At 38.1% G+C, this 112,702-nt stretch carries 94 protein-coding genes and 1 pseudogene; 77 read left to right on the top strand and 18 right to left on the bottom strand.

The annotated features are described in order from the left end of the window. Nucleotides 1-239: 239 nt before the first annotated feature. The 19 genes from V7077_RS16335 (at nucleotide 240) to V7077_RS16245 (ending at nucleotide 24,061) form a co-directional block, all read left to right on the top strand. Nucleotides 240-1,082 (top strand): polysaccharide deacetylase family protein, encoded by an 843-nt coding sequence (locus V7077_RS16335; protein ID WP_335503857.1) that lies wholly within the window; start codon nucleotides 240-242, stop codon nucleotides 1,080-1,082. Nucleotides 1,083-1,136: 54 nt separating this feature from the next. After that, nucleotides 1,137-1,427, top strand: coding sequence for a hypothetical protein (locus V7077_RS16330; protein WP_335503855.1), 291 nt, complete (start codon nucleotides 1,137-1,139; stop codon nucleotides 1,425-1,427). 383 nt (nucleotides 1,428-1,810) lie between these two features. Then, on the top strand, nucleotides 1,811-2,563 hold the full coding sequence (locus V7077_RS16325; RefSeq protein ID WP_335503853.1) for an IclR family transcriptional regulator: 753 nt from the start codon (nucleotides 1,811-1,813) through the stop codon (nucleotides 2,561-2,563). A gap of 201 nt (nucleotides 2,564-2,764) precedes the next feature. Beyond that, a complete protein-coding gene (locus V7077_RS16320; protein WP_335503851.1) occupies nucleotides 2,765-4,090 on the top strand; it encodes an ABC transporter substrate-binding protein in 1,326 nt (441 codons plus the stop codon). A 121-nt stretch (nucleotides 4,091-4,211) separates the two neighbouring features. Then, nucleotides 4,212-5,090, top strand: coding sequence for a carbohydrate ABC transporter permease (locus tag V7077_RS16315; protein ID WP_335503849.1), 879 nt, complete (start codon nucleotides 4,212-4,214; stop codon nucleotides 5,088-5,090). Continuing rightward, a complete protein-coding gene (locus V7077_RS16310; protein ID WP_335503847.1) occupies nucleotides 5,087-5,911 on the top strand; it encodes a carbohydrate ABC transporter permease in 825 nt (274 codons plus the stop codon). Before V7077_RS16315 ends, V7077_RS16310 begins: the two co-directional genes overlap by 4 nt. A gap of 44 nt (nucleotides 5,912-5,955) precedes the next feature. Beyond that, entirely contained in the window at nucleotides 5,956-6,591 is a 636-nt protein-coding gene (locus V7077_RS16305) for a bifunctional 4-hydroxy-2-oxoglutarate aldolase/2-dehydro-3-deoxy-phosphogluconate aldolase (protein WP_335503846.1), read from the top strand. A gap of 36 nt (nucleotides 6,592-6,627) precedes the next feature. After that, nucleotides 6,628-7,653 carry a 2-dehydro-3-deoxygalactonokinase gene (locus V7077_RS16300; protein WP_335503844.1) on the top strand — a complete coding sequence of 342 codons (1,026 nt, stop codon included), beginning with the start codon at nucleotides 6,628-6,630 and terminating at the stop codon, nucleotides 7,651-7,653. A 12-nt stretch (nucleotides 7,654-7,665) separates the two neighbouring features. After that, nucleotides 7,666-8,814 carry a galactonate dehydratase gene (gene dgoD, locus V7077_RS16295; RefSeq protein ID WP_335503842.1) on the top strand — a complete coding sequence of 383 codons (1,149 nt, stop codon included), beginning with the start codon at nucleotides 7,666-7,668 and terminating at the stop codon, nucleotides 8,812-8,814. A gap of 405 nt (nucleotides 8,815-9,219) precedes the next feature. Then, complete coding sequence (locus V7077_RS16290) at nucleotides 9,220-10,944, top strand: sensor histidine kinase (RefSeq protein ID WP_335503840.1); 1,725 nt, start codon at nucleotides 9,220-9,222, stop codon at nucleotides 10,942-10,944. A 19-nt stretch (nucleotides 10,945-10,963) separates the two neighbouring features. Then, nucleotides 10,964-12,580, top strand: coding sequence for a response regulator transcription factor (locus V7077_RS16285; RefSeq protein WP_335503838.1), 1,617 nt, complete (start codon nucleotides 10,964-10,966; stop codon nucleotides 12,578-12,580). Nucleotides 12,581-12,713: 133 nt separating this feature from the next. After that, a complete protein-coding gene (locus V7077_RS16280; RefSeq protein WP_335503836.1) occupies nucleotides 12,714-14,204 on the top strand; it encodes an ABC transporter substrate-binding protein in 1,491 nt (496 codons plus the stop codon). 347 nt (nucleotides 14,205-14,551) lie between these two features. After that, a complete protein-coding gene (locus tag V7077_RS16275; RefSeq protein ID WP_335503861.1) occupies nucleotides 14,552-15,421 on the top strand; it encodes an ABC transporter permease in 870 nt (289 codons plus the stop codon). An 18-nt stretch (nucleotides 15,422-15,439) separates the two neighbouring features. Beyond that, the gene (locus V7077_RS16270) at nucleotides 15,440-16,327 is read left to right on the top strand and encodes a carbohydrate ABC transporter permease (RefSeq protein ID WP_335503834.1); all 888 of its coding nucleotides are present in this window, start codon (nucleotides 15,440-15,442) and stop codon (nucleotides 16,325-16,327) included. A 117-nt stretch (nucleotides 16,328-16,444) separates the two neighbouring features. Then, on the top strand, nucleotides 16,445-17,092 hold the full coding sequence (locus V7077_RS16265; RefSeq protein ID WP_335503832.1) for a YesL family protein: 648 nt from the start codon (nucleotides 16,445-16,447) through the stop codon (nucleotides 17,090-17,092). A gap of 121 nt (nucleotides 17,093-17,213) precedes the next feature. Beyond that, nucleotides 17,214-18,962, top strand: a complete 1,749-nt coding sequence (locus V7077_RS16260) for a DUF5605 domain-containing protein (RefSeq protein WP_335503830.1) — start codon at nucleotides 17,214-17,216, stop codon at nucleotides 18,960-18,962. 25 nt (nucleotides 18,963-18,987) lie between these two features. Then, nucleotides 18,988-20,277 carry a prolyl oligopeptidase family serine peptidase gene (locus V7077_RS16255; protein WP_335503828.1) on the top strand — a complete coding sequence of 430 codons (1,290 nt, stop codon included), beginning with the start codon at nucleotides 18,988-18,990 and terminating at the stop codon, nucleotides 20,275-20,277. Between the two features lie 62 nt (nucleotides 20,278-20,339). Continuing rightward, nucleotides 20,340-22,649, top strand: coding sequence for a glycoside hydrolase family 3 C-terminal domain-containing protein (locus tag V7077_RS16250; RefSeq protein WP_335503826.1), 2,310 nt, complete (start codon nucleotides 20,340-20,342; stop codon nucleotides 22,647-22,649). Between the two features lie 83 nt (nucleotides 22,650-22,732). Further along, on the top strand, nucleotides 22,733-24,061 hold the full coding sequence (locus V7077_RS16245; RefSeq protein ID WP_335503824.1) for a glycoside hydrolase family 30 protein: 1,329 nt from the start codon (nucleotides 22,733-22,735) through the stop codon (nucleotides 24,059-24,061). Nucleotides 24,062-24,229: 168 nt separating this feature from the next. On the opposite strand, the gene V7077_RS16240 is transcribed toward V7077_RS16245, so the two are convergent. Beyond that, nucleotides 24,230-25,276, bottom strand: a complete 1,047-nt coding sequence (locus V7077_RS16240; RefSeq protein WP_335503822.1) for a LacI family DNA-binding transcriptional regulator — start codon at nucleotides 25,274-25,276, stop codon at nucleotides 24,230-24,232. Between the two features lie 394 nt (nucleotides 25,277-25,670). Here V7077_RS16240 and V7077_RS16235 point away from each other — a divergent pair, with 394 nt between their 5' ends. The 23 genes from V7077_RS16235 to V7077_RS16125 all read left to right on the top strand — a co-directional run bounded on the left by V7077_RS16235 (nucleotide 25,671) and on the right by V7077_RS16125 (nucleotide 59,657). Then, entirely contained in the window at nucleotides 25,671-27,107 is a 1,437-nt protein-coding gene (locus tag V7077_RS16235) for an L-fucose/L-arabinose isomerase family protein (RefSeq protein WP_335503820.1), read from the top strand. A gap of 17 nt (nucleotides 27,108-27,124) precedes the next feature. Continuing rightward, on the top strand, nucleotides 27,125-27,955 hold the full coding sequence (locus V7077_RS16230; RefSeq protein ID WP_335503818.1) for a transketolase: 831 nt from the start codon (nucleotides 27,125-27,127) through the stop codon (nucleotides 27,953-27,955). Beyond that, nucleotides 27,952-28,920, top strand: coding sequence for a transketolase family protein (locus V7077_RS16225; RefSeq protein WP_335503816.1), 969 nt, complete (start codon nucleotides 27,952-27,954; stop codon nucleotides 28,918-28,920). Before V7077_RS16230 ends, V7077_RS16225 begins: the two co-directional genes overlap by 4 nt. A gap of 10 nt (nucleotides 28,921-28,930) precedes the next feature. Next, nucleotides 28,931-30,421 carry a glycerol kinase GlpK gene (gene glpK, locus V7077_RS16220; RefSeq protein WP_335503814.1) on the top strand — a complete coding sequence of 497 codons (1,491 nt, stop codon included), beginning with the start codon at nucleotides 28,931-28,933 and terminating at the stop codon, nucleotides 30,419-30,421. 28 nt (nucleotides 30,422-30,449) lie between these two features. Beyond that, entirely contained in the window at nucleotides 30,450-32,201 is a 1,752-nt protein-coding gene (locus V7077_RS16215) for a DUF5605 domain-containing protein (protein WP_335503812.1), read from the top strand. Between the two features lie 25 nt (nucleotides 32,202-32,226). Further along, nucleotides 32,227-33,699: an apiosidase-like domain-containing protein gene (locus tag V7077_RS16210; protein ID WP_335503810.1), complete on the top strand. Its 1,473-nt coding sequence runs from the start codon at nucleotides 32,227-32,229 to the stop codon at nucleotides 33,697-33,699. Nucleotides 33,700-33,908: 209 nt separating this feature from the next. After that, nucleotides 33,909-37,349 carry a glycoside hydrolase family 3 C-terminal domain-containing protein gene (locus V7077_RS16205; protein ID WP_335503807.1) on the top strand — a complete coding sequence of 1,147 codons (3,441 nt, stop codon included), beginning with the start codon at nucleotides 33,909-33,911 and terminating at the stop codon, nucleotides 37,347-37,349. Between the two features lie 218 nt (nucleotides 37,350-37,567). After that, nucleotides 37,568-39,352: a sensor histidine kinase gene (locus V7077_RS16200; protein ID WP_335503805.1), complete on the top strand. Its 1,785-nt coding sequence runs from the start codon at nucleotides 37,568-37,570 to the stop codon at nucleotides 39,350-39,352. Beyond that, nucleotides 39,330-40,817: a response regulator gene (locus V7077_RS16195; protein ID WP_335503803.1), complete on the top strand. Its 1,488-nt coding sequence runs from the start codon at nucleotides 39,330-39,332 to the stop codon at nucleotides 40,815-40,817. Before V7077_RS16200 ends, V7077_RS16195 begins: the two co-directional genes overlap by 23 nt. Before the next feature lie 62 nt (nucleotides 40,818-40,879). Continuing rightward, entirely contained in the window at nucleotides 40,880-42,166 is a 1,287-nt protein-coding gene (locus tag V7077_RS16190) for an ABC transporter substrate-binding protein (protein ID WP_335503802.1), read from the top strand. Between the two features lie 197 nt (nucleotides 42,167-42,363). Beyond that, a complete protein-coding gene (locus tag V7077_RS16185) occupies nucleotides 42,364-43,689 on the top strand; it encodes an ABC transporter substrate-binding protein (protein WP_335503800.1) in 1,326 nt (441 codons plus the stop codon). Between the two features lie 86 nt (nucleotides 43,690-43,775). Further along, nucleotides 43,776-44,642, top strand: a complete 867-nt coding sequence (locus V7077_RS16180) for a carbohydrate ABC transporter permease (protein ID WP_335503798.1) — start codon at nucleotides 43,776-43,778, stop codon at nucleotides 44,640-44,642. Between the two features lie 41 nt (nucleotides 44,643-44,683). Continuing rightward, nucleotides 44,684-45,535: a carbohydrate ABC transporter permease gene (locus V7077_RS16175; RefSeq protein WP_420489663.1), complete on the top strand. Its 852-nt coding sequence runs from the start codon at nucleotides 44,684-44,686 to the stop codon at nucleotides 45,533-45,535. A gap of 86 nt (nucleotides 45,536-45,621) precedes the next feature. Continuing rightward, entirely contained in the window at nucleotides 45,622-48,459 is a 2,838-nt protein-coding gene (locus V7077_RS16170) for a family 78 glycoside hydrolase catalytic domain (protein ID WP_335503794.1), read from the top strand. A 316-nt stretch (nucleotides 48,460-48,775) separates the two neighbouring features. Beyond that, nucleotides 48,776-49,609: a rhamnulose-1-phosphate aldolase gene (rhaD, locus tag V7077_RS16165; RefSeq protein ID WP_335503793.1), complete on the top strand. Its 834-nt coding sequence runs from the start codon at nucleotides 48,776-48,778 to the stop codon at nucleotides 49,607-49,609. A gap of 78 nt (nucleotides 49,610-49,687) precedes the next feature. Continuing rightward, nucleotides 49,688-50,839 carry an iron-containing alcohol dehydrogenase gene (locus tag V7077_RS16160; protein ID WP_335503859.1) on the top strand — a complete coding sequence of 384 codons (1,152 nt, stop codon included), beginning with the start codon at nucleotides 49,688-49,690 and terminating at the stop codon, nucleotides 50,837-50,839. A 107-nt stretch (nucleotides 50,840-50,946) separates the two neighbouring features. Then, nucleotides 50,947-51,993 carry an autoinducer 2 ABC transporter substrate-binding protein gene (locus V7077_RS16155; RefSeq protein WP_335503791.1) on the top strand — a complete coding sequence of 349 codons (1,047 nt, stop codon included), beginning with the start codon at nucleotides 50,947-50,949 and terminating at the stop codon, nucleotides 51,991-51,993. Then, nucleotides 51,983-53,824: a cache domain-containing sensor histidine kinase gene (locus tag V7077_RS16150; protein ID WP_335503788.1), complete on the top strand. Its 1,842-nt coding sequence runs from the start codon at nucleotides 51,983-51,985 to the stop codon at nucleotides 53,822-53,824. The genes V7077_RS16155 and V7077_RS16150 overlap by 11 nt, the downstream gene beginning before the upstream one ends. Beyond that, nucleotides 53,821-55,470, top strand: coding sequence for a response regulator transcription factor (locus tag V7077_RS16145; protein ID WP_335503786.1), 1,650 nt, complete (start codon nucleotides 53,821-53,823; stop codon nucleotides 55,468-55,470). Before V7077_RS16150 ends, V7077_RS16145 begins: the two co-directional genes overlap by 4 nt. A gap of 380 nt (nucleotides 55,471-55,850) precedes the next feature. Beyond that, nucleotides 55,851-56,165, top strand: coding sequence for an L-rhamnose mutarotase (gene rhaM, locus V7077_RS16140; RefSeq protein WP_335503784.1), 315 nt, complete (start codon nucleotides 55,851-55,853; stop codon nucleotides 56,163-56,165). 69 nt (nucleotides 56,166-56,234) lie between these two features. Then, nucleotides 56,235-57,536 carry an MFS transporter gene (locus tag V7077_RS16135; RefSeq protein WP_335503782.1) on the top strand — a complete coding sequence of 434 codons (1,302 nt, stop codon included), beginning with the start codon at nucleotides 56,235-56,237 and terminating at the stop codon, nucleotides 57,534-57,536. A gap of 142 nt (nucleotides 57,537-57,678) precedes the next feature. Beyond that, a complete protein-coding gene (locus V7077_RS16130) occupies nucleotides 57,679-58,656 on the top strand; it encodes an AraC family transcriptional regulator (protein ID WP_335503780.1) in 978 nt (325 codons plus the stop codon). A gap of 80 nt (nucleotides 58,657-58,736) precedes the next feature. Next, entirely contained in the window at nucleotides 58,737-59,657 is a 921-nt protein-coding gene (locus V7077_RS16125) for an aldo/keto reductase (RefSeq protein WP_335503779.1), read from the top strand. 61 nt (nucleotides 59,658-59,718) lie between these two features. Here the strand turns inward: V7077_RS16125 and V7077_RS16120 are convergent, their stop codons facing one another. After that, nucleotides 59,719-61,050, bottom strand: coding sequence for a hemolysin family protein (locus V7077_RS16120; protein ID WP_335503777.1), 1,332 nt, complete (start codon nucleotides 61,048-61,050; stop codon nucleotides 59,719-59,721). A gap of 438 nt (nucleotides 61,051-61,488) precedes the next feature. Here V7077_RS16120 and V7077_RS16115 point away from each other — a divergent pair, with 438 nt between their 5' ends. Beyond that, nucleotides 61,489-63,129, top strand: coding sequence for a long-chain-fatty-acid--CoA ligase (locus tag V7077_RS16115; protein ID WP_335503776.1), 1,641 nt, complete (start codon nucleotides 61,489-61,491; stop codon nucleotides 63,127-63,129). A 46-nt stretch (nucleotides 63,130-63,175) separates the two neighbouring features. Here V7077_RS16115 and V7077_RS16110 read toward each other — a convergent pair whose 3' ends face one another. Continuing rightward, nucleotides 63,176-63,982, bottom strand: coding sequence for an alpha/beta fold hydrolase (locus tag V7077_RS16110; RefSeq protein ID WP_335503774.1), 807 nt, complete (start codon nucleotides 63,980-63,982; stop codon nucleotides 63,176-63,178). Between the two features lie 526 nt (nucleotides 63,983-64,508). Between V7077_RS16110 and V7077_RS16105 the strand changes: the two genes are divergently transcribed. Genes V7077_RS16105 through V7077_RS16080 form a run of 6 tightly spaced genes read left to right on the top strand, consistent with a single transcriptional unit; the run spans nucleotide 64,509 to nucleotide 69,721 of the window. Next, on the top strand, nucleotides 64,509-66,134 hold the full coding sequence (locus V7077_RS16105; RefSeq protein WP_335503772.1) for a long-chain-fatty-acid--CoA ligase: 1,626 nt from the start codon (nucleotides 64,509-64,511) through the stop codon (nucleotides 66,132-66,134). Between the two features lie 24 nt (nucleotides 66,135-66,158). Further along, on the top strand, nucleotides 66,159-66,938 hold the full coding sequence (locus tag V7077_RS16100; RefSeq protein ID WP_335503770.1) for an SDR family oxidoreductase: 780 nt from the start codon (nucleotides 66,159-66,161) through the stop codon (nucleotides 66,936-66,938). Between the two features lie 33 nt (nucleotides 66,939-66,971). Then, entirely contained in the window at nucleotides 66,972-67,421 is a 450-nt protein-coding gene (locus V7077_RS16095; RefSeq protein ID WP_335503769.1) for a hypothetical protein, read from the top strand. A gap of 14 nt (nucleotides 67,422-67,435) precedes the next feature. Further along, a complete protein-coding gene (locus V7077_RS16090; RefSeq protein ID WP_335503767.1) occupies nucleotides 67,436-68,032 on the top strand; it encodes a hypothetical protein in 597 nt (198 codons plus the stop codon). Nucleotides 68,033-68,065: 33 nt separating this feature from the next. After that, the gene (locus V7077_RS16085; protein WP_335503766.1) at nucleotides 68,066-68,632 is read left to right on the top strand and encodes a polyhydroxyalkanoate biosynthesis repressor PhaR; all 567 of its coding nucleotides are present in this window, start codon (nucleotides 68,066-68,068) and stop codon (nucleotides 68,630-68,632) included. Between the two features lie 21 nt (nucleotides 68,633-68,653). Then, entirely contained in the window at nucleotides 68,654-69,721 is a 1,068-nt protein-coding gene (locus V7077_RS16080; RefSeq protein ID WP_335503764.1) for an alpha/beta fold hydrolase, read from the top strand. A 76-nt stretch (nucleotides 69,722-69,797) separates the two neighbouring features. On the opposite strand, the gene V7077_RS16075 is transcribed toward V7077_RS16080, so the two are convergent. Further along, complete coding sequence (locus V7077_RS16075) at nucleotides 69,798-70,577, bottom strand: alpha/beta fold hydrolase (protein ID WP_335503762.1); 780 nt, start codon at nucleotides 70,575-70,577, stop codon at nucleotides 69,798-69,800. Between the two features lie 256 nt (nucleotides 70,578-70,833). On the opposite strand from V7077_RS16075, the gene V7077_RS16070 reads away from it, so the two are divergent. Both V7077_RS16070 and V7077_RS16065 read left to right on the top strand, forming a co-directional pair. After that, a complete protein-coding gene (locus V7077_RS16070; protein ID WP_335503760.1) occupies nucleotides 70,834-71,970 on the top strand; it encodes a sensor histidine kinase in 1,137 nt (378 codons plus the stop codon). Further along, entirely contained in the window at nucleotides 71,967-72,566 is a 600-nt protein-coding gene (locus tag V7077_RS16065) for a response regulator transcription factor (RefSeq protein ID WP_335503758.1), read from the top strand. Before V7077_RS16070 ends, V7077_RS16065 begins: the two co-directional genes overlap by 4 nt. A 44-nt stretch (nucleotides 72,567-72,610) precedes the next feature. Here the strand turns inward: V7077_RS16065 and V7077_RS16060 are convergent, their stop codons facing one another. Continuing rightward, nucleotides 72,611-73,456 carry an alpha/beta fold hydrolase gene (locus tag V7077_RS16060; RefSeq protein ID WP_335503756.1) on the bottom strand — a complete coding sequence of 282 codons (846 nt, stop codon included), beginning with the start codon at nucleotides 73,454-73,456 and terminating at the stop codon, nucleotides 72,611-72,613. A 250-nt stretch (nucleotides 73,457-73,706) separates the two neighbouring features. On the opposite strand from V7077_RS16060, the gene V7077_RS16055 reads away from it, so the two are divergent. From V7077_RS16055 to V7077_RS16045, 3 genes are all read left to right on the top strand, one after another. Next, nucleotides 73,707-73,901, top strand: coding sequence for an IDEAL domain-containing protein (locus V7077_RS16055; RefSeq protein ID WP_335503755.1), 195 nt, complete (start codon nucleotides 73,707-73,709; stop codon nucleotides 73,899-73,901). 187 nt (nucleotides 73,902-74,088) lie between these two features. After that, nucleotides 74,089-74,742, top strand: coding sequence for a histidine phosphatase family protein (locus V7077_RS16050; protein WP_335503753.1), 654 nt, complete (start codon nucleotides 74,089-74,091; stop codon nucleotides 74,740-74,742). Nucleotides 74,743-74,787: 45 nt separating this feature from the next. After that, nucleotides 74,788-75,564, top strand: a complete 777-nt coding sequence (locus V7077_RS16045; RefSeq protein WP_335503751.1) for a nucleotidyltransferase domain-containing protein — start codon at nucleotides 74,788-74,790, stop codon at nucleotides 75,562-75,564. 29 nt (nucleotides 75,565-75,593) lie between these two features. Here the strand turns inward: V7077_RS16045 and V7077_RS16040 are convergent, their stop codons facing one another. Next, entirely contained in the window at nucleotides 75,594-76,256 is a 663-nt protein-coding gene (locus V7077_RS16040; RefSeq protein ID WP_335503749.1) for a YczE/YyaS/YitT family protein, read from the bottom strand. A 179-nt stretch (nucleotides 76,257-76,435) separates the two neighbouring features. On the opposite strand from V7077_RS16040, the gene V7077_RS16035 reads away from it, so the two are divergent. From V7077_RS16035 to V7077_RS16000, 8 genes are all read left to right on the top strand, one after another. Further along, entirely contained in the window at nucleotides 76,436-77,617 is a 1,182-nt protein-coding gene (locus V7077_RS16035; RefSeq protein ID WP_335503746.1) for an LL-diaminopimelate aminotransferase, read from the top strand. Nucleotides 77,618-77,779: 162 nt separating this feature from the next. Beyond that, the gene (locus tag V7077_RS16030) at nucleotides 77,780-78,229 is read left to right on the top strand and encodes a CoxG family protein (protein ID WP_335503743.1); all 450 of its coding nucleotides are present in this window, start codon (nucleotides 77,780-77,782) and stop codon (nucleotides 78,227-78,229) included. A 169-nt stretch (nucleotides 78,230-78,398) separates the two neighbouring features. Next, a complete protein-coding gene (locus tag V7077_RS16025; RefSeq protein WP_335503741.1) occupies nucleotides 78,399-79,586 on the top strand; it encodes a cadherin-like beta sandwich domain-containing protein in 1,188 nt (395 codons plus the stop codon). Between the two features lie 170 nt (nucleotides 79,587-79,756). Further along, on the top strand, nucleotides 79,757-82,516 hold the full coding sequence (gene ppc, locus V7077_RS16020) for a phosphoenolpyruvate carboxylase (protein WP_335503740.1): 2,760 nt from the start codon (nucleotides 79,757-79,759) through the stop codon (nucleotides 82,514-82,516). A 258-nt stretch (nucleotides 82,517-82,774) separates the two neighbouring features. Beyond that, nucleotides 82,775-85,378 (top strand): bifunctional acetaldehyde-CoA/alcohol dehydrogenase, encoded by a 2,604-nt coding sequence (gene adhE / locus V7077_RS16015; protein ID WP_335503738.1) that lies wholly within the window; start codon nucleotides 82,775-82,777, stop codon nucleotides 85,376-85,378. Nucleotides 85,379-85,758: 380 nt separating this feature from the next. Next, the gene (locus V7077_RS16010) at nucleotides 85,759-86,433 is read left to right on the top strand and encodes a hypothetical protein (RefSeq protein WP_335503736.1); all 675 of its coding nucleotides are present in this window, start codon (nucleotides 85,759-85,761) and stop codon (nucleotides 86,431-86,433) included. A 21-nt stretch (nucleotides 86,434-86,454) separates the two neighbouring features. Then, the gene (locus V7077_RS16005; protein WP_335503734.1) at nucleotides 86,455-87,024 is read left to right on the top strand and encodes a polyhydroxyalkanoate biosynthesis repressor PhaR; all 570 of its coding nucleotides are present in this window, start codon (nucleotides 86,455-86,457) and stop codon (nucleotides 87,022-87,024) included. 18 nt (nucleotides 87,025-87,042) lie between these two features. Next, nucleotides 87,043-88,122: an alpha/beta fold hydrolase gene (locus V7077_RS16000; protein ID WP_335503733.1), complete on the top strand. Its 1,080-nt coding sequence runs from the start codon at nucleotides 87,043-87,045 to the stop codon at nucleotides 88,120-88,122. A 60-nt stretch (nucleotides 88,123-88,182) separates the two neighbouring features. Here V7077_RS16000 and V7077_RS15995 read toward each other — a convergent pair whose 3' ends face one another. Further along, nucleotides 88,183-88,965, bottom strand: a complete 783-nt coding sequence (locus V7077_RS15995; protein WP_335503731.1) for an alpha/beta fold hydrolase — start codon at nucleotides 88,963-88,965, stop codon at nucleotides 88,183-88,185. 146 nt (nucleotides 88,966-89,111) lie between these two features. Here V7077_RS15995 and phaQ point away from each other — a divergent pair, with 146 nt between their 5' ends. The 3 genes from phaQ to V7077_RS15980 all read left to right on the top strand — a co-directional run bounded on the left by phaQ (nucleotide 89,112) and on the right by V7077_RS15980 (nucleotide 91,658). Next, the gene (gene phaQ / locus V7077_RS15990; RefSeq protein ID WP_335503729.1) at nucleotides 89,112-89,549 is read left to right on the top strand and encodes a poly-beta-hydroxybutyrate-responsive repressor; all 438 of its coding nucleotides are present in this window, start codon (nucleotides 89,112-89,114) and stop codon (nucleotides 89,547-89,549) included. Further along, nucleotides 89,527-90,102, top strand: coding sequence for a hypothetical protein (locus V7077_RS15985; RefSeq protein WP_335503728.1), 576 nt, complete (start codon nucleotides 89,527-89,529; stop codon nucleotides 90,100-90,102). The genes phaQ and V7077_RS15985 overlap by 23 nt, the downstream gene beginning before the upstream one ends. 362 nt (nucleotides 90,103-90,464) lie before the next feature. Further along, nucleotides 90,465-91,658, top strand: coding sequence for a C40 family peptidase (locus V7077_RS15980; protein WP_335503726.1), 1,194 nt, complete (start codon nucleotides 90,465-90,467; stop codon nucleotides 91,656-91,658). A gap of 205 nt (nucleotides 91,659-91,863) precedes the next feature. Here V7077_RS15980 and V7077_RS15975 read toward each other — a convergent pair whose 3' ends face one another. The 3 genes from V7077_RS15975 to V7077_RS15965 form a co-directional block, all read right to left on the bottom strand. Then, the gene (locus V7077_RS15975; protein ID WP_335503724.1) at nucleotides 91,864-92,265 is read right to left on the bottom strand and encodes a hypothetical protein; all 402 of its coding nucleotides are present in this window, start codon (nucleotides 92,263-92,265) and stop codon (nucleotides 91,864-91,866) included. Nucleotides 92,266-92,463: 198 nt separating this feature from the next. Then, nucleotides 92,464-92,904, bottom strand: a complete 441-nt coding sequence (locus V7077_RS15970; protein ID WP_335503722.1) for a DUF6114 domain-containing protein — start codon at nucleotides 92,902-92,904, stop codon at nucleotides 92,464-92,466. Between the two features lie 37 nt (nucleotides 92,905-92,941). Further along, nucleotides 92,942-93,544 carry a DUF6230 family protein gene (locus V7077_RS15965; RefSeq protein WP_335503720.1) on the bottom strand — a complete coding sequence of 201 codons (603 nt, stop codon included), beginning with the start codon at nucleotides 93,542-93,544 and terminating at the stop codon, nucleotides 92,942-92,944. 294 nt (nucleotides 93,545-93,838) lie between these two features. Here V7077_RS15965 and V7077_RS15960 point away from each other — a divergent pair, with 294 nt between their 5' ends. Continuing rightward, on the top strand, nucleotides 93,839-95,020 hold the full coding sequence (locus V7077_RS15960) for a response regulator transcription factor (RefSeq protein WP_335503718.1): 1,182 nt from the start codon (nucleotides 93,839-93,841) through the stop codon (nucleotides 95,018-95,020). Nucleotides 95,021-95,052: 32 nt separating this feature from the next. Here the strand turns inward: V7077_RS15960 and V7077_RS15955 are convergent, their stop codons facing one another. Then, nucleotides 95,053-95,868, bottom strand: a complete 816-nt coding sequence (locus V7077_RS15955; protein WP_335503714.1) for a glycerophosphodiester phosphodiesterase — start codon at nucleotides 95,866-95,868, stop codon at nucleotides 95,053-95,055. A 242-nt stretch (nucleotides 95,869-96,110) separates the two neighbouring features. Between V7077_RS15955 and V7077_RS15950 the strand changes: the two genes are divergently transcribed. Both V7077_RS15950 and V7077_RS27755 read left to right on the top strand, forming a co-directional pair. Then, the gene (locus V7077_RS15950) at nucleotides 96,111-96,215 is read left to right on the top strand and encodes a YjcZ family sporulation protein (protein ID WP_144562660.1); all 105 of its coding nucleotides are present in this window, start codon (nucleotides 96,111-96,113) and stop codon (nucleotides 96,213-96,215) included. 74 nt (nucleotides 96,216-96,289) lie between these two features. Next, nucleotides 96,290-96,379, top strand: a pseudogene (locus tag V7077_RS27755) (YjcZ family sporulation protein); the annotation flags it as partial. Between the two features lie 53 nt (nucleotides 96,380-96,432). Here V7077_RS27755 and V7077_RS15940 read toward each other — a convergent pair. The 3 genes from V7077_RS15940 to V7077_RS15930 form a co-directional block, all read right to left on the bottom strand. Further along, entirely contained in the window at nucleotides 96,433-96,855 is a 423-nt protein-coding gene (locus V7077_RS15940; protein WP_335503709.1) for a YkvA family protein, read from the bottom strand. Between the two features lie 117 nt (nucleotides 96,856-96,972). Continuing rightward, complete coding sequence (locus tag V7077_RS15935; protein WP_335503706.1) at nucleotides 96,973-98,700, bottom strand: AAA family ATPase; 1,728 nt, start codon at nucleotides 98,698-98,700, stop codon at nucleotides 96,973-96,975. Nucleotides 98,701-98,843: 143 nt separating this feature from the next. Beyond that, on the bottom strand, nucleotides 98,844-99,104 hold the full coding sequence (locus V7077_RS15930; protein WP_335503703.1) for a hypothetical protein: 261 nt from the start codon (nucleotides 99,102-99,104) through the stop codon (nucleotides 98,844-98,846). 259 nt (nucleotides 99,105-99,363) lie between these two features. Between V7077_RS15930 and V7077_RS15925 the strand changes: the two genes are divergently transcribed. The 4 genes from V7077_RS15925 to V7077_RS15910 all read left to right on the top strand — a co-directional run bounded on the left by V7077_RS15925 (nucleotide 99,364) and on the right by V7077_RS15910 (nucleotide 103,780). After that, the gene (locus V7077_RS15925; protein ID WP_335503700.1) at nucleotides 99,364-100,944 is read left to right on the top strand and encodes a peptide chain release factor 3; all 1,581 of its coding nucleotides are present in this window, start codon (nucleotides 99,364-99,366) and stop codon (nucleotides 100,942-100,944) included. A gap of 177 nt (nucleotides 100,945-101,121) precedes the next feature. Next, complete coding sequence (locus V7077_RS15920; protein WP_335503697.1) at nucleotides 101,122-101,610, top strand: hypothetical protein; 489 nt, start codon at nucleotides 101,122-101,124, stop codon at nucleotides 101,608-101,610. A 362-nt stretch (nucleotides 101,611-101,972) separates the two neighbouring features. Continuing rightward, a complete protein-coding gene (gene sigI / locus V7077_RS15915) occupies nucleotides 101,973-102,716 on the top strand; it encodes an RNA polymerase sigma factor SigI (protein WP_335503694.1) in 744 nt (247 codons plus the stop codon). Beyond that, nucleotides 102,713-103,780: an anti-sigma factor domain-containing protein gene (locus V7077_RS15910; RefSeq protein ID WP_335503691.1), complete on the top strand. Its 1,068-nt coding sequence runs from the start codon at nucleotides 102,713-102,715 to the stop codon at nucleotides 103,778-103,780. Before sigI ends, V7077_RS15910 begins: the two co-directional genes overlap by 4 nt. Before the next feature lie 41 nt (nucleotides 103,781-103,821). On the opposite strand, the gene V7077_RS15905 is transcribed toward V7077_RS15910, so the two are convergent. Both V7077_RS15905 and V7077_RS15900 read right to left on the bottom strand, forming a co-directional pair. After that, on the bottom strand, nucleotides 103,822-104,025 hold the full coding sequence (locus V7077_RS15905; RefSeq protein WP_335503689.1) for an alpha/beta-type small acid-soluble spore protein: 204 nt from the start codon (nucleotides 104,023-104,025) through the stop codon (nucleotides 103,822-103,824). 189 nt (nucleotides 104,026-104,214) lie between these two features. Continuing rightward, a complete protein-coding gene (locus V7077_RS15900; RefSeq protein WP_335503686.1) occupies nucleotides 104,215-104,568 on the bottom strand; it encodes a DUF3905 domain-containing protein in 354 nt (117 codons plus the stop codon). A 132-nt stretch (nucleotides 104,569-104,700) separates the two neighbouring features. On the opposite strand from V7077_RS15900, the gene V7077_RS15895 reads away from it, so the two are divergent. Together V7077_RS15895 and V7077_RS15890 are read left to right on the top strand one after the other, a co-directional pair. Further along, nucleotides 104,701-104,862 (top strand): hypothetical protein, encoded by a 162-nt coding sequence (locus V7077_RS15895; RefSeq protein ID WP_335503683.1) that lies wholly within the window; start codon nucleotides 104,701-104,703, stop codon nucleotides 104,860-104,862. Beyond that, nucleotides 104,862-104,987: a hypothetical protein gene (locus V7077_RS15890; RefSeq protein ID WP_335503679.1), complete on the top strand. Its 126-nt coding sequence runs from the start codon at nucleotides 104,862-104,864 to the stop codon at nucleotides 104,985-104,987. The genes V7077_RS15895 and V7077_RS15890 overlap by 1 nt, the downstream gene beginning before the upstream one ends. 32 nt (nucleotides 104,988-105,019) lie before the next feature. Here V7077_RS15890 and V7077_RS15885 read toward each other — a convergent pair whose 3' ends face one another. Then, nucleotides 105,020-106,756 (bottom strand): B12-binding domain-containing radical SAM protein, encoded by a 1,737-nt coding sequence (locus V7077_RS15885; RefSeq protein WP_335503676.1) that lies wholly within the window; start codon nucleotides 106,754-106,756, stop codon nucleotides 105,020-105,022. Nucleotides 106,757-107,104: 348 nt separating this feature from the next. On the opposite strand from V7077_RS15885, the gene V7077_RS15880 reads away from it, so the two are divergent. The 3 genes from V7077_RS15880 (at nucleotide 107,105) to V7077_RS15870 (ending at nucleotide 111,703) form a co-directional block, all read left to right on the top strand. Continuing rightward, complete coding sequence (locus tag V7077_RS15880; RefSeq protein WP_335503675.1) at nucleotides 107,105-108,118, top strand: 2-oxoacid:acceptor oxidoreductase family protein; 1,014 nt, start codon at nucleotides 107,105-107,107, stop codon at nucleotides 108,116-108,118. Next, entirely contained in the window at nucleotides 108,118-110,412 is a 2,295-nt protein-coding gene (locus V7077_RS15875) for a thiamine pyrophosphate-dependent enzyme (protein WP_335503672.1), read from the top strand. The genes V7077_RS15880 and V7077_RS15875 overlap by 1 nt, the downstream gene beginning before the upstream one ends. Before the next feature lie 178 nt (nucleotides 110,413-110,590). Continuing rightward, nucleotides 110,591-111,703, top strand: coding sequence for a PAS domain-containing sensor histidine kinase (locus tag V7077_RS15870; RefSeq protein WP_335503670.1), 1,113 nt, complete (start codon nucleotides 110,591-110,593; stop codon nucleotides 111,701-111,703). 52 nt (nucleotides 111,704-111,755) lie between these two features. On the opposite strand, the gene V7077_RS15865 is transcribed toward V7077_RS15870, so the two are convergent. Beyond that, nucleotides 111,756-112,541, bottom strand: coding sequence for a carbon-nitrogen family hydrolase (locus V7077_RS15865; RefSeq protein WP_335503667.1), 786 nt, complete (start codon nucleotides 112,539-112,541; stop codon nucleotides 111,756-111,758). Nucleotides 112,542-112,702: the final 161 nt, after the last annotated feature.

Here is a 112,702-nt window from a genome sequence, read left to right as displayed (position 1 = left end):
GGACAGCACAAGCCAGAAAACAGGCGGAGTTGTCCGAAGTCAATTATAGTTCGCTACACTAAGTTGTCCTAAGCAGTTGAAAATCCTAGTTGACACTTTAACGCAATTAGTTGGACTTGACTTAAAATTCGCTCGTTGGGGTAATGAAAGACCGTTTCATTTCCCGAAAACAAAAAAGGAAGCACGCTGGTTAAATGAAACCGTATCTATCAAACAAATATTAATAGGTGGGGAGAATAGTGTCCAACGAACGTTATTTAATACTTAATGCAGATGATTTCGGAATGTGTCATTCTACAAATGAGGCCATCAATACACTCCTTACGGAAGGCTCGATTACTTCCACAAGTCTCATGATGACATGTCCTTGGACATTGGAAGCTGTCCAACTCATTAAACAAAATCCAAGGATGGATGTGGGAATCCACTTTACCCACACAGCCGAATGGAATGTCTACAAATGGGGACCTTTAAAATCAAATATGTCAACTCTAGTGGATGAAAATGGGTACTTTCCTCCAGATACACAAACGGTTATAACAAATGCAGATCCAGAACATCTTCGCGAAGAAGCGATTGCTCAAATAGAATTAGCACTCAAATTAGGATTAGACCCCACCAACATTGACAATCACATGGGAAGCATGCACCACATCATGGAAATCCTGTTAGATTTGTGTGAAAGGTATCAACTGCCATTACGATATGCCAAACAAGGTCATTCGTTCAGAACGCAGGCAAACCATGAAGACATTATCGCGCTTGCAGAAAAAAAGGGGATTCAATTACCAGATTATATTGAAATGTTACCTTTTTTTGCAGCTGAAGGAACAGAACCAGTGTATCAAATCACAAAAGATGCCGCCATTAACTGTATACGTTCATTAAAACCAGGTGTTACGGAATTAGTTTTCCATCCTTCCTTAGATACCAGAGAATTAAAAGGCATCACGGAAACTTGGCCAATGAGGCGGTTTGAATTTGATGTATTTAGGGATCAAGAAATCCGAGAATTACTGCGTTCAGAGGATATAAAGCTGATACAATGGCGCGATTTACGTATTCTACAAAGGAAATTGTGAGAATGAAGCCCGAAAGATTCAAAAGAAGAGTTTTAAGAGATTGTTCAGGGTGAAGTGATAAAGAAGGAAATTATAAAAATCATTAAATGTGGAAGAGTTCAAAACATTGGACTCTTCTTTTCTTTTGGAGGATTCCATGTATATCAAATATACGGAAATACTAGAAAAGCCGAACTGGAATTTAAACAAGAAATGACTAAAAGGGATAATTTAAAACCGCAAAAGGGTGTAAATAATATAGTGGATAACGGTAAAGCCTATATCAATCTCATGACAACAAAGGTTCATCGGCCTTTATCTCTAAATTTTAACAAACAGCAAGCACTTTATCCCATTATCTCCTAGGAACTTTACACTGTTTAATTCTTCCAAGGAACGATCCTAGCTGTCGTAAATATCGTAACTAAAAAAATTATGTTTGGCGTGTTTCTATCGGATAAAAAGAAACTCGCTGTTTCTAAGGAGTTTTCATAGGTTTGATAGAACTTAAGCTGGCAATTGGCAGTCTTTTTGTCGTTGAGGAAAAAAATTAAAAACATATAATGGTATAGTTTAGTTTAATGTAATCATATAAGTCCTTTACTGGAGGGACGTATTCTTTTTTGAAAAATATATCTGAATTTTTAAAACTGGTATTGCAAGAATATATTCCCTGTAGTAACATAAGATTGTAAATCATATATATGATATTAAATCACATATGTGATATAAGAGAGGAGGGGAGATGGATGTCTGTTAAATCAGCAGAACGAGTGTTAAGGGTATTTGAGCTGCTTTCACTGTATCCAGAGGGATTGACGATCAAAGAAATAAGTGAAGCTCTTTCCATTCCACAAAGCAGCACCTCTGGTTTAATTGAAACATTACTAAAAAACAGGTACTTGACTGCGGATGCCTTTAGAAAATATAACCTGGGTCCCAAACTGGTTCAACTTGGTAATGTAGCAATGGATTACTTGGATATTTCTTCACAAGGAACGCCTTATCTTAAACAGTTGATGGAAGAAGTGCAGGAGACCGTCTTTATGGCAATGCTTGAGGGTTCTGAATTAGTTTATCTAGTAAAACTAAGCAGTAATCGTTCCATACGTACCACTGCAGAACCTGGAAAAAGCAAGCCTTTGTACTGTACGGGATTAGGAAAGGCTTTTTTAACATTTCTTCCGCCGAATAAGAAGGAAGAAATGATTAGTCAACTGAAACTTGAGCCCATCACCCAAAAGACAATCACTAATAAAGAGTCCTTATTGCAGCAGCTAGAATTGTTTGCTCAACTAGGTTATTCCATTGATGACGAAGAGAATGAGGAAGGCTTGTATTGCCTTGCAGCACCTGTATATGGGGTGAACCATACCATTCAGGCGGCAATTAGTGTGGCAGGTCCGAAAGAAAGAATGCTAATACAAAGGGAAATTATCCTAAAGAAGCTACTAGAAACTTCTAATAAAATATCAAATAGTCTGGGTTGCGGATCCATCTGAATCCAGTATTAGAAATTATTTCAGCAACATAATTATGGTTTGTATCTAAACGAATTACACTGAGAAAAATTTTTTATAGTATTCATCACTGCTAAAAAAATTTTTTTAAAATGCTATTGTAATTCGTTTTTCTCTAAAATATAATGAAAACGCTAACAAGATTCACAATCTTTAGTATATTAAAAAATAAGGGGGAAGATTATGAAAAAGAGTTTGGTAGGTTTTAAGAAAGCTGCTGGGTTTCTTGCGTTAGCGGTAGGGATTAGTGCTTCACTGGCGGGCTGCGGCGGAGGGTCGGAGACATCCTCTGGTTCAAATTCATCCAATAAGGCTGAGAAAAAAGTACAGGAAATTCGGGTAGTTGCAGCCAACCATCCATGGACAGAGTCTATTAAAAAGATGCTGCCAGAGTTTGAAAAAGAGACTGGTATAAAAGTGAAAGTAGATAGCTACTTTGAAGACCAGTTAACACAAAAAACAGCCGTAGAGTTTGCTTCAAACTCTAAGAACATTGACGTAGTCATGTTCCGTCCGCTTCAAGACGGAAAGATGTTCCATAAGAGCGGGTACTTTGCAGATATGACAGGTTATGTTTCAAAAGAAAAGGGCTACACTGATGATTTCATTCCATCCTCTTTAGGCAGTGTAAAGGATGGCGAAAAGATATTTGGATTACCGCTTGTAACGGAAACGGAAGTTCTATACTACCGTAAGGACCTTTTAGAAAAAGCAGGTTTAGAGGTTCCAAAAACACTCGAAGAACTTGAAAAAGCAGCCAAGCAATTAAATGACCCTGCTAAAGGTGTATCTGGGTTTGTTGCACGTGGTAAAAGGGCCGCTGCTGTTACTCAGTTCTCCAGCTTCCTATATGGGTTTGGCGGAGACTTCATGAAGGATGGGAAATCTACTCTGACTTCTCCTGAAGCGATTGAAGCCTTTAATTATTATGGAAATCTATTAAATAAATATGGGCCAAAAGGTACTTTAAACATGAGCTGGCCAGAAGCAATGGCGGTGTTTACTCAAGGAAAGGCAGCGTTCTATACAGATGCTTCCTCTTTATTCACAAATGCAACGGATCCAGCTAAATCACAGGTTGCAGACAAGGTTGGATTTGCGCCTTTCCCAGCTGGACCAAATGGTGCCAAGCCATATAATGTTACTTCTTGGGGTCTTGGTATTGGTGCGAACTCTGAAAAGAAGGATGCAGCATGGCAGTTTATTAAGTGGGTAGAAAGCAAAGAAATGGTTATGAAGCTTCAAGCAGAGGGAAATCCTGGTGCGCGTATCTCCGTCTGGGAATCTGCAGAAGGAACGGCGAAATTCCCGAAAGATTTAGCAGAAGCGATTGCGGCGAATGGCGGGGAGAAAGGTGTGCCTTATGATCGTCCAGTTGTTATCAATGTAGGAAATGCACGCGACACCATTGGTGATGTCATTCTAGCAGCCATTGAAGGCAAAGATGTAAAGGCAGCTGCAGAAAAAGCGGATGGAGAATTCCAAAAAATTCTTGAAAGTGAAAAATAAAAAGTTGATTTAACCTAATTCTTAACGGCTTCGGTGAGCCATCTGGGTTTGATTTACCGGAGGGCTCTCTGAGGCCGTTTGTCTTAGGTCCAGCCACGACCTAGTAAGGAGGAACAGAAAAATGACAAACTGGATTGATCGTAACATCAAGTGGGTTTTTACTATGCCAGCTGTGATTTTTGTAGCGCTCATGATGGTTATGCCTGTGGGCTATACCTTTTGGCTGAGTTTTCATGATTGGAATATGTCCAACATTACTCCCCCTATGTGGATAGCGTTTCAAAATTATACAGAGCTTTTTCATGACGAACTTTTTATAAAATCTTTAAAACTAATGTTCTACTTTACTATTGCCTCCGTTGCAATTGAAACGGTACTCGGAGTGGGCCTTGCCATCTTGATGAACCAGAATATTGTTGGAAAAGGAATTGTAAAGACCTTATTCCTGCTGCCAATGGTGGCCACCCCTGTTGCAGTAGGGTTAATCTGGGTATTGATTTATGAGCCAAACATTGGGATTGCGAATGTTTTTTTACATAAGTTAGGGTTGCCAGGACAAGAATGGCTAACATCTCAAAACCTTGTCATGCCTTCGTTAATCTTCATTGATGTTTGGGAATGGACACCAATGATTGCCTTAATCGTGCTTGCGGGCCTAGTATCCTTGCCGAAGGATCCCTATGAAGCAGCAATGATTGATGGAGCGAATACATGGCAATCGTTTAGCAAAATTACGCTTCCTCTTCTAAAGCCAACACTTTACTCTGCTATATTACTTAGAATGATAGATGCGTTAAAAACCTTTGATATTATTTATGCAACCACACAAGGTGGACCAGGTACATCATCTCAAACCATTAACATTTACGGATATGTGTTAGGGTTCCAATATTTTAAAATTGGTCAGGCTTCGGCCCTGCTGATGGTCTTCTTTGTGATTGTTCTCTCCATCAGTATCTTTACGATCCTATTACGAAAAAGAGCGGGGGTAAACCTATGAGTGGGAAAAAACCAAAGAAAATCAGCGTCGTCCTGACTCATGTGGGGGTTTACTTTGCCCTGTTCTTGTTCTTGCTACCTTTCCTTTGGATGATCCTTGCGTCGTTCAAAACGCAAGTACAAATATTGAATACCTCTAAAATCTTTGAAATCACTGCCAATTTCAGTAACTACATCAGTATTTTTAAAGAATATTCTTTTCTTCAGTTTATTTGGAACAGCTTTGTCGTTGGGGTAGGGGCGACCCTTTTCGGACTGATCCTTGGACTCCCGGCTGCTTACGCAATTGCCAAATATAAGCAGCAGGGCCTGGGACTATTAATTCTTGTTGCCAGAATTGTACCGGGGATTTCCTTCCTGATTCCATGGTTTATTATTTTCTCGAAATTGCAGTTAATCGACACGTATACCTCATTAATATTGAGCCATATGCTAGTCACGATGCCATTTATTATTTGGGTAATGATTCCCTTTTTTGAAGGGCTTCCCCATGAATTGGAGGAATCTGCACGGGTAGATGGCTGTTCAATTCCGACTGCATTTATCCGAGTGATGCTTCCAATCTCTGGACCGGGGATTGTCACCTCCTCGATTCTGGCGTTTATTTTTTCCTGGAATAACTTTATGTTCTCTTTAATTCTTGCAGGTGATAACACAAAAACCTTGCCGATTGCGGTCTTTAACTTCATTTCATACTCTGATATAAACTGGGGAGGTTTAATGGCGGCATCGGTTACCATTACAGCACCGGTGCTGGTATTGGCGCTATTTGCCCAGCGCTATATTATTGCGGGTTTAACGGGCGGAAGTGTAAAGGGCTAAGGCTGTCGGAAGAAAATACGATGAGCGAATAGGAGATGAGCAGAATGATAACCTCGACATTAGAAAAAATAAGACAAGCAAAACTGGTAGCCATCATCCGCAGTCACTCTCTTGAAGGTCTGGAAAATACGGTGGAAAGTCTTTACCGGGGGGGCATTCGTGCGGTTGAAATCACGATGAATACCCCTGGAGCTCTTGCCGGGATTGAACGGATGAAGGAGAAGTATCCGGAATTGCTGATGGGGGCAGGGACAGTACTAGATTCAGAGACGGCAAGACTTGCCATTCTGTCTGGTTCAGATTTTATTCTCACCCCAACATCGAAAAAAGAAACGATTGAAACAGCAAACCGCTATAATGTACCGATTATCCCAGGAGTCATGACACCTACGGAGGCGCTGACTGCCTATGAATACGGGGCCCAAATGGTTAAAATATTCCCGATCAGATCTCTTGGACCTAAATATCTATCAGACTTAAAGGGCCCGTTACCTTTTGTCGAAACTATGGCAGTCGGAGGGATTTCGCTCGAGAATGCAGCAGATTATTTACAGGCAGGAGCAAGCGCCTTAGGAATTGGCAGTTCACTGGTAGATGAAAAGCTTCTGATGTCAGGTGATTATGCAGAGATTGAAAGACGGGCAGCATGTTTCGTAGCAACTGCTCAAAAGTTTGATTAACCATATATGAATTTCAAAAGAAAAGCGGTGCTGGCAATGAAGGTAATCCTGATTGATTCTGGAACGACCAATTCCAGAATAAGGCTTTACGATAGAATAACCAGCCAAGTCCTTGATGCTGAGAAGATTCGTGTAGGGGTAAGAGATACAGCGATTTCAGGGGACAATGACCATCTGAAAGCTAAATTAAGTGAGGGAATAGCACGATTACTAATGAAAAATCAACTAGCTGCCTCTGATATTGGATATATTACTGCATCAGGGATGATTACCTCGAATCTTGGAGTATATGAAATGCCTCACATTCCAAGCCCTGCTGGTGTAACTGACTTTGCAAGGTGTTCTAAAGCAGTCAAACTTAAAGAATTTTTCGATATCCCTTGTATCTTTATTCCGGGGATGAAAAATTCGGTTATATACGACAGTTCAGATGATGCATTTCCATCTATTAATGCTTTTGATGTTATGCGCGGGGAGGAAGTAGAAACATTTGGGTTATTGAAGCAATTGAAGGTAAAAGGCAAGGGAATGATGATCCTCCCAGGTTCTCATACCAAGTTTGTATCCGTCGACGAGCACAAGCAGTTGTTATACTGCTTATCCACCTTAGGGGGGGAGACGCTTCATGCTCTCCAGAAGGAGACGATTCTTTCCAGCTCACTAAATCAAAATTTAGTGGAAAGTATTGACAAGGATATGCTTGAGAAAGGGTTTGAAGCCGCTAAGAAATATGGGTTAACAAGAACGTTCTACCATGTTCGCTTGTTCCACTTATTTGCGAATCTGGATGAGAACCAGCGGGCCAATTATTTTACAGGTGCCGTAATCTATTCTGACCTTCAGGCACTTTTCCAAACATTAGGAAAGTCTGATGATATCCAATGGTTTATTGTAGGTGGTTCCAATCCATTACGCAAGGTATTTGCCCATTTATTAAGGTATATCAATCAGGATTGGGAAATTGTGGAGGCGGATGATCGACAGGTTGAGTATTCTGTTGTTTTCGGGGCAGAAGAGATTGTTTCAAGATGTCATGAGCTTACCAGTTTAATAGATTATTAAGGGGTGTTTTGGATGAAAATACGCAGTTATGAGCTTTTTCAAGTTCCCCCGCGTTGGTTATTTCTAAAAATCGAAACGGATGAAGGAATCGTGGGCTGGGGAGAACCGGTTATTGAAGGAAGGGCCTCAACCGTTAAGGCTTGTGTGGAAGAATTAATGGAATATCTAATTGGCAAGGATCCCTTACGGATTGAAGATCATTGGAGTATGTTATATCGTTCCGGATTTTATCGCGGCGGTCCAATCCTGATGAGTGCCATTTCTGGAATTGACCAAGCGCTTTGGGATATTAAAGGAAAATACTATAATGCTCCTGTATACCAGCTTTTAGGAGGGGCCTGCCGCGATTCCATCAGAGTCTATTCGTGGATTGGCGGAGACCGTCCGTCGGAAGTCGGTCAGGCGGCTAAGAAGGTAGTCGATGCCGGCTTTACGGCAGTCAAGATGAATGGGACAGAAGAGCTTCAGTATGTTGATTCATATGAAAAAATTGACCAGGTATTAGAGCGGATCGCGGCAGTTCGTGAATCGGTCGGACCGTATATTGGAATCGGAATTGATTTTCACGGGCGTGTGCATAAGCCGATGGCCAAAATTCTAGCAAAGGAATTGGAACAGTTCCGTCCTATGTTTATTGAGGAGCCTGTGTTGTCTGAAAATAATGAGGCATTAAAAGAGATTTCTCAGCATACTTCTATCCCGATTGCCACAGGTGAACGGATGTTTTCACGCTGGGACTTTAAATCTATTCTAGCAGATGGCCATGTGGACATTATTCAGCCGGATTTGTCGCATGCAGGCGGGATTACTGAATGCAAGAAAATCGCTTCGATGGCAGAGGCTTATGATGTTGCATTAGCACCGCACTGTCCATTAGGACCGATTGCTCTTTCGGCTTGTCTTCAAGTGGATGCAACCGCACATAATGCCTTTATACAGGAGCAAAGTTTGGGGATTCATTATAATCAAGGTAATGACCTGCTGGATTATATTAAGGATAAATCCGTTTTTGAGTATAAAGATGGATATGTTTCAATTCCGCAGGGGCCTGGGCTAGGAATTGAGATTGACGAGGAGTTTGTGAGAAAGCTAGCGGCCGTCGGTCACAATTGGCGAAATCCTATTTGGCGGCATAAGGATGGAAGTATTGCCGAGTGGTAAGCAATTTAGGTTTAGTAAAGGGCTATCAATTTGATAGCCTTTTTGTTTTGTGTCGAAGAACCGTTTTCTCTTAGAGGCAGTTTTTCTTATATAGTGAAAAACAGCTTCAACAAATGGAACCGGTAATACCAAGGAATACACTATTAAATATGATTCTGCACATCCTTTGGGATGCCCATTGCAGGTCTTGAGTGAGTGCTCAAGACTTTTTTCTTTATTGGCAGTTTTAATTATTCTACGTTATTGACGACCGAGCGTAAGAAAAAAGTTCCTCGAGGGTAATCAATATAGGACTTTTGAATGGATTTGCCGACAATTAATTTATAATTTTTTCATTATTTAAAAAATAAATCATGTATAATAAGATTTAGTAGTTTGTAAGGGATTACATCAGGAGGGCTACCAATGCGGAAGATGAAGCCTATTTTTAACTCGTTGCTATTTAAACTCTTTTTTAGTGTGTTATTTATTATTGGTCCACTAATCGTGGTTCATATTGTAAATAACTATTATGCGGTGGAAGTGATAAGGAGTCAGGTAGCCCAGTCAAACAAAAATATGCTGAACATTTATATGGACCAAATTGATAAAGGTTTGGATGGTGCTGGAAAATATATCTTTCAAATGACTCAGAACAATACCGATTTATATTATCTTCAATATAATGACTCCTTAGATTCCAATGATTATGAGGAAGCAAAAATTCGCTTATTTAATACGATTACCAATCAATCTTATTTATACACTTCTATTGATTCCATTTTTATCTACTCAAAGGCCTATAAGGATTTATTATTTACACAAAATTCTTCAGAAGATTATTTTGGGCGTTATGAAGCAAGGGATGAAATTTATCAGTTACTTGAGAAGAATCCTAATGGGCTTCAAGAAGGGACATGGAATATCTGGAAGGGAAAACAAAATTATTACCTGATCCAATATTATAATGTTAATGGAGTATATGTTGGCGCCTGGGTGAATATGGACAAACTTATTACACCGTTTAAATATATTGATTTTGGTGATACAGGAAGGGCATTGCTGGCAACTTCTAATTTTGAACCCATTACTAATCAAGCCTTTATTAAAAAGGAAAAGATAGATTTAACCATTAAGCAGAAAAAGTATGTCATAACTGGGGAAAAAGATCGGTTTGTATTAATGAAAAAAAAATCATCACAAGCTAATTTCTATCTTGCGGCATTAATACCTGAGAAGCAAATCCTCGAGAAACTTCCGTTTTTACAGCGGATTTCGTCGTTAATAACTCTATTAGCGGTAGTGTTTCTCCTATTTTTTATCTTTATTATGAGAAAAGTCTTTCTGCAACCTATTAATCTAATTGTTTCTGCTATGAAGAAACTGCGAAAAGGAGATCTCGACATTCGTCTTCCTGCCAATCGGAATTCGACAGAATTTCAGATGATGAATGGTACCTTTAACCATATGGTTTCTGAAATTAAGGACTTAAAAATAAATGTATATGAAGAAAAGCTAAATTTACAAAAGGCTGAACTAAAGCATTTACAGCTGCAGATTAACCCACACTTTTTTCTTAATTCATTGAATATCATTTATAATCTGGCTACAGTAAAGGATTTTACTATCATTCAGGAGATGGCAAAATGTCTGGCCAATTATTTTCGGTTTATGTGTCGCAGTAATTCGTATTTTGTTAAATTGGAGGATGAATTAAAGCACACGGAAAATTATTTGAAAATTCAACAGCTTCGATTCCCTGAATCCTTTAAATATTTTATTGAATCACCACCAGAATCTTTAAATTGCAAAATACCTCCTTTAGTCATTCAAACCATTGTTGAAAACTCCATTAAACATGCCTTTAATCTTGATGACTCTCTTAATATTTTTATAGAGGTAATGAAAGAAGCTGATTCTGAGTTTTTGAACATTAAAATACAAGATTCGGGAGAAGGGTTCCCAGAGGATGTTTTACGAAGTTTAAATGAAGACAAGCCTTTAACAAATGAGGAAGGGGAGCGGCTGGGAATTTGGAATGTAAAACAGAGACTAAGTTTGTTATATGGAGAAAAAGCAGCAATCCGATTTTTCAATGAGCAGGGCAAGGGTGCAACCGTCGAAATACAAATTCCTAATGATTTAATTTAAACTAAGGGGTGGTATGGTTATGAGTCAATTCCATGTTCTTATCGTAGATGATGAAATTCATTCCATTAGAGGTGTACAAGCTGGGGTAAATTGGGAAAAGCATGATATCACATCAGTTTATACAGCAAATAACTTAAGACAAGCTCAAGAGGTATTTTTAAATCATAAGGTTGATTTGTTATTATGTGATATTGAAATGCCTAAAGGCTCCGGCCTGGACTTGTTAAAGTGGGTACGCGAACATTACTCCGAAACGGAAGCGATTTTTCTAACCTGCCATTCAGATTTTATCTATGCGAAAAAGGCCTTGCAATTGAAAAGTTTCAACTATTTACTTAAACCAGTGGACTATCAAGAGCTTGAAGCTGTGATTCATGATGCATTGGAGAAGATCAAAAAAGACAGAGAGACCAGGATGGTAGAGGAATCTTATCATCGATTAAAGGAATCCCACCATTCGGTTATGCAAGAACGGTTCTGGCTAGACCTGATCCAACAAGCTTTCCCGGCAACAAAAGAAATAATTAATAAACAAATGATGAGGTATCATTTATCTTATACAGATGGTAATACTTTTCTGCCAATTTTATTTCATGTTCAAGAATGGAAAGAGAAACTGTCGGTCCATGAAGAAAAAGTGAGCCAATATGCTTTAAATAAAGCAATTACTGAAATTATCGAAGAATATAAGATGGATGGATATGTCCTTAATTTAGAAGCTGGTTATGTCTTACTGATCCTTGCTTTGGAAAATCCAATTAATCTAAAAGAGTTTAATGATAATTGTAACCAGTTTATTTTGGAATTTGCTCAGTTTTTTTTATGTGATCTTTGCGGCTACATCGGTAATCCAGTACCTATTGAGGATTTAGTCGGAATGGTCCAAACCTTGCAGGAATTTGATCGAAATAATGTAACCGAAAGTAATAAAACAATGGTTTGTCACAAAAATAAAAAAGGTTTTAGTTCTTTCCCTGTACTCCCTACCACAGAGTGGACAAGCTTAATGAAAAGTGGTCCAAAAGAAAAATTTTTAAAAGCTATTAATCTGTATTTTACCAATTGGAAAAAGTCAGATGAAAATCTAACAGCACAATCATTGCATCTGTTTTATCAAGATTTTTTGCAATTAATCTTTTATGTTCTTCAGGTAAAAGGAATTCAAGCCAATCAAGTTTACTCACAAAACCTCCTGACTGAGAAGTCGCACAGAGTTTTAAAATCTTTAAATTCGCTCCGTGATTGGGTCATTTATATAGCAGATGTAGCCATGGATCAAATTCATTTACCTCTAGAAAAAGGATCGGTGGTGGATATAGTCAAAAAATATATCCATGATAATCTTGGTGAACAGCGGTTATCCCGTGAAGATATTGCCAATTTCGTCTATTTAAATCCAGACTATCTCACTAGACTATTTAAAAAACAAACTGGATTTTCTATATCAGACTATCTTCAGCAGCAGCGGATTGAATACGCAAAAAAACTATTACTAGAAACAAATTCACCTGTAAGTGAAGTGGCATTATCGGCTGGATACTCCAATTTTTCCTATTTTTCCACAATCTTTAAAAAGGTGACAAACCTGAATCCGATGGAGTATCGAAAGAAGTCGATATTTTCGGAAAAGTCGTAATAACAAAAATAAAAAGTCGTATTTTTAGTAAGTGTTTTTTATCCCATCCTCTATACTAAAAATTAGATAGGTGGTAACGCTTTCAGTTGAACTTACCATGGATTCGACAAGATCATAAGGGGGAAAGACAAGGATGAAGCACTTTAAGGCAATAACACGTTTTTTGCTATTCGTCATGTCAGCTGTATTAGTTTTAGCTGGATGCAGTTCAAAGGAGAGCAGTACAAGTACGAGTAAAGGATCGGACACTAATGGCCAGCCTTATCAGATTAATATGGCGTATATAACCTTTACAAAGATGGATGATTTACCCTTGGTCCAGGATGAAATAAATAAAATCGTTAAAAAGAAGATCAATGCCACTGTAAAATTAGTACCAATTAATGGGGCAAACTATCAGCAGCAAACGAACTTAATGCTGACAGGAAATGAAAAACTAGATTTAGTCGTGACTTCATCCTTTTTTGGATATAGCACACAAGCCTCAAAAGGACAACTCCTTGCATTAGATGATTTGGTTAAAAGCCATGGCAAAGGTATCTTAGAAGTGGTACCTAAACGTCTTTTAGAGGGTAACAAAGTCAATGGTAAAATGTATGGTATTCCAAGCATCCGTGACTGGGGTTCTTATTATGGATTTGTCATGAGAAAGGATATTGTCGATAAATATAAAATCGATCTTTCTCAAGTAAAGACATTTGCTGATTTAGATAATGTTTTTAAAATTGTAAAAGAAAAGGAACCAACTTTAACTCCGATTGTAAATACGCAAGCGACTACGACAACTACTGTTATTGCCGGTGGGAAGTATGATATTCTAGGAGACAATCTTGGTGTTGTATCCTTTAAAGACAAGAAAATTGTGAATATGTTTGAAGAACCTGAATATGTAGATGCGGTCAAGTTAGCTAGAAAATGGTTCAAGGACGGATATGTACTTAAGGATGCAGCGACTTCACAAGAAGCTGCTGCCAATATTGTGAAGGCAAATAAAGGCTTCGGTTATTTTTCCCATATGAAACCAGGCTTTGATGTGCAAGAAAAAGGAATTACTGGATATGACATGGTTTCAGTGAAATTGTCAGATGTATATTCTTATACAGATGCAGCAACAGGCTTTAACCTGTCTATTGCAAGAAACAGTCAAAATCCTGAAAAAGCGATGGAGTTAATAAATTTACTTTATACCGATAAAGATATTATGAATTTACTTGATAACGGTATTGAAGGAAAGCATTATCAAGTTAACTCTGATGGAACGATTAAACTTCCGGATAATGTTAAGGAATCCAAATACGTATTTGGACAATGGCAAATAGGAAATAACTTCTTAACAAATCCTTGGGAAGGAAATCCAGCAAATTATTGGGATATTATGAAGAAACATAATGATTCTGCTATTTTCTCTCCAGCTTTTGGTTTTACGTTTAATCCTGATCCGGTGAAAACGGAAATGGCTGCTTCTACAAACGTAATTAATCAGTATAAACTAGGTATTGAATCCGGTACTTTGGATCCAGAAAAGAGCCTGCCGGAGTTTAATAAGAAGCTAAAAGCAGCAGGACTGGATAAAATTATGGCCGAAAAGGAAAAGCAGTTTGAAGCTTGGAAGAAAAAGCAATAAGGAACAGAAAAAGAGAGCTAGTGTGAAACTAGTTCTCTTTTTCATAGAATTATGGAAGCATAGGGACGGTTCTTCCGCTTCCACTAAATATATTGAATTTATTTTCTGAAAAGTCGGATAAACAAAAATAAGAAGTCGTATTTTGGATAGTTTCAATATTACTAGTTTTATAAAATAAAGATATAAGTTGGAAGAGAAAATTGTAAGCGGAAACAAAACGTTGACAAGGGGGAAAAGGGATGTCAGAAGTGACAGTAAAAAAGGTTGAAGCAGGGATCCAAGCAGTTCCTGCAAAGAAAGTAAACACTAAGCTGATTAAATTTAAAAGGTCACTGCCATTATTGATCATGATGTTTCCTGGGTTAGTCTACTTATTGATTAATAACTATTTGCCAATGTTCGGTCTGGTAATTGCTTTTAAGGATATTAACTATGCGAAAGGAATCCTCGGCAGTGATTGGATTGGCTTTAAAAACTTTGAGTACCTGTTTAGTACAAGAGATGCGTTTGTCATTACTCGTAATACCATTCTTTATAATGGCGGCTTTATTATCTTAAATACCATTATTGCTATTGCTGTAGCGATTATGCTGAATGAAATTAAAAATAAACTTGCAAAAGGCTTTTATCAGAGTGTCATTCTTTTACCGTTCTTAATCTCAATGGTAATCGTCAGCTATTTGGGATTTGCCTTTCTTAGCGAAGATGTGGGTTATTTAAATAAAACCATTTTACCAATGCTGGGGTTGGATGGGATCTCATGGTATAACGAAGCCAAATATTGGCCCTACATTTTAACCTTTATCAATTTGTGGAAAGGTGTGGGTTTCTTGTGTGTCATTTATTTAGCCGCTATCATCGGTATCGACCAAGAATACTATGAAGCAGCCACACTGGATGGAGCGAATAAATGGCATCAAATCATTCACATTACGATTCCTTCGATTATGCCAGTAATTATTATGATGACTTTATTGGCCATCGGAAGAATTTTCTACTCTGATTTCGGATTATTCTATCAAGTACCAATGAATTCAGGGGCTCTTTATGACACTACCAATGTTATTGATACCTATGTTTACCGTGGTTTAATGCAGCTTGGTGATATCGGTATGTCAGCTGCTGCTGGTTTGTATCAATCCATCGTTGGATTCGTTCTCGTCTTATTATCAAATTATCTTGTACGTAGAAAAAGTAAAGACAATGCTTTATTTTAAAATTGGAGGCGGAAAAGGATGTATAGATCAGATCGAATTACCCAATGGGTATCACATATCGTTTTAATTATACTTGCGGCAGGCAGCATCATACCCTTAATCATTCTTTTATCTTCTTCCCTGAGTGATGAGGCATCCATTTTGAAGGATGGGTATTCCTTTTTCCCAAAAGAAGTAAGTTTTGCGGCCTATGATTATTTACTCTCTAATTCTTCAAGTATCTTACGGGCGTATGGAATTACAGTATTTGTCACAGTATTTGGAACATTTGTAAGTTTGGTGATGACATCGTTTTTGGCTTATGGTCTTTCACGACGTGATTTACCTTTTAAAAATGTTTTTGCTTTCATCGTTTTCTTTACCCTATTGTTTAACGGCGGTCTTGTTCCTACGTATCTTGTGTATACACAAGTGTTTGATATCAAAAATACCATCTGGGCATTAATCGTACCAGGGTTACTCATGAACGGATTTAATGTTTTGTTAATGAGAACATTCTTTATGACTTCGATTCCGGAGCCGATAATTGAATCAGCAAGGATGGATGGTGCGGGTGAATTTAGGACATTCTTCTCGATTATTCTTCCGCTTTCCCTGCCAATCTTGGCTACGATTGGTTTGCTTCAAACCATCATTTATTGGAATGACTGGTTCAATGGACTTGTCTATATTACGGAACCATCATTATTTAGTATTCAAAACATCTTAAACAGGATGTTGTCGGATATTCAATTCTTAGCAACAAGCAATTTAGGATCTAACACAAGTACAGCGGCAGCTCAAATTCCTACTACAGCTGTACGAATGGCTATTGCGGTAATTGGTATCCTGCCAATCCTCATTGCCTATCCATTTTTCCAAAAGTACTTAGTAAAGGGAATTGCGTTAGGCTCAGTTAAAGGTTAATTCAATCGTTTTAATATAATGGAGGGCTTGTAGATTATCGATCGCCCTCCTGCATTAATGTGGCAGCCTGGATAAGGAATCAAAGACAGGAGAAACAAAGCAAGGAGGAAATGTAAAATGATTGGTTTTATGAAGGGATTTTATAGTATTTCAGAGTGGGTCCTAAGGTTTGCATATGTGAATGTACTTTGGATTGCATTTACCTTGCTTGGTTTTGTTGTTTTTGGTTTCTTTCCTGCAACACTGGCTATGTTCACGGTGGTTCGTAAATGGGTATTGAAGCAGACGGATATTCCAGTGTTTAAAACGTTTTGGTCCACTTATAAAAAAGAATTTGTTAAAGGGAACCTATTAGGGCTAATCGTTGGTCTATCTAGTTTTTTTATGTACTCTAACATAAGAATAGTTGAGGCAACCACTGTACCGGCGTTCAAATTACTATACGTCCCAAATGTTATTGTAATCATGTTATTTTTATTTACTCTATTATATATCTTCCCGGTATTGGTTCATTTTGATGTCAGCTTAAAAGAGGGGATTAAAAATTCATTTATTTTAATGACCATCAATCCAATCCCAACCTTTTGTATGGCTACTTTGACAGGGTTCCTATGTTTCATCTTTTTAAAAATACCCGGAGTCACTCCGTTTTTTAGCGGTAGTATAATAGCATTTTTACTTATGTGGCTAAGTAACTATGTATTTGTAAAAATGAATAAAGCCGCCGACTTCTCTTTGAAAAGGACCAGAACAGAAGCGCATTAATTTTATGAGGAACGATTAAAGAGAGCTAAAAAGATAGTTCTCTTTTATATTAATAAGTCAATTTACATTTCTTTTCCTGACTAAAGCCTGAAAACCTTAGAGAAAGGGGATAACAAATGATATGAGTTATTCACCAAATATGAAAATGGGCAAGATCCTAGCTAATAAAAATGCCAAAGAAGTTTTGCAAAAATACGTGCCACAATTATTGGCACCTACTGAATTCCCAATTATGTTTGTTAAATTTAGTACGTTGGAACAATTGGTTACACGGCTGCCTGAGTCTGAACGCACAACTGATATTGTAGAAAAACTGTATAAAGAGCTGGCTGAGATAGAGGAGTTAGAAGAAGACACTGGTTATATTGCACCGGTAGCTAATTATGAATCTGAGTCAGTAAGTTTGGGATCGGCCAAAGTTAGTACCCCAAATACCGTAGAAAAATGGTCTGTTTTTGAGGTCGAACTTCATGGTCCACAACACGGCAATCCTTTTACAGACGTCACGTTGCAAGCAGAATTTATCTGTAATGAAGAGAAACGCCAGCAAGCTCTTGGATTCTATGACGGGGATGGTATCTATCGAATCAGATTTATGCCAGATGCTGAGGGAATCTGGACATTTCAAACAACGAGCAACGCCAGATCTTTGGCAGGGATTGAAGGAAAGTTTGAATGTGTAAGTCCTTCTAAAGATAACCATGGTCCTGTCCGCGTTAAAAATACATATCATTTTTCGTATGAGGATGGCACCCCATATATTCCAGTTGGAACGACATGCTATGCATGGATTCATCAGGAGGAAGAATTAATCCAACAAACCTTGGAAACGTTACAAACATCTCCATTTAATAAGATGCGAATGTGCGTGTTTCCTAAATCCTATCAATTCAATTCTAATGAGCCTTTATACTATCCATTTGAAGGTTCTCTTGAGGAAGGCTTTGACTTTACGCGCTTTAATCCAATGTTTTTCCAGCACTTAGAACAAAGGATTGCAGATCTTGGGAATCTGGGAATTGAAGCCGACCTTATCCTGTACCATGCTTATGACAGGTGGGGGTTTGCAGAAATGAAAAAGGCCGAGGATGATCGCTATTTGAAATATCTCGCCGCTCGTCTATCTGCCTATCGAAATCTATGGTGGTCGTTAGCGAATGAATACGACTTAATGTGGGCGAAAGAAAAAGAGGATTGGGAGCGCTTTGCTCAGATTATCACGGAAAATGACCCTCACCAACACCTCATTTCCATTCATAACTGTTTTGGATTCTATGATTATTCACGGCCTTGGGTGACACACTGTAGCGTTCAACGAGTCGATGTATATAGAACAGCTGAGAATACGGATGAATGGAGAAAACAGTGGAATAAACCAATCGTTATCGACGAATGTGCCTATGAGGGAGATATTGACCAAGGATGGGGAAATATCACCGGGGAAGAAATGGTCCGCCGGTTTTGGGAAGGAGCAGTTAGAGGCGGTTATGTGGGACATGGGGAAACGTATCTTCACCCAGAAGATATTTTATGGTGGTCCAAAGGAGGAAAGTTGTATGGAGACAGTCCAAAACGAATTGGCTTCCTGAAGCGGATCATGGAAGAGGGCCCGGAAGAAGGATTGAATCCTCTAGAATCGGATTGGGATGCACCTTCTGCGGGAATTCCTGACCAATATTATTTATATTACTATGGCTTTAATCGACCTAGTTTCAGACAGTACCGGATGAACCCTGGCACTCAATATAAAGTGGCAGTCATCGATACTTGGGAAATGATCATTAATGAACTCGAAGGTGTTTATGAAGGGAAATTTAGAATAGACCTACCTGGAAAACAGTATATGGCTGTTAGGATGACTAAAATTTAGTTTTATCAATAGGAGGAGAGTAAAAATGAATCGTTCTTACATGACTGTGACCGAAGTTACTGACTATGGGCCTTATATTACAAAAATCATTCTTCCGCTTCCCGAATCTATTAAATCAGAGGCACTCTCGGAAGATACTTTCAACATTTATGTCGAGCGACGAAGCAAAGAAACAGGCGAGGTGCTTCAACTAAGAAAAGATTGGAATTCCGAAGAACGTTATCCGTCAAAAGGCTATTGTCGTGTGACAAATACGTATGCATCAGATGGCGAAGGGAATAAAACCGAAATTGGCCAATTCGCCACTCTAGAACTTGAAGTTGAGGCGATCAATCGTTTAAACTCGGAAAATGCGTTTGTTAACGAACATAATGTTTATGTTTTCTGTGATTTTCGCATTACGCAGGTAAAAGAAATACAAGCCGATAATGTTTCTATTTCAGGGCTAGTTTATGATCATTTCAGCGGCGGTCGCATGGAGCAAGTAAAAGGATGGGTAAATAGTGAGTCATCATATGCTGAGATGCCCTTACGGTTCGGCTATTATACACCAAATATGAGCGAAGAAAAACGTCCATTGATCATCTGGCTCCATGGTGCAGGCGAAGGTGGATATGACACGTCGGTCGCCTATACCGGTAATAATGTTGTAAATCTATCAAGCGAAAAAGTACAGAAAATGTTTGGCGGCGCTTATGTCCTTGCTCCACAAGTGCCCACTATGTGGATGGACGATGGCAGTGGTGAGTATACGATGAGTGGAAAGTCAATGTACGTGAAAGCGCTTAAATCACTCATCGATGAGTTTATTCATTTACACCCGGATATAGATACAAATCGGATCTACATCGGTGGCTGTTCCAATGGCGGTTTCATGACGATGCGGATGATTATCGATTATCCTGGTTTCTTCGCAGCCGCCTATCCTGTATGTGAAGCACTCTACGACAACGTGATTACGGATCAAAATATTGAAGATATAAAGAATACTCCTATCTGGTTTACGCATGCCAAAAATGATGAAGCAGTAAAACCTGAAATAACAGTCATTCCAACATATGAGCGTCTGCTAGAAGCCGGTGCTCCTAATGTTCATTTTTCCTATTTTGATAAGGTTGTAGATACCTCAGGCATTTTTAAGGATAAGGAAGGCAACCCGTTTGAATTTTTTGGCCACGGTTCTTGGATTTACACACTAAAAGACGAATGTGTACTCGACTATGATGGCTCTCCAGTAAAAGTAAATGGAAAAGAGGTAACACTTCTCCAATGGCTGGCGTTGCAGACAAAACAAATAACAGTCACAAATCGATAGTATGAAGAAAAGTTAAATAAAAAGGTAGTTCTTGTTCGACAATATGGGGAGGTATTTAAAGAATGGAAAGAGATATTAAAAAATTAATGGAACAAATGACACTTGAAGAAAAGGCTAGCCTTTGCTCTGGGCTAAATTTCTGGCAGCTTAAAGGAATTGAGAGATTAGGAATTCCATCCATCATGGTCACAGATGGTCCGCATGGTCTTCGTAAACAACAGCAAAGTGCTGATCACCTGGGAATATATGATAGTGTCCCGGCCACCTGCTTCCCTTCTGCAGTTGGTCTCGCTAGTACATGGAATCGTTCCCTTATTAATAAGGTTGGGGTTGCCTTAGGAGAAGAGTGTCAGGCTGAGGATGTTGCTGTTCTACTTGGACCAGGTGCGAATATAAAACGTTCACCACTGTGCGGCAGGAATTTTGAATATTTTTCAGAGGACCCTTACCTTTCTTCAGAATTAGCGGCAAGCCACATTAATGGGGTACAAAGTCAGGGCGTTGGGACTTCTCTTAAACATTTTGCGGCCAATAACCAGGAACATCGCCGTTTGTCTGTTGATGCAGTCGTTGATGAAAGAACCTTTAGAGAAATCTATCTTGCTAGTTTCGAAAATGCGGTTAAAAAGGGCGAACCATGGACGGTTATGTGTTCCTATAACAAAGTAAATGGGGAATATGCTTCAGAAAATAAAACATTATTAACGGACATTTTAAAGGATGAATGGGGTTTTGATGGGGTTGTTGTGTCAGACTGGGGGGCAGTCAATGAACGCGCAAAAGGGTTAGCAGCAGGCTTAGATTTAGAAATGCCTTCAAGTAATGGGATAGGTGATCGAAAAATAGTAGATGCCGTAAATAATGGCCAGCTTTCAGAACAAAAACTAGATAGAACAGTAGAGAGGTTACTAAAAATTATTTTCAAAGCAGTTGATAACAAAAAAGAAAATGCTATCTATGATAAAGAGGATCACCACCAGCTTGCTAGAAAAGTGGCGAGGGAAGGTATGGTTCTATTGAAAAATGATGATGGTGTTCTTCCGTTAAAAAAGGATGGAACGATTGCCGTAATCGGAGAGTTTGCCGTAAACCCAAGATACCAGGGGGGCGGAAGTTCCCACATTAAGCCGACCAAGCTGGATAATATTTGTGAGGAAATAGAAAAGAGTGCTGGAAATGGCAGCGTTATTTATGCAAAAGGCTATCATTTAAAAAATGATGATACAGATGATCAATTAATTGCAGAGGCAAAGGAAAAAGCGCTCCAAGCCGATGTAGCTGTATTATTTGTTGGTCTTCCTGACCGATATGAATCGGAAGGTTATGACAGAGAGCATTTAAGAATACCTGACAACCATCGCACTCTTATTGAAGCTGTAGCAGAGGTTCAGCCTAATATAGTGGTAGTTCTTAGTAATGGTGCACCCATTGAAATGCCGTGGTTAGATAAAGTAAAAGGACTTCTCGAAGGGTATTTGGGAGGTCAGGCGCTAGGAGGGGCAATCGCTGATTTATTATTTGGAGATGAAAATCCAAGCGGAAAATTGGCTGAAACGTTTCCGAAAGAACTCCGTCATAATCCTTCCTATCTTAACTTCCCAGGGGAAGGGGACAAGGTAGAATATAAGGAAGGGCTTTTTGTAGGGTATCGCTATTACGATGCGAAAGCAATTGAACCGTTATTCCCATTCGGTTATGGTCTGAGTTATACAAACTTTGAATATTCGAATCTAGTTATTAACAAAGAATCTATTTTAGATAATGAAACAGTTGAGGTGAAAGTGACAGTTAAAAATACAGGAGAGAGAGCTGGAAAGGAAATTGTTCAGCTATACGTTCGTGATGTAGAAAGTACTGTCATTCGACCTGAGAAAGAATTAAAAGGCTTCGCAAAGGTCGAGTTACAACCAAGCGAAGAGAAAGAAGTAACCTTCACCTTGGATAAAAGAGCTTTTGCATATTACAACGTTGACCTCAAGGACTGGCATGTGGAGAGTGGTTTATTTGAGATACTTGTAGGAAAGTCTTCAGCTGACATAATTTTATCAGGGACGCTGCAAGTAAACTCTACTGTTACCATAAACAAGTTAGTCCATCGAAACACGACAATTGGGGATCTTATCGCAAATCCAATTCTAGCCCCATTTGTCCAGGAAACGCTTGCCAAGGCAAATGAAGGCAGTCCATTTGCTAATATCGGGGAAGATTCAGATGGTTTTGAAATGTTCGAGGCGATGATGAGATTTATGCCGTTACGAGCCATGGCCGCATTCAATCCAGAAAAATTTACTGAGGATATGCTTAATAGTCTTATAGAACAGCTGAATGAGAGATTAGGGAATGCAACTAATGCGCAAACAATCGTCAACTAAACATTTTATAATTAAATAAAGTATTGCAACAAGCCAAACCATGAGTTTGGCTTGTTGCATAGAAATGGAAAGGAAGGTATTCAATGACTATAAATTGGATTGAATCAACAAGAGATTCATATTGGCAAACGAAGGAACCGATCGAAACCGCTGATAAACAGAGCAATTTGATTATAACAGCCAATAAAGGCCGTGTGGTGGAGGGCTTTGGGAGCTGCTTTAATGAACTTGGCATGAATGCGCTTAATCTCTTATCTGAAGAAGAGCGTACAAAAGTGCTGAATTCTTTATTTGCAACGGATGGCGACTGTCAGTTTACCCTTTGCCGCCTGCCAATTGGTGCAAGCGATTATGCTTTGGAATGGTATAGTCATAATGAAACCGATGACGACTATGAGATGGAGCATTTCTCGATTGAACGAGATCAAAAATATCTGATTCCATACATTCGTGAGGCACAAAAGAGAAACCCGGATATGAAATTTTTCGCTTCACCATGGAGCCCGCCGACTTGGCTGAAATTTCCTAAGGCCTATAATTATGGAACACTGCGCTGGGAGAAAAAAGTATTAGAGGCATATGCTCTTTATTTCGTGAAATATGTCCAAGCCTATGAAAAAGAAGGAATCAAAATCAACCAAATTCATGTTCAAAATGAAGTGGTGGCTGATCAAAAATTCCCTTCTTGTAAATGGACAGGGGAGCAATTACAGGAATTTATCCGTGATTATCTTGGACCTGCATTTGAAAAACATGGCCTAAAAACGGAAATCTGGTTGGGAACGATCAATGCTCCTGAACCTTGGCAGGAGTTAATGACAGATACCACATCTGATTATGATGTGTATGCAGGTCTTGTTCTAAGTGATCCTGAAGCGTACAAGTATATCAGTGGTGTCGGCTATCAATGGGCGGGAAAACATGCGATCCAACGGACTGCCGAGAGTTATCCTGAATTACGCTACTTACAAACGGAAAATGAATGTGGAAACGGCAATAATACGTGGGAATATGCGCAATATGTCTGCAACCTGTTCCGTCACTATTTTGTTAATGGAGCAAATGGATATGTATACTGGAATGCTGTGCTCGAGCCAAAAGGCCGCAGCACTTGGGGCTGGGAACAAAATTCAATGATTACCGTGGATCCAGAAACCAAAAGCTTCACCTACAATCCTGAATTTTATGTTGTTAAACATCATTCACATTTTGTGAAAAATGGAGCAGTCAGACTTGAAACCAAAGGCCAGCTAACGGCTCATGCTCTTGCATTCCAAAATCCGGATAATTCTATTGTATTAATTGTAAACAATCCGCTAAAAAAAGAACGGGAATTAGTATTTGAAATCCGAGGTCAATCCTATCAATTTGAGTTAAAACCTGAATCCTTTAATACGATTGTTATAAAATAATCCCATTAATTCCGTTCTTCAGACCGTAGGTAATATAACTGAACAAAACTAAAATAATTTATTAAAATGGCTCATTTAGGTTAATTATTACCTGGGTATATTTCCGACAAAAAAACCTTAGCCTAGTATACCTACCAGGCTAAGGTTTTGTATTTTTCAGGCTTGTATTTAACTTTCCGTTAGTGTAGAAACTACACATGATTTTCTTTCAATCAGTTCAGTATCCACAAACACTTTAATCTTATCCGTGTCGTTATTTTCAATTTGTTTAATTAATTTTTCAACCGCAATTAGTGCAATCTTGTCCTTTTTTACGTGGATTGTCGTTAATTCAGGCGTTATAACTTGTGATTCAAAGATGTTATCAAAGCCAATAACAGAAACATCATCCGGAACGTTAACGCCGAGTTCAGTGAGCGACTTAATAACACTAATGGCCATATAGTCAGCTTCACAAAATAAAGCCGAAGGCAAGTGCTTTAAACGGTTTATGATCTTCTCTTTAAACGTATCTTGGGATGAAATGACTGTCGGGGATACTGAAAAGTAATTGTTCTCAGCAATTTTTAACCCATTCTCGCTAAGTGCCTGTAAAAAACCTTTCTTTCTCATGTCGAAATTATACATTCTCGTATTTGACCCCACATAACCAATTTGCTCATGTCCTAACTCCATTAAGTATTGTCCTGCCTGATAAGCACCATATACATTGTTCATGACGACAAAGCTTACATCCATCGTTTCAAAACAAGTATCCAACACAACAATATTTGGTTGAACGCTTGCAACAAGGTTAATTTGCTCCGGTGTTAAATTAGTACCTAACAATAGTATACCTGCAGACTTTTGTTCTTGCTCGAGTCTAGTTATTTCATCTTGCAGGTGCTCTATGTTGATTGAAGAAACCATAAGTGAATAACCACTCGTACCAATTTGTTTGTCAAGATTATGGATTAAATCAGTGAAGAAAGGGAGAGATTCATATTGTTCTGTTACTATGCCTGCATTTGTGATTGCCACAAATCTCAGCAGTTTTGTATGTGGTTGAAAAAATTGATCAACTTTAATAATCGGACGCGGAATATATCCATGTTCTTGTGCGATTCGCAAGACCTTCTCGCGTGTTTTTTGACTGACACCGTTTTTTCCATTCAACGCTAGAGAAACAGCGGATTTCGAAACATTAGCTAATTTAGCAATATCATCTATTTTCATAAATTTAGTAACACCTGCCTAAGAGATAAAAAGATCATTTCGATAGTTAAACTTTTTATTTATTTTATTATAACATACATTAAGTTATTTTAGTTTTAGTTTAGTTAATTTTTAGTTGTTGTTTAGATTAAAAAATGTTCCTATAAATAAAATAGTAATGTAATAGTAGTTTTATAAAGAAAAAACTATAAAAATACTAAAAAACATATAAATAAACAGGTGACACACTAAAAAAATTTATAAAATTAATTGACTGATAATTTAATAGTTGCTATTATTGGTTCAAAGGAAAACTAAAATTATTTAGTTGTTTGAAATGTAATATTTATGTATGCGTTTTATTACTATGATGTTTCAATTTATATTTTGAATATTGCTTGGGAGGCAAAGTAAAATGGAAAAGTTTAAGCTCGGATTTGCTCCAACACGAAGATTTGTATTTAGTAAAGAAGATGCATTAAAGTTTAAAAACTTAATTCGCGAAAAAATTGAGGGTTTTGGCTTTGATATGGAAATTGTCGATTTGGAAGGGATTAATGAAGAAGGATTGCTGCATGAACGTTTAGAAGAACCAGCGATTATTAAGCGCTTTAGAGATGCTGAAGTGGATGCCTTATTTTTCCCTCACTGTAACTTCGGTACAGAAGATATTGTTGCCCGTGTAGCTAAAGCAATCGGCAAACCGGTTTTACTTTGGGGTCCAAGAGACGAAGCTCCATTGGAAGATGGGATGCGTCTTCGTGATACACAATGCGGAATTTTTGCAACAGGTAAAGTATTGAGAAGATTTAATGTGAAATTTACATATATCACCAACAGTTCTGTTGATAGTCCTGTTTTTGAACGTGGATTTAAGAATTTCATTGCTGCAGCTAATGTTGTCAAGCAGTTTAATAATCTGCGAATTTTGCAGATTTCCACAAGACCGTCTGATTTTTGGTCAGTTATCTGCAATGAAGGTGAATTGTTAGAAACATTTGGTATACAGATTCACCCAATTACACTTGATGAATTGAAAAAGGTAACGTTGAAAATTGAGAAGACTGATAGTCCAGAATTAGATGAAGCAATGAGCTATATCAAGGAAAAGCTCGACTGGAGTGCAGTAACAGAACAGGATGTTAGACGGATCGCTTCCTTAAAAGTGGCAATGAAACAACTGGCTGCCGATACAAGAAGTACAGCAATTGCCATTCAGTGCTGGTCAACCCTGCAGGATATTATTGGCATCATGCCATGTTTGGCTAATGCAATTCTGACAGACGAACAGATTCCGGTAACTTGTGAAACAGACATACATGGAGCGATTACCTCTATTATGGTTCAAGCCGCTACTATGAATACTAAGCCAACTTTCTTTGCTGATATTACAATTCGTCATCCTGAAAATCCTAATGGCGAATTATTATTCCACTGTGGAAATTTCCCAGTATCGTTAAGTGTCGAAGAAAAGCCAAAGTTAAACAAACACTTCTTATTTGACGATCATTCTCCAGGTACACATGAAGGGGAAATTAAGGGTGGAGAAATGACACTTGCCCGTTTTGACGGGGATCATGGTGAATATTCGATCTTCCTTGGAAAAGCAAAAGGGATTGAAGGGCCGTTCACAAGAGGATCGTATGTATGGGTAGAAGTAAATGACTGGCCATTATGGGAAGAAAAGCTGGTAAAAGGTCCGTATATTCACCATTCAGTAGGTGTCCATGCCAATGTAATCCCTGCCTTGTTCGAGGCATGCGAATATATCCCAGGGTTGAATCCAGACCCAGTAGATCCAACTGTAGATGAAATCAAAGCATGGCTTCGTGGAAGCGACCTTAATAAATAAGCAGGGAGGTAAAGAGAATGAGTGAAATTGAGTATCTAAAACGGAAAGCAACAGAAATCCGAATGGAATTGTTAACAATGATTTATGAAGCGGGTACGGGGCATACAGGCGGCTCTCTATCCAGTACGGATATCTTAACAGTTCTTTACTATCATATTATGAATGTTGATCCAAAGAATCCAAAGTGGGAAGATCGTGATCGATATGTTCAGAGTAAGGGTCATTCAGTGGAAGTTTATTGGTCAATCTTAGCAGACAAGGGATTCTTTCCGAAAGAGGAATTAAAGACATTCTCTCAATTTGGAACAAGATTAATTGGCCACCCGAACAATAAAGTACCTGGCGTGGAAATGAATACTGGTGCCTTGGGACATGGACTGCCTGTTGCTGTTGGTATGGCCTTGGCTGCCAAAATGGATGGGAAGTCCCATCGCGTCTTTACCTTAATGGGAGACGGCGAACAGGCAGAAGGATCGGTTTGGGAAGGAGCTATGGCCGCTTCACATTACAAGCTTGATAATTTAGTAGCTATCATAGACCGCAATAAATTGCAAATCACAGGAAGTACGGAAGATGTTATGTCCCTTGAACCATTCGGCGAAAAGTGGAGAGCGTTTGGATGGGAAGTTGTTGAAGTAGATGGAAATGATATCGAACAGTTGGTAGAAGTTTTCGAGGAAGCTCTAAAAACTTCAGGAAAACCAACTCTTATTGTTGCCAATACAGTGAAGGGCAAAGGAATTTCATTCGCTGAAAACGTAGCAAAATGGCACCATCACGTCCCCAGTAAAGAAGAATATCAATTAGCGATAGAAGAACTTTCCAAGCAACTGGAGGTGCTACAATGAGTATTGTTGCTCTAAAAAGTGCAAAAGGAAATAAAATTGCCAATCGTCAAGCTATTAGTAAGACTTTACTAGATTTAGCGAAGGAAAATAAAGATATTTTAGTCTTAACGAGTGATTCAAGAGGATCGGCATCCCTAGTAGACTTCGGTAAAGAATTACCTAATCAGATTATAGAAATAGGGATTGCGGAACAAAATCTAGTTGGGGTTGCTGCCGGATTGGCTGCATCTGGTAAAAAGCCCTTCGTTGCCTCACCAGCTTGTTTCTTAAGCATGAGAAGTATTGAACAAATTAAGGTAGATGTGGCCTACTCTAATACAAATGTTAAATTAATTGGCATAAGCGGCGGCGTTAGTTATGGGGCGCTAGGAATGTCACACCATTCTTTGCAGGACCTTGCTGTAACTCGTGCCATTCCAGGTCTGGATGTCATGATGCCAGCGGACCGTCATGAGGCAAAAAAAATGATCGAGGCATTAGTGGAATATGATCGACCGGTCTATGTACGAATTGGCCGTAATCCTGTCGAAGATTCATATGTTTCGGAAGACTATGAATTCCAAATCGGTAAAGCTGTTACGATGAAAGAAGGTACAGATATTACGATTATTGCAACAGGGGAGACAGTCAGAATTGCTTTGGATTCTGCGGAAGCACTTCAAATGGAAGGTATTGATTGCAGAGTGATTAATATGCATACCATCAAACCGTTAGATGAGGAAGCTATTCGGAAAGCGGCTGAAGAAACTGGAAAAATTATCACTATTGAAGAGCATAGTATCTATGGCGGTTTAGGTTCAGCAGTAGCTGAAGTTGTTTCACAAAATCACCCGGTCCCTGTTAAGATTCTCGGTCTTCCAGACGAACCTGCTATTGCCGGAAAAACAGCGGAAGTATTTGAATATTATGGATTAAGTGTCGACAATGTCAAGAAAGTTGTTATACAGATGGTAAATAAAGGATGAGGTGTTCATAATGTCTCACGAGCAATATATCCTTGCAATTGATCAAAGCACGTCAGGAACAAAAGTTCTGCTTGTTAATACAAAAGGGCAAATCACTCATAAATGTTCAGCAAGTCATACGCAACACTACCCTCAAACTGGCTGGGTAGAGCATGACCCGGTTGAAATCTATGAAAATGTTAAAACTCTTTTAACAGAGGTGGTTCAAACCACTTCTGTTCTAGAAAATGAATTAGCTGTATTGGCTATAACGAATCAAAGAGAAACGGTAGTAGTTTGGGATAAAGAAACAGGAATCCCTGTTTACAATGCAATCGTTTGGCAATGCCGAAGAACATCAGATATGTGTGAAGAGCTGAAAAAACAAGGGTATGAAACGCTTATCCAATCAAAAACCGGATTAAAGGCAGATCCATATTTTTCTGCATCGAAGGTTAAATGGATATTGGATCATGTCGATGGTGTCAAAGGTAGAGCGAGAGAAGGAAAGCTCTTATTTGGAACGATTGATAGCTGGCTTATCTGGAAATTAACCGGCGGGAAGGTTCATGCGACTGATTATTCGAATGCAAGCAGGACTCTTCTATTTAATATCCATACCCTTCAGTGGGATGAAGAATTACTGAACATATTTGATATTCCAAGAGAAATGCTTCCTGAAGTAAAAGATTCTAATGAACTTTTTGGCGTAACGGAGGACCCATCTCTTCCATTTATACAACTTCCTATTTCGGGTGTCATTGGGGATTCGCAAGGTGCACTATTTGGACAGAAATGTTTTGAGCCCGGAATGGCAAAAGCGACCTATGGAACAGGTACTTCTGTTCTGATGCAAACGGGAGAGTTGGTAGATGGTACCAATGGTTTAGTTACTTCCATTGCATGGGGATTGAATGGGAAAGTAAGTTATGCGCTGGAAGGGATTATTAATAGTACCGGCGATACAATAAAATGGCTGAAAGAGCAGCTTGAATTAATCGATGAAATTGGCGAGGCTGAGCAGTTAGCGTGTTCGATTTCAGATAATCAAGGTGTCTATTTAGTACCAGCGTTTGTAGGATTGGGAGCTCCATATTGGAAACCGTACAGTCGCGCTGCAATCATGGGAATAAGCCGGAATACTGGAAAACCTCATATTGTCCGTGCCGCATTAGAAAGCATCGCCTATCAGGTTAAGGATGTGATTGAATTGATGCAATCTGAATCCAATATTCAAATAAAAAGTGTAAACGTGGATGGGGGAGCAACAAGCAACCGTTTCTTAATGCAATATCAAGCTGATATGCTGGATATTGATGTTATTGCTTCAGAAGTAGCCGAATTATCTTCGATGGGCTCCGTTTATTTAGCGGGTTTAGGAGTAGGTATTTGGAAATCGACAGAGGAAATAAATCCACTTAATCAGGAACATCAATTGTATCAGCCCTTGATGACAAGTGATATAAGAAAAGAATATTATCAAGGGTGGAAACAGTCAATAAATAGCCTTTTAGTAAATTAATCAATACAATCGGCTGGAGGAACCCAAATTGGAATTTACAGAGAAAACGAAACTAGGCAAGGTTTTATCGAATAAAGATGCCAGGGACATATTGGAAAAACATATTCCGCAACTATCTGAATTAATATTAGATCCAATGTTTAGTAATTTCATTAAGTTAAGTAATTTAGAGATGCTTGCTTTTTTTGCTCCGGAATCTTCATTGATGCCGGAGACAGTAGCAGCTTTACAACAAGATTTGGCAACAGTTTTAGATGAGCAAGAGAAAGACGAAGAGACCGCGCCTAATACCAACTATGAAGCCGAATCAATAGCCATTGGGTCGGCGGCTGTTGAATCGCCAGACTTTGTGGAGAAGTGGGGCGTTTTTGAGCTAGAATTGAAAGGACCAGACCACGAGAACCCATTTGTTGATGTAGCCCTTTGTGCAGAATTTAGTATCGAAGACCGAACTATAGAAACAATGGGCTTTTATGACGGAAAAGGAGTGTACCGAATCCGATTTATGCCTGACACCGAGGGAATATGGACATTTCGGACGAAAAGTACAGCCAGATCACTTGACAGCATAGAAGGTCACTTTGAATGTAAAAGTCCATTGGAAGAGAATCATGGTCCAGTTCGTGTACAAAATACATTCCATTTTGCTCATGAGGACGGAACCAGGTATATTCCAGTTGGCACGACTTGTTATGCATGGATTCATCAAGAAGAAAAACTGATTAAGCAAACATTGGAAACACTAAAAACATCTCCTTTTAACAAAATGCGGATGTGTGTGTTTCCAAAATCGTACGCATTTAACACAAACGAACCTCCTTTTTACCCATTTGAGGGATCTATGGAGGAAGGTTGGGATTTTACCCGATTCAATCCAGTGTTCTTTCAGCATCTAGAACAGAGAATTATCGATCTATGCAAACTTGGTATTGAAGTGGATTTGATTCTGTTTCATTCATATGATCGGTGGGGATTTGGAGAAATGAAAAAGAGCGTGGATGACCGTTATTTACGGTACATCGTTGCTCGTCTTTCAGCCTATCGAAATGTTTGGTGGTCTCTGGCCAATGAATATGATTTTATGTGGTCGAAGGAAATTGAAGACTGGGAACGTATTGCTAAAATAATTACGGAAAATGACCCTTATAATCATTTAATCTCCATACACAACGGAACCCAATTTTACGATTATAACCGTCCATGGATCACCCATTGCAGTGTACAACGAATCGATGTTTACAAGACTTCAGAAAGTACAGATGAGTGGCGTAAACAGTGGAACAAACCAATCGTGATAGACGAGTGTGCATACGAAGGAGACATTGATCAGGGATGGGGCAACATTACGGGTGAAGAAATGACACGACGATTCTGGGAAGGTGCATTACGTGGGGGATATGTCGGGCATGGTGAAACATATCTGCGTTCTGATGAAGTTTTATGGTGGTCTAAAGGCGGAAACCTGTATGGAAGTAGTCCCCAACGCATTGCGTTTTTAAGAAGCATCATGGAAGAAGGTCCAAACGACGGGTTGAACCCTTTGCCTATGTCATGGGATGCACCTGCAGCGGGAATACCAGATGAATATTATCTATTCTATTACGGCTTTAATCAACCGCGTTTCAGAGATTATCGGATGAAGCCTGGGACGAAGTATAAAGTAGAAGTCATTGATACGTGGAATATGACAATTAAAGGACTGGAAGGTAGTTATGATGGAACATTTCGAATTGAGCTTCCAGGAAGACAGTACATGGCGGTCAGAATGACAAGGATCTAATTTCTTTAAAAAGGACGACAAAAATATGAATAGACTAAAAGTCTCGGAAAATAGAAGGTTCTTTACACATCAGGACGGGAAACCATTTATCTGGCTGGCTGATACGGATTGGACAATCGCTCACAGATTAAAATGGGACGATGCAGAATATTTGATGCAAAAGCGAAAATCACAAGGATTTACAGTATTACAGATTGTGGCACTTGACCCGGAGCAGGACAAGGAAATGAGAAATCCTGCCGGAGAAAAGGCTTTATTAAATGATGATTTGAACACTCCTAATGAAAAATATTTTCAGTATTTAGACTGGATAATAGATAAAGCGGAAGAATATGGATTTTATGTTTTATTACTGCCTGTATGGGGAGAACTTGTAGTAGGACATAACTGGATGGGTGAGTTTTCAGAAAAGATTGTTACAAAAGAAAATGCTTATCAATATGGAAAATGGATTGGAAATCGCTATAAAGACAGAACCAATATCATTTGGTGTCTAGGCGGGGACAGGCAGCCCATTCATCTAGGGGTCGATTACAAAGATGTTTGGCGGAATATGGCGGAAGGTATTGCAAAAGGAGTTCTTCAAAAGGACCTTAAATATAACGAAAAAGATCCAGATTGGCAAAAACTTTTAATGACTTATCATGCATGCCATGAAGCAGAGACAGGCGAATGTTCAACTATGTCCTATTGGACTGAAGATGATGCTTGGATATCATTTATTATGATTCAATCAGGACATGGGGTAACACCGAAAAATTACGAATTAGTACAAAATGATTATAATAGAAAAAATCCTATGCCTGTTTTTGATGGAGAACCAGCATATGAACATATGCCCACCTCTTGGCCAATTGGAACTGATTTTCATGGGGGATGGATGGTGAGAAAACGTGCCTATTGGAGTTTGTTCGCAGGGTCGTTTGGTCATACATATGGGCATCCATCGGTGTGTTGGATGATTTCGGAAAAGGAAAGAGATAGTTTTCGAAAATATTCTTGGTTTGAAGCTTTAGACCAGCCTGGCGCATGGCAGATGAAAATCCTGCGTGATTTTTTGGAATCTAGAGACTTAAGTAAATGTATTCCTTGTCAGGAGTTACTAATTGAACAGAATGAAAAGATGGAAGACATTTTAGATGAACACATACAGGCATGTGTAGAAAAAGATGGGGAATTTGCTTGTTTATACTTCCCTTCAGGTGGAGAGGAAACGGTAGATTTAAGCATGTTGAAGAGTGAAAAGTTACAAATTTGGTGGTTTAATCCTAGAGATGGACAATGCTATACACAAGAAAATGTTATAACAGAGAAAACAATTAGTTTGGAGATTGAAGAGCGACGCATTTTTAAAATGATAACGCCTACTCGTGGAAATGAGCAGGATTGGATTTGCTTGATAGAGAGCAGAAATAATTACTCAACTATTCCTGGAAAAGCAAAAAGTTATGGAGAATTGCCTGTACCGCCTGAAATCAAGAAAACATTTATGTGGTAACTATAACTTGTAAGAGAATAAGAGGGCAGCCATGTAATAATGGTTGTCCTTTTATTACCTTTTCTATCCCCAAAAAAAGCGTACATTAATCAGAAAAATCTGACACTATCAGACTGACAAGTTATACTTTATGATATTTATATAGGTAGCCGGTCCCTATTTTTGTAAAAATGGAAGCGCTTTAGATTTTTGGGGGAGGTGTGAATTAGATGAAAAAATCCCAGCTCACTAAGATGGGAAAAAGAACTTTATCTATAATCCTTACTACGACACTTGCAGCAGGTTTAGTTGGTTTTCATGCACCATTGAAAAAAGCTGAAGAAATCCCTGTATTTAAAAAACAAATTGGAGGGGTTTTTGATGGGATGCCGTTGTTTGACGGAGTTCCAGAACATCTAAATGAATATGTGGATGCTTATTTTGATTACACGGGTCTTGAAGGACCTGCTGTTTATGCGACAGGATCGAGGAACCATTACACACTCCAGCGTGGATCAAATGCCGGGAAAGTGATTCCTGGCGCTTTATCCGCAGCTGACAATGTTCAAGGGGTTTCTACTGATTTCCCGGCGTTAACCGGTATGGGGCAAACCTGGAATAAAGAACTGCTTTCTGATATTGGAAAAGTGATGGGAAGCGAAAAAATCAGTACATTAAAAGTAAAGCAAGGGGAGTCAAACATACATGGTGGTGCAAATGCTTCCGCCACGGTTGCCTTCACAGTTGTCAGTGACATGCGGATCAATCCACTTAGTGGAAGATTTGATGAAGGTTTTTCTGAAGATCCAAATATGGCTGCTACAATGGTTGATAACATGGCAGCAGGCTTAAGTGGTACCGATCAGGCAAAGAGTGATGATGGATTCTGGATGCGTGCGGTGGTAGGAACGAAGCATTTTTCCGTTTATAATGCACAATGGTTCCGTCAATCATCTAGTAATAGTGCGAGTGCTCGTTCTATTTTTGAATATCAGACCAAGAGTCCTTTGAAAGCGCTTAGCAATGGTTCTGTTGGTGGAGTTATGACATCATTCGGACGTACGAATGGAATTCCAAACATTCTTTCTCCATATCAACGTCATGCAAATAATTTCTCTAAATATGGAGTCTACAGCTCTCCAGATTTTAATGCTGACCAACTGGTGTTCCAAGGTGCGGAAGGGAATGGGTACGATACCCAGTATGCCACAGACAGAACGAACGCCACTATTTTAATGATATTAGCCAAGGCAAACGCTGGGCGTCCAGGTCCAAATGAGCAAAATGCAAAAGATGATGTTGCTGCAATAGTGAATGCTGTTGAGCAAGGTAAATACGGGCTTACAAAAGAGGATTTAATCGAAGCAGCACGCCCTCATGTGAACCAAATGGTTCGCGTCGGTATTTTTAATGAGGTGGATGAAAACGGAATCCCTAAGAATTACCCATTTGCTCAAGAGGCTAAGGATGTAAGATCCGATCCTGCAACATACAATACTGCTGAACATCAGCAAGTTGCCTTGCGTGCAGCAGAGGAAAGTATCGTATTGTTAAAAAATGATGGAACACTGCCGCTTACCAAAAATAAAAAAGCTACAGTTTCTGGGGCTTATGCAGATTCAAGATTTAAAACAACTTACTCGGTAGGTACCACGCCAAATATCGAAAACTCAGGGATTTCTCCTTTGTTGGCGATTATTAAAGCAAATGGGGCAAGTAACGTGTCCTACTCGGCAGGTGCTAAGGTTGTCGCGTTGAAATCCAAACTAAACGGCCAAGCCGTAACAGCTGATTTAAATGCAGTGGATGTTACAAAAGGTTCTCAGCTAATCACAACTGCTGATCCGGTGGATGTGAACAATCCTGCCCAATTATTTGAAGTATTTGATTGGGGACAAAAAGGTTATAGCATACGTTCTCAAAAGAATGGTCTTTGGGTTACTTCTCCGACTGCAGCTAATGCAGTTGTTGGAAATACAAATAATACGCCTTTAAACCTAACAAATAATGATTGGGATCTTGCCCAAATGCTCGGTAGCACAAGTACAATCCCACCTACAATTCGTGTGGAGGATAATTCAGATCACACAGTATCATTAATTGCTAATGGTTACAGGACAGGGTTTACAGGAGATTTCTCGAATTGGTATTACGCAAACGGACGCTTTATTACAACAGGATCAGATGGAAAACTTAAGACTTCTGGATCGACCCTAACTAATAAAACCATTGCTGCTAACCGAAACGATGGTGTGAAATTTGAACAAACTGTTGTTAAGGAAGTTGGCGCAGATGCAGTCAAACGCGCAGATACAGATGATTACGCTGTTGTCTTTGTCGGGGCTATCCCGCGTCACAGTGCAGGAGAAGGTACCGATCGCTCTGATCTAAATATGGGTGAAGCCGATTATCAATTAGTTGATAAAGTGTCATCCGCTTTTGCTGCAAAGGGTAAAAAGACGGTTGTTGTCGTTAAATCCAGCTTCCCTGTAGGGATGGAAAGGATTCAAAACAATCCAAACGTCTCTGCGATTGTATACCAGCCGTATGGCGGACAATACGATTCATATGCATTGTCTAAGGTTTTGTATGGTGACTATGCACCAACAGGTCGTTTAGCTTCTACATGGTATGCAGATATGTCTGCGTTTCCGAAAATCAATAAGTACTCCATTCCTGAAGGGAATACGTCCGTTACTTTGGATGATATTGATCCACGTTATTCGTTAGATATGACCAATGCTGATCCAGAGGAATCTAAACTAACCTACATGTATACAAATGCAAAAGTAACCTATCCATTTGGTTACGGTTTGTCATACAGTAAATTCTCGTATAGCGATTTCAATGTACCAGCAACAGCTAAAGGGAACTCACCTTTCAAAGTAACCGTTAAAGTGAAAAATGAAGGGAAGGTTAATACTTCAGAAGTGGTGCAGTTATATGTGAAAAACAAAAAATCAGCATATGGCAGTCATGCACCACAAAAGCAATTAGCAGGATTCGATAAAGTTTCCTTAGCTGCTGGTGAAACAAAGACTGTAACTCTATCCGTGAATCCAAAGGATTTCGCCATTTGGGATGTAAATGCGGGTGATTTCATTGTTGAGGATGGAAACTATGAATTGACGATAGGAAGCTCATCCCAAGATATCCGTGCCAAGAAAGATATCGATATTTCAGGTGATTCACTTGCAGCGCTCCCTGCAAATAAGCTATTTAATGTTTTCGACCATGCATTCGCCGCTAATGAGGTTGTTTATAATGAAGTATCTAAAGCCCGTACCGCTGATAACTTAAAAGAGAAGAAAGTGGTTGGAGGTTATTATGCGGTTCATTCTAAGCAGAACGGTTCATGGGTTGCCCTGCCGAAGCTGGTATTGACAGGCTCGCAGAAAGTGACCGCCTCCGTTGCTTCTGATGCAGCTGGCGGAGCAATAACCTTGCATGCTGACTCATTAGATAGTGCACCTTTTGCTACCATTAATGTACCATCTACTAGTAAGAATACGTACACTATCCAAAATGCAGGAGTTACTGTAAATGAGCTTGGGTATAAGGATGTCACAGTAGATTTAGGAAATAATGCGCCAAAAGGACAGCATACGATCTATGTTCAATTCCATGCTCCAGATCTTCGAATTGACAGCATATCTTTCAAGGTGAAATAAAGTAGCATGATGTAATGGAACGAACCTGAAAATGAATGTGTACCACAGCCCTAGTTAAAAGACAAGGGCTGTGGTATTTTAAATTTTAATATATTGATAGGAACCATTATTTTTTTAATACATATAGAAATCCTTTTTATTTAGATTTATGATGACAATAAATCTAAATAAAGTTTAAGTTGATCTGAAGGAAATAATTTTTACTAAGGCGGACAATTATGAGAAAAGTATTCAGAAGAGTTAGAAATTATTATGATCGTGACAAAATTAGATATAAATACTTTTTGATTATGCTCTGCCTTTCTATATTCCCTCTTTTATTACTAGGGTTTATCTCTTTTAATATTGCCAAAAATACATTAGTTCAGAATCAAGTAGAAACAACCAGTAATAATCTTCGAACCTCCAGTGAAGTGACAGACCTTTTGTTCCGGAATATTATTAATATGGAACGTGTTATTTCATGGAGCAATAGTGTCCGAGAAGAGTTAATTGACAGCGCCGCCTTTTCGGAAGTAGGCAAGAATGTATTAGACGAGAACACAACCAAACGAATGCAAGATTTAATCTCTAGTTATTTCATTGATACGGAAGATATTGATTCGGTCTGTTTATTTGATGTTCATTTTCGCCCTGTTTGTTACGGTAACCATAATAGTATAGGCAGTATTGAATTTAATAATAGGTACATGGAAATTTCAAAATCAGCTTGGTATAAAAAGAGTGTTGATGCTCAAGGAAGGCCAATTTTCTTCAGCTATAATGTCCTAGAAGGGGAAAATACCACTTTTTCTTCAGTAAAACTATTACGGGATCCACAAAATGTTTTTAACCCAAAACAAATAGGTTTATTAGTTGTTAATATTAAAAAATCAATGTTTTCTAGAGTTCTAAATGATGACAGTAATAGTGTAATGGCCGTTATCGATTCTTCCAATCATGCGGTAAATAATGTATTTATTAATTCTTCAACACTGAATGAAGAGCTGTCACAGGGCAAGAATACCTTATCGATTTTTCAAAACTTAGAACAAAAAGGTTATTTAATTAGCAGCTATACAAATAACACAACAGGATGGACATTCGCAAATATTACAAAAGAAAAGGTGCTATTAAAACAGTCAAATAAAATAGGCATTATCACAGCCTGCATTTCTGCTATTATTGCGATCATAGCATTATTAATCTCTTATTTTTTATCTGGAAAAGTTGCACAACCATGGCTGCAATTAAAGAAGATGACCGTTGATTGGGCAAAAGGGTTGTGGGGTTCAGGGCAAAATAATGAATCTGACACCATAGGCGTTATCGGCGAAACATTTCAAAGAATCACAGTTGAAAATAAAGAACTAAACGAGAGGCTTATTCATTCGCAGTTAAAAGAGCGGGAGGCCGAACTTCGGGCATTACAAGCCCAGATTAAACCGCACTTTTTATATAATACGTTGGATTCGATTTATTGGATGGCCATCTTGGAAAACAATAAGGATATTGCGGAGATTGCCATTGCCCTATCACAAAGTTTCAAGCTGAGTTTAAATAATGGAGAAGATCTAATTCCTATTTCAAAGGAATTAGAGCATATTCACCATTATATGACCATTCAAAATCTCCGTTATCAAAACCGGTTTCGTTATATCGAGGATGTTGACTCGTCTTTAATGGAAAAACCTATTCTTAAGCTGTTGCTGCAACCTTTTATCGAAAATGCAATCTACCATGGCCTTGAGACCAAAGTTGGTGAAGGGAACATTAAGTTAATAGGAAGAATCTCTGAGGGGTGGATCACCTTTACGATCAGGGATGATGGTGTGGGGATTGATGACTTGCAGAAAACGGAAAGCGGCTATGGAATAAAAAATGTACGCGAGAGGCTTAAATTATTTTATGGTGAGGATAGTACATTGTTTATTTCAAGTAAAGTAGATGAAGGAACCTGTATAGAGATTAGTTTCCGTGAAGGTAAAGGGGGAGTAATGGGTGCTAAAAGCCGTGTTATTTGATGATGAATACATTGTTCTTCAAGGATTGCAAAAGATGATAGACTGGTCAAAATACGGAATTGAGCTGGTAGGTACGGCAAGTAATGGATTGGCAGCAATTGATTTAGTTGAAACATATTCCCCGGATATCGTTTTTACTGATATCCGAATGCCTGGAATGAATGGCTTGGAGGTTGTTGAAAAGATTTTAGAAGCTGCACCTGAGATTGTTTGTGTTGTTTTTAGTGGATTTAATGAATTTGAATATGTAAAAAAAGCTATAAAGTTAGGTGTTTCAGATTATCTGGAAAAGCCTATTACCATCCCAATGATAGAGGATACAATCCAAAGAATACTTGAAAAATTACAGCATCAAAAAACAGTCCTATCGTTAGAGGAGAAATGGGAAGACAGTCGAATTGAGCTTATTCAAAAAGCAACCTTGGATTTACTTCTTCAGGGTGATGAGGTATTGCCGAAGTGGAGGAAGAGTTTTGAGGAAGAAGTTAAGGACATTGTGGCGGTTACCGTCTTGGCTCTTTCCGAAAAAGGCCCTGACTTACCGAGTCACCCTTCATACTTTTCTGTATGTATTCGCAATGGTGCAGAGCACCTGCTTGTTATTTTTCATCTGGAAGCAGATTCAACAGAACTGATGAATCAATTAATATATTGGCCGAATGAACGCGGAATAACCATTGGATCAGGAAGGACCTATCCTAATCTTACTGACGCACCCAAAAGCTACAAAGAAGCATTACAAGCATTACGATATGGCCAGTTTATGGAACATGGAGAATGGATACGGTTTGAGGAAATAGGAGAAAATCCCAATATTCCAAGTGACTTATCGGAACAGGAAGAAGCCATCATCTTCTTTTTGCGAACGGGTAACAAGACAGGACTTTACCAGCAGCTTGAGGAGTTTATTAGCAAAATTCAATTACAGCGCTTAAATCCAGACGTGATGGAGCGTGAAATATTAAAACTTATTTACCTTGGAATGGAAGTGGCAAAAGAAACAGGAGAAGATATATCAAATTTAAGTCAGGGAAATTACTTGCCGCACGTAGACATTAGATTATTGAATACTAAAGAGCAAATGTTTAGTTGGTTGAAGCGGCAAATGGAAATGATAATGGATTGGTTCCTCTTAATTCGTAAGGATAAAAAGCATGATGCCGTAGAAAAAGCATGTACATATATAGAAAAGAATTTTTCTAAAGATTTGACGTTGCAGGATGTTGCGGAGTATGTTGGGATGAATCCGACCTATTTTAGTCTTTTATTTAAGGAAGAAATGAAGCAATCATATATTAAATATTTGACTAAGCTGCGAATGGAGCGGGCCAAAGAACTTCTAAGGGAAGGGAAAAAGGTAGCGGAAGTTAGTGAAAAGGTAGGTTATCATACTTATAGACACTTTTCCGAATTATTTAAGAAACATGCAGGAGTCAATCCAGGGCAATATCGAGATTCTTTTTAATACATTTACAGATAAGAGAAAGAGCGGAAATGGGTATGTTGATAAACAGGAAAATATTTTTAATGATGATAGGAATACTTCTAATATTTTCGTCTATTATAGCAGGCTGCAGTAGTAACGATGAAAATAGTACAACTAAATCCACCCCAAAGGAAGTTACCTTAAGCCTTTTAATTGATAATCAAGTAGATCAAACGGGAATTCGAGCAGTTGCTGCCAAAATTGAAAAGAAATATCATATAAAAACAGATATTGAAACACGTCCAAGCGGAGTGGAAGGTCATCAGGTCATGAAAACTCGATTGGCTACCGGTGATATGGCAGATTTGGTTATTTATAATTCTGGATCTCTTTTGCAATCACTTAATCCGGAGGAATATTTTGTTGATTTGAAAGATGAGCCGTTTATGCGGAAAATAGTACCATCCTTTAAGGATTCAGTTACCGTTAACGGCAAGGTATTCGGGCTTCCAATCGGCAGTGCGATTGCAGGCGGATGGCTCTATAACAAAAAGGTTTATCAAAAGTTAGGCCTAACTGTGCCAAAAACTTGGGACGAATTAATAATCAATAGTGAAAGGATTAAAGCCGCTGGTAAAACAGCAGTCATTGGTACTTATAAAGATGATTGGACTTCGCAGTTAATTGTTGTTGCCGATAACCATAATGTTATTTCTGCCGACCCTACCTTTGCAGAAGACTTTTCAGTTAATAAAGCAAAATTTTCTAGTACACCAGCAGCATTAAGGAGCTTTGAAAAATTATCGGAGGTATACAAAAGGGGTTTCTTAAACAAAGACTTTCAAACTGCTACCTATAATGAAGGTTTGAAAATGTTAATAGATGGGACTGGGGTTCAATATCCTATGTTATCATCGTTTTTCTTGGGAATCGTAAAGAATTACCCAGATAAGATTAATGATATTGGTTTCTTTCCTCAGCCTGGAGATAATCCTAAAGACAAGGGAGTAACAATCTTTATGCCCGCTGCAATCTATGTAAATAAGAATACACAGCATTTAGAAGCAGCTAAAGAGTGGTTATCTTATATTGTATCTACTGAAGGTGTGAAACTGCTTTTTGATGAGAGGATCCCTGTAGGGCCGTTTGCCGTAAAAGGTATGAATGATCCGAAAAAAGTTATCCCTGCTGTAAGGGATATGTTACCTTATTTTGAAACTGGAAAAACCACGCCGGCACTGGAATATCTGAGTCCCTTAAAAGGGCCAAACCTACCGCAAATTACCATCAAGGTAGGGAGTGGAACCATTTCAGCAAAAGCAGGCGCAGAATTATATGATAAAGATGTAGAAAAACAAGCAAAGCAGCTAGGACTTAAAGGCTGGTAGCTATAATTTGAGAAAAAAGTCTTTCTTCAATACAAAATTGAATGAAAGACTTTTTTTATCTAAAAAAAACGGACGTATTTCCAAAAAAAGCACCACTTATATAAAAAAATGAAAGCGCTTAGAATGAAATTAATCACCTAGTATTAATATCACAGATATGTATGGGTTAGAACTACATTAAAAAAGGGGGAAAAGAGATGATCAGGAGCAAAAATAAAAAGATCGCCTCAATATTGTTAAGTAGTGCACTAATGGCAGGAATATTAGCCGGATGCAGCAACAAGGAAGAAGCCACTTCTGGTGGCGGCAGCAGCAAAAGCAAAGAAAAAGAAAAAGTAACCTTTCTAATTGATAATCAGACACAATTAGATGGAATCAATGCCATTATCGATGCATTTGAAAAGAAGAATAATATTAAAGTAGAAATTGAGACTCGGCCTGGCGGCTCAGAGGGAGATAATATTATAAAAACCCGCTTAGCAACGGGTGATATGACGGATTTAGTATGGAATAACTCAGGTTCGCAGTTACAAGCACTGAACCCTGAACAAAATTTTGTCGACCTTAGTAAAGAACCTTTCATGGAAAATATTATGGACGATTATAAGGATGCTGTTTCAGCAAATGGAAAGGTGTTTGGAATTCCAGGTACCCCAACAAATGCCGGCGGCTGGTTATATAACAAAAAGGTTTATGCAGAACTAGGCCTTTCCGTTCCTAAAACATGGGATGAATTAATGGCTAATAATGAAAAAATTAAACAAGCTGGCAAAACAGCTGTAATCGGAACTTATAAAGATACTTGGACATCTCAAGTGATTGTCCTTGCAGATAACTATAATGTTCTTGCTGATGACCCGAACTTTTCAGATGATTTTACAGCTAATAAAGCAAAAATTGCGACTACCCCTGCAGCACTGCGAAGCTTTGAAAAGTTAGCTGAGGTTTATAAAAAGGGTTATATGAATAAAGATTTTCTTGCAACTGGTTATGATGCAGGCTTAAAAATGTTAGCTGATGGGACTGGTGTACAGTATCCAATGATCACCTTCGCTTTAGCTAATATTGCAGCAACTTCCCCAGACAAAATGCAGGATATTGGATTCTTCCCACAACCAAGTGACAGTGCTGATAAGAATGGATTAACGGTGTGGATGCCTGCGGGAATCTTTATCAATAAAAATAGTGAACATATCGATGCAGCGAAGAAATTTTTAGAGTTCTATGTATCTCAAGAAGGTATTGATCTATATACATCCAAAATCAAACCAACTGGACCGGTTGCGGTAAAAGGAATCACGCTTTCAGATGATGTTTACCCTGCAGTTAAGGATATGCAACCATATTTTGAATCAGGCAAAACGGCTCCAGCTCTTGAATTCCTCAGCCCAGTTAAAGGGCCTAGCCTAGAGCAAATTACAACTCAAGTGGGCAGTGGAATTAGCTCAGCTTTAGACGGGGCGAAGCTATACGACAAAGATGTTGAAAAACAAGCAAAACAACTAGGTCTTAAAGGTTGGTAAATAGTTATTAATCTATTGATTTATTGGCCCTGACTAGTTTCTAGCAGGGCCAATCTATTAGAAAGAGTTGAAGGGAGGAGAGGAAGTTGAATAAGTCAGCAAACAAAACATATACGTATTACTTCCTTTTACCAGCAGGTATCGTTTATTTTGTCTTTTTCTTGTTGCCGACCATTATGTCACTTTTTTTCAGTATGACTTGGTGGACGTTAACAGATTGGAAGTTTATTGGTTTTGAAAACTTTAAGACATTCTTATCAGAACCATCTTTGAATATTGGTTTTAAGAACACTCTAATATACGCAGTTGTGACATCAGGTTTGAAAGTCATTCTTGGTCTTTTACTAGGTGTTTTTCTTAGTTCGAAACTGAAAACTGTCGGATTTATTCGTTCGATGATCTTTTTTCCTACATTGTTAAGTACGATTGCAGTGGGTATTGCGTTTACCATGTTAATGCATCCTTCACAGGGCCTAATTAATATTGTCCTTAAAGGAATCGGAATTGTTGGGCCAGACTGGTTAGGGGATACGAAAATTGCGCTTGTTTCAGTCGCTTTGGTTGATGTTTGGAAAGGGGTCGGAATGGCGACCGTTATTTTCATTGCTGGAATTATGTCTATTCCAGAAGATTACTATGAAGCACTTATGATCGATGGTGGAAATGCATGGCATAAATTTAAGAGCATCATTTTACCTCTTAGCAGACCAGCGATGAACACAGTTATTATTCTTTCCTTTATTGGCGGCTTACGTTCGTTTGATTTGATTTGGACAATGACAAAGGGAGGACCTGGTTTTAGTACTGACCTGATTGCCTCCATTATATATAAGCAATATCAGGCAGGTTTTTTCGGTCTTTCAACCGCTGGAAATGTTATTTTATTCATACTCGTTTCTGCGTTAGCCTTCCCTCTATATGCTTATCTCAATAGTAAAGAGGTGGACTTGTAATGAGTAAAGTGGTCATTAGTGAAATCGAAACGAAACCAATAATGACAAAGAAAAGTAACGTGAAGACGCGTAAAAAACTATGGAAAGTTCTATTCGAATGCTTTGCTGTTATAACTACCCTAGGAATCTTTGGAATACCATTTTATTTTGTTATTATCAATGCCTTTAAAGATGTAAAGGAATCATCACTATTAAATATGGATTGGCCAAGAACATTTCACATTATGGAGAATTTCAAGGCTGTTATTAATGCAAGAGATGGGATGATTTTACGTGCATTTTATAATAGTGTGATGATTACAGGATTATCGATTATTCTTCTCATCTTACTAGGTGCTGCTGCTGGCTATGTATTACAGCGTAAAGTAACAAAAGTAACGCCATTTTTTAACTTTTTAATTCTCGCGGGGTTGATCATTCCTCCAGCGGTGGTCCCAACGATCTGGGTGCTTCAAGAGATTGGACTTTTTAAAACCATGCCGGGTATTGTCCTTGTTGAGGTAGCATTAAACCTGCCATTTACGATTATATTGTATCGAGGCTTTATGGTTACGATTCCTAGATCCCTTGATGAGGCAGCCTTAATAGATGGATGTGGAAGGTTCCGATTATTCTTTAATATTATATTACCATTGCTAAAACCTGTATCAGCAACCGTAATTGTTTTAACAGCAGTAAGTGTCTACAATGATTTTGTGAATCCATTGTATTTCTTTCCAGGTGCAGAGAATGCTACCTTACAGCTAACACTCTATAATTTTATGAGTATGTACATCACGCAGTGGAATTTACTATTTACTAATATTTTAGTGATCTCTATTCCACCGCTAATCTTATTCATTATCTTTAACAAGAAAATTGTTGCTGGAATGACGGCAGGATCTGTTAAATAAGGAATTACAAAAAATTGAGATTTGATCAAAGACCCGATTTCATCCTGTTCAAAGAATGATCGGGTCTTAACTTTGGAGGCAAATCTATGGAATGGAAAGCAAATTGGATATGGGATAGGAGCGGAGAACATCCAAGAAATCATTGGACATGTTTCAGACGGACTTTCAGTGTTAGCGGGGAATATGAATCAGCAATATTATCAATATCAGCTGATACAAAATATTCGGTCTATATTAATGGTCAACTAATCGGCTCTGGACCAGTACGTGGCTGGACCACCGAATGGTATTATGACCAATATGAATTAAGCGGTCTTAAAAAAGGAGAAAATGTGATTGCTGTGTTAGTTAATCACTATGGAATGAGCACAATGCATTATATCGAAGGGCGTGGCGGCTTATTAGCGCAAATTGATTTCTACAATAAAGGCCAGGTGGTTGGCCAGCTGTTGACAGATGAAAGGTGGAAGACTGCCAATCATGAAGGATTTATTAAAGAATCTGTCAAAATGTCTAATTGTTTATCATGGGCAGAAATTTATAATGCAAATTTATTTGATAGTGATTGGGAACAGCTTTTCTTTGACGACTCTGGTTGGGATGTTGCAGAAATAATCGGTCCCTTCGGAGTAAGCCCTTGGAAGAGCCTGATTCCTCGGGATATCCCTCATTTAACAAATGAACCCATGTATCCCAAAAGTGTATTATCTTTAAAAGAAGTGAGACCTGTTTCACAACACTTTTCGATTGATTTAAAACCGACTTTTTTTCCCGGAGAATTGGATTGTAATTCAGGAAAAACGATGCAGGGTTATGTAGTGACTGAACTTTACACTACCAAGGATGCATCAGGGGAAATGACCCTCACCTTTGATGCACATGCAGGAGCCAAGTGGGAGTTCACTCTTAATGGAGAGCAGTACAAAACGCAAAATGGAAAATATGAAAAAGTAAGTCTAAGGAAGGGTGGAAATTTATTAATCATTGATTTGGGCGGGTTCTTTCACGAACCGACAATCCATTTGACATTGAATTTCCCTGAAGAAATTAATTTGATCGCTCCATTCAGCCAAGAAGAAGCTAAATTTATTGGCTTTGGACCTTTTTATTCAACCACTCAACTACAGATAGGTAAACCCATCGAATTAGAGGTTCCGGTTGAAAATGAATATTTCCTAATAAAGCAGTTATCATCCATAAGTGAATTAAGTCCCTTTAAGAACTGGGCGAAGGCGATTCCGAATAGCCATGTTTGTACCGAAAATGTAAGCCTGCTTTCGATTTTTAAAGAAAATATAAGAAATTACCCGATAGGATTTGAACAGCAAAATATGGTTTTGCCAAATCATAGTTTTACTCTTGTCTCACCGATGGAAAGAGGGGATACAGAATATCTAATTGATTTTGGCAAGGAATACTTAGGTCATATTGAATTTGAAGTAGAGGCTTTAAAGGGGGCTATTTTTGACTTCTTCTTGTTTGAAAGTATCCACCAGGATGGGAGAATCGAGCATACTTTTTCATTGAATAACTCATTAAGATACGTTGCTAAGGACGGCCGGCAAGTTTATCGGTCCTTTATTCCTAGAGGTTTTCGATATATGATGCTCACAATCCGTAATTTAAAAACGCCATGTAAAATTTTTAATATAAAAGTAAATGTTACTACCTTCCCTACAGGAAATATCGGATCTTTTAGCAGTTCGGATTATCAATTAAACCAAATTTGGGAAATATCCAAGCATACCATTCGAATGTGTACACAAGATACCATTATTGATTGTCCCGCCTATGAACAGGCACTTTGGACGGGAGATTCTTATAATATTTCCTTAATGAATTATTATACATTTGGAAACTATGACTTAGTAAAACGATGTTTAAGGTTAATTTCTAAATCCGTTTATCGCTCGCCGCTGCCAGAATCCCATGTGCCTAGTGGATGGCAGAATGTCCTAACGGCTTGGTCCATTTTATGGATGAAGGCATGCCATGAATATTATCGATACACGGGTGATATAGAATTTATTAAAGAGGTTTATCCGGAGCTAAAACTGACTGTTCAACATTTTCAAGGATTTATAAATCAAGATGGTTTATTGGAAATTTCTGCTTGGAATATGTTAGATTGGGCACCGATGGATACAGAGCATAATATTGTCACGCATCAAAATGCACTCCTCGTTGATGCATTAAGGCAAACCGCTTACTTAGCGTTCATTATTGGGGAGAATGATGATGAAGTAACCTTTTTAACTTTATCCGATGAATTGAAACGAGCAATAAACAAATACTTATGGGATGAAGAAGAAAAGGTATTTATTGATAGTATTCATAAGGACGGGACTCGATCAAAAATTCATAGTGTTCAAACAAACTTAATTGCCTATCTTACAAACTGTGTGGAAGGAAAGCGCAGAGATATTATCGAACAATATATAGTAAATCCGCCAGAAAAGTTTGTCCAAATAAAAAGTCCCTTTGTCCTATTTTTCTATTATCAAGCATTAATGGAATTAGGGAAAAATGATCTAGTACTCGATAATATTAAGAATGCATATGGTTATATGCTGGAAAATGATGCAACAACATGTTGGGAAGGGTGGGAATTAATCGAGGGAGACTTTAGCCGCAGTCATTGCCATGCCTGGTCAGCAGCACCTACCTATGTGTTTGGGGTTCTCTTCTTTGGCGTAAAACCATTGGAACCTGGTTTTACGAAAGTATCGATTGCACCAAATTTAAATGGACTTAAGTGGATAAAAGGCTCCGTTCCTATTCCACAAGGGAGAATTGATATCTATTGTAAGGATTTAGGTGATTATATTGATTTACAAATTACTTTACCAGAGGATGTTGAAGCTCAAATCATTCCTCCTTCTAAAAATATAAGCGTAAAAGTAAATGGAATCAAAATAAGGTAACCACTACAGCCAAACTTCTTCGAAAGTTTGGCTTGTTAAATAGTTTTTGTTGAACTAGAGGTGACTCATATGAATAACTTATACCAAAATTAAATAAAGCCAAAAGAAAACAGACTTTTAATGTCTGTTTTCTTTTTATTAATCAGAAACAAACAAATAAAAAATGTGGCGAAAATGTTAAATAACCAAAAATAAACAAAGGTATATTCTTTGTTTTATGTTGATTTATGTTTGTTATCAAGCTATGATAATAGTGTAAAGAAAATAACTAACCAAACTTATATAAATTTAATTATTTTAAAGGGAGAGATTGAACATGAGTCTGAATGTGAGAAATTTAATATACAGAGCACCATTTATCCAAGAAATGATGGAAGCCACCTCTAATTTGTACCGATTGGGTTGGGATGAACGTAATGGAGGAAATATTAGTTACTTACTAAATGAGTTTGAGGTGTTACCTTATCTGGATATTGATAGTGTAGTTAGAACAGTACCTATGAATTTTAATGCTTCAGCACTAGCAGGCAGATACTTTGCCGTTACTGGCTCTGGAAAATACTTCAAAAATGTAAAAGATGATCCATCCTCTAACCTAGGGGTTATCCGGATTGGGGAGGACGGAAAAAGCTATGAGATCCTTTGGGGCCTTGAAGATGGCGGGGTAGCAACAAGTGAACTTCCAACACATCTAATGAATCATATGAAACGGTTAGAAGCTGACAAAAACCACCGTGTGATCATGCATTGCCACGCAACTAATTTGATTGCAATGACATTTTCACATAGCTTGAAGGAAGAAGATTTTACTAAAACGCTTTGGGAAATGTGTACCGAATGTATTGTTGTTTTCCCTGATGGTGTTGGTGTCATTCCTTGGATTATTCCAGGAACGAATGAAATTGGCGAAGCAACTGCAGAAAAAATGGAACATACACGCCTTGTCGTGTGGCCGCACCATGGTATCTTTGGAGCAGGCACCACAATGGATGAAACTTTTGGTCTAATTGAAACAGCTGAAAAAGCAGCCCAGGTTTATACCTTTGTATGTGCTCAAGGCGGTAAAAAACAAACTATTACGGACCAGCAGCTTCAAGACCTTGCAGATGCATTCCATGTTGTACCTAGACCAGGAATCTTAAATTTATAAATGGATTTACTATTAGGGGACATATTGTCCCTTAATTTTAAAAATAAATTTGTGAAATAGTGAACATAAAAAGGAGGAATAGCAGTGAGTGTTTATTATGTACCAAGTACAAATTTAATGGGTAGAGGCTGTTTAAAGGAGTTAGCTCCACTAGTGAAGGATCTTCGCTTTAAAAAAGCAATGGTGGTAACTGATAAGTTTTTAAATCAAAGTGGAGTTGCTGGTAAAGTTCTAGCAGAATTAGATTCAATTAATCTTGAATACATTGTTTATGATGATGTAAAGCCAAATCCAACCATTGAAAACGTCTATACGGGTGTAGACGTATTTAAAACAAATGAATGTGATGTACTCGTTTCCGTTGGCGGCGGTTCCCCGCAAGATACAGCAAAAGCGGTCGGTCTTTACCTAACAAATGGCGGCGACATTCGTGATTATGAGGGCGTTCATAAAACGAAAAATAAATCAATTCCGATCATTGCCGTCAACACCACTGCAGGTACATCAAGTGAATTTACCATCAACTATGTAATCACCGATAAAGAACGTGAAGTCAAAATGGTTATGGTAGATAAAAATAGTTTAGTGACTATTTCTGTAAATGACCCAGAGTTAATGCTCGATAAGCCGGCGGCATTAACTGCTGCAACAGGTATGGATGCTCTAACACATGCAATTGAGGCAATTGTTACTCCAGGTGCTTATGCTGTAACAGATGCGACTGCCCTTGCAGCAGTTGAAATTATTTTTAACTATTTACCTCGTGCGGTTAAGAATGGTCATGATATTGAAGCCCGTGAACAAATGACGTACGTTATGTTCCTAGGCGGAATTGCCTTTAATAATGCCGGTCTTGGATTTGTACATGCGATGGCCCACCAGCTTGGCGGAGTTTATGATTTACCACACGGTGTTTGTAACGCCATGCTACTTCCGATCGTGGAAAGAGAAAATGCTAAACGTGACCCAAGGAAATTCCGTGCGATTGCAAAAGCTGCCGGGCTTGAAGTAGCTGGTAAAACGGACGTGCAATGTGCGGAAGAGGTAATTGCCGCGATTAAAGCACTATCAAAAGAAGTTGGAATTCCAAGTAAGCTGGCAGAACTAGGCGTGGAAGAAGTAGATTTAGAAAAACTTGCTGTTAACTCTTTAAAAGATGCTTGTGCTCCAGGAAACCCATTTGAGCCTACAAAAGAAGAAGTTATTGCCATGTTTAAGGAAATCCTCTAAGTTATTTAAGTAATAAAAACGATTTCAAAATATGTTATACTATTTAGGAGGCCAGGTTAATAGATGGCCTCTTCTTTCCATTTAGTTAGCTTCTCTTATGTGAGGTGTTGAACATTAAAAATAACTTTAGATTTTTGGTTTGTTTTTTAATAGTAATATTTGTAAGCGGTTGCGAATTAAATTCCGGAAAATATCAAATTATTTATAACGGAGATCAAAAGAAAGAGCAACATAAACAAAATGAAAACAAAGAAACTTACACGATTGCTATCGTACCTAAAGTAAGTGGAATTCCTTATTTTAACGCAGTCGAAGAAGGAGCCTTCGAAGCTGGGGAGGACCTAAACCTTAATGTTTTATTCACTGGTCCGCCTATTGCGGATTGGAAGCAGCAGCGAAATATTATTGAGGATTTTATTCAGCGGGACGTTGATCTAATTGCTGTTTCAGCTAATGATTCAGAAAGATTAGGACCTGTATTGCAAAAGGCAAGAGAAAAAGGCATAAGAGTAATTACATGGGATTCGGATACCGACAAAAAGTATAGAGAACTTTTTATAAATATGGTTAACCCTGAAAACCTCGGCCGGCATTTAATGGATAACTTGGCCTCTAAGATGGGGGAAAAAGGCGAGTACGCTATCATGACGGGTTCACATGCTGCGGCCAATTTATCAACGTGGATGAACTATATCATCAAGCAGCAGGAAGAGGAATATCCAGAAATGAGATTAGTAGAAGTGGTTGAGACGGAGGATAATCCCCAAAAATCATATACAAGGGCTGAAAAGCTATTAAAAACATATCCTAACTTGAAAGGGATACTAGGCAGTTCCTCAGTCGGTCCACCCGCAGCAGCACAGGCAGTTAAGAATGCGGGAAAAACTGAAATGGTTATGGTAACAGGGCTTTCTACTCCTAATTTAATGCGGAGTTATCTAAAAGATGGATCTGCTCAAATGATTACATTATGGAGCCCTAAAAAACTAGGTTATTTAACGGTTAGTCTAGCGAAGGAATTATTGAGCGGCAAAAATATTAACGATGGACAGCATATCGGAAGGGTTGGGAATATCAACATAAAAGGTGACACCGTCATTATGGGGCTTCCCATAGACTTTACAAGGGAGAATATCGACCAATATGATTTCTAGGCTTTTTGAAAAAATAATCTTAAAAAACTCCCGGTTATCAACGAAACTAATTATTACCTATATTTTGCTAACGGTTATTCCGATGGGCCTTTTAGGCGTCCTAGCGTACTATGAATATACCAAATCCATTGAAGAAAAAGTCGGAGAATATATTCCTAAATTATTAAAGCAAGCGAATAATAATATAGAAAACAATTTAGATGAGTTAGAAAGACTCCCAGAACTTATTTACAGCTCAAGCGATGTTATGTCTGTTTTAAGAGATAGCAGCTATAAAAATCAATCTCAATTAAATCAGGATCAATTTGTAGTAGAAAGCTACTTAACGAATACCTATCTTGATAATAGCTCAGAAGTATTGGGGGTATTCCTTCTCTCTAAAAATCGCTCCTTTGTCAGTACGAGGATTCCCTATGAGGGGTTTAATCTTGAAAATCTCTCCCTTCCCTATGGCGAAGAACATGATTTAGGAGAGAAAGTCGAAATCATCCTGCCTAATCAAGCAAGTCTAAAGTTTAAAGGTAATCCTCCTTATATTTTGTTAATGAAACAGGTAACAGATGTTGATAATAGAAAATCACTTGGTACGATGTTTTTAGCGGTTAAAATATCATTTATTGAAGATGTTCTAGCTGATCTAGAGAAGGAAAAAAATGCGGCCATGTGGGTGATGGATGAGAATGGCCAGGTCATTTTCCATACAGATTCATCAAAGATTGGTTCGGTTATTACTGAAGTAAAGGATTACCCAATAGAAAACGGAAGCTTTCAGACCGGCACAGCCCAAGAAAGAACACTTATAAGTATAAATAAATCGGCACGTCATAAATGGATTTTAGTTCATAGTATTCCATTAAAACATCTAACAATGGGAACGAATATGGTTAGAAATGTAACCATTTTAGCCTTTTTTACGTTAGTCATCATTACGAGTCTCATATCGGTTTTTCTTGCCTGGTCAGTCACAAAGCCTATAAAAAAACTAGGCCGTATCATGCAAGAAGTGGAAGAAGGCAATTTAAGTGTCTCCATTCCTGTTCATTCAAAAGATGAGGTTGGCGTCTTGGCCCAAAGCTTTGACTCCATGCTTACAGAAATTAGGGATTTAATCCAAAAAAACTATTCTATTGAAATACGTCAAAAGAACGCGGAATTATATGCGCTGCAATCGCAGATAAACCCGCACTTTATGTACAATACTCTCCAAACGATTAGTATGGCAGTTGAAGACGGCGAATCTGAAACAGTTGTTGAAATGGTTACACTTCTTGGCAGGATGCTTCGTTATTCGTTAAATAACAAGGATCGGCTGGTGCCAATTGCACAAGAAGTTGACCATATTCAGGACTATTTAAAAATTCAAAAATACAGGTTTGAAGAAAGACTTTCCTATGAAATTCAGACGGAGCTTGATTCTGACTCCTATTTTACGCCCAAATTTATTTTACAGCCTCTTGTCGAGAATTCTATTAAATATGGACTAGAGAAACGAAAAGGGTTATGTATTCAGATTTTTGTGAAAGAAATTTTTAATCAGCACGGAGATAAAGATATCCTATTTACCATTCGCGATAATGGTCCAGGAATAGTTGAAGAAAAGCTTGATGAGTTAAAGTGCAAATTAAAATCCGATCCAATGGGAAAAAGAGAGTCAGGTTTTGGAATACTCAATGTTCACGCCCGGGTCATGATGATGTTTGGAGATCAATATGAATTACAAGTAAATAGTTCCATTGAAAAAGGGACGGAGATTATGATTCAAATTCCAGCCATTTTAAAGAATGAAGTAACAAATTACTCCGTGATTCAAAGGGAGGGTGAGGGAAGATGACTCAAATAAGAACAGTTATCGTCGATGATGAAGGAAGAATTCGAAGAGGGATTGAACGAATGGTTCGATCATTAGGCAGTGAATGGGAAATCGTGGGTACATTTTCTGATGGATTAGAAGCTTATGAAGCGGTTATCAATCAATCCCTTTCTTTTGACCTGCTCATTTCCGATATTAGGATGCCGGAAATGGATGGGTTAACCTTAAATAAAAAACTTAAAAGTCATCGATCCTTCCTGACCATTTTTATTAGTGGATTTGATGATTTTGAATATTTGCAGACTGCCCTTCGAGATGGCGCTGCTAATTATATTTTGAAGCCGATTGATAAGGAACAGTTTCAAATCCAGATGGATGAAGTAAAACAAAAAATCCAGATGCTTTATAAAGAAAAGCAGGAATGGCACAGAATTCAAGAGAAGGCTTCTCAATTAGAGTACACGAAACAGCTGCAGCTATTAAGTGAAATGACATGGAATGAAGAAAAAGATATCGCGTATCTAGAATGGATCCGGCAATTTCCAAGCGGCTGCTATCAATTAATTCATGTTAGTATTGATCAGGTTTTATCACAAACAAGAGAATTTCTGCCCGGAGATTGGACTACCTGGACTCAAAAAATTGAAAATATGTTAGAAGAAACGGTTGCAGGTACAATTCGAATACACCAGATTAATAGCTGGTGGTGGCGGGGCAGTAAGTTAAACTATTGGATTTTGTTGCACATTCCAGACAAAAACTGTGTTTCCAATTTTTTATCAATTTCAAGAGAATTTGCAGAAAAGCTTAGAATCTCCATACACAGATCAACCACGCTAACAGGATCAATTGGATTGGGCCATGAATTTAAAGATCTTGCATTATTCAGTGACATGAAGAACGAACTGCTTACCTTACTTCAGTTTCGAATCATTCAAGGAGGAAATCAAGTCTTTGAGACTGATTTGTTTGAAAGTATGAGAGTTCAAAAATCAAAGGGAATCTCATCTTCTATCCTAAAATTTACAGAACAAGTGATTAACTCATTTGCTCAAGGAAAAAGGGATGATTTACTTAAGGCATTACAAGGCTTTTTTCATGAAATAGAATCCTTATCATCACCGATTATGATTAATGAAGCGGTTCATTATTTATTAATAGGGATTGTGAATAATTGGATTGAAAATGATGGCTATAGTGAGGATCCGAATTTACTAACAGATGCTTTAGGTATTACAAAAAATGCAGCAAATTTCATCCAATTGAAGGATAGGGTGAAAATGTGGATTATACAAGTGATGGAAAAAATGGCTGATTTGAAAAAGGAGCAGCATAATCCTATTCAGGTTGCAAAAGAGTGGATAAAGAATAATTTGGGGGACAGTATTTCGATAAAGAAAATTGCACAGCAGGTCTATATGAACCCCAACTATTTTTGTGATTATTTTAAGAGCCAAACTGGGGAGACGATTTTGGATTATGTCACCTCCGCAAGGCTTGAAAAGGCCAAGGAACTGCTAGAGAAAACGGATTTGAAAATTTATGATATTTCCTTATCTGTAGGTTATCAAGATACAAAATATTTTAGCCGCTTATTCAAACAATGGATAGGCCAGACACCCTCGCAATTTAGAGATCAATTCTCTAAAATTGCATCAGATAATTAAGAGGTTTAAAGAGTCAAGGATCCAATATCCTTGACTCTATTGTCGTTTACCAGGAAATTTTAAAATAACGCTTGTGGATACCTGATAATTAAAGGACTGTCGAAGTCCAGCTCCAGCACCTAGCCTCTCGATGATCTACAGCCACTCAGGGAATGAAGGCAAGGAACGGCTTCTTTCCCTGAGCGTCTTATGCTTGTAGGGGCTAGAAAAAAATGAACTACTTTTTCCCTGTTCAAGGCGCTTACGCTTTTGTTTATTGCAACCCCTTCCAACATTCTGAATATTTTCACCCCTAACTGAATTTTGTCTCCTACAAGTAAGCGTTTCATCACGGTATAGTTTAACTATAAAGAAAATACATTCTAGAAAGGAAAATACATATGATCAGAAAAGCGAGTATCATGTTTGTTAACCGTGATAGCTATGAAGAATATAAGCGCCGCCACGATGAAATATGGCCGGAAATGGCTGCAGAATTAAAGGCACATGGTGCACATAATTATTCTATTTTTCTAGATAAAGAGACCGGCAGATTATTTGCTTATTTAGAAATTGAGGATGAAGAGAAATGGGAGCATATGTCACAAACCGCTATTTGTAAAAAATGGTGGGCATATATGGAACCGCTAATGGACACGAATTCAGATAATAGTCCAGTATCAATTAATTTAGAGGAAGTATTTTATTTAGAATAGTAGTGTTGTACTAGTTTCAGAAATGAAACCGTTTCCTGGACAAAAACAAAATTATTAGGGGGTATTATAATGGCTAAGATTGGTGCTAAAAAAACGACCGGTTGGAAAGCGACGATCTCTGTTGCAATGGCGAACTATATTGAAGCTGGATCTATCATTGCCGCTGCGAGTAGTTTAACCATGTGGCAAGCATATCTTCATTTAGATAATATAGCAGTAGGCCTATTAAGTGCACTGAGTGCCAATGCGTTTGGAGCGGCAGTAGGAGCTTTGTTTGGCGGTTATTTATGTGACAAATATGGAAGGAAATTTATATATACCTATGACTTGCTGGCTTATATGCTGGGTGTTTTATTAATTGCTGTCTCAGTTAACTTTCCAATGCTATTAGTCGGGACTATCATTACAGGAATTGCTGTAGGTGCCGGTGTACCTGCCTCATGGACCTACATTGCAGAAGAAGCACCGGCTGATAAAAGGGCTGCACATGTTGGAACGGCACAATTGGCATGGTCCACCGGCCCAGCAATTACATTTTTACTTGCCGTCTTACTTGCACCACTAGGTTTACTTGGAAGCAGAATTATTTTCATCCATTTATTAATTATTGCTTTTATTACATGGTACATCCGACAAGGATTATCAGAATCAGCGATCTGGAAAGAAGGCAAAGAACGAGAAGCGAGAGAAGGTAATGGCAATAATAAAGGTGTGCTCAAAACGTTATTAAGCCTAAGACCAAATCGTGAAGCTTTATTTTTATTAATTGGGATTTATTTATTCTGGAATTTAACCGCGGGTGCAATGGGTTATTTCATGCCATATATCTATCAAAATGTTGGCGGGTTAACAGGCACACAAGCGAATTTACTTCAAGTTCTGCTTTGGAGTTTAACCGTGGCTACCACTTATTTTGTATTCATGAAATTAGGAGATAAATTTAGCAGACGTTCCTTGTTTGGAATAGGAGCGGTAATGGGAATCGCAGCATGGTTAATTTTAACGTTTACAGGAATGAACTGGTTCTCACTTTTTGCTTTTGTTATTCTATGGGGCAGTGCTGCTGGCTTCGGTGCTCAAGCGTTCTACGGTTTGTGGGCTAGCGAATTATTTCCAACAAAATACCGTGCAGGTGCACAAGGAATTATGTACTTCTTAGTAAGACTCGGCATTGCGATTTGGTCATTTATTTTACCAACTGTGATGGATAAATTAGGATTTAAAACAGCAGGAATTGTTATGCTTATCTTCTTAGCAATCCATTGTGTAATTGGAATTCTTCTTGCTCCAAATACGAATGGTAAAACACTAAAACAAATTGAAGAAGAGCGGTTTGGCAAATCAAAAGAATTTAAAGGTAAAGCGGTTTAATAGAATAAAGAGAACATGACCTGGGTCCAGCTTTAGTTGGTCCAGGTTTTCTCTGTTTCATTGAATTTTTCAGATAGTTCACCAAAATATGTTATGATTTGGCTAATAAAAGAAAACTGCAATTTAGAAAAAGGTGATTACAATGAACCAGGACCTTTTAGACGAGCTTCTCCAAGAAACGGATGAAGAAAAACTCATTCTCGATCAACGCAAGAATGTAAGTAAAGAACTTTACACTAGTAAGACAAACTTTATAATAGAGAGTGAAAAATTTCTTAGTAAAGACAAAATGATTATGGTTCGAAAGCATACCCGGTTTGTGGATTTTCCTTTGCATAAGCACGATTATATTGAGATTAATTATGTTTATAATGGGGAACTGAAGCAAACGGCCGGAGGCAGACCCATTACCTTGAAAAAAGGGGAACTGTTATTACTAAATCAGCATATTGAACATGAAATTAAAGCATGTGCCAAAGAAGATATCGTTATAAACTTTATCATTCGTCCTGCTTTTTTTGATTTTATTTTTTCGTTCCTAAATTCAGGTAACATTGTGAGCGATTTCCTGATCGGCAGTCTTTATAACAACACGCAAAATGGACAATACCTGTATTTTAAAGTGGCTGATGTTGAGTCTATCCAGGGTATGATTGGGAAAATTATTTATGAAATCATGCATCCTTCCACTTTTTCGGAATCATCCATTAAGCTTTATATGGGGCTTTTGATGATTGAACTGATAAAGAATACTGATTTAGTGGAAAGAATAGAAGAAGAATCGATGAATCACTATTTAGTGGTCGAGTCCCTTCAATACATTGAAGAACATTACAAGACTGCCTCTTTATATGAGTTGGCTGGTAAACTAAACCAATCTCACTATGGGTTAAGTAAAACAATAAAAAAAGCAACCTCGCACACCTTCAAAGAATTTCTTCAGGAAAGACGGTTAGTAAAAGCAAAAGAATTATTAGAGACTACTGATATGTCCATTTCCTCCATTATAGAAGAGGTGGGCTATGATAATATCAGCTATTTTTACCGTATTTTTAAAGGAAGGTATGGCCAGACACCAAAAGAATTCAGAGAACAAGCGGTAAAAGAGAAAACAAACTAATTTAAATGAAAGTTTGAATCAATGGTACACGCTTTCATTGTGGGGTATAATGAAGGGAAAGTAGAAGGGAGGAGCTTTAGTTGAAATACATAAGCATTGCAAATACAGATATTCAAGCATCAAACATTATTATGGGGAATATGCGCTTGCCGCAACTTTCTATAGCTGAAGCAGAGAACTTAATACGTTCTGCTATGGAAGAGGGAATTAATTTCTTTGATCACGCTGATATCTATGGGAAGGGTAAATCAGAGGAGATTTTTTCTGAAGCCATTCAAATGAATTCTTCCATTCGCGAAAAGATGATTTTACAGAGTAAATGCGGAATTCGTAACGGCTACTTTGATTTTTCAAAAGAGCATATTATCGAATCAGTGGATGGAATCTTAAAGAGGTTAAACACGGAATATCTTGATATCCTTCTCCTTCATCGACCTGATCCATTAATGGAACCTGCTGAAGTAGCAGAAGCCTTTGAAGAACTCCAGACGAGCGGAAAGGTTAGATATTTTGGTGTTTCCAATCATAATCCTGCTCAGGTAGAACTATTGCAAAAATACACTTCACATAAGTTAGTAGTGAATCAACTGCAGTTGAGTATTGCCCACACACCAATAATTGACTCAGGGGTTACCCTTAACATGAAGGTGGACCAAGCGATTAACCGCGACATGAGTGTTTTGGAGTATTGCCGCTTAAACGACATGACCATCCAAGCCTGGTCGCCTTATCAGCATGGCTTCTTTAGCGGGTCTTTCTTAGGAGATTTAGAGCACTATCCGGAGCTGAACGAGGTGGTCGACAGTATCGCCGCAAAATATGGTGTGACCAATACAGCTATTGCGACAGCATGGATTACACGGCACCCGGCTAATATTCAGGTGGTTCTTGGAACAACTAAAGTTGAACGCCTCAAAGACGCATGTCAAGGCTCTGATATCCGATTAACAAGAGAAGAATGGTATCAGATATATAAAGCTGCTGGCAATATGATCCCATAAGGTAAAGTAGCAGAAAACGGGCTGAATCATTTCAGCCCGTTTTCTGTGGAATCATCTTTTTCTAAGAAACCGATTTTTGGTGGAGTGGGGATGCTATTTGAACTAGCTTTTTAATCTCAATGAATAAAATATGATGTTCTTCCATTTCCTTGATTTTAAATAAATAACCGTCATATTCTATGAAGTCATCCATTTTAGCATCAAATTTTTCTGACAAGAACCAGCCGCCAATTGTATCTAAATCTTTATTTGAGATGGAAGTGCCTAAAATATCGTTTACTGTTTCAATTAGCACTTTACCACTGACAATATAATGCTCATTGGCTAATTTTCGTACATCAGGAACCTCGTCCGTATCAAATTCATCTCGGATATCACCGACGATCTCTTCGATAATATCTTCTACTGTCACCAGCCCCGATGTACCTCCAAACTCATCAAAGAGGATCGCCATATGGGTCCTTTCCTTTTGCATTTTTATTAATAAGTGTTGAATAGGAATGGTTTCAATAACAGTGATGGCCGGTTTAATGAAATATGACAGAGATTTTTTCTCTGCCCAGTTAGTATCCAATTTAGTAGTTAAGATATCCTTGATATTAATAATCCCAATAATATTATCTTTATCTCCATTAATGACGGGGTAGCGTGTATATTTTTGTTCCTTGATTAACGAGAGAATGTCGTTAGGATGATCATCGACAGATATACTTACCATTTCTGTTCTTGGTACCATAATTTCTTTTGCAATCCGATTATTAAAATCAAATACGTTCGTAACATAGGTTAATTCTGATTCATTAATTTCTCCGCTTTGATAACTTTCTGAAAGAATAATTCGCAATTCTTCCTCTGTGTGTGCTAACTCATTTTCAGACGTAGGTTTTAAACCAAATAAGCCGACCAATAATCTAGACGAAGTATTTAAAATCCAAATGAACGGATAGAATATTTTATAAAACCAGATCAACGGATGAGCAAAGAGAAGCGTAATGGTTTCTGATTTTTGAATGGCAAAAGATTTCGGGGCTAATTCGCCCACGACTACATTAATAAAGGTGACAAGAATAAATGCTAGCACGATAGATAAGACATGTGTTAGGGCACTATTTATTTGCAGTAAGGTGAAGAGAGGCTGTAACAACTTAGAAATGGTTGGCTCTCCAAGCCATCCAAGTCCTAGTGCTGTGACGGTTATTCCGAGTTGACAAGCAGATAGATACTCATCTAAATGTGTTACGACTTTTTTAGCAGCTCTGGCACCTTTTTTTCCTTCATTTAAAAGTTGATCAATACGTGTGCCTCTAACTTTAACAATTGCAAACTCTACAGCCACAAAGAAGGCTGTGAGGGCAATAAAAATGGCGATGATGATCAGGTTAACTATTTCCAAATGTATGGCCTAAAGAGTAAGGCCTACACCTCCAGTCTTAATCTATTAATTTATTAAACATAAAAAGTGAACTATTGTTCAATTATGACATATTGTCATCTTATTTGTCAATAAAACATGAACCAAGGTTCATGTTTTGCTTTCTTGGTTTATTGAACATTTAGCCAATTCTATTAAGGGGGATAAACCAAATTCAAGTAAATTTCAAAATTGATTGTTAAACTTTTGTGAACTCTAGGGATTAGTTTGATGAAATTCGACTGCATTCTTTATTGGCAAGGTTATGAGGTTATAGGTTTCGAGCAATTCTAGTATTTTTCGGCATATGGTGCAAGTGTGATCGTGGATAGGGTGTCGAGATATGTGCATTTACAAATTTTTGATTCCTAATAATAATTTAAGTGAAATTAAACTATAATCTCTAAGGAGGATGCTTTTATGATTTATCAGCAGAAGCCCTGGTTGAAATTCTATGATCCACGAGTCGAGGAAAATGTTAGTGTTAAGCATGAATCTCTTTATGATTTCTTAGAAAGTGCTGTAAGTAGATTTGGAGAAAAACCAGCCTTTACCTTTTACGGGAAAGTCTTTAGTTATAATGAAACCAAATGGATTGTCGACAAATTGGCAAATGCACTACATAAAGAAGGCTTTAAAAAAGGAGACAGGGCGGCAATTATGCTTCCGAACTGTCCTCAGTACATTTTTTCTTTGTTTGCCATTTTCCGTTTAGGAGGAATTGCGGTTCAGGTCAATCCCATGTATGTTGAACGGGAGATCGCCTATGTCTTGGAGGATTCGGGAGCAAAATTTATGATCGCCCTGGATGGATTTTATCCAAAGGTTAAAAAGGTTCAAGTAGATACCTCGCTAAAAAGGGTAATTGTGGTTAGCTTCAATGAGGAAAGAATGGACCTTCCAGATGGAGATTGCTATTTTGAAAGAGTCTTGCAGGAAGAAATCAATATTCCAGATATAGAGATTGACCCGCATGAGGATATCGCTGTTCTTCAATATACAGGAGGCACAACCGGGGTTCCTAAAGGTGTTATGCTATCCCATTACAATTTGTTAGCCAATTTCAATCAAGTTTGTGATTTTATCTATAATACTTGTGAGGACCTGCCTGATTCATTCAAGATGATAACAGTTTTGCCGATGTTCCATGTTTATGGCCTCTCAAGCGTTGCTCTTTGCGGCATTCGCGAAGGTGCAAATCAAATTGTTTTGCCTCGTTTTGATGTGAAGGAAGTTATCGAAACGATTAAGAGGGAAAAACCATTTATTTTTGCCGGAGTACCTACCATGTATTTTGCATTAAACAATTATCAAGAGTTATTAAAGGAATCAGGTATTGATCAACTTTGGTATGTTGGCAGCGGTGGTGCCCCACTTCCAGTCGAACAGGCAAAGAAGTTTGAGAAAATTACAGGGATTGCTTTAAGGGATGGATATGGTCTGTCAGAAGCAGCGCCAACTGTTGCCTTTAACCCTCCATTTATCCAAAGAAAATATGGCAGTATTGGTATTCCCGTTCAAAGTACCGTGTTGAGAATAGTCCGTGAGACTGAAGAAGGGGAGTATGTAGACGTTCCTGTCGGGGAAACCGGGGAATTAATTGTAAAAGGCCCACAGGTTATGAAGGGGTATTGGAATCGTCCAAAAGATACGGAAGAAGTATTGAAGGATGGATGGTTATTTACAGGTGATCTTGCCAAAATGGACGAAGATGGCTATTTTTATATCCTGGATAGGAAAAAAGATATGATTATTGCAAGCGGTTACAATGTGTATCCACGGGAAGTGGAAGAGGTTCTTTATCAGCTTGAAGGGGTCGAAGAGGCCATTGTGATTGGAATACCAGATGCATACCGTGGAGAAACGGCAAAGGCCTTTATTAAAGTAAAAGAAGGGTTTCCGTTGACTATTGAAGAGATTATCAAGTTTGCAATGGATAATCTTTCCCCTTATAAGGTACCAAAGCAGTTCGAAATTCTTGACGATCTGCCAAAGTCATCAGTTGGAAAATTACTTAGAAGGGTGCTGCGAGATAAGGAAATGATGAAGGTTAAGGCATAAAAATAACCAGAGAAAAAGCCCGACTAGGTTCTAATCGGGCCTTTCTTTAGTTTAATTTTGTTAAAAAGTCTAGTATTCTTTCATTTACTAAATCATTCGCCTCGGTCACATAAATGTGTCCGGCACCATTGATTGTCAAAAGTTCAGCGTTTTGAATGTTCTCAGCTAAGGTTACTCCGTTTTCATATGGCACCAGCCGGTCCGCATTCCCGTGAATGACCAAAACTGGAACTTTGATTTGATTAATTTCCCTATAGGTATCATGGGCTAAACAGGCTTGAAGCTGCAGCAAGTAAGCATAGGGCATAACAGGAATTTCGACCCGCCTCTGAATATCTTCTGCCACCAAGTCGCGGTGACTTTCAATAAAATCTCCACTGTAAAGGATTGGTACTGTAGCCCAAGCTATTTCTTCAGGCGTCGCAGTAGCAGACCCTCTTGACAACATCATCATGGAAACTTCAACACCAGGCTGTACATGTTGTACCCCGCCGGAAGTTGTACATCCTAGGATTAAAGAACGGGTCCGTTCAGGATATTTTATTGCAAACCTTTGGGCAATCATCCCACCCATAGAAATGCCATAGATATGAGCAGAATCAATCCCAGCAGCATCTAAAACCGCACGTGTATCGTCTGCCATTAGTTCGATAGAGTAAGGTGTATTGGGCTTACCGCTCGACCCTGTTCCCCGATTATCAAAAATAATGACCTTGTACTGCTTACTTAAAGCCGGAAGTGTTCTAAACCAAGACTTTGAATTCAGTCCTAACCCCATGATTAATAGTAACGGCTCGCCTTCTCCGTGTATCTCATAATAAAGGTCGATCCCATTGGCATTGGTTATTGGCATTTCCCTATCACCCTTTCGTTTCCAAATAACGGTAAATAATATGTAGGAAAGTTCCATAGAAGACCTTAAACCGGCAGGTCTTCCTAATTTTTTAAGTCCGGGCAGTTTAACTCACAATCCTTTGTTTTTGTAAAAATCTTATAGAAGAATATTAATTTTTAAATTTTTAATTCATCATTTGACAATAAGGATTTAGAACAATGAACGTTGAGTGTTGTCGAAAACCTAACTTAAAAATAAAATATTTCGACAAATTTCATCATGTTATTAAGGCAGGCAAAACCTTCGCATTTAAAAATTTCTTATATCTAAAGGTTTGTTCATCTGCAATATTAATGGGGGACTGGAAGAATTAGAGAAATGAAGAAAAATGTCGACAAGGAAAGGTTTACAAAATGGCATTTTCCTACAATAATCGTAGTTATATCAATATTCTATTAATAAGTTGATTTACTTCTAAGACTGACGGCGTTATTAAAAGGAATAATTGCTAGGTTACTATAATTTCTTAGGAGGTATCTATTTTATGGTTTATCAACAAAAGCCGTGGTTAAAAATCTATGATTCAAGGATTGATGAGCATGTGTTAATTGAACACCCATCCCTCTATGATTTTTTACAAGGATCAGTTATCCAATATCATGATAAACCAGCCTTCACCTTTTATGGAAAGGTTTGGAGTTTTACAGACACCAAGGTGGTTACAGACCAATTTGCTGCAGGCCTTTATAAGGAAGGCTTTCAAAAAGGTGATCGCGTAGCCATTATGCTTCCAAATTCCCCACACTATATTTTTAGCTTATTTGGGATTTTTCGACTGGGCGGAATAGCAGTTCAGGTAAATCCTATGTACGTAGAAAGAGAAATCGAACATGTTTTAACTGATTCAGGTGCACAGTATATCGTTGTTCTAGATGCTCTATACAATAAAGTTAAAAAAGTCCAACCAAAAACAAGTTTGAAAAAAATGATTGTGGTCAGCCTTGGCGGCGAGAGAACAGCTCTTGCAGAGGGAGACCAATACTTCGACGAATTCCTTCATGAACATATAAACATCCCGGAAGTACATATTGATCGTGAAAATGATGTTGCATTGCTCCAATATACTGGCGGAACAACTGGCCCTTCGAAGGGAGTCATGCTTACCCATCTTAATCTACTAGCAAACTTTAACCAGGTTTGTGATTTTGCTTATAAAACCTGTAAGAAACCAGATGATTTTAAAATGATAACGGTTCTTCCCATGTTTCATGTTTATGGTCTGTCCAGTACGGCCCTTTGCGGGATACGAGAAGGGGCCAACCAGATTATATTGCCACGGTTTGATCCTAAAGAAGTAATGGAAACAGTAAAACGTGAAAAACCTTTCCAAATGTCTGGAGTTCCAACCATGTATTTTGCTTTAAACAGCCAGCCGGGGTTGGAAGAATGCGGATTTGATCAGTTGTATTACGTAAGCTGCGGAGGGGCGCCGCTGCCTGTAGAAGCAGCTAAATTATTTGAGAAGAGAACCGGGGTCAAATTGCTGGATGGGTACGGTCTTTCAGAATCGGCACCAACGGCTATCTTCAGTCCACCGTTTGTTCCTAGAAAATACGGCAGTGTTGGAATTCCTGTCCAAAGTACAATTGCTAAGATCGTTATTCAACAGGATGGAGAATATTTCGATGCACCTGTAGGAGTTGAGGGGGAACTAGTCATCAAAGGCCCTCAGGTAATGAAGGGTTATTGGAACCGTCCACAGGATACTGCGGAGACAATAAAGGATGGCTGGCTGTATACAGGTGACATCGCCAGGATGGATGAGGATGGCTACTTTTATATTGTAGATCGTAAAAAGGATATGATTATTGCAAGCGGATACAATGTATATCCTAGTGAAATTGAAGACGTTCTTTATCAGCATGAAGCCATTGAAGAGGCCCTCGTAATTGGAGTTCCAGACACCTACCGTGGTGAAACAGTAAAAGCTTATGTAAAACTAAAAGGAGGATTTTCTGCTACGGAAGAGGAAATTAAACAATTTGGAAGGGAAAATCTCGCGCCCTATAAAGCACCAAAAGAAGTGGAAATCCGTCCGGACCTGCCGAAATCTTCAGTGGGAAAACTCCTTAGAAGGGTTTTGCGGGAACAAGAACTATTAAAAGTATAAGAATACTAGAGAGAAGGGGTCCGGATGAATATTAAAGAGCTTTTTAGTTTAAAAGGAAAAACAGCAATTGTAACCGGCGGCGGCAGAGGACTGGGCCAGCAAATTGCCACGGCATACGCAGAAGCAGGAGCAAATATCGTTATTTGTTCTAGAAATTTAGATGCCTGCAAACAATTTACAGAAGCACTAAAGGAAAAGGGAGTTCATGCCTTAGCCTTCAAATGTGATGTCTCTGACCCTGAAGATATCCAGCATGTCGTCGACGGGACTCTAAAGGAATTTGGACGAATTGATATTTTAGTTAATAACAGTGGGACGAGCTGGGGGGCACCGGCATTAGAAATGCCTGCAGATAAATGGGATAAGGTGATGGATATTAACCTTAAGGGTGTTTTATTATTTTCTCAAGCTGTAGGAAAAATCATGGTCAAGCAAAAGTCGGGGAAAATTATAAATATTGCATCCATTGCTGGTGTAGGCGGGCAAGACCCATTGGTGATGGATGCGATTGGCTACTCTGCAAGTAAGGGTGCGGTTATTACCTTGACTAAGGACCTAGCAGTGAAACTTGCGCCCTATAATGTCCATGTAAATGCCATTGCCCCTGGTTTCTTCCCGACTAAAATGGCAAAGGCTATCCTTGATTATTCTGGACAGAAAATACTTGAGCGGACACCGGCAGGACGTTTTGGTTCAGATGACGACATGAAGGGTCCGGCATTGTTTTTAGCCTCAGATGCTTCTAATTATGTATATGGTCATATTTTAGTCGTGGATGGGGGAACCACTGCAGCTGTCCAATAATTTATCCAATAGGCAGGAATTAAGAGGTCAAACATGAATTCTAAACAGCAAGATACCATTCAATTTTATAAACAAATCGAAGCAGAGATAAATAAAAGAATTCATGCTAGTACCAATTCCCGAGCCTTTACAGCAGCAGTTGGCAAGGCAATGGATTCACATCTTCGAGAAGTAAGGATCTATAAGCGATTAACTACCAGATGGCTAAATCGTATGAATCTAGCAACGAAGGATGAATTTGCTGCCCTTGCAAATAGAAAGATAGAGGTAGCGGAGAAAATCGATTCTTTAGATGAATCCATCTACCAGATTATTAACCTGCAAAAGGCAAATCAACAAAAGCTGAAAATGGTTCGAGAATCACTTGAAGACTGGTCCACATATTTAAATAATGAGGTATGCCATAAACGCAGCCATCCTATTAAAACATTGGAAAATGAACTAAAGGAATTAAAGAAACTATTTGAAATGGATATTTATTAAGGAGGAAATTAATTATGAGTGAAAATAATCAAAAAGTACTAGAAAATCAAGGGACAGAGGAATTAGAAAAAGAGCTTTCGAGTCTTGACTTATTATGGAAGCTTGGTTTTGATGAATTAGACGCATGGGCTGAAAGATTTAATAAACAAGATGAGCGTTTCTTAGAGGCGGTAAGGAACTACGTTGAGAAGGCAAAGCAAAATCAGGAAAATGTCATAACTGTTGCCGCCCAATTTGGTTTGGAGTTAAAGGAATGGGAACAGTCAACTCGAGAAGAACTCTTGATGACAACTACATCGCTGCAAAATTTCTTCCCTGTTAAATCCTATGAGGAAATCAATCGTGTAGTGGAAGATATTCAGAACAAATCGGCTCAACTATTAATTACACCTGTTCAAAAATTAACAACAGGCCAGATTCAGGCACTTGATAAGCTTTTAGAAACAGTAGAACAGTACATTTCGATGAGGAAAAAGGGGCGCGAAAAGTATCTCGAGAGTGTAAAGAAAACAACGAATGTCCTCTATGAAAATCAAAAATTATTTGTTGACGTCTTTACGAAACAGGTTAAATCAGCCTTTTTACCTTTTCAAAAATATTTGAAAAAGTAAAAGAATAGACAAAATGATATGAGGTGAAGGTAGATGTCTGACAAAAAAAATTACGATCCATATGAATCCCTTCATAAATTTAGTTTAATGTGGGAAAAACAGATTAATGATTTTATCTTTCTATTAACCAATAATAAAGATTTTGTAAAAATGTCGCACAGAGGGACAGACCTGCATTCACGATATCTTGAAACATTTAAAAAGAATCAAGAAGCATTGGCAAGTGTCCTTAATTTACCAACAAAGAATGATGTTACCAACGTGGCTAACCTAACCCTTCAAGCAGAAGAAAAAATGGAGGCCTTAGAGGAGCAAATATGGGATTTACAGGATTCTGTAAAGTCACAAAATAAAGAGATTGAAAGTGTTGTTGAAGTATCTAAAGAAATCATTAAACTTACCAAGCAATTAAAGACGGAATTAGTTAAGACGAAAAAGGAACTGGCAGATACAAGGGGCCTGCATGCTGAACTGCAGGAATTGAAGTTTGAATTATTAAAACTGAATGATTTTAAACAGGAATTTGAGACGATTAAAGAGTTGATTAAAGAAGAAAAGTCTACCGAACCTGTGTTAACAGCTACAGCTTCCGGAAACTAACAGAAGGGGGAGAAAACTACATTGGCAGCAGATTCACCTTTAACAGAATTCATGCCCGATTTGGATTATGACAAGGAAAAGCAGCGCTGGGCTAACGTGTTTAAGATTCTAAGTGAACCCGAGCCCCAAATTGGCCATACTCCTAGGAATGAAGTGTGGAGGAAAAATAAATCGGTATTATGGCATTACCCAGCGCAACAAAAAAAATATGAAATTCCCTTATTTTTCGTTTATTCCTTGTTTAATAAACCATACATTTTAGATATCGCCCCTAAGGCTAGTGTTATTGAGGGGCTTACGAACATGGGCTACGAAGTGTATTTATTAGATTGGGGTTCACCTGGCTATGAAGACAAGCAGATGGGGCTAGACACCTACATTGAGAAATATCTACGTACAGCGGTTAAGCGGGCGATTCGTCATTCAGGCGCTAAAGAAATTACGATTATCGGCTATTGCTTAGGCGGGACCATTGCTTCCATTTATGCTTCGATTGCAGAAGAGCCAATCAAGAATCTCATTGTTGCGACTGTTCCAATTGATTTTCAGCCATTTATGGGGCCTGATAAATGGGCAGAAGGGCTTAGAGAAGGAGATATTAACTTCGAACGCTTTATTGATACTTATGGAATTATACCTCCTAAATTAGTCGAAGGTATGTTCCGGGCAATCGGTGCACCGATTTATTTTACAAATTATACCACGCTGCTGCATCGTGCACATGATTCCAAATATGTTGATAAATGGCGCAGGATGAATAAATGGACACTTGATCAAGTTCCATTTGCGGGGGAAGCATATCGTCAATTGGCAACTGACCTCTTTAAAGAGAATAAGCTCATTAAAGGAGGAATGATGGTTGGCAATAAACAAGTAGACTTAAAAAATATTAAAGCCAACTTATTTGTCGTTTCTGGTTCGCGTGATAATTTAATTCTGGAAGAGCAAAGTAAACCGATCATGGATTTAGCCTCTAGTAAGGATAAAACTTATATCACGGTAGAAGCTGGCCATGTTAGTTTGGCCTTATCGGGTTTGTTTGCAAAAATTGTCCATCAATGGGCTTCAAGCCGTTCAAATCCGCTTTAAAATTAGTCATAATTTCGGGTACAAGTAAATATATAAAAGGTATAGGCAAGGGGAGGAGGATGTAATTCCCCCTCCTTCAACTTGCTGTTTTGTGCTTGTTTAAAAAGCTTCTAAGTGTCCTATTAAAGCTTTCTTTCGCTTCGAGTTTGGCAATGTGCCCGGTATTTCTGAAAATCACAAATTCAGAATGAGGAATTTGTTTATGCATCAGCAGCTGTACCCAGACAGGAATGACGGAATCATATTGTCCGCCAATGATTAAGGTAGGAACCTTAATTTTAGGAAGTAAAGTTAAATTATTCACTTCTAGGCATGCCTCCATCGATTTAAAATAATATTCTCTATTCGGACGGTAAAATTGCTGGAATTTCTCAAAATTATCCTTGTTCCAGGAATAGAGGCAAATTTTTGCGGCCGTTTCTCTTAGTACGTCCGGTGATTTATTTGCTGCATGTGCTTTCCGATATTTTAAAAAGAGCTTTCCAAGTGTTTCAGGCGCATAGTGAAAAGTACTGACCAGCATTAAGGAACGGCACATTTCAGGGGCTTGACGGTAGATTTCTTGGGCTACCATTCCACCCATTGACAAACCACATATGTGTGCGCTTTCAATCCCGAGACCTTTTAATAGGCTAATGACATCCTCGGCAAAGTGTTTTATTGAAATTTCTCCAGGCTTTTGATACTCACCATGACCACGTAAATCGGGTATGATTAAATCATACTGATCGGCAAATTCAAACTGGTTTGACCAGCCCTCTTTTACTTCTCCAAGGCCATGAATAAAGACTAATGGTTCACCCTCACCAAATCGCAAATAAGGAATTTCGGAGCCGCCAAAAAAAAATTCTCCCAATTTTGTTTCCTCCTAGTGTTTTTATAAACATATGTTGCCAAGATTTGTAAGGTGTAAACATTTATAAAATTCTGACTAGTTAATTATATAGGCTAAGGAGTTTATTTATTACCAATATATGTAATTTACATATATAAAGAAAGTTCAGTAATGAAGGAGTAATTTGTTTTAAGATGGGAGGATATCAGCTAAAATGAATTATTAAGAAGATAAAAATCAGTGAGACAGGAAGTATGAAGCTAATGAGGAACTACGAATGATTAAAAAGTATTTAACGTTTGAAAAGAACAATGGTATTGCACCCTATATATGGACCATACTTGGTATCCTTCCCTTTTACTTTATATTCCAGTCTACTTCGACGATCTGGATTGTTCTAGGTATTTTACTGACCTTAGTATTCTTTATTCTCTACCGGATTGCGTTTATTTCTAAGGGCTGGCCTGTTTATTTATGGACTCTGATATTAATTGGCATATCGATAACAGCGACGAGTCTCTATAGCTATGTTTATTTTGCGTTCTTTCTTGCCTATTTTATTGGAAATATTAAGGACCGGATTGCTTTTTTAACTTTATATTTTATTCATCTTATAAGTACGTCAGCATCAATCAACTATAATATTGTCATGCAAGAAAAATTGTTTCTTCAACAGCTGCCGTTTGTCATCATAATTTGGATCAGTGTGATTCTTCTCCCTTTTAGTATTCATAATCGGAAAGAGCGCGGACAGCTAGAGGAAAAGCTCGAGGACGCTAATAAGCGAATTTCAGAGCTTGTGAAATTGGAGGAACGAAACCGGATTGCCCGTGACCTTCACGATACACTAGGGCAAAAGCTTTCTTTGATTGGCTTAAAGACAGACTTAGCCCGGAAGTTAATTTTGAAGGACCCTGAGCAGGCACGAGATGAATTAAAGGATGTGCAGCAGACAGCCCGGACTGCCTTAAGCGAGGTAAGAAAGATGGTTTCTTCTATGCGCGGGATTCGGTTGAAAGATGAAATATTCAGGGTTAAACAAATGACAAAAGCTGCCCAAATTAATTTTGAATGTAAGGGAGAATTTGCCCTCCACCATGTTTCGCTGCTAACTGAAAATATTTTAAGTATGTGTTTAAAAGAGGCGGTAAACAATGTGGTGAAACATAGTGGGGCAAAGACTTGTTCTATTTCTATCGCACAATTGTGGAAAGAAACAGTCCTGACGATTCACGATGATGGTGTTTTTAAGGGTGATACAGATGAGCTTGCTGAGGGGCATGGCTTAATTGGGATGAAGGAACGTTTAGAATTTATTAATGGCAGTTTAGAGGTCTTGACAGAGGACGGCACTACTTTAATCGTAACCGTCCCTAATGATGTAAAGCCAACGGATAAGGAGAATGGCAGATGATTAAAATTGTTATTGCTGAAGACCAACAAATGCTGCTAGGAGCATTTGGTTCCCTGCTTAATTTAGAGGATGATATGGAAGTGGTCGGAAAAGCTTCAAATGGTGAAGAGGCGGTTTCTCTTGTAAAGAAATATAAGCCTGATGTTTGTATCATGGACATTGAAATGCCTGGAAAAAGCGGGCTTGAAGCTGCAGAGGAAGTTAAGGGTCTCGGGTGTAAAGTCATCATTCTAACGACATTTGCCCGGACGGGATATTTCCAGAGGGCTTTAAAGGCAGGGGTATGCGGTTATTTGTTAAAGGATAGCCCGAGTGAGGAGTTAGCAAGTTCCATCCGAAATGTGATGGCGGGCAGGCGCATTTATGCTCCCGAATTAATGGATGATGTATATGGGGAAGAAAATCCATTAACGGACAGAGAAAAAGAAGTGCTTGAGCTTGTGGCGGATGGGAAAAACACCAAAGAAATTGCGGAGACCCTTAGTATCAAAACAGGTACCGTTCGTAACTACATTTCGATTATCTTAGATAAACTGGAAGTTAAAAACAGGATTGAAGCTATTACTCATTCAAAAGAAAAGGGCTGGTTTAAATGAGGTGTATTCCCAGGAATACACCTTTTTTGCGGGCTTTTAGGCTCTTACTCAATGGCTGTTTGATATCTGTCTAAAAAGTTTTTGATATACTCGAATACTTCAAAGGGACGTTCTTCTGGTACAGCATGTCCGGTTTCTTTTAATACAATTAGTTCGGAATTAGCTAAATCTTTATGCAGCTGCTCTCCTACCTTAAGGGGCATGGATTTATCATGATCACCCCAAATTAATAAACATGGTGTTTTGATTTGCTGAAGCACTTCAACTGGAAGATCGCCTTCCCGATCCCTTATCATTCTAGTCAGAGCCCTAAATATTTCATCTTGTAAAAAAGGCTGAAGATAGCCGTTGATCATTTCCTCATTAATGATGGAATGATTATATAATGCATCCTGTAGATTCTTCCTGACTCCGGTCCGCGCAAAATAGTATTTAACAAAGCGATGAAAATAAGGTAAATAGCTAGTTAAGATTAAAGGTAATTTAAATCGCTTTAAATAGGCTGAGCTGCAAAGGAGAATCGCTTTATCCGCAATATCCGGCATCATATGAAGGATATTGAGGACAATTTGGCCCCCCATTGAATGGCCAATAAAGGTCATTTTTTTTAGACCTAAGGATTCTGTTAATTGAATGACTGTTTGTGCAAGATTTTTATAGGAATACACATATTGATGGCACTTTTCGCTTTTACCAAATGGGGGGAGATCGATAGATAAAACTTGAAAATCTTTTTTCAACAATGAAATTAAATGGCGAAAGGTAAAGGTGGAAGAAAGAAATCCATGTAATAAAACAAACGTTTTATTCGCTGTTTGATGGGGATAAAATTCATAATAAACTTTAATATTATTCACCGTCTGATAACCGGTAAAGGATGCCTGCTCCATACATTCTTCCTCCTAATCCACATAAAATAGTTGCCATTAATTTTCCCCACACCCAGAAAAAAATGCTACTTGTTACAATAAGAAATATAAGGAAAACATCTTGGGAAACAGTGTCCACACCCTATATACAAATGTCTTTTAATGGTGCCTGACACCCCAAAATAAAATTTTTTTAGAAAATTGAAATAAAGTGTTTGAATTTTTAGAAAACTCCTTGTATAATGAAAAAAAGCTCAAGGAGTTGATTTCCATGGAAAAGAAATTATTAAATTCACCACAACATTCGGATGAGAATCAAGATGCTGTTATTGCTGAGATGTTCCTAAAAAATGCCCTGCTTGAATTTAAAAGGGAGAATATCCGTAAGGAAATCGACCAAACATTACAAAATGGGGATAAGGAATTATTCCTTAAGTTAACAGAAGAGCTAAAGATGATTTCATAATTCATTACTTACGTAATCTAATATCACAAAGGGCAGCCCTATCCTTAGTAGGATAAGGGCTTCTTTCTGGTTTCTGATTAATATGGTATCGTATAAATGGTTAGTTGTTTATGTGAATTAACTACTGAAAGAACTTTTTCCATTGGGGTAATTATCAAAACCTATAAAAATAGAACTGGGGGATACCATGGATACTAATTTCAATTTGTATTTAATAAGACATGGTGAAACATATTTAAACCGATATAAAAAAATGCAAGGCTGGGCTGACAGTCCACTAACTGAAGAAGGGAAAGCTGTTGCTGCAGAAACGGGTAAAAGATTAGCCGCTGTTCCTTTCGACCGCGTATATACAAGCGATTCAGGAAGAACTGTTGAAACTGCTGAATTAATCCTTCAACAAAATAATCACCCGGACAATTTGGTGATAAATAGAAGAAAAGCCTTTCGAGAGAGTTTTTTTGGAAGCTTTGAAGGAGAATATTCTGAGGTTGTTTTTCGAAAAATAGCTAAAGAAAATAACTGTGCAAACACGAAAGAATTGTTTCAAAACCACAATCTAGAAGACGTAATGAATTTTTTTAAAAAATCAGATCCATTTCATCATGCTGAAAATTACAAGGAACTGTGGGGACGGATTGAAGTAGGATTAAATGAAATTGTCTCTAGCAGTCAAAGTGGTAATGAAAACATTTTACTCGTAACACATGGCGTTATCATAAGAAATATCATTAGTAAATTTTCTAATGAATTTGATAAGGGAATGGAAATTAAAAATTCAAGTGTTTCCGTATTAAAGTATACAAGTAACATGTTTGAAGTTGTTTCCTTTAATCAATAGTAGATTTGACAAAATCCAAAGAGAATGATTTATGGAGAAAGTACCGTGAAAGAAAGGATCATTGAGGAATTAAAAAGAATTGAGCAGGAATCTGAAGTGAAGATATGCTACGCCGTTGAGGCAGGAAGCCGGGCATGGGGCACTTCTTCACAGCATAGTGATTACGATATCCGGTTCATTTATGTACATAAAAAAGATTGGTATTTATCAATTGATCAAAAACGTGATGTCATTGAGCAGCCGATAAATGACCAACTTGATTTAAATGGATGGGATTTGCGGAAAGCCCTCCAATTATTTAAAAAGTCAAACCCTTCCTTGTTGGAATGGCTTCATTCTCATATCATTTACTATCAAGCTTTTTCACTACTTGAAAAAATGAAGGAACTAGAAAATGAAATATTCCAACCAAAGGCGTCCCTATTTCATTATTTAAAGATGGCAAAAGGGAATTATCGAGATGATTCTCAAACTGAAACGATAAACAGTAAGCGCTATCTAAATATAATTCGCCCCATCTTAGCCGGGATGTGGATAGAAAGATATAACAACTTCCCACCAAATGAGCTTCCACAATTAACAGAGCAATTGATTAGCGAGAAGGAAGTAAAGCGGGAGATTCATAAACTGATAAAAAGCAAAATAAATCAGGATGGCCCCTATATTAAACTTGATTTCCCTGTTATTCATAACTTCATTGAAAAAGAAATAAAACATCTTGAAGATTATGCTGGTAATTTGATGGTGCCAAAAAGGGACTATACCAATGATTTAAATGTGTTGTTTAGAGAAATGCTGGAGGAAGTATGGTCGCCATCCTAGTCGATTTTTAGAAGCCCGCCAAATGAATGTCACAACTTAAGTCCATCATTTGATGGATTTTTTTTGTAGGAAATTACATTTTTTGTGCTTACCCTTTCCTTGACGCCTTTAAATATTTTAAGGGAACGCTGGAAAATAGGGCTTTGAATAAAGGTATAAATAAAAGTAGCCATAAAAACAGGGCCTCCTAGAAAAAGACCGATCACTAATACAACACTTTCAACGATGACCCGGGCCTTGCTGACAGATAACCCGGTTTTGTCTGAAATCGACAGCATAAAGCCATCACGCGGACCTGCACCAATTCCCGCAGCTACATACATTCCTCCACCTATCCCAGTTATAATCATACCAGACAGAAGAATAAGATAATCAATCCATGTGTTGGTTGCCTTTGGCAGGATATCCAGCCAAAGGAAGAAGTCCATAATGGGTCCAATACACAAGGCATTTAAGATGGTCCCGATACTAATATAACTTCTTGCAATAAATAAGGAGATGAGGATTAGAACCAAACCACATATGACACCCCAGGTACCAATTGTTAAACCAAAATGCTGATAAAGGGCGACATTTAAAACTTCCCACGGATGTAATCCAATATATTTTACCTTTACGGCAATAGCGTTGCCTAAGCCAAAAAAGGTTAATCCTAGAAAGAAAAGACAGTATTGAAATATTTTCAATCCCACAAACCTCCAGTAAATAACAATTCAGAATATTAAAAACCCACTTTAAAAATCTTAAGGTATCTATCGAATATAATCAATGGTTAATTTGTTTTAATGATTAATTTAAAGTGATTACTATATTTAGAAATATGTTAAAATAATTAAAATTATAAAAAGTAAACAATTAGAGGGGAATGTCTATGAATCTCATCGGTTCTGAAAAACTTCAAAAAATGTCGGCTAGTATCTTTCAGGAAGTAGCTGATCGGAAAATGGCAGCAATGAAAAAGGGCAAAGAAGTCGTTGATCTTAGTGTCGGGAGCCCGGACTTTCCTCCACCGGCTTTTGTCGTCGATGCATTAGTTGAATCTGTTAAAGATACCAGTAAATATGGCTATACATTGAAGGGAATAGCGGAATTCAATGAGGCGGTATGTTTCTTTTATAAGCAGCGTTATGGAGTTGATTTAGACCATGCTACAGAAGTGCTGCAGTTGATGGGGTCACAAGATGGTTTAGCCCATTTGGCCACTGCGATTATTAACCCTGGGGAGTATGTTTTAGTACCTGATCCCGGTTATCCAATTTACGAGGCGAGTGTCAATTTGGCGGGAGGAATCATCTACCCAATGCCATTGCTGGCGGAGAATCGATATTTACCAAACTTTAATGATATCCCTCTAGAGGTATTACAGAAAACGAAAATGATGATTATAAGTTATCCGGGAAATCCGGTTACTGCATTGGCGGATAGGGAATTTTTTGAAGGAGTTATTTCGTTTGCAAGGGCTCATAATATTTTAGTAGTTCATGATTTTGCCTATTCAGAATTGATTTTTGATAATCATCCACAGATTAGTTTTATGGCCGTTCCTGGAGCTAAAGAAGTAGGAATCGAATTTAACTCGCTTTCGAAAACATTTAATATGGCCGGCTGCCGGATAGGGTATGTGGTAGGGAATGAGGAAGCAATTAATCTATTAGCAACCTTTAAATCAAATATTGATTACGGAGTTTTTTATCCCATCCAACAAGCTGCTGTGAAAGCTTTAACTTCTAATTTCTCCTATTTACATGAGCAGATAAAGGAATATGAGCTTCGTAGAGATGCACTGGTTGCCGGACTTAAGAAAAGCGGCTGGCAGGTCGCAAAGTCTCCAGCAACGATGTTCGTATGGGCAAAGATTCCAGAGGGATGGACATCCCGTCAATTTGCCTTTGAATTAATTGATCAAGCTGGTGTAGCTGTGATCCCTGGTGATGCTTTCGGTTCACTAGGAGAAGGCTATGTCCGCATTGCCCTTGTTCAGCCACCCGAGATGCTTTCTAAAGCTGCTGAACGGATTGAACAATTTTTAGCGGATCGTTTAATTGGAAAGTAAGGAAAGTTATAGGAACAAGCAATTTACAAGCTTTTTTCCTTGTTGGTTTATTTATAAAAAACTAATATTTCTTCTATAAACATCAAAGTAAACATATATTTTAAAAAAAGACCTTCAGCCCTTGAAGGTCTTTTACTTTGATAATGAAAGAGGGATAAACCCATGCCAAGTGAAATTCAACATGTAGAATTAGATATCCCGATTGAGGTCATATGGGACTTTATTCGAGATGAAAACAATTGGGCACCACTTGTCCCGGGTTATATTCAACACCAAAAGGTGAGTGACCGGCAAATTAGCTGGGTGTTTAAAAGCGACCTTGGGATTGTCAAAAAAAAGGTCACGTTGCTAATTGATATTAAGGAGTGGAATGAACCAAGTAGGGTGAGCTTTGAATTAAGGCGAAAGAATGAAAAGTATCTGGGAGAAGGATACTTTGAAGCAAAAGCCCTCAACAGAAAGAAAACCCTACTGACAGGTTTTCTTGATATTAATGCAACAGGACCAATGGGTACACTGGCAAATACCCTTTTTAATAAAGCTGTTAATTTATCTGACGAAGAGGTAGCAGCCGCCATTTCTTCCAAACTAGAAGAATTTAGCAATAAGTAGATACTAAGCCTCGGTCCCTCTATGGGATTGTGGCTTTTTTTTATAAAAAGTTGGTTTTATTTACCGCTGAAAGGGTAATTATCGAAGGGATTGTAAAATTAAGATATTCTTAAGCATCCAATGGTAAAGTTAGTCCAAAATCACTTAGTTAAAAGTGGGAGGATTAACAATGCTTACAAAAATACCAAAAAAAGGCCGTAACGCGGTCTTGATTGTTTCATTACTTGGTCTGGGAACTGGATATAATCTGCCAACAAATGTCTATGCTGAAGGGGTAACTCAAGTAACCCAAACTACGAACACACTCTCCAATTTAGAAATCCAAGGAGTCAAGCTTGACAAAGAATTTTCAGCAGATACTAATCAATATTCAGCTGAGGTAGATAACGAAACAGACTCGATTCATCTACTTGTTGAAGGCAGCAATGACAATTCAATCATTAGTATAAATGGCAAAGCCATTACAACCGGTACATTTGGGCAATACTCACTGCAAACAGGGCAAAATATCTTCCTTGTCACTGTTAAGGATCCTAGCAGCAATCTAACAAATACTTATACGTTAATCGTTACTAGAATGCAAAATAGCCAGAATCAGCTTAAAGATATTAAACTATCAACAGGGAAGCTTTCACCTGCTTTTTTACCTGCAGTAACGGATTATTCTGTACAACTCCCGAATGCTGCCTCAACGATTACGGTCCTGCCCACTGCAGCAGTAAATACAGCGGAAATTGAAGTGAATGGGGAAGAAGTGACACAAAAAGGCGTAGCAGTAAATGTTCCAGTGGGCAAATCGGATATTCGTATTGTCGTAACAGCTGAGAATGGAGCGAAGCTAAGATATACGATTCATGTGGAACGCCAGGATACATCCACAGGAAATGGCACCGTTCCAGCTCAAAATGGAAGTAATGGATTAGGACAAAATGGAAGCAGCAGTTCAACGAACAATGGCAGCGGACTCGCAACTCAGACCAGCAGCTCCTTTCCAACACCAATTACCAGAACAAATTCGAATTTTTCCCAGCTTGCCTCTAATCAGCAAAGTGAAACAGGAACCGCTCAAAAAACAACCAAGGCTACCCTTTCAAAACTAACTGTATCCGAAGGAACCTGGGACAGTTCATTTACTTCAAACGAGTATACTTATCATGTGGCTGTTGCTAGCGATACCAAGACCGTTACGATAAATCCAACGGCAAGCTATAGCAGTTCCGAAATTACCATCGAACGAGGCACTAGTAAAACCATCCAGTTGGACGACGACAATAAAACTGTTATATCAGTAGTGGTAACCTATGATAATACCGATAGGAAAACCTATGTATTAGTTTTTGATAGAGCAGACAATTAATGGGAAACCTATTTTATGAATGAGAATAAACCTGAAAAAACACTAGTCAGGTTTATTTTTTTAGGAAAAATAGAAAAGCGAGAAAAAAAATTTAACATGATTCGAAAAGATATGTTATATTTATATATAAAAAATTTAGTGAATCTTTTGAATAAGGGGAAGGTGATAGTATGACAACAGAATTGAAAGTAAATGACAGCAGTCTTCCATTGCGTCGTGATGTGAAATTACTGGGGAAAATGCTTGGTGATATACTTGTCGATTATGGCGGGCCCGAGCTGTTTGATAAAGTTGAAAAAATTAGACTCATGTGCAAAACACTTCGAGAACATTTCGACGAAGGAATTTATGAGGAATTAAAGGCGGAAATATCCAGCCTAAACTCACCAATGCGTAAACAGGTTATCCGGGCATTTTCAATGTATTTCCATTTGATTAATGCAGCGGAGCAAAACCACCGGATTCGCAGACGGAGACAGTATCAGTTGGAAGATGATAAAATCGTCCAGCCCGCCTCGATTGAGAGTGCCATTCTTAAGTTTAAAGAACACGATAGTAGTGAAGAGATTATTCAAAAAGCGCTCAACACCTTATCACTCGAACTTATTATTACAGCACACCCAACAGAAGCAACAAAACGCTCCATTCTTGAAATACAGCAGCGAATTGCTGCCATTTTAAAGAATCTCGATCATCCACTTTTAACCGATCGTGAGCAAAAAAAGCTAGAAGATAGTCTATTCAATGAAGTAGCGATTCTTTGGCAAACAGATGAATTGCGTGATCATAAGCCGACTGTGTTAGATGAAGTGCGTAACGGACTTTATTATTTTGATCAAACCCTTTTTGAAGTTCTTCCTGAAATACATCAAGAGGTAGCGGACTGCCTTGAAAAATATTATCCAAGCACCACTTGGAGTGTTCCAAACTTCCTTCGTTTTGGCTCATGGATTGGCGGGGATCGTGATGGTAATCCTAACGTAACAAGTGATGTCACGTGGGAAACATTGCAAAAACAGCGCAGACTTGTGTTAAGGAAATATAAAAATGTTTTAATCGACATCATGAAACGATACAGCCACTCGACCACAAGGGTAAATGTTAGTGAAGAACTTCTATTATTCCTAAAGGAAAAAGAAGATTTTTATTTAACAGATGATAAAAAGTGGCCAAACAAAACAGAGGCTTATCGACGTGTCTTAGCCGTTATTATTGAACGAGTAAGACAAGTGGGTAAATCAGAAATTGGATACAAAACCTCCGACGAATTATTAATGGATTTAAAGATGATTAACCGTAGTTTGAAAAAACATCATCCTACTGACCATGAATTAAAGACGATCCAAAAGCTAATCAGACAAGTGCAATTATTTGGTTTCCACTTGGCTACACTTGATATCCGAAACCACAGCGGAGAACATGAGGCGGCCATTACAGAAATACTTCGGAAAGTCCAAATGACAGATAACTATGCGGCTCTTTCTGAGCAGGAAAAATTACAGTTGTTACAAAATATCTTAAAGGATCCCCGTCCACTACTATTGTTAAATGAGGACTACTCAGCTGAAACTCAAGAAATGATAAAAGTATTTCAAATGATTAAATCGGCTCATGAGGAGTTCGGCAAGCGCGCCATCACGGTTTATCTTGTCAGCATGACGAGATCAGCAAGTGACTTATTAGAGGTACTTTTATTAGCAAAAGAAGCAGGTCTATACCGTCTGCATGCGGATGGAACGCTAGAAAGCCACCTAAACGTTGCACCGCTTCTTGAAACAATTGATGACTTGACTGCGGGTCCAAAAATTATGGAAACTCTTTTTGAAATGCCAATCTACCGGAACCATCTTACGATTTTAGGGGATCAACAAGAAATAATGCTTGGCTACTCTGATGGCAGTAAGGATGGGGGAACATTAACGGCCAACTGGAAGCTATATAAAGCCCAAATCGAAATCCATGAAATGGCAAGCAGGTACAAAATCGGTCTTAAGTTTTTCCATGGCCGCGGCGGGTCATTAGGACGAGGCGGCGGTCCATTAAATAAGAGCATTCTGTCCCAGCCAGCCGAAACAATTGGGGATGGTGTAAAAATTACTGAACAAGGTGAAGTATTGTCTTCAAGATACCTGCTTGAGGATATTGCATATCGCAGTTTGGAACAGGCAACATCCACTCTTCTTCTTTCAGCAGCTCACGTTTCCCAAAAAGAGCAGGGAACGTTACGCGAGAATGTTTGGGAAGAAGCGATTGAGGAGATTTCTGGTTTTGCGTTATCGAAATACCAATCACTAGTATTTGAAGACCCTGATTTCCTTACTTACTTTAATGAAGCCACTCCATTAAAAGAAATTGGTGACTTAAATATTGGTTCAAGACCAATGAGTCGCAAGAATCGTGGAAGATTTGAGGACCTAAGGGCGATACCGTGGGTGTTTGCCTGGACGCAGAGCCGCCAGCTGATCCCGGCTTGGTATGCTGCTGGAACAGGTTTAGACAGCTTCGCATCAAGAAGTGCGGCAAATCTGCAGCTTCTGCAGCAGATGTATGCGAAGTGGCCATTCTTCCAATCCACAATAGATAATTTAAATATGGCATTAATGAAGGCAGACATCACAACTGCTAAGGAATATTTAACGCTTGTTGAAGATAAGACCATAGCTGATAGAATATTTACGAATATTCTTGAGGAATATGAAAAAACAAAAACGATTCTCCTTAAAATAACGGGTGACAGCGAATTGCTTGACCATACGCCAAACATTAAGGAATCTGTATATCGACGGAATCCTTATGTGGATCCTTTAAACTTTTTACAAGTTGAATTGATTAAAGAATTACGGAAACATGATGAGTCGGATGAAGAAATATTAACCGAAGTCCTGCTTACTATCAGTGGAATATCCGCTGGACTCCGTAATACAGGCTGATCAAATTGATGAGGTCCTAAACTCTTTTGAAACAGAGTTTAGGACCTTTTTTTATGCTGTCACTTTCACAGTCACGGATATTAATGAACATTTTGTGAATTATTAAAAAGTGAATGGCTATTCATTCATTTTTACGCAAATTTCGACATACTTCGAGAATCTCGCATGATATATTTTAGCCAGAAGAATCAAAGGCCTTAACCCATTGGCCTCTGTCTTGAGCAGGCAGGAAATTGACAAAATATGAGGTGAAAATAAATGGCTGTAGAAGAGAAAGTAGTACAAGAAAAGCAAATGGTTACAGAAGCAATTGATCAATTAGCCAATAATGCAGAAAAAGCTTTAAGGGAATTGCGCGGCTATACACAGGAAATGGTCGATAAAATCGTAAAGGAAGTGGCTTTAGCGGCGCTAGAAAATCATAAAAAACTCGCGAAGCTAGCGGTAACAGAAACGAGACGCGGAGTTTATGAAGACAAGGTATTTAAAAATATGTTTGCAACAGAATTTATCTACAACAACATTCGGGATATGAAAACTGTAGGGGTAATTCATGAAGATGAAAATGAAGGGATGGTTGAAATTGCAGAGCCTGTGGGAGTTATTGCTGGCGTAATTCCAATTACAAACCCAACATCTACAGTTATTTTTAAATCTTTAATTTCACTCAAAACAAGAAATCCGATTATTTTTGCCTTCCCACAATATGGTCAACAATGCTGTACTGAAACAGCAAAAATACTTTTGGATGCTGCGATTAAAGCAGGCGCTCCCGAAAATTGCATCCAGTGGATTGAATCTCCTTCGCATGAAGCCTTTCAAACCTTAATGAGACAGCCAAAGATTTCACTTATCTTGGCAACAGGAGGACCAAACTTGGTAAAGGCAGCGTATAGCTCAGGGAAACCGGCACTTGGGGTGGGGGCTGGTAATGTACCTTGTTATATCGAAAAAACAGCCAATATCAAACGTGCTGTCAATGATGTAATTTTATCTAAAACCTTTGATAACGGAATGATTTGTGCTTCGGAACAAGCCTTAATTATTGATCAAGAAATCTATAATGAAGTAAAACAAGAACTGATTGAAAATAATTGTTATTTTCTAAGTGAAGATGAACGAAAAATGGTCGAAAAAGCAGTCATTTTTGAAAAAACAGGTTCCATTAACAATTTAATTGTGGGACTGTCTGCATCAATGATTGCTAAGTTTGCCGGGATCAAGGTACCTGCTAATACAAAAATATTAATTGCAGAACTAGAAGGAGTAGGTCCGAATGAGCCTTTATCCTGCGAAAAATTAAGCCCGATTTTAGCTTGCTACAAAGTTAATAGTTTTGCAGAGGGATTGACAGTTGCTGAGGAGACATTAGAATACGGCGGGTTAGGACACTCCGCAGCGATTCATACCTCAAATCAAGATTTGGTAGATATTTTTTCACTACGATTAAAGGCAGGCCGTATTATGGTTAATACGCCATCAACTCATGGGGCCATCGGAGATATTTATAATACATCGCTGCCATCCTTAACAATTGGATGTGGAACATATGGAGGGAATTCTGTGTCACAGAATGTCGGAGCCCAAAATCTGCTCAATATTAAAAAAGTTGCGAAAAGAAGGACGTTCACGCAATGGTTTAAAGTACCATCACAGGTTTTCTTTGAGAAAAATTCAGTGCAAACCCTCGCTGCCATTCCGGGTATTACAAAAGCTTTCATCATTACAAGCGGAAGCCCCTTAAAAAATGGCTATGTCGATAAAGTTCTCTATTATTTAAAAAAGAATCAAAACAGTATTCAATTTGAAACCTATGCAAATATTGAGCCTGAGCCAACGATTGAAACGGTTATGGATGGAGCAGAAAGAATGCGCAAGTTCCAGCCTGATTGCATTATTGCCTTAGGCGGAGGGTCGGTAATGGATGCGGCAAAAGCGATGTGGCTTTTCTACGAACATCCCGATACAGATTTCCGGAGCTTAACACAAAAATTCTTTGATCCGACAAAAAGGGTCGTGAAATTTCCGGAAATGCGGACAAAAGCTAAGTTTGTGGCGATTCCGACTACCTCCGGGACAGGCTCAGAGGTTACGGCATTCTCAGTTATAACAGATAAAAAAGCAAATATTAAATATCCGCTTGCCGACTTTCAGCTTACTCCCGATGTGGCAATCGTGGATCCACAGTTTGTCATGACGGTTCCTAATCATGTAACTGCTGATACAGGCATGGACGTCTTGACACATGCTATTGAGGCTTATGTGTCGGTATTAGCAAATGATTTTACAGATGGACTTGCTTTAAAAGCGATTCAGTTGGTCTTTCACTATTTACCTAGGGCATATCGAGATGGGGGCGATGAACTGGCCCGTGAGAAAATGCACAATGCCTCTACCATTGCGGGGATGGCCTTTGCTAACTCGTTCTTAGGAATTAATCATAGCCTTGCCCACGTGCTAGGAGCTGAGTTTAAAATTTCGCACGGACGTGCCAATGCCATTTTATTACCACATGTCATCCGTTATAACGCTGCAAAACCAAATAAATTTATGACCTATCCTAAATATGAACACTTTATTGCGGATGAGCGCTATGCGGAAATTGCTAGAATGCTCGGTCTTCCTGCCAGAACCACAGAGGAAGGAATTGATAGTTTAATAAAGGCAGTAATATCCCTTGCACAAGAGCTGGATATTCCAATGAGTATTCAAGCGAATGGTGTAAACAAAGAAGAATTTGAAAGCAAAGTAGCGGAACTCGCGGAACTTGCCTTTGATGATCAAGATACAATCGCAAATCCAAAACAGCCATTTATCAGTGAACTAGCTGAAATCTATCAACAGGCCTTCAAAGGAATCTAGAACGAGCATCTCTATATTTCAGTCCCATCCTTGGGACTGAATTAGTTGTTTTAACCATAAATTATCAGTAATTGTAAAGTTAACTATTATAAATGAAGATGTTTAATTACTGAATTTGAAGGTGAATATCGAATTTTTTGTGAACAAAGCAGCAGGAATGTCGAAATATACCAGTATTATCTTAAGTTCTTATTTGAAAATTGAGAGGAACCGCATTTAACCAATTCTGATTCATGAATTATCTTAAAAATATGTTGTGTTTTGTCGAAATTGTGATGTTTACAAATTTCTTTTTTAAAACAATAATTTAAGAGATTACAACATCTTCCATGTAAAATTATAGGAATCCAGTTTAAGAAATTTGAAAGGGTGAGTAATGAATGGCTGACAAAAAAGAAACGGAAAAAGATGTATCCGAGCAGGTCGAAAATAAGAATGAAGATGCAGAAGTAATGAAACAACCAACAGTAGAAGACGCTGTTGAAAAGGATGAAAGCGAAGAACAGTTTTCAAGCTTAGACATGCTATGGCACCAAGCTTTTGGTGAATTAGACGAATGGGCAAAACGTGCCAATCAGCGAGATGGGTTATTCTTTAAAGCGGCAAAGCAATTTGCTGATGGTGTTCAGCGTAATCAGGGAAATCTTATCGAACTTGCTTCACAATTTTATCAAGAATTCTCTGCTTGGGAAAAAACTGCTCGAGAAGAATTTTTAATGTCTACTACCAGCCTGCAGCATTTCTTCCCGCTTAAATCTTATGAAGATATTAATGCACAAATTGACCAGGTCCAAGAAAAAACGTTAAATATTTTAGCGGCCCCATGCGAGCGGTTTGCCAGTACACTGTCAATGGATAGGTATCTTGAAATGATAGAGAAGTATATTGCGCTGAGAAAGAGAGGCAGAGAGCAGTATATAAACACAGTCAAACAAGCCGGGAACTTAATTTATGAAAATCAAAAGAGCTTTGTAAATCTTTTTGCCAGACAGATTAAAACATTAATGTTTCCGTTAAGTAAGTACTTGGAAAAATCAGAAGAGATAATTAAATGATAAAACCGAGGAGTGATTTGGGTGACAAATGATAAAACATATCAACCATTTGAGGGAATCAAACGAATTAGCGAAATGTGGGAAAGACAAATAAATGGGCTATTATACATGGTGAGTGATAACAATGAATTCGTCAAACTTTTAAAGTCTGGCACAGATGGTCATGCTCGTTATTTGGAACTCCTCAGAAAAAGACAGGAACTAGTGGCTGGTGTAATGAATCTTCCAACAAAAAAAGATGTGGCAAACGTTGCTAAGTTATCCATCCAAGCCGAAGAAAAAATGGATATCCTCGAAGAGCAAATATGGAATCTCCAAGATAGCCTTGGTACGGTGAATAAAGGGAATGTAGAGATGTTCCAAGAAATGGTGAATGTTGTTAAACAAATGAAAGATGATTTTCAGCAGATAGAATTAAATCATGCAAACGAACTATCAGATGTTCAGGTTGAATTAAGAGAATTAAAGCAAAACTTAAGCCAATTAAGTGAGATCAAGTCTGAACTTGAACAGATGAAGAACCTTTTTCAAGAGGAGAAACTCAAAAACAAAGACTTAGAGCTCGCTGTTGCTGGCACAACCGAGTCATAATGGAAGGAGCATACGCTGATGAGTGAAACCGTATCACTTAAGAATATAATCCCGGTGGTAGATTTTGAGAAGGAAAAAGTTAGGTGGAACCAAATAAATAAAGTCTTAACCGAACCTAAACCGGATATAATACCTACACCGAGGGAGGTTATTTGGAAGAAAAATAAATCCACCTTATATTTTCACCCTGCAAAGGAAAAAAAATATCAGATTCCATTGTTTTTAGTCTATTCACTGCTAAATAAATCATATATTTTAGACATCGGGGAAGGGAGCAGTGTGGTAGGCGGCCTTACAGAACGGGGATATGATGTTTACTTCTTCGATTGGGGTTCCCCAGGCTATGAGGATCGTGAAATTACCCTTGATAATTATATTATCGATTATTTGGAAAATGCCGTAAAACGAGCTTTACGCCACTCGGGCGCAGGAGAGATTTCAATGGTTGGCTATTGCTTGGGTGGAACTATTTCAGCAATTTTTACATCTATTACAAAATTACCAATCAAGAATCTCGTTCTAGCAACCGTTCCAATTGATTTTAGTGTCGGGATTGTCCCTGACAAATGGTTAAAAGGGCTTCAAAAGGGGCAAATCGATTTTGATCGTTTTTCTGATGTATATGGTGTAATTCCATCAGAATATTTATATCTTATGTTTCGAGGGCTTTCACCAGTTTATGTTAGTCCATGGGTAAATTTAATTACGCGTGCCCATGATGAAAAGTATGTCGAGAAATGGCGTCGAATGGACAAATGGACAAAAGATACAGCCTCTTTTGCCGGCGCCGCTTTTAAACAGATGTTCAATGATCTATATAAGGATAACAAACTATTAAAGGGCGAACTTATAATCGGAGGCAGAAAAGTAGATTTAAAAAATATAAAGTGTCCCGTTTTTGTTTTCTCAACATCAAGAGACACACTTGTACTGGAGAAACAAAGCCTGCCAGTTATGGACATGATTTCGAGTGAAGATAAAACCTATGAAGTATTCGAGGGCGGTCATGTTTCACTTGCATTAACCGGCAAATTTGCAGTGTTTGCTGACAAATGGCTTAAGTCTCGGTCAAATCAACTCGAGGAAGTGCCTGTATAATTCCTATTAAAGTAAGTGACGGGAAGAAGGGTGGGGGCCCTATACTTCCCGTTTTACCATTTACACAGCAGTTTTATGCTGATTGAGGAACCTCCGCAGCAGTTGGTTAAACCGGTCTTTTGCTTCAAGCTTGGCAAGGTGACCGGTATTCCTCAAAATGATAAATTCAGAATGTGGAATCAGCTTATGCATACAAGCTTGAATCCATACCGGTAATACAGAGTCATACTGTCCTCCGATAATTAGAGTTGGAACTTTAATTACGGGCAATAAAGATCGATTATTTACTTCAAGGCACATTTTTAATGATTCTAGAAAAATAAAATGTTTTGGGCGGAAATAATGGCTAAAGGTATCCATTAAATTTTTATTCCAGGAGTAAAGTGCCATATGGGCGAGGAATTCCGTTTGTTTTCCTGCTCTGGTAACATCCTCAAATTTTGCTTTTCGATTATTAAATAAAAGACTCTTTAATTTTTGGGGGAAGTAATGGAAAGTGCTAACGAGCATCAGTGACCGACAAAGGTCTGGGGCTTGGCGGTATATTTCTTGAGCAACTGCTCCACCCATTGACAGACCAAGAATGTGAGCGTTTTCAATATGCAGTTCCTTTAATAAACCTATTAAGTCTTTTGCAAAGTTGGGTATCGAAATCCCATCTGTTCTTGTACAATCCCCGTGTCCACGTAAATCCGGTATGATCAACTCGAATTGATCGGCTAATTCATACTGGTTACTCCAGCCTTCTTTGACTTCTCCTAAACCATGAATTAGCACGAGGGGTTCCCCTTTTCCAAAATGTAAGTAGGGTACACCCAATTCACTAATTTTAGTATTTACCATTTTACACCACCTTTTCCATTTTTATCAGTTTATATCCAACATAACTGAGTTGTAAATATCCAAATCTAATTTAATATATATTTATTTTAATTATTGCCAAATATAACCTATAGGTGTAAAATACATATAGGTGAGGTGATAAAGATATGGTGAACCAAGATAACCAATCAGTCAATCCATCCAAAAATTTTGTGCTGCCATTTATTTTATTGCTTCTTAGTAAAGTATCTCTTCATGGTTATGAACTTAGCCAAAAGCTGGAGGCATTCGGTTTTAAAACACTTGATCAAGGCAACTTATATAGGATGCTAAGACAGCTTGAAAAGGATGAACTAGTTTCATCTGAATGGGATACAACAGGCAGCGGACCGGCTAAAAGAAGATATTCAACTACACAAGCTGGGATTACATACTTAAAAGGATATGCAAATCAACTTGAGACGTATCAATCCATCCTAGATCAATTCTTCAAGATGTATTCTAGTTTACTTGAGCTCTATATTCCTTCCTTTCAGAAGAAGGATCCAATAGAGAAAGTTAATAATACTAGGAGGAGGAAGAATGATGGTACAGAAAAAAAATGAAACGGTTCCTACTGAAGATTTAGTAGAATCTATACCTGTGGGTTCTTTTGTTGCTACTTTTTGGGATCAGTTTGAACAATCAGGTGAACGTGCACGACAATTAAGAGAAAATCGAGAAGATGCTTATTTTAATGCGGTAAGAGAGGTTATTAAATTCAATAAGCAATATCGAAAGTCCATTGCGGCATTATATGAGCAAGCAAGAAGGACGAATAAAGAAGTGGTTTCTGACGTAATGCATCAAATTAACACGGGTAAAGAGAAACCGGAGGTAACTTCTGAGGATCGTGAAGAGCTTAAGAACCAGTTAAAAGAAGTTACCGGCCAAATGGAAAAATTGGCGTTAACACCAGTTCGGTCCATTTTCCATATTATTGATCAATTTGAGGATAATTTTGAGAAGAATGCAGAAGCAGGTATTGCTTATAGCCGTGAACGTAGAAATGCATGGGAAGAAGTCCGCAAAGAATATGTTAAAAAAGCACGCAGTACACATTTAGATTTTATAGATCGAAGTAAAAATAGTTTGAAAGAGCTTGTAAAAACTCGTTAAATTAATGTATCGCAAATGGGGAATAATACCATTATTGTACCATTCTATATCAATGTTAGACCACATTCTCTCTTAAGGAAATAGAGAGTGTGGTTTTTTGTGTTTCTAACAAGAAATTTGAACGTTTTGTTGCCAAAAACCATAATTTTCCTTTTGGAATATAAATGTCATATAATCATAACTTATTTGACGAAATTAGATGATATACTTCTAATTGAGGCCGGATAGGATGATATAGGGAAATGTTTTTCTAATGTCCTTACATACGGAAGTTTGGAAATGCAGATATTTATTACTAGTCTTCGATACACCATTTCTATTACTCTAGGTAATTCGAAAAATGATGAAGGCAGGAAAATAAAATGAAAAAGAGACTTACAGTGCTTTCTACAACGATTATATTAGGGATTGGCAATATCTCTTTCCTTCCTGCAGTCAAAGCAGAGGAACCAAACCTTAAAGGTATCCAGGAGGAGCGGGCGGGAATCCAGACTGAAATAACAAAAACAGACCAGGAAATTTTTCAAGTCCAAGATGACTTGGCTAAATTAACAGAGCAAATAAAAAGAGTTGATCAAGCAATTATTGATAATAACAACATGATTGCCCAGACAGAAGTAAAGGTTCAGGCTTCCGAAAAGGAAGTATTAGGACTAGAACAAGAAATAACCTTTATTAGGGATAGAATCAATAAAAGGAATCAACTCCTGAAAAAACGTGCCTTAGCCTTACAAGAAAGTGGTGGGAAGGTAAAATATATTGATGTATTTTTAGGTTCTGACAGTTTTGGAGACTTCATCGGGCGTTTTAATGCTGTTGCTGCCATGGTTCAAGCCGATCAAGACCTTGTTAAACAGTATGAGGAGGACCAAAAAGCAGTTGTAAACAAACAAGCTATTGTTGAAAAAAAGCTAAGCGATCTAAAAACAATGAAAATAGAGCTTGAAGGGATGCAGGCACAAATTTTAGAACAAAAAGAAGAAAATGATACCTTGAAAGAAGAATTGGAGCAAAAAGAGCAAGAAAAACTCTTTCAAAAGGAGAAGTTACACCAACAAGATCTGTCACTTGCATTAAAAGAAGGAGAGATAGGTACTGTAAGCCAAAATTCCCTTTCGACGAATTCAACTCTTATTAATGCCGGAATTCCAACAACCACTAGTGAAGCAATCAATATTGTTATTCATGCTGGTGAAAAATATATCGGAAATTCAGTGTATGTATTCGGCGGAGGAAGGAATGCTTATGATGTTTCACAAGGAAGATTTGACTGCTCTGGGTTTGTAGCATGGGCATTTGCCCAAGCCGGGATTAAAGTTGGGGCCCATACAGATATATTGAAAAACTTGGGGAAAAGGGTATCATTTGCTGAAGCCCGGCCTGGTGATTTGGTGTTCTTTGATACTTATAAAATTGACGGACATGTCGGAATTTATTTAGGCAACGGGAAGTTTATTGGATCGCAAAGCAGAACTGGAATTGCGGTTGCGGATATGACGAATGGATATTATTTGAAAAAATTTAACGGACGAGTAATAAGAATTATCAATAACTAATAATTAAAGAGGCTGACCCAAACGGGGATAATGAATAATTTTTGAACACTCTGTTGATTGGAGCGGAAGACGCGAAGACTCCTGCGGGAGTATGGGGCAGGGGAGACCCCGCAGGAGCGAAGCGCCTGGAGCGGAAATAAACAGATTTGTTTAATGTGTAAAAAAGAAGGTGACTCTAAAGTTATGCTTTTGGGACACCTTCTTTTTATGGGTTTAGAGTATTTAGAATCTGTTCCAACAAGTCCTTGGTTTGTATTAGTTCTTGTTCATTTTTTGGTTCCATCTCAACCACACCATTACTGCTAAAACTCACATTGAGTTTGGGTAAAGCTGAACTGTCTGTTGTGACATTATGAGCTAAGAGTTTTACATTTTTTAAACCGATATTTCCGTTCTTTGGCAGATAGGGTTCTGCCAAATCTGCATTGGTAATTTTCACACTAAGATTTTTGAAATTTACGGATTCATTTGGAATCATATCAATTGAAATTAAACCATTTTTCGTTTTCATTACCTTTTTTATCACTAAACCATCGGCATGAAGGTTATCAAATTTCATTTCAAGCATAGGCTGATTTTTTTTCTCCGTTGTATCTCCCGTAGTCATGTTAATTTCTTTTAAGGTCCCCTCCATTTGTGAGGCCTGGATAATAAACCCAATGATTGCTGGGTTTTCTGCGAAACTTTCTTTGATGGGAAAAAGCAGCACACAAAGGGATAGAGTCAATATAATTATTAATTTGTAAAAGTACTTTTTCTGTGTCAAAGTTATCACCGTTTCTATAAATGCTATAAGTCCATGGATTTAATCCGAAATGATTTCTTTACCGGAAGCTATCTCTTTTTCTACAATAGGATCTTTTAAAGGTTTCTGATTTGAATGGTTAGCGGCTAGCTCAGGTTTCCAGGCAATAAGAATGGCTCCGCCAATAATTCCTAAAATGGTGCCTATGAGGAGCCCTCCTAATGCGCCTAAGATTGAGAGAACTGATGCAAAAATGGCTAATATGCCAAGTAATGTTGAAAGTTTTGGCATTACATAGGATAGAACTCCCATTAGCAGCGTGAGTCCTCCGAAGAAAAAGCCGGTAAATAACATGCTTCCTGGTCCAGCCGCTAGTTCATACAGCTGGGCTGGCACATATAAAATGATTAGTCCTGAAAGGGAACACAAGGTCGCCCCCCAAAAAGGGCGCCTTGCTCTCCACTTCTTGAACCGCTCACGTTTTGAATAAGTAGGGTTCATTTTTATCATCCTTACTCCGTTTCTGTGATAGTTATGATTAATTGGTCGGAACTTCGAAGTAAACTCGCATATTGGATAACGTTACCTTATCCTGCCATAGATATAGCGTTTTCAATTCGCCATTATTAATTGTAATGGTATTAGCACTTTGGGTGAATCCTTCAGCAGCTTGTGTAAGGGGATCTTTATCGGCGACATATGTCTCTTTCATTTCCATTTTTGAAAATTCCGCATCTCCCGAAACAACTGTAGCTTTTTGTAGTAAACCGTCGATCTGCACTGGTTTATCGTTGTTTTTTGATGCAATCACTACTCTAAAAGTAGGGAGTCCAGGAATTGAGATATCTTTAGAAATCTCCAGCCCCCAAATGGTAGCGTGTTCAATTTTATTTACTGCAACAGGATTATTTCTCTTTGAAACACTATCTGCCATTCCACCTAATAATTGAAATCCTGTGCCTTCCATTTTGTTAAAAGCAACAGTGAACTCACCAACACCACTTAATGGAACTGCAGCGGCCACACCTGTGATCCCGAACAGACCAAGAAGGGATCCTAAAAATATAAAACCTCCTAATAATGCCACAACTAACCTTTTCTTGACTGTCTGACCGCCTATGATAATAGATTCAGCCGTCATTTTCTTTCCTCCCTTTTTATTTTTTCTAAATAGTTATCGCACTCTATTTTTATATATTTGAAAGTGCTTTCACCATTCGTCACAATTTTATGATAAATAGATAAATTAGGTAATCCCTACATTTGTAGGAAGTTTATTAGACTCTTACAAGTGGAGTGACAAAGTTTACAAATTAAGGTGAAATAATAGGAAAATTGGCAGGGATTTTGGCAGGTTTAAAAGAATTATGTAATATAAAGGGTTATAAAATGATTGAGGAAACAGCCTAGATTTTCATGGAGGGAGTGTGTTTACTTGTCAAGGTCATTAAACCTGCATTTGGACGAGCTTTTAAATGATGCTATAAAAATGTTATCGAAATACCAAAGGGATCTGTTACAAGAATGGGGAATAACCCTTCTCTCTCTTAAGAACAAAAATAAAAAATTTGTTGCAGTTTTTGAGTTTATCAGTGAATTCTTAGTTAGATTTCTTCAATCTGCTAACCAAGATAATCAAAGTATTTACCAAATGTTAACTGATCTTCAGGAGGAATGGTTCGTTAAATTTGAAAGAGACCCGGAACCGGAAGCCCTCATCTTCCATCTTAACCTATTGGAAAATGCAGCCCATAAGGTACTTAAATCAAGGGTTGCCTATTCCTCTAAGCTGCATCCTTCAGTCCATTATTTATTTTCAAAAATTAGTGAGGTACTTCTGTTTAAAACGGAAAAAGAGAATTTTAGTATTTGGAAAGATGCGGTTATCTTATTTAATGAATGGATTATCCGATCGCAAAATTTTAAGGAGTCAGTCGAAAATATCTGTTTTGGATTTGGGTATTTTCTACCATTTAAGCGGTGCGCTCTCTTTAAGTTTACTAATCGGGAAAGTATTGGGGTTGGACTTTATGGTCATGAGTTCATAAATGAAGACGTTCAATCTATTGCTGAAAAGATTACTAATATCCCAGTACTGAATCAAAGTCTTGTTAAACTAAAATCACAAGGGCATGAAATGAAAAACTTTCAGCCTATATATATTCCCAGAGCGGAAAATGATTTTCCAAAGAAGTACGTCGAAAGGTTTCAGCTTACCTCGTTGATTATTGTTCCAATTTATGTACCTGAAGAGGGGAAGATAATTGGAGGAGTAGTTTTGGACCAAGGTCCAGGTAAATTTTTTACAGTCGATACTAGCCTTTTTCCTGCACTGATGAAATTTGGACAAAGTTCAGGCGAACTACTATCTAAGTTTATAGAAGCTGAGATCAAAAAGAGGGATTTGCCTGCAGGAGATGCTGTTTCCTTGTCCCCAAGGGAGACCGAAATTATTAAGCTTTTAGCGGATGGTGCATCCACAGCCGAGGCTGCCTTGAAACTTTATTTAAGTGAGTTTACCGTTAGGGATTACATATCTAATATTATGAAAAGACTTAATGCTCAAAATAGAACCGAAGTGGCAGTCAAAGCCATTCGGATGGGGATTATCGATTAAACGAGGGCAGCTCTCATTAGGGAGATGCCCTTTTATTGATTTAAGAAATCTGGGTAGTCACTAATGACCCCTTCTATATGAAAATGCATCAAAAGATTTACTTCATTTCTTTTTCTTATTGTCCATACAAGAGTTTTAAAGCCATGCTGGTGAATCCTTCTAATCAGCCGTTTGTTTACCATGGTGATTTTAGGATTGACATAGGAAGCAAAGCTTAAGAAGGAAACCAATTCTTGATTCGAGATACCTTTACCGCTGACCCTTTTTAATAAGACTCCTAGTTGGATGGAAGGAATTAGTTGGTGAAATTTTTTTAGTGAGTTTTGATCAAAAGATTGGATGATCACTTGAAATCCTTCAGTGCTTGTAAGTCCTCTCTGTAAAAGCTCATTTGCAATTTTTTCCTCAATTCCAGGGTAAAGAGTTGGATTTTTGATCTCCAGCAATATACCAACTTTACCTCCAAACTCGTCTAGAAATTCATATAATGAAGGGATCTTTTCACCACTAAATTTAGGGTCAAACCAGCTGCCTGCATCCAGTGCTTGAATTTCTTTTAATGTAAAATCCTTCACTTTTCCTTTTCCGTTTGTTGTTCGATTAACCGTTGGGTCATGTATGACCACCAACTGTTCATCTTTTGTCATCTGAACATCTATTTCAATGAAATCCACACCAAGTTGCAATGCTTTATGAAAAGAAGCAAAAGTATTTTCAGGGCAGTATCCGGCTGCTCCTCTATGGCCGATTTTCAAAGGAGAACGATGATCAAAAGCTTTGTTAATTTTCATTCTTTTTTGAGTTAACAATAAATTGACCCATCTCCAAATGGCTGTAGTAAATTTCAATAAGATTTACCTCCACGCTTTATTGTGAACATGGTAAGAAAAACAAAACAATTTGTCAACTGGGTATCTGCTTGTGTGTCTGCTGTTAAATGATTGGAAAGATATAGGTTAAGGTCATAAGGCATGAGCAAAGAATGGGCTTATTCTTTTTTTGGGGATAAGCCTAATATGGATATGTGTCTATCGCACATTGATATCTAGGTGAATAGGATATATGGAAATCGATAAAGGAGGTAATGTAAATGTCTGGTGCAGTAGGTGGCTATGGCGGCGGATTTGCCCTGCTAGTCGTTTTATTCATTTTATTAATTATTATTGGAGCTTCTTGGGGTTGCGGGTTCTATTAAGTTAGAAGGGAGGAAATAAAATGTTTGGATACGGTGGATTTGGCTATGGCGGCGGCTGTGGCTGTGGCTACGGCGGTGGATATGGTTTTGGCGGCGGATTTGCATTAATCGTCGTTTTATTTATCTTATTAATTATTGTAGGCGCTGCTTGCTTTAGATGGTAGTTAAGAATTAAAGCCCTACTTAAGTTATCTAACTAACTAGTCAACCCGCTTGGTTAATCAAGCGGGTTTTCTAACGGAATCGTATTAGTGCTTTTCCATTGCTTAAATTGATCAAGTTCTTTCGCTAATTTCTTTAGTGTCAAACCAATAACTGCAGCGTCATCAAAGAGGCCAAGGCCAATAATAAAATCAGGAACTAAATCAATCGGGGAAACAAAATAGAGCAGAGCACCAATAATCGTCACGATGGTACTTGGTTGAACATTCTTATACTCACCTTTAGAGTATGCTTTGACTAAATCAACAAATAACTGCAGTTTATCCCATGCATCCCCTAGATACCCTTTTCTATCAGTTGCTTTTTCGATCACTTTATGAAGCAGATCCTTTATTTTTTTAGGGTTTGCGAGATATTCTTTAGCATTGTGAATGTATTTATTGTGCTCTTTTTCGATTAATTTATCATCGCTGTTCATAGAGTTCACTTCCTTTAACGGAATTCTAGCTTAGTTTACCACGAAAATAAAAATTCATTAGATATTTACCCAACTATAAAAAAACAAAACCAGGTGCAGTATGTGCACCTGGTGCTATTAGGCAAAAACAACATCGTTTGTTTGACCTGTGACGATGGTTTCAACTTCCGTGCCTTCTAATGTTTCATTTTTTAATAATGCTTCGACTAATTGTTGATACTGTGGTTGATGGTTCTTAATCAAGGTTTCAGCTTTTTCTAAACCTTTTGCAAATAATTCCTGCATTTTGATTTCCTTATCTTGCTTGTTAAAAGTTAATGTAAAACCATCTTCAAGCATGCCAATGTCGACCATTTGTTCAATCAGATGTTTTGCCTGCTGAACATCACCACTCACACCGATGCTATGTTCACCAAGTAACATTCTCTCAGCCACACCACCAGCTAAGACCATTGCCACACGGTCAAGCAAGTCACTTGTTGTTGATAAATGCAATTCTTTCGGAATCGGTGCTACATAACCAAGGGCCTCACCACGAGGTATAATCGTTGCCTTTCGAACTGAACCGGGTTTTGTTAAGGAAGCTACAATTGCATGTCCCGCCTCATGGATGGCCACCCTGCGTTTTGTGTCAAGGTCCTGTAAAGAACGAGAAGTACTGCCTAATATCGTCCGGTCAAGTGCGTAATCCAGGTCCCGTTTAGTAATTACCTCATGACCATTTCTAACTGCACGTCTTGCTGCTGTTTCAAAAAGAGACTGCAGTTCAGCACCCGAGAATCCAGAGGTACTTTCTGCTAAATCATCAAGGGATGCAAAGACATCTTTTGCAAGCGCCTTTCCTTTTGTATGAATTTCGATAATTTCTCTTCTTCCTTTTGTATCTGGCAGAGATACATGGAAGGAGAAGTCAATTCGTCCAGGACGAAGGAAGGCTTCATCCAGCATATCTTTTCTATTGGTAGCCGCGATAAATAAAATACCATCATTAGAATGACCGCCATCAAGCTGAACAAGAAGTTCGGTTAAGGTTTTTTCTGCTTCTTCGCCTCCATGAGCCTTACGCTTTCCTGCAAGTGCGTCCACTTCATCAATAAAGACAACGGCAGGTGCCTGTTTTCGTGCTGTTTGGAACAGGGAACGAACTCGGCTTGCACCAACACCTACAAACAGTTCATTGAATGCTGAACCACTTGTAGAGAAAAAGGATGCATTTAACTCTCGTGCCATTGCTTGGGCTAAGAGCGTTTTTCCCGTCCCAGGAGGTCCATATAAAAGAATTCCTTTCGGAGGCTTTATTCCCAGTTTAAGCGCACGCTCAGGTTCTTTTAAAGAGGATAAAGTCTGAAAAATTTCTTCTTTCATTTCAGTTCCAATACCCCCTACATCGTCTAAACAGATAGCAGGAAGAGGGCGTGACTTGGCAACACTATTTTTCATTGAATTACCCAGGCCAAAGCCGCCCTTTGTTTTTTGAAGGGCAACAGCAGCACCGGCAAATAAAATAATTACTCCGCCCAGTACCCATTTACCGTATCGGGTGCCGGTAGTATAGGTGTAATTAATATTGTACTTTTCAACCAGTTTCTCAATCATTTGACTATTGGGAGGAATATGGGATACATATTCGTTAGCGCCAGCTTTCATATACAAGCTTCCGTCCGCTTGTTCAGTAAGTGTAACGGCCTTTCCATTTTGTGCTTGAATCGTTTTCTCCACAGAAGAGAAAGGAATTGAGATTTCCTTATATGTTGTTTGAATGTACCAAATCATACCTGAAATGACTATAATGAACGCTGTAATCAGCGGGATAAACTTTGAAACTATCTTTTTACTTTTATTCAACTCTCTTCATCTCCTCCAATAGAGTAATATAATTATTATAAAGCTATTTCCAGAAAAATGGATGTGGGAATCAGTGGAAGAAAGGAACTAGTAAAAGCTATAAAAAACACACCATCCTGAAAGCTCGATCGTGTGCTATAACGTTAGGATAATAAGCGAAGTTGTGGAATGATTGGAGTAAGCACGCTTTGGGCCAATGTGCCAATACTTATTCCGACAGATGCTGCCTTGCTCCATTTAAAGACGTGAACCTTTTCATCGTTTGTTTCATACAAAAATAAGAGTTGCTCTCCTTCTTCGGAGATGCCAATTTTATTATAAGAGAGCTTATGTTGGTCAAGAACAATTTCAAACGCTCTGTGTAATAAGTTTAGGGTTTGTTGGTCAACTGTCTGATTATGCATAGTTCCTCCCAAGTCATTGAATATTTTATTATTACTTATATTATAATCTTTTCATTACCATCATAAAAGAGAATTCAACAGAAAACCATCTATTGCAAAGTTAGCGTTTGCGAGATAAGATTGAAGTTATGGATAAAAATTTCTGCTATAACAGGCATATACTGCCCGAAATAGCTGATTGGTTCCTTTATACGCAGTTTCGCGGGAAAGAGCCTTATTTAGAGAAGTATGACTTCTTTGTTAAAGAGAGGAAGACAAGATGGGTAACAATTTTAAAGAAGAAGTATTATCACGCCGCACATTTGCGATTATATCCCACCCGGATGCCGGTAAAACTACATTAACAGAAAAATTACTATTATTTGGTGGAGCTATAAGAGACGCTGGTACCGTTAAAGCCAAAAAAACAGGAAAGTTTGCTACAAGTGACTGGATGGAAATCGAGAAACAACGTGGAATTTCCGTTACCTCCAGTGTTATGCAATTTGATTATGATGGATTTAGGGTCAATATTCTTGATACCCCTGGACATCAAGATTTCAGTGAAGATACGTACAGGACTTTGATGGCTGTTGACAGTGCAGTAATGATTATTGACTCAGCAAAAGGGATTGAAGAACAGACCCTAAAACTTTTTAAAGTGTGCCGCATGCGCGGTATTCCAATATTTACGTTTATGAATAAGCTTGACCGCCAAGGGAAAGCACCGCTTGAACTTCTAGCCGAACTAGAAGAAGTCCTCGGAATTGAATCTTATCCAATGAATTGGCCAATCGGAATGGGAAAGGAATTCCTAGGTATTTATGACCGTTTCCATAAACGGGTTGAACAATTCCGTGTAAGTGATGAGGAGAGGTTTATTCCGTTAAATGACGAAGGGGAAATAGTCGGAGAGCATCCGATAAAAGATTCCGGCCTTTATGATCAAACACTTGATGAAATTCTCCTGCTTAATGAAGCTGGTAATGAGTTCTCAGCAGAAAGAATAGCGGAAGGGAATCTAATTCCAGTATTCTTCGGAAGTGCCTTAACAAATTTCGGTGTTCAGACTTTTTTAGAGTCTTATCTGCAATTTGCACCGCCTCCCAAAGCGCGTAATTCATCCATAGGTGAAATTGATCCTTTAGCGGAACAATTTTCGGGATTTGTGTTTAAAATCCAAGCGAATATGAATCCTGCACACCGCGACCGGATTGCCTTTGTACGTGTTTGTTCAGGTAAGTTCGAACGGGGAATGACTGTTAATATACCGCGTTTAGGAAAACAATTAAAGCTATCTCAGTCAACATCTTTTATGGCAGAAGAACGAAATACAGTTGAAGAAGCTGTTAGTGGAGATATTATCGGATTGTATGATACAGGTACTTATCAAATTGGCGATACCTTAACGACTGGTAAAAATGACTTTCAATATGAGAGGCTGCCACAGTTTACACCTGAATTATATGTGAGGGTTTCTGCTAAAAACGTGATGAAGCAAAAATCCTTCTATAAAGGTATTCAACAGCTCGTTCAGGAAGGGGCTATTCAGCTCTTTAAGACAGTGAGGATGGAAGAATATTTATTAGGTGCGGTCGGTCAGCTACAATTTGAGGTATTCGAACATAGGATGAGAAATGAATACAATGCCGAGGTTTTAATGGAGCGCATGGGTTCAAAAATTGCTAGGTGGGTTGAAAATGAGACTGTCGATGAAAACCTTTCTAGTTCGAGAAGTTTGCTGGTAAAAGACAGATATGATCATTATGTCTTTTTATTTGAAAATGATTTTGCATTAAGATGGTTTCAAGAAAAAAATCCAGATGTTAAACTTTATAATCCAATGGACCAACACGAATAGTTAAGTCATAAAAACAGCGGAAGCATCCGCTGTTTTTTTTTATGAACTAGTGACTTTACATAAAATGGAAATTTATTGGAAAATATTCAGCTTATCCTCGTTAATTTGGCATAGGAATGGTTAAGCTAAGTGGAGAAGTTTTTCTTCTTAAATGCCATAATGAAACGGGATAGAGAAATGAAAAAAATGAGCAGATTGGAAGCAGTTCTTTGGAACATTGCCTTCCCAGGTTTTACCCAATTATTAACAGGGCAGTATATAAAAGGGGTCTTATTTGTTGTTTTAGAGTTTATTATGAATGTAAATAGTCATTTTAATCGAGCCATTATGCACAGCTTCTTAGGTGAAATAGAACAGGCTGAGATGGTGGTAAATTATCAATGGCTTATGTTTTATCCTTGTATTTACATGTTTTCAATGTGGGATGCCTATCGACTTGCAATGCCAGCGGAGGAAAAGTATTCTTATTTGCCTTTTGTTTTCGGGGCTTACTTTGTAACAGTCGGTTTAATGGTCTCACCAAAGGTCACTTTTTTTGACATACATCCAGGACCTATTTTTTTACCAATGATTTTCCTCATCCCGGGGTTACTTGTAGGCGGCGGGATAAAAAGAATTTTAAAAGTAAGGGATAAAAGTCCCGATAGAGCGAATGAAAAGCTTTAAATCACTTATTTGATTTAAAGTTTTTTATTTTTATCACTTAGGTTCGTGTGCAAACCGAAAGTACTTTAAATCACTTACTCGGACCATGATCGTTGGCTAGTTTTTTTTGATTGGTAAAAATTTTTATTTTCCAACCCCCAGAAATAGTTCTTAAAGAAACGTACCTATGTAGTAAAATGCGGACACAAAGTTCTTGAAAAAAGAATTGAAAATGAGAGGAGAACAGTAATATATATATATAATTTAAACAATAAACGTAAAAAGGACTGCCATTCTTGGGGTTTTCTATACATGAATGCTTATTCCTGCAACGTCTTAAGTAACGATATATATGTTATAATGGGACGAATAGAGGTGAGCGCATGCTAAGTTTATTGTTTAAAACCAAGAAAAAAAGAACTTTGGAAGAGACTGTTCTATTAGTCCAAAATGGTGATCAAGAGTTGTTGAATCACTTAATTGATTCCTATAAGCCCTTTATTGCTAAAACCGTTTCTTCCGTTTGCAGACGTTATATTTATGAATCCGATGATGAATTTAGCATTGGACTTATTGCATTTAATGAAGCCATTGAAAAATATTCTCCAGACCGGGGAAGCTCGTTATTGAGTTTTTCCGAAGTCATTATAAAGAGAAGAGTAATAGACTATATACGTAAACAAACGAAAGATCAGCATATCAGTATCGATATCACCAATCCATTACAAGAGGAAGAATCACCAGGAACTGTGATTGTCAATGAACTTTCTCTTGATGAATTTCATAAGAAAAATGATGATCAATTAAGGAAAGATGAAATACTTCATTTCCAAAAAGTGCTGGCCTCTTTTGGTTTAAGTTTTAGTGACTTAGTGGATAATTCACCAAAGCATACGGATGCTCGTATAAGTGCCATTCAAACAGCGAAAGTGCTTGTTGCCAATCCAGAGTTAAAAGAAATATTACTGGAAAAAAAACGCCTGCCTATCAAACAGTTAGAGACAATGGTAAAGGTCAGCCGAAAAACGATTGAACGGAATCGAAAATATATTATTGCCGTAGCACTTATTTTATCTAGTGATTATGTGTATATGAAGAATTATATAAAGGGGGTGCTGGATATATGAAAAAAGGAATTATCATGGAGATAGACGATGCTTTCTTAACTCTTTTAACCCCTGAGGGTGAGTTTTTGAGGACAAAAAAACAAGAACAACTCTATACGATTGGGGAGGAAATCCATTTCTTTCCGATTACGGCTAATCAAACAAGGGAATCAATATCTTTATTAAGAAAAATGTTTAAAGCCAGAAGTGTATGGGCCGTAATGGCTGCCCTTTTTATCTTACTTGGTTCCTTTCTTCCGTTGCATCAAAATAATAAAGCATACGCTTATATGTCAATTGATGCAAACTCGAGTATTGAACTTGGTGTAAATAAAAAGATGCAAGTTGTAAAAATAGCAGGGTTCAATAAAGAAGGTAAAGAGGTTATTTCAAAACTAAGTAACTGGAAGAAAAAGGATGTTTCGGAAATTACTCAATCTATCTTAGAAGAGATGAAACAAGCTGGTCAGTTAGAAAATAATCAGGAAGTGATTATTTCAACTGTTCGTGCGAAAGAGCAGGATGAGCAATTTGAAAAAGAACTGCAAAAGAATATAGACGAGATTAAAGCGTCAGCAGTTAAGAAAGAGCTAGAGTTAACCGTGTTTAATGCAACTCAGGAAGATCGTTATAAGGCCCATAATCTAGGAATTACTACTGGCAAATATCAAGAAGATAAATATCAATCCCGCCTCCGCCAAAAGGAAAAACAGAAGGAAAAGAATGAGAACCAGAAGCTTAACACAGTTCCATTACCACCAAACGTTGTAAATCCGCCGGGACAGCAAAAGAAGGTTAATAATGAGAATGCAGCAGAACCTAAAGAGAAAAAGGTTATTAGTACAAATGTATCTGTGGGAAAGACAGTCCCGCCAGGACAACTAAAAAAAGCAGAAAATCAATCGAAACAAGATCAGGGAAATAATAACAAACAGGCCAAACAGCAAATGAAACAACAGTTAAAACAACAGCCGCATTCTTCCGCAAAGAACCAATCGAATTCACATGGTAAAGCTGCCATTCCAAATAACCATGAAAAGAAGCCAAATCCAAAAGAGCAAACTAATAATAATAAACATAAATAAAAGTCCGGTCTTAAACCGGACTTTTTTCCATATTTATTCAATTATTGGTTATTATTTTGCCCGGATAATTGAGCTTGTGCCTGTTGGACTAATCTTTTGGTGATTTCTCCGCCCACAGAACCGTTTGCTCTTGAAACAGTATCAGAGCCTAATTGAACTCCAAATTCTTGGGCAATTTCATATTTTACCTGGTCCAAGTACTGTTCGATTCCAGGTACTAACAATTTATTACTGCTATTTGCCATCATTGACACTCCTTTGTCTTAGGAAAGTTGAGAATTTCCTTGTTAACTTTTTTAGCCTCGTCGCCACCATTCAAATGTACGCACTATGCAAAATTAGGATACAGAGGAGGTTTGACCTCTGTATTTATAGTATTTATACCCTTTTAAATTTCTATAAGTGGTAATGTTTTTCGGAATTGGATAATTCCATTAATCAGACCCTTTACTAACATCCTTTGTCGGATGCATAAAGGGATAGGCTTGTGGTTTTCTTTTGCTGTCAAGCAGTTCACGGTTTTCCGATGTATTCCAGCCGATGTCATTTGTCGGATGAACCCAATCGTCTCCAGACATGATGGCGGGATCTGTTTCCTCAGACCAATTTTCTAGAGGAGAATTCTCGGAAGCGTATAAACTGTCGCCAATGGTTACTCCAAATTTATTTACAAAAGGGGTCTCCATTTTAATACCTGTCCCTTCAAAACTTGGGGCATTTATTTGATGAGGCATGGTTTCATCAATCGTTACCTTCTCGGAGGACTGTTTATGATTTGATTTTTTCATGTTCTGTTCACTCCTTTTTCTTTTATTTTCTGTTTGAATATCAAATTTATTTAAGAAAAATAAGGAAAGGAATGAACCAAGGCACTTTGCTTAAACTAAAGATGTATTATCTTATCTTTGGGAGGATGTTAAATGGCAAAGCGAAAAGCAGAATTTAATGCAGTGGAAAAATATTCAAAAACCCCTCACAAAAATGTTCAGGAAAGTGAATTTTCCGCAGAGTTTACAGATAATAATAATGCCATGCGGTTCCAAAATCGTAATTCGAAGCAAGGTAAAAAAGGTAGAAGCTAATGGTCAAGATGCATACCAATCAAGACCCCAAATCAATGGAAGAATTCAGTGTTGAAATAGGTGAGGTAAATGGGGTTAAGCTTTATGAAACGAAAAAAGATTTAAAGAAAATCAAAAAAAAATAAAAAAGCCGGGGCTCCCCGGCTTTATTAAGAAATTAGAATGGAAATAATAAAGTTTGGTCTCTGCTTGGATCAAAGAACACTAATAGGTATCCTGTTTTCTTTTTTAAGTGTCCTGTTGTTAAATACTCACCTAAATCAAAGGTTAACTCTTCAAGCAGCGTATGCTTATATAAATCCTTTTCGTCAAGCTGCAGTTGACTGAACTGATCCCCCAGCATGGTTGGATTGTCCATTAATTGCTTATAAAGCTGTGACCGCTCGCTCTTATCCAACGAGGCTGCCCACCAAGGCTTTCTAGGCTTGTATTTGTGATTCCTTAAATAATCGTACTTCATTAACCCTGCAATAATTTCTAGGTTTTCTACGGAGCGTGCCTCTAAAAATGAGTATAATCTCCGAAATAAATCCTCCAGCTGATGGCCGATTCGGGACCATCCTTTATTGTCCCAGTAGGAACCAAACTCTTGGAAAAAGTCAAATGGGGATGGAAATACATGGCTGACAAGATATTCAACCGTATAATCCATTCGATGATCATTCCAATATTTCTCCAATACGTCCTCAACCTGTTTTATTCTAACGATATCATCAAACGATAGGACATTATTACTTAATATTTCATATGGTGAATGGTCCATATATACATAGTGATGTTCGTCAGCGCGGAGACGAACCCCTGTCCCTCTAAGCATTTTTAAAAATCCCAATTGTAATTCTTCCGGTCTCATTTCGAATACATCATTGAATGTTTTTCGGAAGGATGAATAATCTTCTTCAGGAAGCCCGGCAATCAAATCAAGATGTTGGTCAATTTTTCGTCCTTCTTTGACCATCGTGACTGTTCTTGTTAGCTTTTCAAAATTTTGTTTTCGTCTTACCAGCTCATTCGTGTAGTCATTGGTAGACTGTACGCCAATTTCAAATCGAAAAAGTCCTTTTGGAGCTTCTTGATTTAAGAATTCAATGACCTCCGGACGCATAATATCTGCAGTTATTTCAAATTGAAAAACTGTTCCGGGCAAATGTTCATCAATAAGGAAACGGAACATTTCTAATGCGTAGCTTCTGCTGATATTAAAAGTACGGTCCACAAACTTAATGGTTTTAGCCCCATTGTCCATAAGATAGCGAATGTCGGCTTTGATTTTTTCACGATCAAAATATCTAACCCCGACCTCGATGGAAGAGAGGCAGAATTGACAGCTAAATGGACAGCCTCTGCTTGTCTCAACATAAGTGACACGCTTTCCTAAAACAGCGATATCCTCAGGAAAACGATAGGGTGATGGTAATTCTTTAAGATCTAGCTTATTCATTTGGGGAGTTATTTTCACTTCTCCATTTCCCCTATATGCAATACCATGGACATTTCGATAATCTTTGGCGCCACTAATTTCATGGAGAAGCTGTTTAAAGGTTTGTTCTCCTTCCCCAATTACAATAAAATCCACCTCAGGGTATTTTTCCATCCATTCGGCTGTATCGTAAGTTACCTCTGGTCCCCCTAAAATAATCAAAATCGATGGATCAACCTTTTTTAACATATTAACTACTTTGAGTGTTTCCTCTATATTCCAAATATAGCAGCTGAACCCGATGACGTCCGGTTTTGCTTGGTATAGGTCCGAAACAATATTTAGGACCGGATCCTTAATAGTATATTCTTTTAACATAATGGTAAATTCCGGGGCTGCATAGGCTTTTAAATAACGAATGGCAAGATTTGTATGTATAAACTTAGCATTCAGTGTAGAACAAATAACATTCATATGATTGCTCCTTTATAAATTATGACCAAATAATAATTATAGCCTATTTTAGACCAAAAGAGTATTAGCCAAACTGTATATCATCCAACTAGTGATATCCCTATGGAAGTTAACGGAATGGCACTTGCTGTTATATTACAGAATTAAATCTGTTATACAATTAAGCAAGCGGTTTAAAGTCTGACCTAATAATGTTTTTTTGAAAAAAAATAATGTGTTCCAAAAATTTCTGGCAGATGTTTGACTTTTATCACAGATTAAACTTCCTAATTGTCCTACAATAACGAAAGGGAAAAGTGATTTATTGATTATTTCGTAATTTTTGGAACGAAAATGGGGAGGGACATTATGTCTATTTTACCGAAAAAGAATGAACTAGGATTTTTTGAAATCCGATTAGAATCAATTGGCGGCCTAGGGGCAAATCTGGCAGGAAAAATGTTAGCCGAGGCGGGGGTCTTAAGTCTTGGGTTAAGAGGCTCGAATTTTTCATCCTATGGATCGGAAAAAAAGGGGTCACCCGTAAAGAGCTTCATCCGTTTTTGTGATCCTGATGTTGAGATTCGCGACCATAGCCCAATTGAGCAGCCGCATATTGTTGGAGTTTTCCATGAAGCATTATATAAAACGGTAAATGTGGTAAGCGGCTTGGCTGCGGATGGTATTGTTTTAGTTAATACAGCAAGAGAATTTGATGATGTAAAAAAAGATTTGCATTTAGAATATGGAACACTTGCGATCGTCGATGCCTTAACAATCGCATTAGAGGAGAAAACGAAAGTAAATACAGCCATGCTTGGCGCTTTATATCGAATTTGTGATTTCCTAAATCCCGAATCAATGAGAGATGTGATTCGGAAAACATTTACGAAAAAATATCCCCACCTTGTTGAACCAAATATCAGGACATTTGACCGCGGCTATAATGAAGTTCAATTTAAAACCTATGAAGTGCCAGAAGGTGCGGAAGGAAAATCCTTTACACGCCCGCTGCCGCCACTCGGTTTTTTGACACAAGAACTTGGCGGAGTGATGGTTTCGCAGGCAAATAGTATTTTTAAAGATTTAAGTGGATCAAGGCAAGGCTTCCTGCCTGAATTCAAACAGGACAAATGCATAAACTGTGCAGCATGTGATAATGTTTGTCCAGACTTTTGTTTTGTTTGGGAAGAAGGGGAAGATAAACGCGGCAGAAAGCAAATGTTCCTTAAAGGGATTGACTATCAATATTGTAAGGGCTGCTTAAAGTGTGTGGAAGCATGTCCAACCGACGCACTAGGCGATCTTCGAGAAATTTTGGGATATGCGGATGAAAACCGTGTGAAGCAAAACTTTCCTTATATTACAGGAGGGGTACAATAATGGCGATTTTAGAAGATAAATTAACCAAGCAGGGTGTGGCAGAGCAAGTTTCTACCTTTGAATCAGGAAATGAAATGGCTGCAACGGCCGCAGCCCAAATTAATTATCATATCATGGGATATTTCCCAATTACACCTTCGACAGAGGTTGCCCAATTTTTGGATCAAATGAAAACCCGCGGCCAACATGATATAAAATTGATTCCAGCGGATGGGGAGCATGGTTCAGCAGGTATATGCTATGGAGCCGCTGCGACAGGTGCACGTGTCATTAATGCGACTAGTGCGAATGGTTTCCTCTATATGCTTGAACAAATGCCTGTCCAATCAGGTACTCGCTACCCAATGGTTATGAATCTTGTCACGCGAGCTGTCAGTGGACCGCTAGATATTCGCGGGGACCACTCAGACCTTTATTATGCCTTAAATACCGGCTGGGTTATTTTGACTGCAAAAACACCTCAAGCGGTTTATGATATGAATATTATGGCACTAAAAATTGCCGAACATTCAAAAGTCCGTTTACCAGTTATAGTGGCCTATGATGGTTTCTTCACATCTCATCAAAAGCGCAGGGTAGAATACTTTAAGGACAGAACTGTAGTTCAGCAATTTGTTGGTGAATGTCCAACAGATTATAACTTTGTCCGAGATTTGAGCAAACCAGTTACGATTGGTGCCCATATGAGTGGTGACGATTTTATCAATAACCATTACCAACAATCGGAAGCTATTTACAATGCAGGTGAAGTTTTCAAAGAAGTGGCTGCTGACTATGCAAAACTATCTGGCAGAGATTATCAAGTACTCGATTTATATAGAATGGAAGATGCAGAGGTTGCACTATTTCTATTGAATTCTGCTGCTGAGTCAGCAAAAGATGTAGTTGATCAGCTTCGTAATCAGGGAATCAAAGCTGGAGTCATCAGCCCTAATATTATCCGTCCATTCCCGGCAAAAGAAATTCGTGAAGCCCTTAAAAATGTTAAAGCCCTATTAGTTGGGGAGCGTGCAGATTCATATGGTGCAAACGGGCCGAACCTTACCCATGAAGTAAAATCAGCCCTGCAAGATGACAAGGATAACAAAACCATTGTGTTAAGCCGTGTATTTGGTCTAGGCGGAAAGGACTTCTATGCGGATGACGCTAAAAATTTCTTTACTATGGCCATTGAAGCAATGGAAAAGGGCTATGCTGAAAAACCTTTTGATTATTATGGACATATTCCAGGTAATCCGGAAAACATTCTTAAGCCTGTCATTTTGCCACAACATGGTGATGTGTACAAAACAGGTTTGATTGATGTGAAAATGGATGAAGAAACGAATAAATTAAAGGTCAAAATTCCTCCGCTTCGTGCTCTCACAGGTAAGCCAAAACGCATCGCATCAGGACATGGTGCATGTCCAGGCTGTGGGATATTTGCCGGTCTGGAATTATTCTTTAAGGGGATTGAGGGGGATATTGTTACTTTATTCCAAACAGGCTGTGCATACGTAACAACGACTGGGTATCCAAGTACTTCCCATAAACAAACGATGATTCATAATTTATTCCAAAACGGTGCAGCTACACTATCCGGAACGCTTGAAGCATTTATGGAACTAAAACGCCGTGGTGAAATAAATGTGTCCGATGAGGCAACTTTTGTCATGATTACTGGTGACGGAGGTATGGACATAGGAATGGGCTCTGCAATTGGAACAGCTCTTCGTGGTCATAAACTCATTATGCTTGAGTATGATAATGAAGGTTATATGAATACGGGATCGCAAATGTCGTACTCTACACCAATTGGACATATGACGAGTACATCCGGGGTTGGAAAAGTACAGCGTGGAAAAGCATTCCACCATAAGGATACTGCTCAAATCATGGCAGCAACTAATATTCCCTATGTATTTACTGGTTCTGAAGCATTCCCGCAGGACTTAGTAAAAAAAGGTGCAAAAGCACAATGGTATGCACAGAATGTTGGACCTGTCTATGGGAAATTGTTGATCGCTTGCCCGTTAAACTGGAAATCAGATGACCGTTATGGTACAAAAATTGTCGAAGAGGCTGTGAATTCTTGTTTTTTCCCACTCTATGAAATTGAACAAGGTGTTACCACCATTACGTACAATCCAGAAGATAAGAATAAACGGGTTCCACTTTCTGATTGGTTAAGGTATATGGGAAAAGCAAAACATCTTTTAAAAGAAGAGAATCTTCCAATTTTAGAAGAGTTTGAAGCAGAAGTTGAAAAAAGATGGCTGCGTCTCAAAGCTAAACACGAACATCCACTTCTATAAAATACAAAGAACGCAAAGTAGTAAAGGGCTTTGCGTTCTTTGCATTTCTTAAAAAGTCTGCTAATCAGTTTGTAATAGGAAAATATGCTTGTCGACTTAAAAGGATTTTACTCGATATATGTAGAATATATGGTTTAATATAGTAGATAGTGAAAAAGGATTTCGCGGGGTGTCTAACGTGGAGAAGCAGGACAAAAACGATAGTTTACCTATTGGTAATAGTGATATACAGAATAAAACAGTTAACTTTCAAGAGAACGAGCAAAAATATAGACGTATTTTTGAAGATTCAATTGATGGTCTCCTCCTATGGGATAACGATCACCGTATTATCGATGTGAATCGTTCCGGTGAAAAAATGATAGGTCTTCCAAAAGAACGTTTGATAGGTAAACGGATCTATGAGCGGAACATCATTTTGAAAGATGGTAAGCAAGAGATCTTGAGACATATTGAACAAGTACTCGAAAAAGGACAAACGTGTACCACGATGATTTTCACGGATGAAGAAGGAACTACTAGGTATTTTGACTGTTCATCAAAACTTGATATCCTGACCGGGATAAATTTTACCGTATTTAAAGATATAACTGAAAAGATGGAAATAGAGGAGCAGCTCCGCAAATCAGATACACTGAGTGTAATTGGTGAACTAGCTGCCGGAATTGCCCATGAAATTCGTAATCCAATGACGGCACTAAAAGGTTTCATTCAGTTGCTTGAGGAAAATATCACGAAAGAACATCCGATGTATTATCAGGTAATCACTTCTGAACTGGCCCGAATTGATTCGATTATAAATGAATTTTTAATTCTTGCGAAGCCGCAGGCTATAAAATTTCAGGAAAAGGACCTTAACCAGATTTTGAAGGAAACAGTCGATTTACTATCTGCGCAAGCTGCTCTTCATAATGTTCAATTTATAACAAACATTGACAGCCATCTGCCGCTTGTCTTCTGTGAGCCAAACCAATTAAAAAAGGTATTTATTAATATTATTAAAAATGCCATTGAAGTGATGCCTCTAGGTGGAAATGTAACGATTACTACGAGGAGGTTGAAAGAAAAACGCGTTCAAATCAGTATTCAAGATGGAGGGGCTGGAATTCCTAAAGAAAAGATAAAAAGGCTAGGTGAACCGTTTTTTACGACAAAGGAACAGGGAACGGGCTTAGGGTTAATGGTTAGTCATCGAATTATTAAAGACCACCAAGGTAAAATTACAATCGATAGTGAAGAAGGAAGAGGTACTACGTTTTATATCGAGCTGCCCTCTCAATTAAAAATGTAAAAAAGCAATCCATGTAAACGTTCGGATTGCTTTTAACAATTTTTAAAAAATTTTAATGGTATGAGTTTGGTTTTCTATCCTCAAAAATCGGAATAAGCTTGCGTATTTCTAAAACTTGATCTAAATCAATCTCAGCAGTGAGAACCTCTTCCTTCTCTGCAGCTTCAGCCAAAACCTCTCCCCAGGGATTAATTATGAGTGAATGTCCGGCAAATTGGTTATTGGGGTCACTGCCAGATCTGTTACAGGCGATGACATAGCACTGATTTTCAATTGCTCTGGCGATCAAGAGAGCACGCCAATGCTCTAACCGTGCCGCCGGCCATTCCGCTACCACAAATAGGGCTTTAGCTCCTTCTGATGTATGTGCACGAATCCATTCAGGAAAGCGAATATCATAGCAAATGACCCCAGCAAATAATTGACCATCCACTTGGAATAAGCCTTTTTCAGCTCCGGGCTTGAGGTAGAGATGTTCATCCATTAATTTAAAAAGATGAAGTTTATCATATTGATGGGTAACAGTGCCATCTTTTGTAATAATGAGGAGGGTATTCTTTACTCCTTTTTCCACTCGATTTGCAACCGATCCTCCGACAAAATGGACCTGATGTTTTTTTGCAGCTGCTTGGAGGAAGGCAATTGTTTGCTGGGCTTTTAGGTCGGCTATTTCTGCTAATCTGGTTAGGTCATATCCGGTCGTCCAAAGCTCAGGCAGGACAATAATATCCGGATGTGATTCCATGGCTTTTTCAATTAGATTTGCAGCAGCTTGATAATTTTTTTCAGGGTCACCGAAGGCGATATCCATTTGAATACAGGAAACTTTTAATTTCAAAAACCCTCACCTCATTAATATTCTGAATTTTAACTTTATGAGTCATTATAAAAGTTATACCATTTATCAATAGAAATTCAATAGGCTTTGAAATTTTACAATTAAATATTTTAATATAAAGCAGGTGAGTCAAAAGACTGGGATTTGACTGCACCCAATGG

The organism is Neobacillus vireti, from assembly GCF_036962465.1.
In the GTDB taxonomy this organism is placed as follows: domain Bacteria; phylum Bacillota; class Bacilli; order Bacillales; family Cytobacillaceae; genus Neobacillus; species Neobacillus vireti_B.
This window is presented reverse-complemented; position numbering and strand designations above follow the sequence as displayed.

Excerpts from the sequence above, each read along its gene's own strand:
- V7077_RS16325 (WP_335503853.1), top strand. The coding sequence starts at position 1,811 with ATGTCTGTTAAATCAGCAGAACGAGTGTTAAGGGTATTTGAGCTGCTT.
- V7077_RS16320 (WP_335503851.1), top strand. The coding sequence starts at position 2,765 with ATGAAAAAGAGTTTGGTAGGTTTTAAGAAAGCTGCTGGGTTTCTTGCG.
- V7077_RS16315 (WP_335503849.1), top strand. The coding sequence starts at position 4,212 with ATGACAAACTGGATTGATCGTAACATCAAGTGGGTTTTTACTATGCCA.
- V7077_RS16310 (WP_335503847.1), top strand. The coding sequence starts at position 5,087 with ATGAGTGGGAAAAAACCAAAGAAAATCAGCGTCGTCCTGACTCATGTG.
- V7077_RS16305 (WP_335503846.1), top strand. The coding sequence starts at position 5,956 with ATGATAACCTCGACATTAGAAAAAATAAGACAAGCAAAACTGGTAGCC.
- V7077_RS16300 (WP_335503844.1), top strand. The coding sequence starts at position 6,628 with ATGAAGGTAATCCTGATTGATTCTGGAACGACCAATTCCAGAATAAGG.
- dgoD (WP_335503842.1), top strand. The coding sequence starts at position 7,666 with ATGAAAATACGCAGTTATGAGCTTTTTCAAGTTCCCCCGCGTTGGTTA.
- V7077_RS16290 (WP_335503840.1), top strand. The coding sequence starts at position 9,220 with ATGCGGAAGATGAAGCCTATTTTTAACTCGTTGCTATTTAAACTCTTT.
- V7077_RS16285 (WP_335503838.1), top strand. The coding sequence starts at position 10,964 with ATGAGTCAATTCCATGTTCTTATCGTAGATGATGAAATTCATTCCATT.
- V7077_RS16280 (WP_335503836.1), top strand. The coding sequence starts at position 12,714 with ATGAAGCACTTTAAGGCAATAACACGTTTTTTGCTATTCGTCATGTCA.
- V7077_RS16275 (WP_335503861.1), top strand. The coding sequence starts at position 14,552 with ATGATGTTTCCTGGGTTAGTCTACTTATTGATTAATAACTATTTGCCA.
- V7077_RS16270 (WP_335503834.1), top strand. The coding sequence starts at position 15,440 with ATGTATAGATCAGATCGAATTACCCAATGGGTATCACATATCGTTTTA.
- V7077_RS16265 (WP_335503832.1), top strand. The coding sequence starts at position 16,445 with ATGATTGGTTTTATGAAGGGATTTTATAGTATTTCAGAGTGGGTCCTA.
- V7077_RS16260 (WP_335503830.1), top strand. The coding sequence starts at position 17,214 with ATGAGTTATTCACCAAATATGAAAATGGGCAAGATCCTAGCTAATAAA.
- V7077_RS16255 (WP_335503828.1), top strand. The coding sequence starts at position 18,988 with ATGAATCGTTCTTACATGACTGTGACCGAAGTTACTGACTATGGGCCT.
- V7077_RS16250 (WP_335503826.1), top strand. The coding sequence starts at position 20,340 with ATGGAAAGAGATATTAAAAAATTAATGGAACAAATGACACTTGAAGAA.
- V7077_RS16245 (WP_335503824.1), top strand. The coding sequence starts at position 22,733 with ATGACTATAAATTGGATTGAATCAACAAGAGATTCATATTGGCAAACG.
- V7077_RS16240 (WP_335503822.1), bottom strand. The coding sequence starts at position 25,276 with ATGAAAATAGATGATATTGCTAAATTAGCTAATGTTTCGAAATCCGCT.
- V7077_RS16235 (WP_335503820.1), top strand. The coding sequence starts at position 25,671 with ATGGAAAAGTTTAAGCTCGGATTTGCTCCAACACGAAGATTTGTATTT.
- V7077_RS16230 (WP_335503818.1), top strand. The coding sequence starts at position 27,125 with ATGAGTGAAATTGAGTATCTAAAACGGAAAGCAACAGAAATCCGAATG.
- V7077_RS16225 (WP_335503816.1), top strand. The coding sequence starts at position 27,952 with ATGAGTATTGTTGCTCTAAAAAGTGCAAAAGGAAATAAAATTGCCAAT.
- glpK (WP_335503814.1), top strand. The coding sequence starts at position 28,931 with ATGTCTCACGAGCAATATATCCTTGCAATTGATCAAAGCACGTCAGGA.
- V7077_RS16210 (WP_335503810.1), top strand. The coding sequence starts at position 32,227 with ATGAATAGACTAAAAGTCTCGGAAAATAGAAGGTTCTTTACACATCAG.
- V7077_RS16205 (WP_335503807.1), top strand. The coding sequence starts at position 33,909 with ATGAAAAAATCCCAGCTCACTAAGATGGGAAAAAGAACTTTATCTATA.
- V7077_RS16200 (WP_335503805.1), top strand. The coding sequence starts at position 37,568 with ATGAGAAAAGTATTCAGAAGAGTTAGAAATTATTATGATCGTGACAAA.
- V7077_RS16190 (WP_335503802.1), top strand. The coding sequence starts at position 40,880 with ATGATGATAGGAATACTTCTAATATTTTCGTCTATTATAGCAGGCTGC.
- V7077_RS16185 (WP_335503800.1), top strand. The coding sequence starts at position 42,364 with ATGATCAGGAGCAAAAATAAAAAGATCGCCTCAATATTGTTAAGTAGT.
- V7077_RS16175 (WP_420489663.1), top strand. The coding sequence starts at position 44,684 with ATGACAAAGAAAAGTAACGTGAAGACGCGTAAAAAACTATGGAAAGTT.
- V7077_RS16170 (WP_335503794.1), top strand. The coding sequence starts at position 45,622 with ATGGAATGGAAAGCAAATTGGATATGGGATAGGAGCGGAGAACATCCA.
- rhaD (WP_335503793.1), top strand. The coding sequence starts at position 48,776 with ATGAGTCTGAATGTGAGAAATTTAATATACAGAGCACCATTTATCCAA.
- V7077_RS16150 (WP_335503788.1), top strand. The coding sequence starts at position 51,983 with ATGATTTCTAGGCTTTTTGAAAAAATAATCTTAAAAAACTCCCGGTTA.
- V7077_RS16145 (WP_335503786.1), top strand. The coding sequence starts at position 53,821 with ATGACTCAAATAAGAACAGTTATCGTCGATGATGAAGGAAGAATTCGA.
- rhaM (WP_335503784.1), top strand. The coding sequence starts at position 55,851 with ATGATCAGAAAAGCGAGTATCATGTTTGTTAACCGTGATAGCTATGAA.
- V7077_RS16135 (WP_335503782.1), top strand. The coding sequence starts at position 56,235 with ATGGCTAAGATTGGTGCTAAAAAAACGACCGGTTGGAAAGCGACGATC.
- V7077_RS16130 (WP_335503780.1), top strand. The coding sequence starts at position 57,679 with ATGAACCAGGACCTTTTAGACGAGCTTCTCCAAGAAACGGATGAAGAA.
- V7077_RS16115 (WP_335503776.1), top strand. The coding sequence starts at position 61,489 with ATGATTTATCAGCAGAAGCCCTGGTTGAAATTCTATGATCCACGAGTC.
- V7077_RS16110 (WP_335503774.1), bottom strand. The coding sequence starts at position 63,982 with ATGCCAATAACCAATGCCAATGGGATCGACCTTTATTATGAGATACAC.
- V7077_RS16105 (WP_335503772.1), top strand. The coding sequence starts at position 64,509 with ATGGTTTATCAACAAAAGCCGTGGTTAAAAATCTATGATTCAAGGATT.
- V7077_RS16100 (WP_335503770.1), top strand. The coding sequence starts at position 66,159 with ATGAATATTAAAGAGCTTTTTAGTTTAAAAGGAAAAACAGCAATTGTA.
- V7077_RS16095 (WP_335503769.1), top strand. The coding sequence starts at position 66,972 with ATGAATTCTAAACAGCAAGATACCATTCAATTTTATAAACAAATCGAA.
- V7077_RS16090 (WP_335503767.1), top strand. The coding sequence starts at position 67,436 with ATGAGTGAAAATAATCAAAAAGTACTAGAAAATCAAGGGACAGAGGAA.
- V7077_RS16085 (WP_335503766.1), top strand. The coding sequence starts at position 68,066 with ATGTCTGACAAAAAAAATTACGATCCATATGAATCCCTTCATAAATTT.
- V7077_RS16070 (WP_335503760.1), top strand. The coding sequence starts at position 70,834 with ATGATTAAAAAGTATTTAACGTTTGAAAAGAACAATGGTATTGCACCC.
- V7077_RS16065 (WP_335503758.1), top strand. The coding sequence starts at position 71,967 with ATGATTAAAATTGTTATTGCTGAAGACCAACAAATGCTGCTAGGAGCA.
- V7077_RS16060 (WP_335503756.1), bottom strand. The coding sequence starts at position 73,456 with ATGGAGCAGGCATCCTTTACCGGTTATCAGACGGTGAATAATATTAAA.
- V7077_RS16055 (WP_335503755.1), top strand. The coding sequence starts at position 73,707 with ATGGAAAAGAAATTATTAAATTCACCACAACATTCGGATGAGAATCAA.
- V7077_RS16050 (WP_335503753.1), top strand. The coding sequence starts at position 74,089 with ATGGATACTAATTTCAATTTGTATTTAATAAGACATGGTGAAACATAT.
- V7077_RS16035 (WP_335503746.1), top strand. The coding sequence starts at position 76,436 with ATGAATCTCATCGGTTCTGAAAAACTTCAAAAAATGTCGGCTAGTATC.
- V7077_RS16030 (WP_335503743.1), top strand. The coding sequence starts at position 77,780 with ATGCCAAGTGAAATTCAACATGTAGAATTAGATATCCCGATTGAGGTC.
- V7077_RS16025 (WP_335503741.1), top strand. The coding sequence starts at position 78,399 with ATGCTTACAAAAATACCAAAAAAAGGCCGTAACGCGGTCTTGATTGTT.
- ppc (WP_335503740.1), top strand. The coding sequence starts at position 79,757 with ATGACAACAGAATTGAAAGTAAATGACAGCAGTCTTCCATTGCGTCGT.
- adhE (WP_335503738.1), top strand. The coding sequence starts at position 82,775 with ATGGCTGTAGAAGAGAAAGTAGTACAAGAAAAGCAAATGGTTACAGAA.
- V7077_RS16010 (WP_335503736.1), top strand. The coding sequence starts at position 85,759 with ATGGCTGACAAAAAAGAAACGGAAAAAGATGTATCCGAGCAGGTCGAA.
- V7077_RS16000 (WP_335503733.1), top strand. The coding sequence starts at position 87,043 with ATGAGTGAAACCGTATCACTTAAGAATATAATCCCGGTGGTAGATTTT.
- V7077_RS15995 (WP_335503731.1), bottom strand. The coding sequence starts at position 88,965 with ATGGTAAATACTAAAATTAGTGAATTGGGTGTACCCTACTTACATTTT.
- phaQ (WP_335503729.1), top strand. The coding sequence starts at position 89,112 with ATGGTGAACCAAGATAACCAATCAGTCAATCCATCCAAAAATTTTGTG.
- V7077_RS15985 (WP_335503728.1), top strand. The coding sequence starts at position 89,527 with ATGATGGTACAGAAAAAAAATGAAACGGTTCCTACTGAAGATTTAGTA.
- V7077_RS15980 (WP_335503726.1), top strand. The coding sequence starts at position 90,465 with ATGAAAAAGAGACTTACAGTGCTTTCTACAACGATTATATTAGGGATT.
- V7077_RS15975 (WP_335503724.1), bottom strand. The coding sequence starts at position 92,265 with ATGACTACGGGAGATACAACGGAGAAAAAAAATCAGCCTATGCTTGAA.
- V7077_RS15970 (WP_335503722.1), bottom strand. The coding sequence starts at position 92,904 with ATGAACCCTACTTATTCAAAACGTGAGCGGTTCAAGAAGTGGAGAGCA.
- V7077_RS15965 (WP_335503720.1), bottom strand. The coding sequence starts at position 93,544 with ATGACGGCTGAATCTATTATCATAGGCGGTCAGACAGTCAAGAAAAGG.
- V7077_RS15950 (WP_144562660.1), top strand. The coding sequence starts at position 96,111 with ATGTCTGGTGCAGTAGGTGGCTATGGCGGCGGATTTGCCCTGCTAGTC.
- V7077_RS15940 (WP_335503709.1), bottom strand. The coding sequence starts at position 96,855 with ATGAACAGCGATGATAAATTAATCGAAAAAGAGCACAATAAATACATT.
- V7077_RS15930 (WP_335503703.1), bottom strand. The coding sequence starts at position 99,104 with ATGCATAATCAGACAGTTGACCAACAAACCCTAAACTTATTACACAGA.
- V7077_RS15925 (WP_335503700.1), top strand. The coding sequence starts at position 99,364 with ATGGGTAACAATTTTAAAGAAGAAGTATTATCACGCCGCACATTTGCG.
- V7077_RS15920 (WP_335503697.1), top strand. The coding sequence starts at position 101,122 with ATGAAAAAAATGAGCAGATTGGAAGCAGTTCTTTGGAACATTGCCTTC.
- sigI (WP_335503694.1), top strand. The coding sequence starts at position 101,973 with ATGCTAAGTTTATTGTTTAAAACCAAGAAAAAAAGAACTTTGGAAGAG.
- V7077_RS15910 (WP_335503691.1), top strand. The coding sequence starts at position 102,713 with ATGAAAAAAGGAATTATCATGGAGATAGACGATGCTTTCTTAACTCTT.
- V7077_RS15905 (WP_335503689.1), bottom strand. The coding sequence starts at position 104,025 with ATGGCAAATAGCAGTAATAAATTGTTAGTACCTGGAATCGAACAGTAC.
- V7077_RS15900 (WP_335503686.1), bottom strand. The coding sequence starts at position 104,568 with ATGAAAAAATCAAATCATAAACAGTCCTCCGAGAAGGTAACGATTGAT.
- V7077_RS15895 (WP_335503683.1), top strand. The coding sequence starts at position 104,701 with ATGGCAAAGCGAAAAGCAGAATTTAATGCAGTGGAAAAATATTCAAAA.
- V7077_RS15890 (WP_335503679.1), top strand. The coding sequence starts at position 104,862 with ATGGTCAAGATGCATACCAATCAAGACCCCAAATCAATGGAAGAATTC.
- V7077_RS15885 (WP_335503676.1), bottom strand. The coding sequence starts at position 106,756 with ATGAATGTTATTTGTTCTACACTGAATGCTAAGTTTATACATACAAAT.
- V7077_RS15880 (WP_335503675.1), top strand. The coding sequence starts at position 107,105 with ATGTCTATTTTACCGAAAAAGAATGAACTAGGATTTTTTGAAATCCGA.
- V7077_RS15875 (WP_335503672.1), top strand. The coding sequence starts at position 108,118 with ATGGCGATTTTAGAAGATAAATTAACCAAGCAGGGTGTGGCAGAGCAA.